Genomic DNA, 113,649 nt, shown 5'->3' with positions numbered 1-113,649 from the left:
GCAGCTTGCCGGAGTCGTTGACCAGCTTGACGTTGTGCGCGTCCATGAAGGTCAGGAACGAGAAGAACGAGTCGCTGGCATCCACGCCCATCGGGAAGCCGGTGCCGAAGCCGCGGTTGCCGGTCTTCTGGCGGTAGCCGGTCTGGACCTTCTCGCACCAGAAGCTCCAGTAATCCTTCCAGCCGGTCGGGATGTCGCTTTCCTTGTAACCCGCGTCGCCCAGCATGTCCTTCCAGTACTGGATGTGCATGGTCTGCTGCTTGATCGGGAAGGCGTAGTACGCGCGCTTGCCGCCCTCGGCGTTGTTCAGCAGGAAGGTGGTGGACAGCGCCTGCGGCTCGAACTTGGCGCGCATCGGGTCGATGATCGACGAGATGTCTTCGAGCTTGCCGTCGTAGGCCCACTTGGCGGTGACCTGGAAGTCGTAGACGTCGCCGTAGGCCACGTCGGGCGGGTTGCCGGCGTCGAGCGAGGCGACCGATTTGGGGATGATTTCCTGCGGCGCATACAGCGAGAGTTCGATCTTGACGCCCTTGTTCTTGGCCTCGAACTTCTTGATCGCGTTGTACAGCGCGTCGTCCTCGGACTTGTAGTAGCCCTTGCCCCACCAGACGGTGAGGGTCTCATCGGCCTGGGCCGGCGCCATCGCCAGCAGTGCCGCAGCGGCCAGGGCGCTGCTCATCCATGTCTTCGCCTGCATCGCGTGTCTCCTCGTGTCGTTCGTCACGGTTGATGTCCCGGTGGGGGTGGCGCGATCGTATGATGAATGATGACTGGTGGTTAACGGGGAATCCCGTAAGGGTCAGCCGCAAGTCAGCTTCGCCCGGCCCCCGTCATCCTCGCCCAGCCTTCGTCATCCTCGCGAAAGCGAGGACCCACGCCAGCGGCCGCCGTGGTCTGTCGGCGTGGGTGCCCGCGTTCGCGCACTGCTGTCCGGTAAAACGCGAAGCCCAAAGTCTCCAGAGCTTGATCGGCGGAGTTGCGGCCCTCGACATGAAGGGCTATCGAACCCACTGAGGACCAACTCAGTTGTCGAGGAGCCGCAACATGCAAAGCATGACACGACTGCAGGCGTTGTTGAAGCCACTGGCCAAGTCGGACGTGGACCGGCTGGCGCGTGAACACGGCGCACAACGCTACGGCAAGGGCGCGCTGACGGTGTGGGATCAGTTGCTGGTGATGCTGCACGGGCAGTTCGTGCAGGCACCCAGCCTGCGTGGAGCACTGCAGAGCTTCAATGCGCACAAGGCCCGTCTGGCTGCACTGCAGACGCACGAACTGCGCCGCTCGACGCTGTCGGACGGCAACCGGCGCGCCGGGTCGGCGACGGTGCTGTCGCAGGTGCTGCAAGGGCTGATCCGTCAGCTCGATGGCTGCCGCGACAAGCGTGTGCTGGGGGCGACCTCGCTGATCGACTCGACGCCGCTGACGCTCAAGGGGCGGGGCTTCGACGTCTGGACGCTGGGCACGAAGACCCGGCGCACGCAGGGCGTGAAGGTGCATGTGCAGTGCGACGCGGCCACGCACGCCATCTCGCGCTGCGAGATCAGCGCCCCCAACGTCAACGATGTGGTGCAGGCGCGCCAGTGGGAGATCCAGCCGGGGACGACCTGCGTGTTCGACCGCGCCTACTGCGACTACGCATGGTGGGCGCGCATGACCCGGCAGGGGGTGAAGTTCGTCACCCGGCTCAAGCGCAACGCGGGCATGGTCGTCCTCGAAGCACTGCCCGTGCCCGAGGCCGCCCGCGGGCGCATCCTTGACGACGAGCGCATCGCCCGCCGCTGGCGCCATCCCCGCAGCGGCAAGACATGGCGCGAGCCGCTCGTGCTGCGCCGCATACGGCTACGCACCGACGATGCGCGCCTGCTCGTGCTGGTGACCAACGACTTCGAGCGCACCGCCATCGAGATCAGCGATCTCTACCGCTCGCGCTGGCAGATCGAGCTGCTGTTCAAGTGGATCAAGCAGCACCTGGCCATCCGCCGTACCTGGGGCACCAACGAGCACGCCGCTCACCTCCAGATCTACGCAGCCTTCATCGCCCATGTCCTGTTGATGCTTCACCAGCAGGCCAGCCGCAGCACCACCGACTTGTGGGTGCTGCTGCAGCGCTGGCGATACGGCCTGTTCGAGCCCTGCGAGCAGGCCCTCATGCCTGTATGCGTGCCCCCTTGAGGGGGGCGTGGACGTTACCCGGACAGCAGTGCGCGTTCGCGGGCATGACGCTTCAGATGGACAGCGTTCGACAGGAGCCTCCGGCCACTGCTCCGCCCGCAACGACCTCACCGACACTCCGGCACCGCCGTCACCACCGCTTCCCCCGCCGCCTTCGCCCGCAGATTTTCCGCGGCCAACCCCGCCATCGCCCCCCGCGTCGAGTTCGTCGCACTGCCAATGTGCGGCGTCAACACCACCTGCGGCAGCGCCCGCAACCGCTCCGGCACATTCGGCTCCTCCGCAAACACATCCAGCGCCGCCCCGCCCAGCGCCCCGGATTCCAGCGCCTCGATCAGCGCCGTTTCATCGACCACCGACCCCCGCGCCACATTCACCAGCAACCCCTGCGGACCGAGCGCGGCGAGCACTTCGGCGTTGATGAGGTGCCGCGTGGCCGCGCCGCCCGGGGTGATGACCACCAGCACATCGCTGCGTGCGGCCAGATCGACCAGCGACGCGATGTGGGGATAGGGCAGGCCGGGCTTCGGCTGGCGCGTGTGGTACGCCACCGGCATGTCGAACGCCTGCGCACGCCGCGCGATCGCCTGCCCGATCCGGCCCATGCCGACGACCCCCAGCCGCGACCCGGACAGCTTGCGCGCCAGCGGCATCGGCCCGCCGGACCACTTCCCGTCGCGGATGTAGCGGTCTGCCGCAACGATCTGCCGCGACCCCGCCAGCATCAGCGCCAGCGCCAGATCCGCCACGTCGTCGTTCAGCACGTCCGGCGTGTGCGTCACGATGACGCCCCGCGCCTTCGCCGCCGCCACGTCGATGCCGTCATAGCCGACGCCCATCACCGAGATGATCTCCAGCGCCGGCAGCCGGTCCATCAGCTCGGCGCCGACCTTGCTCTCGCCGCTCGCCGCGATGCCGCGGATGCGCGGCGCGACGGCCTCGAATGCGGCGGGGTCCGCCTCGTGCAGCCGGTCATGCACCGTGCACTGCGCGCGCAGCAGCGGCTCCAGCAGCGGGCTCATCCGCATCACGGCCAGGACTTCGAAAGTGGGGTGCAAAGGGGTGTCGTGTGTGCTCAACTCAGGCTCCAAGGGATTCCACGGGGACGGTCGTCATTCGTCATACCATAGTATCGACGCGCACTTTCCAAGCCCGACACGGGACTAACGAGCACGCCGATGAGCACTCCCAAGAAGAAACGCCCCGAGGAACTCCGCAGCCAGCAATGGTTCGGCCGCCAGGACCGCGATGGCTTCGCGTACCGGAGCTGGGTCAAGGGCAAGGGCGTGCCGCACGACCAGTTCGACGGCCGCCCGGTCATCGGCATCTGCAACACCTTCAGCGAGCTGACCCCCTGCAACTCGCATTTCCGCACGCTGGCCGAGCAGGTCAAGATCGGCGTGTACGAGGCCGGCGGCTTCCCGCTGGAGTTCCCGGTGATGTCGCTCGGCGAGACGCTGATGCGGCCGACCGCGATGCTCTACCGCAACCTCGCCAGCATGGACGTGGAGGAATCGATCCGCGCCAACCCGATCGACGGCGTGGTGCTGCTGATGGGCTGCGACAAGACGACGCCGAGCCTGCTGATGGGCGCCAGCAGCGTCGACCTGCCGACCATCGGCGTCTCCGGCGGCCCGATGCTCAACGGCAAGTGGCGCGGCCAGGAACTCGGCTCGGGCACCGGCGTGTGGAGCATGAGCGAGCAGGTCCGCGCCGGCACGCTGAAGCTGCAGGACTTCTTCGAGGCCGAGAGCTGCATGCACCGCAGCCACGGCCACTGCATGACGATGGGCACGGCCAGCACGATGGCGTCGATGGTCGAGGCGCTGGGCGTCGGGCTGCCGGGCAACGCGGCGTATCCGGCGGTGGACGGGCGGCGCAACGTGCTGGCGCGGCAGGCCGGGCGGCGCATCGTGCAGATGGTCCACGACGACCAGAAGCTCTCGCAGATCCTCACCCGCGAAGCCTTCGAGAACGCGATCCGCACGCTCGCGGCCATCGGCGGCAGCACCAACGCGGTGATCCACCTGATCGCCATCGCCGGGCGCATCGGCGTGCCGCTGTCGGTCGACGACTTCGACCGGCTGGCGAGCGAGCTGCCGTGCCTGCTGAACCTGCAGCCCTCGGGCCAGCACCTGATGGAGGACTTCTGCTACGCGGGCGGCCTGCCGGTGGTGATGAAGGAGATCCAGCACCTGCTGCACACCGAGATCGTCACCGCCAGCGGCCACACGGTCGCCGAGAACATCGCCGATGCGGAGAACTTCGACCCGCGCGTGATCAAGACCTTCGACGCGCCGTTCAAGGCCAACGCCGGCATCGCCGTGCTGCGCGGCAACCTGGCGCCGCGGGGCGCGGTGATCAAGCCGAGTGCCGCGACCCCGGCGCTGATGCAGCACACCGGCCGCGCCGTCGTGTTCGAGGACTCGAACGACTTCCACGCCCGCATCGACGACGAAAACCTCGACGTGGACGAGACCTGCATCCTGGTGCTGAAGAACTGCGGGCCGAAGGGCTACCCCGGCATGGCCGAGGTGGGCAACATGCCGCTGCCGCCGAAGGTGCTGCGCAAGGGCATCACCGACATGGTCCGCATCAGCGACGCCCGCATGAGCGGCACCGCCTACGGCACCGTCGTGCTGCACACCGCCCCGGAAGCGGCGGCGGGCGGCACGCTGGCGCTGGTGCAGAACGGCGACCTGATCACGCTCGACGTGCCGGCGCGCAGCCTGCACCTGCATGTGGACGACGACGAACTCGCCCGCCGCCGTGCCAATTGGGCGCCGCCGGTGCCGCCGATGGACAGCGGGTACTGGAAGCTCTACATCGACCACGTGCTCCAGGCCGACGAAGGCGCCGACCTCGACTTCCTGCGTGGCAAGCGCGGCAGCGCGGTGCCCAAGGACAACCACTGAATCTGACCTCCCGTCCGATCTTTCCGGAGAAGAACCCCATGTCCAACCGACTCCGCGGCAAGACCGCCTTCATCACCGCTGCCGGCCAGGGCATCGGCCGTGCCACCGCGCTCGCCTTCGTCCGCGAGGGGGCCCGCGTCATCGCCACCGACGTGAATGCCGCCGCGCTCGACGCGCTGGCAGCCGAGTGCGGCTGCGCGACGCAGGTGCTCGACGTGACCGACCCGGCCGCGATCGACGCGGCCGCGGCGCAGCACGGCCCGGTCGATGTGCTGTTCAACGGCGCCGGCTTCGTCCACGCCGGCACCGTGCTCGACTGCACCGAGGCCGAGTGGGACTTCGCGATGAACCTCAACGTGCGCTCGATGTTCCGCACGATCCGCGCCTTCGCCCCCGGCATGCTGGCCAAGGGTGGCGGCTCGATCATCAACGTGGCGTCGGTCGCCGGCAGCCTGAAGGGCGCGCCGAACCGCTTCGTCTACGGCACGACCAAGGCGGCGGTGATCGGGCTGACCAAGGCGGTGGCGGCGGATTTCATCACCAAGGGACTGCGCTGCAACGCGATCTGCCCGGGCACGGTCGAGTCGCCCTCGCTGCGCGACCGCATCGATGCGCAGGCCGCGACGTCCGGGCTGACGCAGGCGCAGGTCGAGGCTGCCTTCATCGCCCGCCAGCCGATGGGCCGGCTGGGCCGCGTGGACGAGATCGCGGCCCTGGCCGTGTATCTTGCGAGCGACGAGTCGTCGTTCACCACCGGGACCACGCAGGTCATCGACGGCGGCTGGTCGAACTGACGCCGCACGTCCACCATACGCCCACCGAACCCGAAAGGACTCCGCATGAAACTGCTGCGCCACGGCCCCCGTGCCAACCCGAAACCCGGCCTGCTCGACGCCGACGGCCAGGTCCGCGACCTCTCCGCGCTGATCGGCGACATCACGCCGGCCACGCTGTCGCCCGCCTCGCTTGCCGCGCTGGCCAGTGTCGATGCGTCCACGCTGCCCGTCGTCGCGCAGGGCGAGTTGCAGGTGCCGTGGACCGGGATGACCAAGTTCATCGCCATCGGCCTGAACTACGCCGACCACGCCGCCGAGTCGAACATGCCGATCCCGAAGGAGCCGATCGTCTTCACGAAGACGCTGGAATGCGCGGTCGGCTGCAACCACGACGTCGTGCTGCCGCAAGGCTCGGTGAAGTCCGACTGGGAAGTCGAACTCGGCGTGGTCATCGGCACCCGGGCGCGCTACGTGGCCGAGGACGACGCCCTGGCGCATGTCGCCGGGTATTGCGTCATCAACGACGTTTCCGAGCGCGAGTACCAGCTGGAGCGTGGCGGTACCTGGGACAAGGGCAAGGGCTGCGACACCTTCGGCCCGATCGGCCCGTGGCTGGTGACGGCCGACGAGGTGGGTGACGTGCAGAACCTGGGCATGTGGCTCGACGTGAACGGCCAGCGCATGCAGACCGGCAACACCGCGACCATGATCTTCAACGTCGCGCAGATCGTCAGCTACCTGAGCCGCTTCATGACGCTCAACCCCGGCGACGTGATCACCACCGGCACGCCGCCCGGCGTCGGCATGGGCCGCAAGCCGGCTCCGGTGTTCCTGAAGGCCGGTGACGTGATGCGCCTGGGCATCGACCAACTGGGCGAGCAGCAGCAGACGGTGCATGCCTGGAATCCGGCACGGATCGATTCCTGACCATGGTGCAGCCGATCGCCGAGGGCAGCGTGTGTCTGCCCGCAGAGGACATCGCCGCGTGGGCGGTGCAGTGCCTGCAGGCACTCGACCTGCGTCCGCCGGATGCCCGGCAGCTCGCCGACAGCCTGGTGCAGACCAGCCTGTGGGGCGTCGATACCCACGGCATTGCCCGCCTGCCGCATTACTTCGAGCGGATCTCGCGCGGCTCGATCCGGGCGCGCCCGGTGCTGCGCATCGAGCGCACGGGGGCGTCCACCGCCCAGGTCGATGGTGACCAGGGACAGGGCATCCTGGTGGGGCACTTCGCCAACCGGCTCGCGATGGACATCGCCCGCGAGACCGGGCTCGCCGCGGTGGGGGTGCGCGACTCGTCGCACTGCGGCGCGGTCGGCCTCTACGCCCGCGAGGCGGCACGCGCCGGCCTCATCGGGCTGGCCTTCACCCACGCCGACAGCATCGCCGCGCCGCACGGCGGCCAGCGCCCGTTCTTCGGCACCAACCCGATCGCGATCGCCTTCCCGCGGGCCAGCGGCGAGCCGGTGTGCCTGGACATGGCGACGACCTCGATCCCGTGGAACCGCGTCATGAACGCGCGCCGCGAGGGCCACACGCTGCCGCCCGACATCGCCATCGATGCCCACGGCCAGCCGACCACCGACCCGCAGGCCGCCATCGCCGTCACCCCGCTTGGCGGCCAGGACTACGGCCACAAGGGCTATGCGCTGGCGCTGATGGTCGATCTGCTCAGCGGACCGCTGCATGGCAACCCCTTCGGGCCCCACATCCCGTCGATGTTCGGCGACCTGGATGCGCCGCGCCGCATCGGTGCCTTCTTCCTCGTCATCGACCCGATGCGTTTCGCGGGCGGGCCGATGCTGGCGGCTGTCGTCGAGCAGATGGCGCACGCGCTGGCGGCCGAGCCGGGCGCGCCGCGCATGCCGGGCGATCCGGAGCACGACTGTGCCGCCGAGCGCCGCCGCACCGGCATCCCGGTCGAGCCGCAGCTTGCCCGGCAGATGCACGACTGGAGCGTGCGGCTGGGCGTGCCGTCGCCCCTACGTACTATTGCGCAGGGGTAACCCTTGTGGCTTTGCTGCAAGGGCATTCCTAGAATCGCCGGCAGTCTGCAGTCCTCTGCATTTCGCTTCACACCACCCAAGACACTCAGGAGCCTTCGCATGGAACGTCGCAATTTCATCCGCCACACCGGTCTGGCCGGCGTGCTCGCCGCGGGCGCCGCGCCTGCCATCGTCCACGCCCAGGCCAACATCCGCTGGCGTCTGGCGTCGAGCTTCCCGAAGTCGCTCGACACGATCTTCGGTGCGGCAGACGAGTTCTCGAAGAAGGTCGCCGCCATGACGGGCGGCAAGTTCCAGATCTCCGTTCACCCGGGTGGCGAACTGATGCCGGCCTTCGGCGTGGTCGACGGCGTGCAGAACGGCACCGTTGAAATGGCCCACACCGCGCCGTACTACTTCTTCGGCAAGGACGAGACCTTCGCGCTGGGCTGCGCCATTCCCTTCGGCCTGAACAGCCGCCAGATGACGGCGTGGATGTACGAGGGCAACGGCCTGAAGCTGATGCGCGAGTTCTACAAGACGTACAACATCGTCAACTTCCCCGGCGGCAACACCGGCGCACAGATGGGCGGCTGGTACCGCAAGCCGGTCACCTCGGTGGCGGACGTCAAGGGCATGAAGATGCGCGTTGGCGGCTTTGCTGGCAAGGTCCTGGAGCGCATGGGTGGCGTGCCGCAGAACATCCCCGGCGGCGAGATCTACCAGGCGCTGGAGAAAGGCACCATCGATGCCGCCGAGTGGGTCGGTCCCTACGATGACCAGAAGCTCGGCTTCAACAAGGTTGCCCCGAACTACGCCTACCCGGGCTGGTGGGAAGGTGGTCCGCAGCTGGACTTCTTCATCAACCAGAAGGCGTTCGATGCGCTGACCCCCGAGTACAAGGCCATCGTCGAGGCTGCAGCGGCCTACGCCCACGTCGACATGCAGGCCAAGTACGACGGTCGCAATCCGGCTGCGCTCAAGACACTGGTATCAGGTGGAACCAAGCTGTTCCGATTCCCGAAGGACGTGATGGATCTGGCGTTCAAGGAATCGATGGCGCTCTACGCCGAAATCGGCGACAAGAACCCGAACTGGAAGAAAGTCTACGCCGACTACGCCAAGTTCCGCGCCGACCAGAACCTGTGGTTCCGCTTCGCCGAAGCCGGTTTCGACGACTTCATGCAAACGCAGAAGCTCTGATCTCCACGGCGGCTCCTGTCCGCCCGAAGCTCTGGCCCGGTCTGGCGTTCGCGCTGACCGGGTCGATTGCATTTTCGGGCAAGGCGATCATCGTCAAGCTGGCCTATCGGCACGGGGTCGATGCGGTCACGCTGCTGATGCTGCGCATGCTGTTCGCGCTGCCGCTGTTCGTGGCGCTGGCGTGGTGGGCCAGCCGCGGCAAGCCGGCGCTGACACGGCGCGATGTCGTGGCGGTGATCGGCCTGGGGTTCTCCGGCTATTACCTGGCGAGCTTCCTCGATTTCGCCGGGCTGGCCTACATCAGCGCCAGCCTGGAGCGGCTGATCCTCTACCTCAACCCGACGCTGGTGCTGTTCCTCGGCGTGGTGCTGCACGGCAGGCGGGTCACGCGCCGGCAGCTCATGGCGCTGGGGGTGAGCTACTCGGGGGTGCTGGTGGTCTTCGGCCGCGAGATGACCGACCTCGGCCCCCATGTCGGGCTCGGTGCCGCGCTGGTGTTCGGCAGTGCGCTGAGCTATGCCATCTACCTCGTGCAGAGCGGGCAGGAGGTCAACCGCCTTGGCGCGCTGCGGCTGACCGGGCTGGCGACCACCGTGGCCTGCGTGCTGTGCATCGGACAGTTCGTGGTGCTGCGGCCGGTGGCTTCCGTGTTCGAGGTGCCGACGCCGGTGTTGTGGCTGTCGCTGCTCAACGCCACGGCCTGCACCTTCGCACCGGTCATTCTGGTGATGCTGGGCATCGAGCGGCTCGGTGCCGGGCTGGCCGCGCAGACCGGGCTGGTCGGGCCGATGAGCACGATCGTGATGGGCGTGCTGATCCTGGGCGAGCCGATGACGCCCTGGATCGTGGCGGGTACCTTGCTGGTGCTGGCCGGCGTGGCGTTGCTGGCGCGCTGGCGCTGACGCGCCAGGCGGGGCACCGGTCAGCGCCTGGAGGACACCAGGATGCCCGCCACGATCAGCGCGAACGCCACCGCGTGGTAGCCGTGCGGCGCCTCGCCGAGTAGCGCGGTGGACAGCAGCGCGGCGAACAGGGGCGTGAGGTTGGCGAAGATGCCGGCGGTGGTCGGCCCCACGGCCGCCACCGCCCGTCCCCACAGCGCATAGGCGATGAGCGACGGTCCGATGACGATGTAGAGCACGGCCGCCCCGACGGCTGGTGACCACTCGGGCTGGCGGGACGAGACCACCGCCTCCAGGCCCGCTGCGCCACCAGCCCACACCACACCGAACAGCGCCTGCACCAGCAGCGCCTCGTCCCAGCGCCAGACGCGGCGCTGGCCGTCGGCATCCGTGATCGTCGGACGGGCCTCGCCGCGCATCGACGCCGGCGGGCGGGCGAGCATCCAGCTGTAGCCGGCCCAGCTGGCCGCCGCCGCCAGCATGTACACATCCCCTCGCACGAACTGCACGTCCGCCAGTGCCGACAGCTGCCCGCGGCCCAGCACCGTGGCCACGCCGACCAGCGACAGCGCGGCACCGATCACCTGGGGGCTGCGCGGGCGTTCGGCGTAGAACACGGCGCCGACCAGCAGCATCCACAGCGGCATGCTGGCGGCGATCAGCGTCACGTTGATGGGCGTCGAGGTGGTCAGGGCCAGGTACTGCAGCGCGTTGTAGGCGCCGACCCCGAGCAGGCCCATCAGTCCAAGCGGCCGCCAGCGGGCCAGGATCTCGCCACGCCGCGCGGCCGTGGCAATGGCCTGCCGGCCCAGCACCAGCAGCACCAGCAGCACGACGCCCCAGCGGATCGCATTGAGCATCAGCGGCGGCACATGCGGCACGGTCATGCGGCCGACCACCGCATTGCCCGCCCACATCAGCGGGGGAAGGGTGAGCATCGCGATCAGGCGGGGCGTGAGGGTCATGGTTCTGTGCGGCTTCGGGGTCGAGGACGTTGCGGAGGACGGCGGGCACACAGTGTCGCGCATGGCGTGCGATGTCTGCACCCTGCACCGGATCCTGCGATCCCGTAAGCTGCGCATTCCCCCTTGCGGACCGACAGGAGAATCCCCATGCCCCGTGCCATCCAGATCGCCGCCTTCGGCGGCCCCGACGTGATGCAGCTCGTCGACCTGCCCGTCGGTGAGCCCGGCCCGGGCGAGGTGCGCATCCGCCACCACGCCGTCGGACTGAACTTCATCGACGTCTACCAGCGCACCGGCCTCTACCCCAACGCGCTGCCGCTGACGCTCGGCATGGAGGCTGCCGGTGTGGTCGAGTCGGTGGGCGCAGGCGTCACGCACCTGCAGGTCGGTGACCGCGTCGCCTACGCCAGCCAGCCGCCGGGCAGCTACTGCGAGGTGCGGGTGATGCCGGCGAAGTGCGTGGTGCAGTTGCCGGACGGCATCGACGTCGAGACCGGTGCCGCGATGATGCTCAAGGGCATGACCGCCGCCTACCTGCTGCGCCGCACCCAGCCGCAGGGCGGGCTGCAACCGGGCGACTTCGTGCTGTTCCACGCCGCCGCCGGGGGCGTCGGCCTGATCGCCTGCCAGTGGGCGCGCGCGATGGGGCTGAACCTGATCGCCACCGCGGGCAGCCCGGACAAGTGCCTGCTCGCGCTGCAGCACGGCGCCACCCACGCCATCAACTACCGCAGCGAGAACTTCGCTGCCCGCGTGCGCGAGATCACCGAAGGCCGCGGCGTGAAGGTGGTCTACGACTCGATCGGCAAGGACACCTTCGAGGGCTCGCTGGATTGCCTGGCGCCGTTCGGCCTGCTGGCGACCTACGGCAATGCGTCCGGTCCGATCCCGCCGGTGAACCTCGGCGTGCTCGGCGCCAAGGGCTCGCTCTACGTCACGCGCCCGACGCTGTTCACCCACATCGCCACCCGCGAAGGCACGCAGGCCCTGGCCGAGGAACTGTTCGCGATGGTCAGCTCCGGCGCGGTGACGATCCCGATCGCGCAGCGCTACCCGCTCGAACAGGTCGCCCAGGCCCACCGCGATCTGGAATCCCGCGCCACCACCGGCTGCACGATCCTGACGCTGTGATCCGCTGACGGGGGTCAGGCCGAGGTGTCGGCCTCGTCGCTGCCTTCGTCGATGACGGTGGCCCGGTAGGCATGCCAGCTCGCGTGCCCCACGACCGGCCCGATGAACAGCAGTCCCAGGAACCACGGCAGCATCGCCAGCACCATCAGCACGGCGATCAGCACCGCCCACCACACCATCACGACCGGCTGGTTCAGCACCAGGCGCAGGCTGGTCAGCCCGGCGGTGATGGCGTCCACCTGGCGGTCGAGCATCATCGGGATGCTCACCACGCTGATCGAGAAGATCAGGCCGCCGAAGAGGGTGCTCACGCCGAGGTAGGTGACGATGAAGCCGAGGTTCTCCGGGTCGAGCAGGGCCAGCAGCGAGCCCTTGAGATCGGGCATGCCGTCGAAGCTGACGGCGAAGATCACCATCGTCGCCCGGCCCCACAGCATCTCCAGCACCAGCAGCACGAAGCCGAAGATGGCCATCTGGCCGGTGCGGGTGTCCCAGGCCGTCAGCGAGTCGCCGAAGTCGGGCACCAGGCCGCGCTCCAGCCGCATCGACATCTGGTAGAGCCCCATGCAGAAGAATGGCCCCATCAGCAGGAAGCCGGCCGACAGCGCCATCGTGTACGCGGGCGCGTTCTCGTACACCTTCATCAGTGTCCAGCCCATGGCCATGAAACACACGCCATAGAACAGGCTGATGGCGGGGTGGGCGAGGTAGTCGTGCAGACCCCGCAGCAGCCAGCGCAGCGGATCGGCGAAGCCGATGTGGCGCAGGCGGATGGGTGGCGCATCGCGGGTGGCGGGGGCGGTGTCGTCGGGGCGCGTGTCGGGCGTGTCGTCCGAGGTGGGGTGGGTCGGGCTCATGGTCGGGTCGCGCTCCTGATTCGATGTCGGACGATAGGAGCCGACCGGCGTCACCGCCATCGGGACATCACCCGAAGGAGCCGCCCCGGCCGCTCAACTGCGGCGCACCCGCAACAGCTCGTCCAGGATCAGCCCGATCGCCCCGGCCGTGATGGCGCAGTCGGCGACATTGAACGACGGGAAGTAGCCGCCCGGAAAGAGCGGTGCGAGCCAGTCCCAGTGGAATTGCAGGAAGTCCACCACGTAGCCGTGCCATGCACGGTCGATGACGTTGCCGATGGCTCCGCCCAGCAGCATTGCCACGCTGAAGCTGAACAGACGCTGCTCGGCGTGCTTCTTCAGCATCCAGATGAACATCACCGAGGCGGCGGCCCCCAGACCGATGAAGAACCAGCGCTGCCAGCCGGCAGCCTGCGCGAGGAACGAGAACGCCGCACCGGTGTTGTGGACCCGCACGAGGTTGAAGAAGCTGGTGATGACCTGGCCGTCGCCGAGCTGGAAGCGGGGAATGATCAGCCACTTGGTGGCCTGGTCAGCGGCGATGACCAGCAGTGCCAGCACCAGCCAGGGCGTCAGCGAGGCCGAGGAGGAGCGGGACAGGGATGAACGGGACTTGGAGCGCATCGGCGGCCACCTGAGAGGGCTGAGGGAGTTCTGGGACAGATCAGGGCGGCACTGTAAACGTGAAATCGGATGGACGTGACCACGCAGCCGGACGCAGGGATGCAGGGGACCATGACCCCAATAGCGAAATTTGAAAAAACTTGCAAAAAAAGTTCGTGAAATTTTGCTCGATTGGACTATTGGTGTCCAATTGTTGGTCTGCACAGCCTTGCCCATGAGCAGGAAGGGTCGGCAAAGTGCAGACGGAAGTCCGGAAAGATGATGACCGGACCGGGGCGGTGGGGATGGGTCCTGTCTGCGGGTGGGCATTGCGGACACGGGACCTGTCAGAAACTCAACTATCAACAATCAACAACAGCAGATTGCACTCGATGTCGGCTCTGGCGAAAAAACTGTTCTATTCCAAGCGCTTCAACCGGATGGCCGTACGGATGTATTCCGTGCTGAAGCCTCCGCCGTACCAGCGACCGAACATGGAATTCGATTATGACGTCTGGAACGGCATCTGCACTTTCCATTCCCATGATGGTCGGCAGATCGGAGAAAACAACACCGGCCCCGACGTCTACAAGGAAGTGATCGAGACCGAGCACAAGATCTGCAAGTTCGAAGGCTCTCGCAACGGTCTGCCGATCAACGTGACGGCGCTGCGCCAGGTGATGGCCGTGTGGGGCGACGCGCTGCAGTTCACCACGCTGCTGCGCAACGACTACATCCGCCGCCGCGGCCTGTCCGGCCCGCGGCTGACGCTGCGCCAGGGCTATGTCTTCTCGAAGCTGGGTGCCGCCTGGCCCGCCTATCTGGCGCGCAAGCGCAGCAACCCGATCACGTCGCTGCCGGCGCTCGAGACCGCGTTCTTCACGCTGGGCGTCGGGCCGTTCATGATCGTGCGCACGTTCATGGAGCGGGGCGATCTGGCCGTGCTGCACGACGACCCGCTGACGGCCGCCGAACTCTACGAGATGGCCGACGGCTCCGGCACGCTGATCTCCGCGGGCGGCAAGGGCTGTGCGGGGAGCAAGAAGCTGATCCTCGACTTCCTCGATGTGACGATGAACGGCACCTTCGACAAGCCGCTGGACTCGGTGGAGGCCTTGCGCGCGCTGAACAGCATCGGCGACTGGGACGAGTTCTATGCCTATGTCTACGCCACGTCCCGTCTGGAGTTGCTGGTCCGCCTGACGCAGTATCTGTGCGCGCAGTCCCTGTGGAGCCTCCAGTCCCGCGACGGCGTCCTGAACGAGGCCGAGCAGGCGCTGGTGAAGAACTGTCTGGACAAGTCCTACCATGTGCCCGGCGAGGGGTATGACGACCGCACGGTGATGGGTAATTTCATCCAGGTCGTGCTGGCACTGCTGGACGAGCTGGAGATGCCCGAGGTGCGCACGGCGCTGGTGAATGCCAGTCTGGTGAATTCGGGCAACGGCGGCTATCTGATCGACCAAGTCGGCGGTGATGTGCGGGTGTCGGCCGCGCGCCGCCTGCGGCTGGCGACGGAGCTGGTGTTCCCGTTCTGCCGTCAGGAGCTGGACGCCACCCACCGCACCCTGCAGCGCTACCAGTCGACGACGATCACGCTGGATGATCTGCGCACCCGCGCCTGCGGCCCCTCCCTGCAGCCCTTGCTGGCCCTGCTGGAAACCCGAACGAACCTGCAGGGTGCACCGACTGGTGTGCCGGCATGAGCGCGCCGTCCACGCCGCTCGAGGTTCCGTTCGGCCCCAGCGGCACCGTCGTGCTGCGCAAGATGGTGCTCGACGAGGATGCGCCGCTGCTGCACGACTGGTTCAGCCGCGACTACGCCCGCTTCTGGGGCCTGCAGGGCAAGACGGTGGCGGAGATCCGCGAGAAGTTCGCCGGAATCGAGGCCAGCGGCACCTGCGATGTCATCTTCGGCATCCTGGCGTCCACGGGCGAGCGCTTGTTCATGTTCCAGTCGTACGACGTGAACGCCGATGATCTGCGTCGGTTCTACCCGGTGTTGCAGGGTGACCGGGGTTTTCACCTGATGCTCGGCCCGGTCGAGAAACCGCTGCCGGCTGCCGCGTACTACACCTTCCAGGCCATCGCGGCCTGGATCTTCCGTGACCCTTCGGTCCAGCGGCTGGTCGGCGAGCCGGACATCCGCAACCGCAAGGTGCTGCTGCGGCTGGTGCAGGCGGGGTTCGACTTTGGCCGCGTGATCCACCTGCCGTACAAGACCGCGGTGATGATCTACCTGTCGCGGGCGAGCTTCGAAGCGGCGCGTGGATTGCCACCGCCGCCTGCGCCCACCCAGTCGCCGATGGACGGCTGGCGCTTGAAGTACCACCTGCTGGTCAGCCGGATCGGGCGCCGGATCGGGCTGATCGAGCGACACTGGTGAACCCCATGCCGGCGCGCACTGCGCCGGCATGGTCTTGGTCGGTCAGGCGACCGACCGGACCTCACCCGCGCCATGCAGGTTGCTGTCGCAGCGCCCACAGAGCGTCGGATGCGCCGGATTCACCCCCACGTCGTCGCAGTAGTGCCAGCACCGCTCGCACTTCACCGCCGCACTCGGCGTCACCGTGATCTGCAGCGCCTCACCCACCGACAGGCTTGCCGACGAGGTGATCAGCACGAACTTCAGGTCGTCGCCGAGCGATGCCAACACGTCGAACTCCGCCTGCGGCGCCGTGATTGCCACCGTCGCCTGCAGCGAGGAGCCGACCGTGCCGCCGCTGCGCACGTGCTCGATCTCCTTGTTCACCGCTTCGCGCACCGTGCGCACCTGCGCCCACTTCGCCAGCAGCGCCTCGTCCGGCGTGCCCAGGTCGGCGTAGGTCTCGAAGAAGATCGAGCCTTGTGACGCGCCGCCCGCGAACTGGCCCCACGCTTCTTCCGCCGTGAAGCTCAGGAACGGTGCCATCCAGCGCAGCATCGCGTTCGTGATCTTCCACAGCGCGGTCTGCGCCGAGCGGCGGGCCAGCGACTTCGGCGCGGTCGTGTAGAGCCGGTCCTTCAGCACGTCGAGGTAGAACGCGCCCAGGTCTTCCGAGCAGTAGACCTGCAGCTTCGACACCACCGGGTGGAACTCGTACACCTGATAGTGCGCGAGGATCTCCGCCTGCAACTGCGCCGCGCGGGCCAGCGCGTAGCGGTCGACTTCGAGCAGGTCGGCATCCGCCACCAGGTCCGTCGCCGGGTCGAAATCGCTCGTGTTCGCCAGCAGGAAGCGCACCGTGTTGCGGATGCGGCGATAGGCGTCCACCACGCGGGCGAGGATCTTGTCGTCGATGTTCAGGTCGCCCGAGTAGTCGGTCGAGGCCACCCACAGCCGCACGATCTCGGCACCGAGCTTGTTGCTGATCGTCTGCGGCTCGACCGTGTTGCCCAGGCTCTTGCTCATCTTGCGGCCCTGGCCGTCGGTGGCGAAGCCGTGGGTCAGCAGGCCGCGGTAGGGCGCGCGGTCGTACAGCGCGCAGCCCAGCAGCAGCGACGAGTGGAACCAGCCGCGGTGCTGGTCATGGCCTTCGAGGTACAGGTCTGCTTCCGGGCCTTCCGCGTGGAAACACGGGCCGGGGTAGGCGTGCGCGTGGCTGCCGCGCAGCACGTGCTGGAAGGTCGAGCCGGAGTCGAACCAGACCTCCAGGATGTCGGTGCTCTTGGTGTAGTGCGGCGCGTCGTCCGACCCCAGGATCTCCTCGGTCGTCACGCGGCTCCACGCCTCGATGCCGCCCTGTTCGACGATGTCCGCCGCCTGGTCGAGGATCTCCATCGTGCGCGGGTGCAGCTCGCCCGAATCCTTGTGCAGGAAAAACGGTACCGGCACGCCCCACGACCGCTGGCGCGAGATGCACCAGTCCGGCCGGTTGGCGATCATGTCGCGCAGGCGGGTCTTGCCGTTCTCGGGGTAGAACTGGGTCTGGTCGATGGCGTCGAGCGCGAGCTGGCGCAGGGTCTTCGGCGCCTTGTCCTTCGTGAACACGCCTTCGCCCTCGTCCATGCGCACGAACCACTGCGCCGCGGCGCGGTAGATCACGGGGGTCTTGTGGCGCCAGCAGTGCGGGTAGCTGTGCGTGATGGCTTGCGTGGCCATCAGGCGCTCGTGCTGGCGCAGCGTGTCGATGATGACGGGGCAGGCCTTCCAGATGTTCAGGCTGCCGAACAGCGGCAGGTCTTCTGCGTACTGGCCGTTGCCCTGCACCGGGTTCAGGATCTCGTCGTACTTCAGCCCGTGCGCGACGCAGGAGTTGAAGTCGTCCACGCCGTAGGCCGGGGCCGAGTGGACGATGCCGGTGCCGTCGCCAGCCGTCACGTAGTCGGCCAGATACAGCGGCGACAGGCGCTGGTAGCCGGCGTCCACGTCGTACAGGGGATGGCGGAAGTTCAGCCCGCGCAGGTGTTCACCGGTCGTCGTGGCGAGCACCGTGCCTTCGAGCTTGTAGCGCTCCAGGCACTTCTCGACCAGCGACTCGGCCAGCATCAGCACGCCGCGCGGCGTGTCCACCAGCGCGTAGACGAGTTCGGGGTGGGCGTTCAGCGCCTGGTTGGCGGGGATGGTCCACGCGGTGGTGGTCCAGATCACCGCGAACGCCTGCTTCGCCTCGGGCAGCGCGGCGAGGCCGAACGCGGCGGCGAGTGCGGCAGCGTCGTTGGTCTCGAAGGCCACGTCCAGCGTGTCGCTCTTCTTGTCCGCGTACTCGATCTCGAACTCGGCCAGCGACGAGCCGCAGTCGAAGCACCAGTACACCGGCTTCAGGCCGCGGTAGACGAAGCCGCGCTCGATCACGCGCTTGAACGCGCGCAGCTCGCCCGCTTCATTCGCGAAATCCATCGTCCGGTACGGCCGCTCCCAGTCGCCGAGCACGCCCAGGCGCTTGAAGTCCTCGCGCTGCTGGTTGATCTGCTCGGTGGCGAAGGCGCGCGACTTGGCCTGCATGTCGTCGCGCGAGAGCTTGCGGCCGTGCAGCTTCTCGATCGCGTTCTCGATCGGCAGGCCGTGGCAGTCCCAGCCGGGGATGTACTGCGCGTCGAAGCCGCCGAGCTGGCGCGACTTGACGATCATGTCCTTGAGCACCTTGTTCAGCGCGTGGCCGATGTGGAGCTTGCCGTTGGCGTAGGGCGGGCCGTCGTGCAGCACGAACAGCGGCTGGCCCTGGCGGGCGACGCGCAGGCGCTGGTAGAGGCCGCCTTCGTTCCAGTCCTTCACCCAGCCCGCTTCGCGCTTGGGCAGGTCGCCGCGCATCGGGAAGGGGGTGTCGGCGAGGTTGAGCGTCGCTCGGTAGTCGGTGGCGGGCGTGGGTGTCGAGGTGTCGGGTGTCTGAGTCATGGCGCTTCGTTCAATCCGCCCGCCCGGCCGTCATTCCCGTGCAGGCGGGAATCCACGAAGGGAAAAGCGGTGGGGGCAGGGGCACTGCGGGGGTGGGTTCCCGCGTGCGCGGGAATGACGAAAAGGGGCGGTGGCGGCGTGGGGGCGCCGCGTTCAAATTCGGTCGCGCGTGGTCTGGCGACGGTCGGCGGCGTGGGTGTCGAACCACGCACGCGCGTTCACCACGTCCTGACGGATCGCGGCGGTGAGGGCGTCCAGGCCGTCGTAGCGGGCCTCGTCGCGCAGTTTGTGCAGTAGTTCCACGCGCACGAGTTTACCGTACCCCCCTTCGCGGCCCAGTCCGGCCGGCCAGTCGAGGCAGTGTGTCTCCAGCAGGATGCGCCCGGCATCTTCCACCGTGGGCCGCACGCCCAGGCTTGCCACGCCGTTGATCGCCTGTCCGGACAGTCCGTGGACCCGCACGACGTAGATGCCCGCGGCCGCCGAGCGGTGGAAGGGAAAGCGCAGGTTGAGCGTGCGGAAACCGTCGTCGCCGCCCTCGCTGGACGCGCCCAGACCGCGGCCAAGCTTGCGCCCGTGGGTCACGTGGCCGCTGACGCTGTAGGGGCGCCCGAGCAGTTCGGCGGCGCGCTCCATGTCACCGCGGGCCAGCGCCTCGCGGGTGGCCGAACTCGACACGCGCAACCCGTGCACCTCGTAGCTCAGCATCCGTGCCACGTCGAAGCCGGCCGCGCTGCCCGCGGCGTCCAGCATCGCGTAATCGCCGGTCCGCTTCGCACCGAAACGGAAATCGTCGCCGACCAGCACGTAGCGCGCACCCAGCCCGCGTACCAGCACGTCGTCGATGAAGGCCTGCGGCGACTGGCTGGCCAGCCGCTCGTCGAAGCGCATCAGCACGACCTGGTCGACGCCGCAGCGCTCCAGCTCCTGCAGCTTGTCGCGCAGCGTGGCGATCCGGGCGGGCGCCTTCTCGGGTGTACCGGCCTTCATCGCGAAGAAGTCGCGCGGGTGCGGCTCGAAGGTCATCACGCAGCTCGGCAGGCCGCGGTGGCGCGCCTCGTTGATCAGCAGCGCGAGCATGGCCTGGTGGCCACGGTGGACGCCGTCGAAATTGCCGATCGTCAGGGCGCAGGCGGGCGCCAGATCGGGGTGGTGGATGCCACGGAAGACTCGCATAGACGGCAATTATCCGGGCAAGCCTGCAGACCCCGTCCGTCTCACCGTGACACACCGCGCACGCGGCGGTCACTGGAAGCGCACGGCTCCGTCAAAGGTGTACCAGCTCGTCAGGCAGAACTTGTCCTGCGTCAGGCAGGGCGGGGTTCCCGTGGCGGTTTCCTCGTCCAGGCTGAGGGCGATGCAGTAGTCCCCGGCGGCAGGATTGGTGCCTGTGGCCGGCAGTTTCGCGAACGCGACTGACGAGTGGATCATCCGATCTTCGCCAGGGTCAGTGCCGCCGGTCAGACGAGCCGGGGTGCGGGCGATCAGGTGGCCGACCACGCCGTGCTTGCTGATCTGGCCGTTGGCGGGGATGGCCCACAGGCTCAGGCGCAGGCGGCCCGTCATCTGCCGACCCGAGGTGCTGTAGTACTGGTTGTTGGCGCGGATCTGGGCTTGCACCTCGACATCGACGCTGGCCTGCGCGGCGGTGTCGGAAATCCAGTAGCGGACTGGCGTCCGCAGGTCGGTGTAGATCTGTGCATACACCCAGCCGGAGGCGCAGGACATCGTGGGCGCAGGAGCAGGAGCAGGAGCAGGAGCAGGAGCAGGAGTGCCGTCACCACCGCCACCGCAGGCAGTCGTTCCCAGCAGGCAGACGGCCACCAGGGCCATCAGGCGGCGCGCACGGGCATGTTCGAGGGTGTTCATCGCAGCAGGCTTTCGTGCGTCAGCGGAAGGTGACGGCAGGGGTCAGCGTGTAGACGATTTCCGGGCAATACCCGTCCGCCGACCGGCACTCGTTCTGGGTGCTGTACATCTCGACCATGAACGCCAGGCAGTAACGACCGGCCGGTGGATTGACCGTGGCCACGCGCTCCCGAAAGGTGACTTCGGTCAGGTTGTACATGTAGTTGTTCACCTGGCCATTGCCGTCGCGCAACTGCGGCACGAACCCGCCCATGCGGTGGCCGTTGATCTTCGGCCAACCCGCCACATGGTTCTGCGGCACGGCCCACAGTGACCAGCGCAAGCTGCCGGTGTGGGCCAATGCGGACCCCAGCACGGAGTTGTGCGTGAGGTAGGAAATGATGTCGGCATAGGAGACAGCGCCGGCCATGTCACTGCCGGGCGTGGCGCTTTGGGTGGTATTCACCCCGAGCTTGACCATCGCGAACCCGATCTGCCAGCCTGCGTGGATGTGGTGGCCATCGCAGAAGTTGCTGGTGTCCTGGGGCGCGACGGCCTGTGCCCGCTGGGTGGGGCGGCTGGTGGCGGGCTTGTCGCTGCTGCCACTGACCGGTGCCGCCTGGGCACTCGGCGCGAGCACCGCCGCCACGGCCCACCCCATGGCGACCCGCATCGCTCGTCCCTTACCTCGCCTGCACTGCATTGCCATCACTTTCTTCGCCGCCCGTTGGATTGCGGCGCGTAGCAAGTCTAGCCGGCGGTACCGGTGTGGTGCAAATTTTCGTGAACGATGCCGCGAGATCTCGGCGTAACGGCCGGAGCAGGCCGCTCAGATGTCCTGCGGATCGATCCAGCACCACTGCCCCGGCGCCAGCCCCTCCGGGATCGTGATGCGCCCGAACGAGCGGCGGTGCAGCGATTCGACGTGGTTGCCGACCGCGGCGACCATGCGCTTGACCTGGTGGTACTTGCCCTCGGTCAGCATCATGCGCAGCGTGCACTCGCCCGTCGCCTCGCACTCCTCGGAGCGCACCGGCACCGGGTCGTCGTTGAGCACCACCCCGGCGCGCAATTGCTGCACCTGCTCGTCCGTCACCGGGCGCGCGCAGGTGATCTCGTAGACCTTGTCCACATGCTTCTTCGGGTGCGTCAACCGGTGGATCAGCGCGCCGTCGTCGGTCAGCAGCAGCACGCCGGTGGTGTCCTGGTCCAGCCGCCCGACCGGCTGCACGTCACCACCGCTGCGCCACCGGAGCGGCGGGGGCAGCAAGGTCATCACGCTCGGCCAGTGCTTGGGCTTCTGCGAACACTCGTAGCCGGTCGGCTTGTTCAGCAGCACCACGGCGAACTCGCGCCACGGCCAGTCGCGGCCCTCGACGGTGAGCACCAGTCCCTCGGGCGAGACCAGTTCGTCGGGATCATCGGCGACACGGCCGGCGATCGACACCAGCCCGTTCAGCACCAGCCCGTCGCAGTCACGGCGCGTGCCGAAGCCTTGGGTGAACAGCGCATGCGACAGCGTGATGTCGCGGGTGGCGGCGGATTTCTTGGAGGATTTCTTCGACATGAGGCCGCCAGTGTAGGGCGGGTGGCCACCCACCCGCTCCGGCTCAGGCGAAGACGCCCGCCGTGTCCTGCATCCGCACGCTGACTTCGCCGAGGTGGTGCAGCGTGTCGCCCCACTGCATCTCCATGCAGGTCAGCCGCTTGAAGTAGTGGCTGCCGACGTACTCGTCCGTCACGCCGATGCCGCCGTGCAGCTGCACGCACTGCTGCCCGACGAAGCGCATCGACTGGCCGAGCTGCACCTTGGCCTGCGACACGGCGCGCCGGCGCACGTCCGGCGTGTCGCCCAGCCGCAGCGTGGCCAGGTAGCTCATCGAGCGGCCGAGTTCGAGCTGCATCTTGCAGTCCGCGAGCCGGTGGCGCAGCGCCTGGAAGCTGGCGATGGCCACGCCGAACTGCTTGCGCGTGTTCATGTAGTCCGCGGTGAGCTTGACGAGGAAGTCCATCGCGCCGACCGCTTCCGCACACAGCGCTGCGGTGCCGACATCGGCCGCGTGTTCGAGCACGGCGAGTGCGTCGGTGTCGGTGAGCAGCGTTGCCGCGGCGGCGTCGAACTGCACCTCGGCCGCGCGCCCGCCGTCCTGCGTCAGGTAGCCGCGGGTGGTGACGCCGGCTGCGGCGCGCTCGACCAGCCACAGCCCGAGCGTGTCCCCGGCGCGGGCGCTGACGATGAAGGCGTCGGCCACATCGCCGACCGGCACGAGGCTCTTCGTGCCGCTGAGCTGCCAGCCCTCCGCGGTGCGGGTCGCGGTGGTGTCGACCTTGTCCAGCCGGTAACGCGCCGCCCGCTCTTGGTGGGCGAGCACGACCCGCGCCTCGCCGGACGCGATCCTTGGCAGCCACTCGGCTTGCACCGCCTCGGGCGCCGCCGACAGCAGCGTCGGCGCCACCAGCGCGCCTGCGGCGTAGGGCGCGAGCATCAGTCCGCGGCCGAGTTCCTCCATCACCACCATCGCCTCGGTGGCGCCCCAGCCCATGCCGCCATGCGCTTCCGGCACGGCCAGTCCGGTGAGGCCCAGATCGGCCAGCGCCTGCCACACGGCGCGGCTGTCACCACCGGCCTGGACGATCGCGCGGTGCTGCTCGAAGCCGTGGCCCTTGTCCACCCACCGCCGCACCGCGTCCCGCAGTTGTTCCTGGTCGTCGCTGAAATCGAAATCCATGTCTGTCTCCTGGTTCCTGGTCGGCGAGGGCCGGGTCAACCGAACAGCGTCTGCGCGACGATGTTGCGCTGCACTTCGTTGCTGCCGCCGTAGATGGTCGTCTTGCGGTAGTTGAAATAGGTCGAGGTCAGCGGGGCGCAGTGCGCGGCGCCGCCCGGCCACAGCCCGCCGAGCGCCTGGTCGCCCTGCCAGCCGGCATCCATCGCTTCATGGATGAAGGGCAGGCTGTAGGGGCCGCCGGCCAGCATCATCAGCTCGGTGTAGCGCTGCTGGATTTCGCTGCCGCGGATCTTCAGCAGACCGGCGATGTCGAGCGATTTCTTGCCGCCACGCTCGGCCGACAGCACGCGCAGCACCATCATCTCCAGCGCCACGATGTCCACCTCCAGCAGCGCGATCTGGTCGCGGAAACGCTGGTCGCCGTCCCACAGGCCTTCCGCCTTGGCGATGCGCTTGAGCCGCTCCAACTCGCGCTTGGCGCGGTTCACGTCGGCGATGTTGGTGCGCTCGTGGGCGAGCAGGTACTTGGCGTAGGTCCAGCCCTGGTTCTCCTCGCCGATGAGCTGGTCGGCCGGGACTTCCACGTTGTCGAACCAGACCTCGTTGACCTCGTGCTCGCCGTCGAGCGTGATGATGGGCCGCACGGTGACGCCGGGCGACTTCATGTCGATCAGCAGGAAGCTGATGCCGGTCTGCGGCTTGCCGGTGGTGCTGGTGCGGACGAGGCAGAAGATCCAGTCGCCGTACTGGCCGAGCGTGGTCCAGGTCTTCTGGCCGTTGACGACGTAGTGGTCGCCGACGCGCTCGGCGCGGGTCTTGACGCTGGCGAGGTCGGAGCCGGAGCCGGGTTCCGAGTAGCCCTGGCTCCACCACACCTCGCCACTGGCAATGCCGGGCAGGAAGCGGGCCTGCTGCGCCGCATTGCCGAAGGCCATGATGACAGGGGCTACCATCACCGGCCCGAAGGGAATGACACGGGGCGCACCGGCCAGCGCACATTCCTCTTCGAACAGGTGGCGCTGGATGGCATTCCAGCCCGGTCCGCCGAAGGCGGTCGGCCAGCCCCAGCCGAGCCAACCCTTGGCACCGAGGATCTTCGCCCAGCGCTGCAGGTCATCGCGCGTCAGGCGCAGCGCCGCATGGACCTTGGCCGAGATGTCGGCCGGCAGGTGCTCCGCGACCCATTGGCGCACCTCGGCGCGAAACGCCTGTTCGTCATCGGTGAAGTTCAGGTCCATGGTGCGTGTCTCCGTGCGATTCGTGGCTGATTTTGTAGCACGTGGACAGACACGCCCCTTGTCCCTGCTGCGACAGGCCACCTGGGCCGGGCGAGGGCTCAAGTCCGGCGAGCAATGGCCGAAACTGTCCCGTAGGACGCCCCTTTCATTGCGGAATGGCCGTCCCGTGCACCGTGCAGCCGAGGCCTCCGTCCATGAAAAAGTTCATCACCTTCGTCAATCCCCGCCTGTACCGGCGTGTCGATGTGCGGGTCGGCCCCGATCCGCTGCTGTTCCTGGCGGGGGCGTCGGCGGCGATGGTGCAGGTCTGGGCCCTGCTCAGCGGCGAGAGCGTGCCGTGGGCATGGTGGGCCGCGGCCAGCGTGCTGGGCCATGCCCGCCTGTGGCGCCACACGCTGACCCTGCCGGTGGTGGCGTCCGTCGTGCTGGCGCTGATGTCCGCAGGCATGTCGATGCTCATCAGCGCGCTGGCGGTGAACAAGATGGTGGCGCAGCGCTACCGCCACGCCGGCTGGAAGATCCGCAACACCGACGGCGAACTGGGCGAGTATTCCTCGCGCTTCCTGGCCGTCGACGAACTGGGCTTCAGCGAGAGCGACCTGATGGCCAACGTCGTGCGCGACCACCTGACCGACGGCCTGATCGACGTCAGCGACGAGGTCACGCCGATCGCGCCGCTGCCGGCCCGCGCGCGGCGCCACACCGACACGGTGGCGCCGATGCGCACGCCGGACCAGCCCTACATTCAGCTCTGAGCGGCGGCGGCGGCCCGTCGCCCGTCAGTCGCGGAAGTTGTTGAAGCTCAGCGGCGCCTCGGTGATCTCCTTGCGCAGCAGCGCCATCGCGGCCTGCAGGTCGTCGCGCTTGGCGCCGGTGACGCGCACCGTGTCGCCCTGGATGCTGCCCTGGACCTTGAGCTTGCTCTCCTTGAGCGCCTTCTGGATCTTCTTGGCCAGATCACTCTCGATGCCGGCCTTGACGATGACCTTGTGCTTGAGCTTGTCGTGGCTCATCTTCTCGGGCTTGGCCGAGAGGTCGAGGAAGCGTACGTCCACGCCGCGCTTGGCCATCTTCGCCAGCAGCACGTCGGTGACCTGCTGCAGCTGGAAGTCGCTGTCGGCGTAGAGCGTCAGCTCCTTGTCCTTCTGCTCGACGCGCGCATCGCTGCCCTTGAAGTCGAAGCGGGTGCCGATTTCCTTGTTGGCCTGGTCGATGGCGTTGCGGACCTCGACGATTTCGGATTCGAGCACGGTGTCAAAGCTGGGCATGGCGGCATCTCTTTCTTGTGGAACAACGGGAAACGCCCGCGTTGGCAGGGCGATGGGGGAAAATTCTGCCATGCGCATCGACACTTCCGTCAATCTGCGGGCCTGGAACACCTTCGGCCTGCCCGCCACCGCCCAGACCCTGGTCCACATCGAGGAGGAGGCCGACGTGCGCCGCGTCGTCGACCACCCCGAGTTCGGCCGCGCGCCCAAGTTCATCCTGGGGGGTGGCAGCAACATCGTGCTGGCCCGGGACGTGACCGCGTGTGTGCTCAAGATCGAGATTCCGGGGCTGCGGGTGGTCGAGGAGCGCGACGACGCGGTGATCGTCGAGGCGGGTGCCGGCGAGTCCTGGCACCGGCTGGTGGCCTGGACCATCGAGCAGGGTTTCGGCGGTCTGGAGAACCTGGCGCTGATCCCCGGCACGGTGGGCGCCGCGCCGGTGCAGAACATCGGCGCCTACGGGCTGGAACTGGCCGACCGGTTCGACTCGCTCGACGGTGTCGATCTGGTCACCGGCCGTGGCTTCACGCTGGACCGGCGCCTGTGCCGCTTCGGCTACCGCGACAGCGTCTTCAAGCACGAACTGGCCGGAAAGGGGGTCATCACCCGGGTCCGCCTGCGCTTGCCGCGGCCGTGGCAGCCGGTGCTCGGCTACCTGGATCTGCAGCGCAAGATGGAAGAAACCGGCATCGCACAGCCCGATGCGCGCCAGATCTTCGACTGGGTCTGCGCGGTCCGCCGTGCCAAGCTGCCCGATCCCGCGGTGATCGGCAATGCCGGCAGCTTCTTCAAGAACCCGGTGGTCACGCCCGAGCAGTGCCGCGACATCATCGCCCGCGATCCCCACGTCGTGCACTACCCGATGGACGACGGCAGCTTCAAGCTCGCGGCCGGCTGGCTGATCGATGCCTGTGGCTGGAAGGGCAAGTCGGTGGGCGGTGCCGGGGTCTACGAGAAGCAGGCGCTGGTGCTCGTCAACCGTGGCGAGGCGCGGGGCGCCGAGGTCCTCACGCTGGCCCGGGCGATCCAGGAAAGTGTCTACGGCCGCTTCGGCATCCGGCTCGAATCCGAGCCGATCCTGTTGGGATGACGGGCTAACGGCGCCAGTTGCCGCTGCGGATCTCGTCGTGGGTCAGTCGCTCCACCTCGACGGGCGACACGGCGTGCGACACCCCCAGCCGCACGGCAGCGGCCAGTGACAGGTCGATGATGCGGCCCGGGGAGAACGGCCCCCGGTCGTTGACCCGCACGATCACCTCGCGGCCATTGGCCGGATTGCGCACCCGTGCGTAACTCGGGATGGGCATGGTCGGGTGCGCAGCGGTCATCGCGTACATGTCGTAGCGCTCGCCACTGGCGGTCGGCATCCCGTGGAACTTGCCGCCGTACCAGGACGCCAGTCCGGACTCACGCACCTCCGCATCGGTCGTGAGTGGCGTGTAGGTGCGGCCGAGCACGGCATACGGCTTGTTCGGTCCACCGGAGCGCAGCGTCTCGATGCGGGGCCGGGCGTCCGGCACCTGCATCAGCTCGGCGGGTGTCACACGGTCGCGGCGCTTGTCGGGTGTTCCTGCACAGCCGGCGAGCACCAGCAGCGCCACGACGGAGGCCGGCAGCGACCGGCGAATGACCTGCGGCAGAAAAGCATGGTTCATCGGACTTGATCCCTTGTTCGAGGGGGCTGTGAAGTCGGTAGTGAAAAAAATGGCGAGATGCACGCTAACCTTTCGGTACCGGGGTGCCCGAATGAGGGGGGCTGCCGGCCAATCACTTCATACCATTGGGGAAAACATGCAAGTCTCAAAGATTTCTCTCGCCATCGCGCTGGCCCTGACCATCGGCGGCACCGCCCAGGCGGCCGTCGTCGGTCTCGACGACGTGTCGTTCGAGTCGTACACCAGTGGCGCCCTGATCGGCTCGGCGGGTGCCTGGTCGTCCGAAGGCACCCTGACCACTGCGCAAGGCCCGGCCGGCGCTTATGACGGTCAGCGTTTTGCCTCCCTGGGTCTGGGCGATCGCCTGGTCCAGAGCTTCTCGGTCGACACCGCCGGCACCTACACCGTGAGCTTCTGGGCCAGCGGTGAAGGCCGTTCGCGCCTGTTCGACTCGGATGATGTGGCTGCAAGCCTGTTCAGCACGCCGGTGGCCGTGTCCAACACCGATCCGGTCAACTATGGCGCCGGCTGGCACCAGGTGCAGTACACCTTCGACACCGGTGCGCTCAACGGCAGTTCTTCCTACCACCTGTACTTCTCGGGCTTTGGTTCGGGTCTGTCGGTGGATGCGGTGTCCGTGTCGGCCGTGCCGGAACCCGAGAGCCTCGCCATGATGCTGGCTGGTCTGGGTGCCCTGGGCCTGATGAGCCGCCGCCGCCGCGCAGCCTGATCTGCCTCGCCCCGCGCGCAGCGGGGTGGTTCCCATTGGAACCGTCAGGAGACTGATGATGAAAGCACCGGATTCCGGTGCTTTTTTCGTTTTCATGGTCAATTGATGCCTTGGCGGTCTCGATCCCCTCGTTCAAGGGATTGATATTTTTTCCTTGTCGATATTGATTAATTTATATCAAGAATCGGGGGCGCCTATTCGTGGAATACGTCGGTTATCCGGACCCTGTTCTGAAAAAATCACCCGTATTCAGGGGGTTTTGGGATTTTGACCATACACCAGATGCAGGGGCAGGAGTAATCTGACTAGGTGGAAGTGCTGGACGCGAAAAGACAGGTTACTTGTCTGACGGGCGAATTCGGCATGGCCTCTTCTTTCATCTCATACCGGGAGCATTCAATGCGCAAGACCATCTCTGCTATCGCCGCCGGCCTGCTGCTGGCCGCCACGGGCGCCCAGGCCAACAATCTGGTGACCAACGGCACGTTCGACAGTCCTGATATCTCGACGGACTCGTTCTCGACCGTGACATCGCTGTCCTTCTCGGACCTGAACTGGGGTTTCTACAGCGGCGGCACGGGTCTGACCAAGCTGGTTGACAGCGGTGGCAACCAGTTCGCCCAGATCGCGTCGGGCGACATCCTCTACACGTCGTTCAGCGTGACCACCTCGGGCCAGTACAACATCGGCTTCGATTTCCAGGGCGGCGGCCTGTGGGGCCTGACTGGCAGCAACTGGACGCCTTCCGTGGTCGCCCCGACCGCGCTGGCTTCGTCGGCTGGCTGGATGGCCTCCTCCACTGGCCCGGTTTCGCTGGTGGGTGGGGATTCCTACAAGCTGTATTTCGGCGGCATGGTCACGCCCCCGGACTTCTACCCGGCGCTGAACCTGGACAACGTGTCGGTCTCGGCCGTCACGCCGGTGCCGGAACCCGAGAGCTTCGCCATGATGCTGGCCGGACTCGGCGCGCTGGGCCTGATGAGCCGTCGCCGGATTCGCAAGAGCGTCTGATCGCACGGCGAATTTCCTGGCATTCATCAAAGACGCCCTTCGGGGCGTTTTTTCATGGGTGGTCCGGCAAGTGCTTGCGCGCACGTCGTATTTGCGCCAGCCCCTGATCACAGGCGCGTGGACGAGGGGATGGAGTGAATATTGCACAGGGGTTATCCGGTACCTGGCTGTATGGGCTTGAAATACCCCGTGGTCAGGGGCAGGAGTTTATTGGTGGCATTTGACGGGCGATTAATGGGCTAATCTTGCATTGCAGTTCGGGTCGACGACCTAAACTGAATTCAAGTGACCGACCATCGGTCCAGGTGAATAGATCACACATTTCATCCTTCCTTACGGAGTTTTCATGCGCAAGTCTCTTGTTTCCACCGCTGCCGCACTGCTGCTCGCCTTCGGGGCTGCTGGCGCCCATGCACAGGTTGCCATCGCCAACGCCGACTTCGAGTTGTCGACCGTGGCGACCGACACCTTCGACACGTTCTCCAGCCTGGGCTGGAACAGCGTCCAGTGGGGCTGGCTGGGTGGGTCGTCGAAGGTCGTCGATGTGGGTGGCAACCAGATGGCCCAGGTTGCTGGCGGGGACGTGATCTGGTCGAGTTTCGCTGCGTCGTCGGCCGGCAACTACCAGCTGACGTTCGACACGGTCGGTGACGGCTATGTGATGCTGTACAACGACAACACCCAGTCCACGGTGGCGCAGGCCTTCGTGCAGAACGCTGCGACGACGCAATTCTCGACCTCGTTCGCGCTGACCAGCACCGACAACTACCGCCTGTATTTCGGCACGACGCCGCTGCCCCCGACCTTCAATGGCAACCTGACCATCGACAACGTGGCCATCACGCAGATTGCCGCACCAGTGCCTGAGCCCGAGAGCTACGCCATGATGCTGGGCGGTCTCGGCGCACTCGGTCTGATGAGCCGTCGCCGCCTGAAGTCCCGCGCCTGATTCCTGGCACCTTCGGGTGCAACGAGTTTCTCCCTGGTATGACATTGACAGCGCCTCTCACGGGGCGCTTTTTTTTGCATCCCCGGTCCAGTCCGGTCAGGCGCCGTCCAGTTCGATCAGCACCGGGGCATGGTCACTCGGACGTTCGTTCTTGCGGGGCGTCTTGTCGATTCGGCAGCTGGTGGTGCGGGCCACCAGCGGCGGGCTGACCAGAATGTGGTCGATGCGCAGACCCTGGTTCTTCCGGAAGGCCAGATTGCGGTAGTCCCACCAGCTCCAGCTGCGCGGCGGCTGTTCGAACAGCCGGAATGCATCCTGCAGCCCCAGCGCCTGCAGCGCCTGGAAGCGAGCGCGTTCCTCGGGGGTGCAGTGGATCTGTCCGGCCCAGGCGACCGGGTCATGCACATCGCGGTCTTCCGGGGCGATGTTGTAGTCGCCCAGCAATGCCAGCGATGCGTGGGTCTGCAATTCGGTGGCGATCCAGCGGTTCAGCGCCTCCAGCCAGGCCATCTTGTAGGTGAACTTGTCGCTGTCCGGCGCCTGTCCGTTCGGGAAATAGGCGCCGATGACACGCACCCCGTCGACCGTGGCCGCGATCACCCGCGCCTGCGGATCCTCGAATCCGGGGATGTTGCGGACCTCGTCCGCCACGGCCAGACCCTTGCGGGCGAGTAATGCCACACCGTTGTAGGTCTTCTGCCCGAACCAGAGGCTCTGGTAGCCGGCGTCAGCGAGCGCGTCGGCAGGGAATTTGTCGTCGGTGAGCTTGGTCTCCTGCAGGACCAGCACATCCGGCTGCTCTTGCGCGAGCCAGTCGAGCACCTGCGGCAGCCGCACGGCGAGGGAGTTCACATTCCAGGTGGCGATCTTCATGGCGTGATGATGCCGCAGGATGCGGGTCGGTCGGCGGCGGGCCGGGGTTGCGGGATACTCGCGCGCTGTTGCTCACCATGGAAGGACCGATGCCGTGACCGTCTTGATACTGGGTTTGATGCTGTTCCTCGGGTGCCACTCGGTCAGGATCTTTGCCGACGACTGGCGGGCCGGCCAGATCCGTCGCCTTGGGCCCCTTGGCTGGAAGGCGGTCTATTCGGTGCTGTCGCTGGCGGGACTGGCGATGGTGGTCTGGGGCTACGGCGCGGCGCGGGTCGATTCGGTGCCTCTGTGGATGCCGCCGATCGCCACGCGCCACATCGCGGCATTGCTGATGCTGTTGTCCTTCGTGCTGCTCACGGCCGCCTACGTGCCCGGTTCGCGGCTGAAGGCCAAGGTCCGCCACCCGATGGTGCTGGGGGTGAAGGTCTGGGCGCTGGCGCACCTGCTGGCCAACGGGCGGGTGGCCGATGTGGTGCTGTTCGGCAGTTTCCTGCTCTGGGCCGTGCTGTCGTACCGCGCGGCACGCCAGCGCGACCGTGCGGCGGGCAACAGGCCGCTGCCCCTCCATTCCGGGCGTGACGTGATCACCGCCTTTGTCGGCATCTTCGCGTGGATCATCTTCACCCTGTGGCTGCACGGGCCGCTGATCGGTGTGCGGCCCTTCGGCTGAGGTGCAGCGGCGGGTCAGCGGCGGCGGTAGGTCACGAACGAGAAGCCCGGGTGCGGTGTCCGGGCGATTTCCTCGAACGCGTCGCGTGGCCAGTCCGGAAAGCGCACGTCGCCGTCGAGGTCGGCGTCGATCTCGGTCAGCTCCAGCACGTCGGCATGGGGCAGGGCCTGCGCGTACAGCTCGCCGCCGCCCATCACGAACACGCGTGGCGCTTCGGCCTGCGCGATGGCGGCCAGCGCCGCGTCCAGACTGAACACCACGTCCGCGCCGCGGGCGGCCTCGGTGTCGGCCCAGTGCGGCTGGCGGGTCACGACGAGATTGCGCCGGCCCGGCAGCGGCCGGAACTTCGCCGGCAGCGAGTCCCAGGTCTTGCGGCCCATGATGACCGGGCAGCCCATCGTCGTGGTGCGGAAGTGCTTCGCGTCGATCGGGTCGTGCCAGACGAGGCCGTTGTCGCGGCCGATCACGCCGTTGCGGGCGACCGCTGCGATCAGGCAGATCTGCGGCCGTGCCATCACACCGCCACCGGCGCCTTGATCGCCGGGTGGTGCTGGTAGTCCTGCACCTCGAAGTCCTCGAAGGCGTAGTCGAAGATCGACTCCGGCCTGCGCCGGATCTTCAGCGTCGGGTAGGGGCAGGGCGTGCGGGCCAGCTGGGTCTCGACCTGCTCGGTGTGGTTGCTGTAGAGGTGGCAGTCGCCGCCGGTCCAGATGAAGTCACCGACCTCCAGATCACATTGCTGCGCCAGCATGTGGGTCAGCAGGGCATAGCTGGCGATGTTGAACGGGACGCCCAGGAAGATGTCCGCGCTGCGCTGGTAGAGCTGGCAGCTCAGGCGGCCTTCTGCCACATAGAACTGGAACAGCGCGTGACAGGGCATCAGCGCCATCCGGTTCAGTTCGGCCACGTTCCAGGCGCTGACGAGGATGCGGCGCGAGTCCGGGTTGGTCTTGAGCTGCTGCACGACCTCGGCGATCTGGTCGATGTGGCCGCCATCGGGCGTCGGCCAGGAGCGCCACTGCACGCCGTAGACCGGGCCGAGGTCGCCGTCGTCGCGGGCCCATTCGTCCCAGATCGTCACGCCGCGGTCCTGCAGCCACTGCACGTTCGACTCGCCACGCAGGAACCACAGCAGCTCCAGGATGATCGAGCGCAGGTGGACCTTCTTGGTCGTGACCAGCGGAAAGCCTTCGCGCAGGTCGAAGCGCATCTGGTGGCCGAAGACGCTGCGCGTGCCGGTGCCGGTGCGGTCGCTCTTCAGGACGCCGTGCGTGTGCACATGGCGCATCAGGTCTTCGTACTGCGTGCGGACCGGGCGCACGGGTGGCGGGGTCAGGGCGTCGGCGGAGGAGACTGGCATGGGCGGCGGTCAGGAAAACCGCGAATTATAGGGAGCCGCTCTGTTCAGAGCTTGTAGCTGAGCTTGCGCATCCAGTCCTGCAGCAGGCTGCGCACCCCCACGCTCAGATCGATCCAGGTGCCGCCGACGCGGAAGTCATGGCTCTGCATCACGACATAGGCCGAGTTGATGCGCACGGGCACCGCCATGATGCGTGTCATGTCCTGCAGGTCCGGCACGCCCAGCACCAGCTGCATGACCGTGTTGCTCGGCAGCGGCTGGTCGGCGAGCAGGCCGACGCCTTTTTCGGAGATGTCGCGCACCCGCACTTCCTGCACCTGCCCGTTGGGCATGATCAGTCGCCCACGCCAGGTGACGCTGTATCGGGGTTCCTTGCGGCTTTCGATCGTGCCGCGCTCGGCGGTGGTGGTGGCCATCATGTCGCCAGGTTGAATTGCATTGCCGCTAGCTTGGCATACAAACCACCACGTTGAACCAGTTCGGAATGGGTGCCTTCCTCCGCAATCCTGCCGTGATCGAGCACCACGATGCGGTCGGCCTGCTGAATCGTCGCCAGCCGGTGGGCGATCACCAGCGTGGTGCGGTTCTTCATCGCGGCTTCCAGGGCCGCCTGCACCATGCGTTCGCTCTCGGCGTCAAGCGCGCTGGTGGCTTCGTCGAGCAGCAGCAGCGGCGGGTTCTTGAGCATGGCGCGCGCGATGCTGATGCGCTGGCGCTGGCCGCCGGACAGGCGCACGCCGCGCTCACCGAGGAAGGTCTGGTAGCCCTCGGGCAGGGCGGTCAGGAAGTCGTGCGCGTGTGCGGCCTTCGCGGCGGCGACTACTTCGGCGTCGCTCGCCTCCGGGCGGCCATAGCGGATGTTCTCCATCGCGTTGGCCGAGAAGATCGTGCTGTCCTGCGGCACGATGCCCACCCGTCCCCGCAGGTCGTCCAGCGACACCTGGGTCACGTCCACGCCGTCGAGCGTGATGGCGCCGGACTGCGCGTCATAGAAGCGCAGCAGCAACTGCAGCACCGTGCTCTTGCCCGCGCCACTCGGCCCGACCAGCGCCACCGTCTCACCGGGGTGCAGGGTCAGGTCGAAGTCGACCAGCGCCGGCTGGCTCGGGCGCGAGGGGTAGTGGAAGTTCACCGCCGAAAAGCGCACCGCCGAGCCGCCATGGGCCGACGGCAGCGCCAGCGGCTGGACCGGATCCGCCACGGGCGAGCGCGTGGCCAGCAGCTCCATCAGCCGCTCGGTGGCGCCGGCCGCCCGCAGCAGGTCGCCGTACACCTCCGACAGCACCGCGACACTGCTCACCAGGATGATCACGTAGACGACGGTCTGCCCGAGGTGACCGGCGCTGATGCGGCCTTCCATCACCGCTTCGGTCCCCTGGTACAGGCCCCACAGCAGCGCGCCGAAGGTGGCGGTGATGATGAACGCGACGAGGTAGGCGCGCACGCGGGTGCGTTTGCGGGCGGTCTCGAAGGCGTCCTCGGTGGCGGCGTCGAAGCGGGCGGCTTCGCGGGTTTCCTGCGTGTAGCTCTGCACGACGGGAATGGCGTTGAGCACCTCGGCCGCGATGGCGCTGGTGTCGGCGACGCGGTCCTGGCTGGCGCGGCTGAGCTTGCGCACGCGGCGGCCGAAGTACAGCGACGGCAGCACGACCAGCACCAGGATGCCCAGCACCTGCGCCATCACCAGCGGGTTGGTGACGATCAGCATCACCATCGCGCCGAGGCCCATGACCGTGTTGCGCAGCCCCATCGACAGGCTGGAGCCGACGACGCTCTGCACCAGCGTCGTGTCGGTGGTCAGCCGCGACAGCACCTCGCCGGTCTGCGTCGTCTCGAAGAACTCGGGGCTCTGGCGCACGACGTGGGCGTAGACGGCGTTGCGCAGGTCGGCGGTGACGCGCTCGCCGAGCCAGCTCACCATGTAGAAGCGCGACGCCGAGAACACGCCGAGTGCGGCGCCGACTGCGAACAGCGCCAGGAAATGTTCGCGCAGCGCCATCACCCGCTCGCCCGGGTCGGTGGCGACGAGGCCCTGGTCGATCAGCGAGCGCAGCGCCATCGGGAACACCAGCGTGCTGACGGCGGCCAGCACGAGGAACAGGCCGGCCAGCGCGATCTGCAGCCGGTAGGGCCAGAGGAAGGGCTTGAGGCCGGAGAGCGAGCGCGGGGTGGCGGCGCGGGGGCGTTCGGTGGTGGCAGCAGGCATGGGGGCCGAGTGTAGGCGCGCCCGCCGTTGCCTGCTGTGCGCTGTCCGTGGCGGGGTTCAGGCCGTCCGGCGCGAGACGCTCATCACCGGCGGGTGCGCCAGCGTCTGGTAGATGACGCAGTAGCGCTCGGTCAGCTTCAGCAGCGTGGCGACCTGCTCGTCGCTGGCATCGGTGTCGAAGGCGAACGTCATGCGCAGGTTCTGCAGCCCGACCGGCGCGTCCTTGGCGACGCCCAGCGTGCCGCGGGCGTCGAAGTCGGCTTCGGCGCGGACTGTGGCCTCGCGCAGCGTGAGGCCCATCGACGTGGCGACCGCGTTCATCGTCACCCCGGCGCAGGCCACCAGCGCTTCGAGCAGCATGTCGCCCGAGCAGGCGCCCAGACCGTCGCCGCCCGCGGCCGGGTGGATGCCGGCGGTGACCAGCGCGCGGCCTGTGTCGATGCGGCAGGTCACGCCTTCGCCGAGCCGGCCTTGACGGGGGCCTGGCGGGAGCGGAGGGTGTCGGCGTCCATGGTGGAGTGGGCTCGGCGGGTGGGGGCGGGACCTGCATTGTGGATCTTCAGATCGACAGCCGCCCGACATACCCCGTCATCTCCAGATAGCCCAGCCCGACCCGCGCGCCGCCACCGTCGAGCAGCTCGCTCAAGCCTTCCCAGTACACCGTCCCTGTGCTGCCGCGGCTGTCGAGTTCCTGCGCATCGAGCAGCGCCTGCACCGTCCAGCGCCCGGCCGGCGTCTCGACGAGCCACTGCACCGGGTAGCGCCCGCCCGTCGCCGGACTCGCCCACACGCGCTGCGGCGTGAAGCGCACCTCGTCCGGGCCGAACGCCCGCGCCGCGCCGCCTGCCGCCCGCCACGACCCACCCGCCCACAGCGCCGAGCCATCCGCCCGCCGCAGCCGGAACGCGGTCAGCGCGCTGCCGTCCGTCAGGTTGATGCCGATCCAGTCCCAGCCCACCGCGTCGCGGTCGAGCACGGAGTCGCTCCACTCGTGGTCGAGCCAGGCGGTGCCGCGCAGGGGGCGGGCGGGCTGGCCGGGGGGCGTGAGCGTGGCGGTGACGGCGAGTTGCGGCTGGCTGTAGTAATGGCTGGCCTGCGCGGCGCCGGGGCCTTTGCGGGAATAGCCGGCGTCGCCCTGCAGCAGCAGCGGCTGGGTGGTCTGCATCGACAGCGCGAGCGTGCCGCCGAGCGCGGGGCTGGCGATCGTGGCGTCGTAGCGGCTGCTCGCTGGTTCGCCGTGGCGGCGCAGGTGCCAGTCGCCCAGGTGTACCCGCGTGTCGCCGACCGCGCTGTCCGCCCGCCCGAAGCCGGCGCGGGCGATGCGCTGGTCGTGCCGCTGCCGGCGTTCGCTCAGGTCGGTCAGCGCGACGTGCGCGAAGACGAGTTGTTTCGCTGCGAACGCGCTCGGGTGGTCGGCGGCGACCTCGGTGCGCGAGCGGAAGAAGGTGATCTGGAAACCGTGTGTCGGCTCGCTCGGACGTTCCGGCGTGGCCAGCCAGCCGGTGGCGTACCACCACTCGGTCTGCGTGTCGGGGTGGCTGCCGAAGTCGGCGGGGAAGACCAGCGGCCGGCGTCGCACGCCCAGCGCCTGTGTTTGCGCCATGGCGGACAGCGGCAGCAGCGACCCGGCCAGCCACTGCATCAGGTGTCGTCGGTCCATCCCCATGTCACCAGTCCTCCTTCACCGCCAGCGCCATGTCGTGCGACGCCGCGGCCCGTCCTGAGAACCACGCTGTCACCGCACCGGCCACCAGCACTGCCAGCACCAGCGCCCCCAGCCGCCACCACGGCAGCGCCAGCTCCATCGTCCAGTGGAAGCTCTGCGGATTGACCACCTTGACCAGCACCACGCTCACCGCCAGCCCGAGCGCCAGCCCGAGCAGCGCGCCGACCGCTGTCCATAGCGCGCCCTCGGCACAGACCAGTGTCAGCACCTGCGCCCGCGTGGTGCCGAGGTGCTGCAGCGCGCCGAACTCGCGCCGCCGCGCCAGTACCTGCGACGAAAAACTCGCCGCGATGCCGAACAGCCCGATCACGATCGCCACCGCCTGCAGCCAGACCGTCACGGCAAAACTGCGGTCGAAGATGGCCAGCGAGACGGCGCGGATCTCGGCCGGCGTCGCGATCTCCAGCAGCGCCGGATCCGCAGCGAGCGCCCGCAAGCCGGTCTGCACCGGCGCCACCCCCGCGCCGGGCGCCAGCCACAGCGCGAGGTCGTTGACCTTGTCGTCGCCGGTCAGCCGCTGCCAGTCGCTGCGGTCGATGACCAGCGAGCCTTGCTGACGGGCGTAGTCGCGCCAGACGCCGCGGATGCGCACCTCGGCCGTGCGCCCGTCCGGCAGCGGCAGGCGCAGGGTCTGCCCGGCCTGCACGCCGTAGAGCGCGAGCACCGCTTCGCTGGCATAGACATCGGGCAACCCAGCCGGTCCACCGGGTGAAGGCGGCTGCAGCGATCCGACCAGCGGCAGCGTCCGCGCCGCATCGCCGACCTCGCGGGCGATCAGCGCCACCGCGGCGCGCGCCGGGTCGAGCGAGACGGCCACGACCCGCTGCGCCTGCACCCGCGCGACACCGGGCAGTGCCGCCGCGGCCTGCACGAACGTGGGGTCGAGGTAGGCGCTGTCGGCCTGCGCGGTGGTGGTGGCGGTGCGGGCGTAGAGATCGGCGGGCAGCACCTCGTCCAGCCAGTGCGTGACCGAGTCGCGGAAGCTCGCCACCATCACGGTCAGCGCCACCGACAGCGCCAGGCTGGCGACGACGCCCGCGACGGTGATCGTGGCACTGGCGCGCTGGTCGCGGGCGCGCTCGATGGCGAGCAGCGCGATCGGGTGCCGCGGCGGCGTGAGGCGGCCCATCAGCGCGCCGACCAGCAGCGGCACCGCCATGATCCCGCCCAGCAGCAGCAGGGCGACCGCGCCGTAGGCGGCCAGCGGCAGTTCGCCCAGCGGCGGCACGAAGGCCAGCGCGACCCCAGCCGCCATCAGCGCCGGCCCGAGCCACGGGCGCCGCAGGGCCTGGTCGTGGCCGCCGAGGCCCTTGAGGCTCTGCGCGGGCGACAGCTCGGCCGCCATGCGCGCCGGCTGCCATCCACCGGCCAGCGCGGCGGCCAGACCGAGTCCGCCATAGACCAGCGCCGCGCCGCTCGACCACTGCAGCGCCGGCGCCGATCCCCCCAGCATCCCGCTGCCCAGATCACCGCCGAGCACCTGCAGCGCGAGCATCGCCAGCCCCGTGCCCAGCGCCAGCCCCAGCCCGGCGCCGACGACGCCCAGCAGCGCCGACTCGGTCAGTACCAGCACCAGCCGCTCGCGGGCGTGCATGCCCAGCACCCCGAGCAGCGCCAGTTGCGGCACCCGCTTGGCCACCGCCAGCGACTGCACCGAAAACACCAGGAACGCCCCCGTGAACAGCGCCACCAGCGCGAGCACGGTGAGGTTGACGCGGTAGGCGCGCGAGAGGTTGGACACGCGCTGCGCCGCCTCGTCCGGCGCCGCGGCGCGCACGGTGTCCGGCAACGCCAGCGCGCGCAGCACCGCCTCGCGGTCGGCGCCCGGCTGCAGGCGGAGGTCGATCCGGCTCAGTTGCCCGAGCCGGTCGAAGTGCACCTGCGCGCCGGCCAGGTCGATCACCGCCAGCGGCCCGGTGTCGGCGCTGACGCTGCCGCCCACCGTCAGCGCCACCAGCCGGTTGCCGGACTGCACCCGCAGCGATTCGCCGGCGTTCACACCGAACAGCCGCTGCGCCGCCGGGTTCAGGAATACCCGGTCCGGATCGAGCAGGGCCAGCCGGGGGCCGTCCCGCAGCGCCGGGTCCGGCCGCGGCAGCAGGGCAGGGGCCAGCGCGGCGGCCACCAGCGCGTCCTGGCCGATCAGCTTCAGCCCGCGCTTGCGGCCCTGGGTGTCGAGCGCGTAGGTGTCCAGCTCGATCACCGGGCTGGCCAGCGCGACCCCGGCCTGCTCGGCGACGCGGGCGTAGAGCGCCTCGTCCAGCCCGCTGCGGCCGACGGGGCGCAGTTCCACATCCGGCTGGCCGTTGACCGAGCGCACCGCCTGCCCGAACTCGGCCAGCGCCGACGCATTGATCAGGTGCACCGCGAAGGCCAGCGCCACGCCCAGCGCGATCGCCAGCAGGGCCACGCCGACACGGCCCGGGTGGTGGCGCGCCTCGCGGGCGATCAGGTGCAGCGTGTCGCGCAGGTGCATGGGCCGGATCTAGCCGTCTTTGTGGAGAAATGCGGGGGTTGGCCCGCAGATCGGTACTGAATGGTGCCTGGTCCGCGGGCACAATTCCACAGACCATGACACCGCTCGCCGATTCCGCCACCGCGCCACCCGACATCAGCCCGCTGTTGCAGGCCGTGGCGCGCTGGGTGCGGCGTGTCGGCGTGCAGCGGGCCACGGTGGTGCTGGTCGGGCTGAGCGTGGTGGCGTCGGAGGTGCTGACGCTGGCCTGGCATCTGGTGTCGGGCTGGTCCTTGCAGAGCCAGGGCCTGATCATCGCGGCGCTGGTGCCGGTGCCGATCGCCTCGCTGTGCGCGGGCTACACGCTCCAGCTGATCGTGGCGCTGGACCAGGCCATGCGCCGGCTGGAAGAGCTGGCGATGACCGATTCGCTCACGGGTGTGCGCAACCGGCGCTGTTTCATGCAGGTCGCCGCGCTGGAATTCGAGCGCGCCACGCGCCACGCCAGGCCGATGGCCGTGGTGCTGATCGACGTGGACCACTTCAAGGCCATCAACGACCGCCACGGCCACCAGTGTGGCGACCAGGCGCTCATCGAGATCGCACGCGCCTGCCAGGGCACGCTGCGCAAGACCGACCTGCTCGCGCGCTTCGGTGGCGAGGAGTTCATCGTGCTGCTGCCCGAAACCGGGCAGCGCGAGGCGGTGCGGCTGGCCGAGCGCATGCGCAATGCGGTCGCTGCCGACCTGCGCCTGCCGGACCAGCCGCGGCCCGGCGCGGTGACGATCAGCCTGGGGGCCGTGGCGCTGAGCCGCAGCACGCCGACGCTCGACATCCTCATCCAGGCGGCGGACCAGGCGCTCTACGACGCCAAGCGCTCGGGCCGCAACCGCGTGCACACCCAGCCGGCGCCGATCGAGGCCTGAGCGGCGGCCACGCATCAGCGTGCCTCGACCCCGTCGGCCCGCAGCCGCAGCGCCCGGTCGGCCTGTGCTGCTGCCGCTTCCGAGTGGGTCACGATCAGGCAGCCCGCGCCATGGCGCCGCGCCTGGTCGCACAGCAGGTCCAGCACGCGCTGCGCGGTGGTCGGGTCGAGGTTGCCGGTCGGCTCGTCGGCCAGGATCAGCGCCGGCCGGTGCACCAGCGCCCGCGCGATGGCCACACGCTGCAACTGCCCGCCGGACAGCTCGCGCGGCCGGCGCTGGCCCAGCGCGCCCAGGCCGACGTCCTCCAGCACGCCCTGCACGCGGGCGGTGATGGCGTCCCGGTCGCGCCAGCCCTGCAGCATCAGCGGCAGGCCGACGTTGTCCGCGACGCTCAGGTGTGGCAGCACATGGAAGGCCTGGAACACGAAACCCAGCGACGCCCGCCGCAGCAGCGCCGCCTCGCGCTCGCTCAGGCGGCCCACGTCGCGGCCGGTGATCTCGACCGTGCCGGTGTCCGCGCGGTCCAGCCCGGCGATGCAGTTCAGCAGCGTGGACTTGCCGACGCCGGATTCCCCCACGAGGGCCACCACCTCGCCGCGCTGCATCGTCAGCCGCACGTTGTGGAAGACGCTGGTCTCACCGTAGCGCTTGCCGAGGCCGGTGATGCGCAGCAGCGGGGCGTCGGGCGGGGTGGGGTGGGTCACGGCGCTTCCCGTTCCAGCACGGGCATCACCCGGGCCAGCACCGCCGCCACCGGATCGCCGCTGTCACAGGCGATCACCTCGCGCTGCGCCATGCCGCGCAGCCAGGTGATCTGGCGCTTGGCGAGCTGCCGCGTGGCAGCGATGCCTTTGTCCATGAGCTGCGCCGCGGGCCACAGGCCGTCGAGCATCTCCCAGGTCTGCCGGTAGCCGACGCAGCGCATCGACGGCAGCTCCGGGTGCAGATCACCGCGGGCGCGCAGGCGCTGCACCTCGGCGATCAGGCCCTGTTCCAGCATCGCCGCGAAGCGCTGGGCGATGCGGGCGTGCAGCCAGGCGCGGTCGGTCGGCTCCAGCGAGAGCAGCGGGAATTCGGGGGGCGTGTCGGCGGCGTCCGCGGCGGCGGTGCGGTCGAAGCGGCCGGTGTGGAAGCTGGAGAGCGGCTGGCCGCTGACCTGCCACACCTCCAGCGCCCGCTGGATGCGCTGCGCGTCGTTGGGCGAGAGCCGCGCGGCGGTGACCGGGTCGACCGCCGCCAGCAGCGCGTGCATCGCCGGCCAGCCGGTGGCGCGGGCGCGCTCGTCCAGCGCGGCGCGCACGGCGGGGTCGGCCACCGGTAGCGCGTCGATGCCGTCGAACAGCGCCTTGAAATACAGCATCGTGCCGCCCACCAGCAGCGCGCGGGCGCCGCGGGCGTGGATCTCGCCGATCAGCCGGCGCGTGTCGGTGACGAATTCAGCGGCGGAGTAGGCGGCGGTCGGCTCGATCACGTCGACCAGGTGGTGCGGCACCTCGGCGAGTTCCGCCGCCGAGGGCTTGGCGGTGCCGATGTCCATGCCGCGGTAGACCAGCGCCGAGTCGACGCTGATGATCTCCACCGGCGGCAGACCGCGGTCACGGCAGGCGCGGGCGATCGCGAGTGCGGCGGCGGTCTTGCCGCTGGCGGTCGGGCCGGCCAGCGCGAAGGTGGTCGGGGTGGCGGGGACCATGGTGGCGCTCAATGCACACCTCCGTGGCGCTGCACCGTGGTCCAGGCGATCAGCGCCGTGACCACCGAACCGGCCGCGATGCCGTAGGCCAGCGGGCGGGTCGTGCCGTCCAGCGCCAGACCCAGCCACTGCCCGATGAAAAAGGCCACCACGGCCAGCAGGAATCCCGCCAGCGCCGCAGCCACGCCCGCCTGTTGCGGGAAGGGGCCGACCGCGCCAGTCTGTCCGCAGGCCTGGTGGGTGCCGTGCCCGAAGGCGTAGAGCAGCTGCGGCACGAGGATGGCCCAGACTGTCTGCACGCCCGCCGCAGCCAGCGCCGCCATCGACAGGCCACCCAGCAGTGTGAAGCCAGCCGCGCGCCAGACCGCCCCGGCCATGCCGTGCCGCACCAGCCAGCGCCGGCAGACGAAGGTGCCGGCGAGGTAGGAGACCGAGCTGCTGCACAGCGCCAGCCCGTAGTGCGCCGCGTCCAGCCCGAGCACCTGCATGTAGACAAACGACGATCCCGCCAGGAACACGAACAGCCCGCCGTAGGTCGCTGCCGACAGCCCCGCCCAGGCGTGGAAGGTCGGGCTGGTCAGGACGGTGCGCCACGCGGCCAGCAGCGGGCCGGGGTGCAGCGCCCGCGGGTTCTTCTGGCGGATGGTCTCGGGCAGACGGGTGGCGACGAAGACCAGCGTGGCCAGCGCGATCAGCGCCACGGCGATGAAGTTGGTGCGCCAGCCCAGATGCCCGGTGAGCCAGCCGCCCAGCAGCGGGCTGGTGATGGCGATCACGCCCAGCCCGGACTGGCCGAGCGACATGATGCGGGCCCCTTCGTGCGGCGCGTACAGATCGCGCACCATCGCCCGCGCGACGACGACCACGCCGGCCATCGTCACGCCCTGCACGATGCGCACGAGCACCAGCGCCTCGATGCTCTGCGCCAGCACCGCGCTCAGGCTGGCCAGCAGGTAGACGGCGAGCGTGGACAGCAGCACCGGTCGGCGACCGAACCGGTCTGCCACCGGTCCGGCCACCAGTTGCCCGAAACCGAAGGCCAGCAGCAGCGCGGCCATCGTCAGCTGCGTGGCGTGCATCGAGGCGTGCAGTTCGGCCTTGATCGCGGGCAGCGCGGGCAGGTAGAGGTCGGTCGTCACGGGCTGCAGCCCGAGCAGCAGCGCCAGCGCGACCGCGGCGACGAGGGCGGTGGGCCGCCGGGGCGCGGCCGTCATGCCGTGGCGCGGCGGCGGACGCGGTCGAGGTAGGCGTGCGGGTCGGGCGGCTGGCCGCTGCGCTGCGACTCCCACAGCATCTCGCCCAGGCAGTCCATCACCTCGTGCTGCGCGGCGTGCAGGTCACCGCGTTTCGCCGCGAGCAGCTCGACCGCCTGCCGGATGCCGCGCGGCTGGTCGATCGAGACCTGCTCGCTGATGCTCAGGTGCATCGACAGGTGCAGGAACGGGTTGGTGCGGCCCGCGTCGACCGTGTAGACGGCGGCCAGCGCGGCCTCCAGGTCGGACAGGTCGGCGTGGTACTCGGGGTGGCGCTCGGTCCACTGCGCGGCCAGCGTGTCCATCGCGGACAGCGGCTCACCGGCGCGGTGCTTGCGCCACGCTTCGCAAAAGAAGGTCCGGACGTCGTTCTGGCTGGGTGCAAACATTCCACAATTGTCGCCCGTTCCCGATGTCCCGCGACGCGCCGAGGCCTGCCCCCGTGATCACTGACCCGATGTTCTTCGCCGCGGCCGTGCCGGCGGTCTTTCTGATGGGACTGTCCAAGAGCGGCTTCGGTGCCGGCTTCGGCGCGCTGGCGGTGCCGCTGATGGCGCTGACGATCCCCGTGCCGCAGGCGGCGGCGATCATGCTGCCGCTGCTGTGTCTGGCGGATTTCTCCGGGCTCGCGGCGCTGATCCGGCAGGCGGACTGGCGGCTGCTGCGGCTGCTGATCCCGGCGGGTCTGCTGGGCAGCCTGATCGGCTGGGCCTCGTTCGGGCTGATGCCGGTCAAGGCCGTGGCGGGCGTCGTCGGGGCGGTGACGCTGCTGTTCGTGGCACTTCGGCTGTACTTCCCGCCCAAGGCCGACGTGCCCGTACCGCACCGCGGGCTGGGCTGGCTGCTGGGCGCGGCGTCGGGCTACACCAGCTTCATCGCGCACGCGGGTGCGCCGCCGATCAGCTTCTACATGCTGCCGCTCAAGCTGGAGCCGCTGCGCTTCAGCGGCACGATGGCGGTGTTCTTCACGGTGGTGAACCTGTCTAAGTGGATCCCGTACTGGCAGCTCGGCCTGATCGACCTGACCAACCTGGGTACCTCGCTGGCGCTGGGGCCGGTGGTGCTGGCCGGGGTCTTCACGGGGGTGCGGCTGGCGTCGCGGGTCAAGCCGACGCTGTTCTACCGACTGGTGATGGCGGGGATGGTGCTGTCGGGGGGGAAGCTGCTCTGGGATGCGTTTCGCTGACCACCGGGCGTCTCCCTTGTTCATGGGGGGTGGGTGGCGGATGGCGGCGGGTTTCACGGAACAGACATCAGTGCTGCCTAGCCTGAGCCGGTCATATCTTACAAATCCGGAGTGTTCATGGCTTCCCAGCGCTTTCCTTTGACCGGCCTCGTGGCGGCAGTGCTCGCCCTCAGCTCGACGTTCGCCCAAGCCGACGTCCGCATCACCGAAGTCGCGCCCTGGAGCAGCGGCAATTCGCCGGTCGGCGCCGACTGGTTCGAGCTGACCAACACGGGCGCATCCGCCCTCGATCTCACGGGCTGGAAGGTCGACGACAGCAGCGCGGCTTTCGCCTCCGCTGTCGCCCTGTCCGGCCTGACCAGCCTGGCCGCCGGCCAGTCTGCTGTGTTTGTCGAAGGCACGACCACCACCGCCGCCACCTTCGTGTCCACCTGGTTCGGCGCCAGCGCACCGGCCGGCTTCGCGATCGGCTACTACAGCGGTGCGGGCATCGGCCTGAGCGCCACGGCCGATGCCGTCAACATCTTCAACGCCGCGGGTGTCCTGCAGGCTGGGGTGACCTTCGGCGCGTCGGACGCAGTGTCGCCGTACCAGACCTTCGACAACGCCGCCGGCCTGAACGGCGTCACGCTGACGCAACTGAGCGTCGCGGGTATCCAGGGCGCGTTCGTGGCCATGAACAGCCTGACCGACATCGGCTCGCCCGGCGTCGTGCCGGAGCCGGAAAGCTACGCGCTGATGCTGGCGGGCCTGGGCGTGCTGGGCCTGGTCGCCCGCCGCCAGCGCTGAAGCGGGAGCCTCGTCATGCGCTTCAAGCTCAAGTCCCTGGTCCTCGGCCTCCTGCTCGCTGGTGGTTTTGCCAGTGCAGCGTCCGCCGCCACCTCCCTCGGCCTCGGCAACTACACCGTCACTGGCAACTACGCGCTGGACGTGCAGACTGGTCTGGGCGGCAGCATCTCCGGCCTCGAAGCCTCTGCCGTCACCTTCGCCAGCGACCGTGGCACGCTCTTCTTTGTCGGCGATGAAGGTACCGGCGTGATCGAGGTGTCGCTGACCGGTCAGACCCTCGGCAGCATGTCCTTCGACTGGGCCGGCACCGGCAGCACCAAGCACGACACCGAAGCCCTGACCTACCTCGGCGGCGGCGTCCTGGTCGTCGGCGAGGAGCGCCTGGTCGATGCCTACCGCTTCAGCTTCGGCAACGGCGGCACGGCGGTGCTGACCAACAGCGGCGTCTCCATCAGCAACGCGGTGGTCGGCAACAGTGGCATGGAAGGCATCAGCTACGACGCCCGCAACGGCGGCAGCTTCGTGTCGATCAAGCAGGAAGCGCCGCAGGACATCCTCGCCGGCACGCTCACCTTCGCTGCGGGTGTTTCCGGCACCTCGACGATGGCCAGCCTGTTCGACCCGGCGCTGATGGGCCTGGCGACGCTGTCGGACGTGCAGGTGCTGTCCGGCGTGACGTCGCTGGCGGGCACGGCGGGGGCCGACAACCTGCTGGTGTTCAGCCTGGGCTCGCAGCGGCTGGTCGAAGTCACGCGCACCGGCCAGGTGCTGAGCAGCTTCGACTTCTCGACCGTGTCGCCGAACAACGCCATCGAGGGTGTGACCATCGACCAGAACGGCGTCATCTACCTGGTCGCCGAGCAGGTGCAGAACGGCGCCAGCCTGGACCCGAACTCGCGGCTGTTCGTGCTCTCGCCGGTGCCGGAGCCAGAGACCTATGCCCTGATGCTGGCGGGTCTGGTGGCGCTGGCGGTCAAGGGGCGTCGTCCAGCGTCTGCACGCCGCGACTGATTGTCCACACGGTTTCGGGTCAGGGGGCGCGGGGGCTGCGGCCCCCGCGGGGGGGGCTGATTTTCTCCCCTGGTAACGCCGGGATCGGAACATCCGTGTCAAGTCGCGGAACTTGAGTGCCGAAACAGGCGGGAGACAGGCTCTTTTCAGGGCCTGACCGCCTCTTGCCGGACCCAGGGAGCCACCGTGATCCACCGAACGACCGTGCACGCACTGCTGCGTCGCCTCATGCGCCCGCTCGCGCCTGTGCTGACTGTCCTGTTCTTCGCCCTGGCGCTGCCGGCCCGGGCGCTGGCACCACCCGGTGATGCCGAACTGGAGCAACTGCGCGCCAGCGGGCAGCTCACCACCCAGGCTGAGCAAGCCCGGCGCTTGGGCAACCACCTGCTCGATCCGGCCACGGTCGCGACGCTGGCCTACCGCACCGGGCGCGCGAACGGAACGATCTCGATCGACACCCCGCCACCCGCCTGGGGCGGCGGGCTGCCGGCGACCGGTGCGCCGAAGATCCTCGTGCTGCTGGTCGATTTCCCCGACCAGCCCCACGTGGCCGCCAACACGGCCGCGCTGATCGAGGAGCGCATGTTCGGCGTCGGGGGGCCGGCGGTGCCCGGCTATCCCTACGAGAGCCTGCGGGCCTACTACCACCGTTCGTCCTACGGCCAGCTGGACCTGCGCGGCCACGTGGCGCCGTGGTACCGGGCGCGCTACAGCCGCAGCTACTACCAGGCGCTGGGCGAGCGTGCCGGCACGGCGGCGGTCATCGACGAGGCGCTCGGTGCCTTGCAGGCCACCGGTCACCCGATGGCCCAGTACGACAACGACGGGGACGGCAGCTTCGACACCCTGTTCGTCAAGTGGGCCGGCCCGGCTGGCCCCTGGGCCTCGTTCTGGTGGGCCAAGCAGACGGGCTACGGCGGCACGCAGACCTATGGCGGCAAGCGTGTGCGCAAGGTGGTCTGGTCCTGGGCGGGTGGCAAGTACAACACCGACCCGCTCTACGAGCCGCAGGTCGACATCCACGAGACCGGCCACGCGCTCGGGTTGCCCGACTACTACGACTACGACGGCACCGTCGGCCCCAAGGGCGGCGCCGGGGGCTACGACATGATGCACAGCAACCTCGGGGACCACAACGCGTTCTCGAAGTTCGTGCTGGGCTGGCTGACCCCCCGGGTCGTCGCGGGGGGCAGCGCCACCGTGGCCCTGCGCCCGTCGGGCACCAGTCCGGATGCCGTGCTGTTCATGCCTGGGGCGTCCGCCACCAACCCCTTCACCGAGTACTTCCTCGCCCAGTACCGGCGCCGTGCGGCGGGCAATGACGCGGGTTTTGTCGGCGACGGCCTCTCGCTGTGGCATGTCGATGCCCGGCTGAACGCCTCGGGCTACGACTATCTCTACAACAACTCCTACACCGCGCACAAGCTGCTGTCGCTGGTCGAGGCCGATGGCCTGAACCAGATCGCGCAGGGGCAGATGGCCGATCCGGGTGATCTCTACACCGCATCCCGGCTCTTCGGCCGGGACACCAGACCCAACTCCAGCCGCTACGACGGCACCACCACCGGTGCGGCGATGAACGGCATCGGTGCGGCTGGTGGTGCGACGATGTCCGCCACCTTCCTGGTCACCGTGCCGGTTTCCGTCAAGGTGACCCGCCAGGGCGGGGGCAGCGGGACGGTCACGGGATCACCATCCGGCATCCAGTGCGGCACGGTGTGCGATTCCAGCGTGGCCAGTGGCAACCGGGTGACGCTGACCGCCAGAGCTGCCAGTGGCTCGGTCTTCACCGGCTGGAGCGGGGCCTGCAGCGGCACCAGCCTGGTCTGTGTTCTCAGCCCGAGTGCCGCCGTCACCGTGACGGCCTCCTTCGAGCTTCCGACGTTTGCGCTGGGGGTGACGCGCACCGGCAAGGGCGGTGGCGCCGTGCGGGCGGCTTCCGGGCTGGACTGCGGTTCGAAGTGCAGCGTGCGTTACACCGCCGGCACCGTGGTGACGCTGGCAGCTGTGCCGTCGGCACAATCGGACTTCGCTGGCTGGTCGGGCCATTGCACGGGTGCCGGGCTGACCTGCACCGTCACCATGGCAGCTGCCCGGACGGTCCGGGCGCAGTTCTCGCCGAAGCAGTATGCGGTGAACGTGCGCCAGTCGGGCAGTGCCGGACGCCTGAGCAGACTCCCCTACGGGGTGGCCTGCCTCAGTGGCTGCAGCTTCCCGCGCGATGCCGGCAGTCTCTTGCAACTCACGCCGCTGGCAGCGCGCGGTCAGCGCTTCGTTGGCTGGAGTGGTGCCTGCACCGGCACCGGCACTTGCCGTGTGGCCATCGACGGGGCGAAGTCCGTGACCGCGACCTTCGTCGGTCCCTGAGCGGCCGCAGCCTGCGGGGATGCAAATTCCCTAAGATGGCTTCTTTCGATTCCGAAGAAGCCGTCCCATGAGTGCCGAACTGCTGCCCGAAGTCCGCTACGAACGCCACGCGACCTTGCCCGACGTGGCGCTGGTCACCCTCTCCAACCCCGGCAAGCTCAACGCCGTGAACGTCGCCATGTGGCGCGCGCTGCGCGCGATCTTCGACGGCCTGGCCGAGCGCGAACCGACATTGCGCTGCGTGGTCGTGCGTGGCGAGGGCGGCACCTTCGTCTCGGGTGGCGACATCGAGGAATTCCCGGCCTTCCGCTTCGACGAGGCGCGGCTGCGCGACTTCCACGAGAACATCGTCGCCCCGGCGCTCGACGCGATGTACCGCTGCGACATCCCGCTGGTGGCGCAGATCGAGCGGGCCTGCGTCGGCGGCGGGCTGGAGATCGCCTGCCAGTGCGACCTGCGCATCGCGGGCCAGTCGAGCCGGTTCGGTGCGCCGATCGCGCGGCTTGGGTTCCCGATGGCGTGTGACGAACTGGCCGGCGTGGCGCGGGTGGCGGGGCTGGCGACGGCCGCCGAGATCCTGCTCGAAGCGCGGCTGCTGGACGCGGAAACCGCGCTGCGCCGCGGGCTGGTCCAGCGCGTCGTCTACGACGACGAGGTGGCCGCCGAAGCCGAAGCGACCGCGCAGCGCATCGCCGCTGGCGCGCCGCGGGCGGCGCGGCTGAACAAGCGTGCGCTGCGCCTGGTCGCGCCGCAGTTCCATTTCAGCGAGGCCCAGCGCGCCGAGTTCGCGGCCTACGCCACCGGCCCCGACCACCGCGAAGGCATCACCGCCTTCATCGAGAAGCGCAAGCCCCAGTTCACCGGAAACTGAGCCATGGCCATGTCCAACCAGAACCTGTTCGCCGCGCTGCGCGGCGCCTTCCCCCGCGACCTCGACGCCGCCGCGATCGAGACCGACAGCGGCCTCGTCTACTCGTGGCGCGACCTGGAACGTGCGACCGCGATGCTCGCCAACCTGCTGCAGTCGCTGGAGATCCCCGCCGGCAGCCGCGTCGCCGCGCACACCGAGAAGTCGGTCGAGGCGCTGGTGCTGTACCTCGCCACGCTGCGGGCCGGCTTCGTCTACCTGCCGCTGAACACCGCCTACCAGGCCGCTGAACTCGACTACTTCATCGGCAACGCCGAGCCGGCGGTGGTCGTCTGCGCCAGCAAGAACTTCCCGTGGATCAGCAAGCTGGCGTTCCAGAAGGGTGTGGCCCACGTCTTCACGCTCGACGACGACCGCACCGGCTCGCTGCTGGAGCGCGCCTCGCACTTCAGCGACCAGCACGAACCCGCGGTCAAAGCCGCCGACGACCTCGCTGCGATCCTCTACACCAGCGGGACGACCGGCCGCAGCAAGGGCGCGATGCTCAGCCACGGCAACCTGCTGTCGAACGCGCGGGTGCTCAAGGACCACTGGGACTGGCAGCCCGGCGACGTGCTGATCCATGCGCTGCCGATCTTCCACGTCCACGGTCTGTTCGTCGCCAGCCACGGCGCGCTGCTGAACGGCTCGAAGATGCTGTGGCTGTCGAAGTTCGACCCGAAGGCGGTGGTCGAGCGGCTGCCGCGGGCCAGCGTCTTCATGGGCGTGCCGACGCTGTACGTGCGGCTGCTGCAGGAGGCGGGGCTGACGCGCGAGGCCTGCGCGCACATGCGGCTGTTCATCTCGGGCTCGGCGCCGCTGCTGATCGAGACCTTCCGCGACTGGCAGACCCGCACCGGCCACACCATCCTGGAGCGCTACGGCATGAGCGAGACGATCATGCTGACGTCGAACCCGTGCCGCGCCGAGGACGGCGACCGGATTGGCGGCACGGTGGGTCCGGCGCTGCCCGGCGTGGGCGTGCGTGTGGTCGATGACGCGGGCACGGCGTTGCCGGTGGGCGAGATCGGCAACGTGCAGGTGCGCGGCCCGAACGTGTTCGGCGGCTACTGGCGGATGCCGGAGAAGACGGCCGAGGAGTTCACCGCGGATGGCTGGTTCAAGACCGGCGATGTCGGCCGTTTCGGCGCCGATGGCCACGGCTACCTGACCATCGTCGGCCGCAGCAAGGACTTGATCATCACCGGCGGCTACAACGTCTACCCGGCCGAGATCGAGGGCTACCTGAACGACATGGCCGGCGTGGCGGAGTCGGCGGTGATCGGCGTGCCGCACCCGGACTTCGGCGAGGCGGTGGTGGCGGTGATCGTGCCGAAGGCGGGTGCGGCGCTGGACGCGGAGGCGCTGGTGGCTGCGCTCAAGTCGAGGATCGCCAACTTCAAGGTGCCCAAGCGCGCCTTTGTCGTCAGCGACCTGCCGCGCAACGCGATGGGCAAGGTGCAGAAGAACCTGCTGCGCGACACGCACCAGGCGCTGTTCACCGGTTGAACGTCAGGAGTCGGCACTCAGCCGGCACTCAGCCACCAGCCGCCCCAGGCCGTGGCGAGGATCAGCAGCAGGCCGGGCACGACCTGCTGCGCGAACGGCCGTCCCCCGGCCGACACGGCGGCCACGCACTTGGACAGCGTGTTGGTCGTCAGCGCCAGCAGGATCGGCAGCGGCGCCGTGGCCGCCCCGATCGCGTCCGAGGCCACCAGCGCGGCCACGGACACCGCCGGTGCGTGGGTATCGGCCAGCCCGGCGAGTGCCGCGCCGACCGCCAGCCCCGCCTGGCCGTACGCGCGGCTGAGCGCGGCCGAGGCCAGCGAGACGGTGGCCAGCAGGGCGCCCATCCCCAGCGCCGCCTTGAAGCTGAACGCCCGGCCGAGGTCGGTCACGGCCTCGCCGCTGCTGCGCATCGAGCGCCAGGTGGCGACTCCGCCGAAGGCCAGCGCCACGCCGCCCGCGCCGAGCAGTGGCAGTGCCATCGCGCGCAGCGTGGGCAGGCTGGTCACTGCCAGCAGCAATGCCATCTGCACCATGGTCCCGACGGTGGACAGCACCGCGCCCGCGACGGCGGCCTGGGCCAGCGCCGGGTTGTTGCGCGCGCGGGTGCCCATCGCGCCGATGGTGGCGGTGCTGGAGACGAAGCCGCCCGACAGCCCGACCAGCGGCAGCCCCCAGCGGTTGCCCAGCACGCGCAGCGCGACATGCCCCGCCGCCGCGATCGACATCACCAGGATCACCACCAGCCACAGCGCCCGCGGCTGCAGCGCGCCCCAGGGGTCGATCGGTTCGTCCGGCATCAGTGGCAGCACCAGCAGCGTGGCGACCGCCAGCACCAGCAGGTCGTGCAGCTCCTGCTCGGTCAGCCAGCCGTGGACGAACTGGTGGATCGGGTCCCGCGCCGCCAGCAGCGCGGCGACGACCGCGGCGACCGCCGCCGCCCACGCCGGCGCCTGCATCGCCCACGCGCCGAGCAGCAGCGTCACCAGCAGCGCGATCTCGCTGGTCAGACCGGGGTCGTCCGAGCGGTTGCGCAGGTAGCTCACCACCGCCAGCAGCGCCACGCCGACCACGCTCGCCGCCAGCAGCCACGGCCCGAGCCCCGCCGCGAGCGCGCCGAGCAGCGAGACCAGCGCGTAGGTGCGGATGCCGGCGGGGCTGCGGCTGGCGCCGGTGCCCTTGCGGCGCTCGCGCTCCAGCCCGATCAGCAGCCCGATGCCGAGGGCCACCGCGAGGTGGGTCCAGGAGACGTCCGACAGTGGGGTCATGGCGCCGATGGTACGGCGCCTTCCGTGGTGCCGGCGCGCCAGGCCCTGGGCGTCACGCCGTGGTGGGCGCGGAAGGTGCGGATGAAGTAGCTCGGTGCCGCGAAGCCGCAGGCCCAGGCGACTTCCTTGCCGGCGAGCGTGGTCTCGCGCAGCAGCCGGGCGGCGCGCTCCATGCGCAGCCGGTTGATGCAGCCGATCAGCGTCTCGCCGGTGACCTCGCGGAAGAGGTGCGAGAGGTAGTCCGCCGTGCAGCCGGACTGCTCGGCGAGCCGGCGCACGCTGAGCGTGTGGTCGCCGAGCTGGTTCTGGATCAGCACGCGCAGGCGGGCGACCAGCGTCGGCTCGCGGCCGGGCTGGCTGTCGGTCTGCAGCAGGTGCAGCACGCCGGCCAGCGCCGCGGCAACCAGCGCCCGCGCCTGCACCTCGCCCCAGGCCGGTGTGCTGGCGTCGGGCGGCGCCTCGGGGCTGCGGCTGGCGTCGAACAGCCAGTCGTGGATGCGCCCGACCTGCGCGTGTTCGCAGGCTTCGAGGTGGCGGATGCCGGGGCGCCCGGGGCTGGGTTCGTGCGCGAGGTGGCAGGTCAGCGACGGCGCCTCGGCGTAGAGCACGAGGTTGCAGAAAGGCTCGCCGGCCTCGCCGGGGCCGACCCGCTCGTCGTGGCGCAGCTGCGGCGGCACCAGCAGCGCCTGGCCCGGCGTCACGCGGCAGTGGCCCTGCGGAAAGCGGAATTCGGTCCAGCCTGCGAGCTGCAGGAACAGCTCGGGCGCGAGGTGGAAGTGGCCCTCGCCGCGCGGCAGCGGCTCGCTCAGGCGCTGCGGGCGGTGGACCACCAGCGTGCCGGCGTTGGCCGCCGCGAGCGCGGCGCGCAGGCCATCGAGCATCTCCGCAGGCGGCGGCGCGCCCGGAATGCGCGGTGGAAAGTCGAAGACATCGGCGCAGCGGATGGGGCCGGAGTCGCCCAGGTTTTTTCGCATCATTGTCGGAATACTGCTAGCGGAGTTGCTTGGGTGCAGGCGGTGTCTGCCCCTATTCTGGCGGCCTGTCCTCCCGTTCTCCTCCCGTTCACCCTGATTCGGATGTTCCCCGTGAAGACCAAGATTTCTGTCATTGTCTGGAACGAATTCCAGCACGAACGCCAAAACCCTGCCGTCCAGGCGATCTACCCCGACGGCCTGCACGCCGTCATCGCCCAGGGCCTGCGCGACACCCCGGCGCTCAACCCCGGCGCGCTGCCGCTCGACATCTCGACCGCCACCCTCGACCAGCCCGAGCACGGCCTGAGCGAAGAGCGCCTGGCCGGCTGCGACGTGCTGGTCTGGTGGGGCCACCGGGCGCACGACCAGGTGAGTGATGCCATCGTCGAGCGCGTGCAGCGCCGCGTGCTCGAAGGCATGGGGCTGATCGTGCTGCACTCGGGGCATTTCTCGAAGATCTTCCGCCGCCTGATGGGCACCAACTGCTCGCTGAAATGGCGCGAGGCGGACGAGAAGGAGCGGCTGTGGGTGGTCGAGCCGTCGCACCCGATCGCGGCCGGGCTGGGCGAGTACTTCGAGCTGCCGTATGAGGAGATGTACGGCGAGCGCTTCGACATCCCGAAGCCGGACAGCCTCGTCTTCCTGTCGTGGTTCGAGGGCGGCGAGGTCTTCCGCTCGGGCTGCTGCTGGGAACGCGGGCATGGGCGGGTGTTCTATTTCCGCCCCGGCCATGAGGCGTACCCGACCTACTTTGATGCCAATGTGCAGCGCGTGATGACCAACGCCGTGCAATGGGCGGCGCCTCGGGTCCACATCGTCGACGTCTGCCCGATGAGCCCGCCGCTGGAGACGCTCAGCCCGAAGGCGCTGAACTTCGGCAAGGTCGGCGTGCAGCAAAGCCGTGGAGACATCGCATGAGCGGGGCAACGAGCGTGCGCCGTCTGCGCGTGGGGGTGATCGGCCTGGGCATGGGCCGGGCGCACATCGAGGGCTGGCAGCAGCACCCGCAGGTCGAGGTCGTCGCCATTGCGGACCCGGATGCGCAGCGGCTGGCGGCGGTGGGCGAGCAGTACGGCATTCCCGGCCGCCACGCCTCGGCCGAGGCGATGCTGGCAGCCGAAGCGCTGGACGTGGTGAGCGTCTGCACGCCGAACAAGTTCCACAAGGACCTGACGCTGGCGGCACTGGCCGCCGGCTGCCACGTCCTGTGCGAGAAGCCGATGGCGATGAACGCCGACGAAGGCCGCGAGATGCTGGCCGCCGCCGAGCAGGCAGGGCGGCGGCTGATGATCAACTTCTCGTTCCGCTTCACGGCGCAGTCGCGGGCCCTGAAGGCGCAGGTGGATGGCGGCGTGTTCGGCGAGTTCTACTTCGGCCGCAGCGTCTGGCACCGGCGGCGCGGCATGCCGGGCTTCGGCGGCTGGTTCGGCACCAAGGCGCTGGCCGGTGGCGGGCCGCTGATCGATCTGGGCGTGCACCGGCTGGACCTGGCGCTGTGGCTGATGGGCTACCCGAAGCCGACCTGGGTGATGGGCGCGACCTATGACCCGATCGCCCGCGCGCTGGCCGAGAAGGCGGGCAAGACCTTCGATGTCGAGGATCTGGCCGCGGCCTTCATCCGCTTCGAGAACGGCGCGACGCTGGCGCTCGAAGCCTCGTGGGCGGCCAACATCGCCGAGGCCGAACTGATGGAGACGCGCCTGCTCGGCACCCGGGCGGGGCTGCTGCAGCGCAACCTGCACGAGGGCTACACCTTCGACGCGCACATCTTCACCGAGCTGAACGGGGCACCCTTCGATCTGCACCTGCACCCCCAGCCGGCGCATGCCGTCACCGCCACGAAGGCCAGTGCGCCCTCGGCGATGCACGACTACGCCGAGGCGATCCTGAACGACTGGCCGCATCCCGCGCCGGGTGAGGAGGGCCTGACGGTGATGGAGCTGCTCGACGCGATCTACGAGAGTGCGCGCAGCGGTGCACCGGTGAAGCTGTGACCGCCGCCGTGATCGACGCTGTCGCACCCGGTGAGGTACTGCCTGACGCGGCCCGGCTGTCGCGGGCGCGCAAGGCGGTGCGCTGGCAGTTCGGCGCGCTGGGGTTTCTCAGCGGGGCTTGGGGTGCCCACATTCCGTCGGTGAAGGCGCAGTTCGGGCTGACCGAAGGCACGCTGTCGCTGGTGCTGCTCTCCGCGGCACTCGGCGCGGTGTCGTCGCTGTTCTTCGCAGGAAGGGTGGTCGAGCGGCTGGGCGTGCGCGGTGTGGTGCGGCTGGGCGCGGGTGTCATGGGCGTGGCGCTGGCGCTGGTGCTGCACTGGCCGGGGCTGTGGGCGGTGTTGCCGGCGATGGTGCTGTTCGGGGCGCTGATGAGCTGCTACGACGTGTCCATCAACGCCGAAGGCACGGCGCTGGAAAGCCTGAGCGGGCGCGCCGTGATGAGCAACCTGCACGGCACCTTCAGCCTGGGCGCGATGGCCGGCGCGGCACTGTGCGCGGGGCTGCTGCGGCTGGAGATCTCGCCGGCGTGGCAACTCGCGGGCATCGGCCTGGGCGTGTCGTCGCTGGCCTGGTTCACCTCTCGCGGGCTGCTGGACCGCCATCCCCGCGAGGCGGGCGACGACGGCGAGAAGGCGCACTTCGCCTGGCCGCGCGGTCTGCTGCTGGTGATCGGCCTGCTGATCTTCACCGGCATGACGGCCGAAGGGGTGATGTACGACTGGTGCGTGCTCTACCTGAAGCAGGAAGTCGGCATGTCGCAGGACCGGGCCGCACTCGGCTACGCGAGCTTCTGCGGCGCGATGGCACTGGCGCGGTTTGGCGGGGATGCGCTGCGGGCGCGGTACTCGGAGCGGTGGTTGCTCGGGGCCAGTGCGTCGCTGTCGGCGGTGGCGATGGCGATCGTGCTGATGAGCGGGCACCCGGTCGTGTCGCTGATCGGCTATGCGTTTGTCGGGGCGGGGCTGGCGCCGGTGGTGCCGATCCTGTTCAACGCGGCCACACGGGTGCCGGGGGTCAGCCGGGCTGCGGCAATCGCGTCGGTGTCGTCGATCGGCTACTCGGGCTTCCTGATCGGGCCACCGCTGATCGGGTTCATCGCGCAGTCGGTGTCGCTGACGGCGGCGATGTCGGTGGTGGTCCTCGGGACGGTGCTGCTGGCGCTGGGCGCGCGGCGGGTGCCGTTGCAGGACTGAACCGGGGGGGGGGGGGGGCTCCACTCAGTACATGCTGGAGCCCCCCGCTGCCGGGCCGGGCGTCGCCTTGAACCGGCCGGCCAGGTCGCGGGTCGCGCGCGCCAGCATCGTCGCCTCGACACCGACGGCCACGAACCGGGCGCCGAGGGCGATGTAGTGGCGGGCCAGCGTCTCGTCGACCGCCAGGATGCCCGGGGCCTTGCCGACGGCCAGGATGCGCGCCATGGCCCCGTCGATGGCGGCGCGGACGTCGGGGTGGCCGGGGTTGCCCAGGTGCCCCATCGAGGCCGACAGGTCGGCTGGCCCGATGAAGACACCGTCCACGCCCTCCACGGCGGCGATCTCGTCGAGATGCGCCAGGGCCGACGCGGTTTCCACCTGCACCAGCAGGCAGACGCTGTCGTCGGCTTCCTGCAGGTAGCCGGGCAGCGCGCTCCACCGCGAGGACCGCGCCAGGCCGCTGCCGACCCCGCGCACGCCGCGCGGCGGATAGCGCGTCGCCGCGACCAGCGCCCGCGCCTGCTCGGCCGTCTCGACCATCGGCACCAGCAGGGTCGTGGCGCCGATCTCCAGCACCTGCTTGATCAGCGTGGTGTCGCCCTGCGGAATCCGCAGCACCGGGTGTGACGGGTAGGGCGCCACCGCTTGCAGGGCGCCCAGCATCGAGCGCAGGTCGTTCGGGCCGTGTTCGCCGTCGATCAGCAGCCAGTCGAAACCGGCGGTGGCGCACAGCTCCGCCGCATACGGATCGGCCAGGCCGAGCCACAGGCCGATCTGGGCCCCAGGCGAGGCGATGGCGTGCTTGAAGGCGTTGGCTGGCGTGTGCATCAGATGAACCTCGCTGGAATGGAGCCGAGTGGCGTGCGCTTGCTGACCCGCCACGCGACGCTGTTGGCCGCATTGTCGGCGATCGTTTTTACAGCACTTCGCCTTGCGCTTTCCAGAACGCTGTCGCCGGCAGCAGCAGGGGCGCCGATCCAAAGCAAAAAGCCCAGGTGCTTGATGCACATGGGCTTTTTGTTGATTGTCTGGTCGGGGTGAGAGGATTCGAACCTCCGGCCTCTACGTCCCGAACGTAGCGCTCTACCAGGCTAAGCTACACCCCGAAAAACAAATCGCGCCATGAACAGACCATGTGGCGCGATCGTTTTGAATTGTCCTTGGTCGGGGTGAGAGGATTCGAACCTCCGGCCTCTACGTCCCGAACGTAGCGCTCTACCAGGCTAAGCTACACCCCGTGTGCTGACGATCTTTTCCGAAAAATTCAGAAGTTCCTGTCAACTGCCAAGACTGACAATGTTAGCAGCGCATCCTTGAATTGGGAAGGGGGTAGCGCTGAAATGTGCTGTTGCGCACGCTGCGCCTCGTCGCGCGCAGCCTGGCGGGTGGCTTCGAGCGCACCGGTGCGGCGCACGATCTGGATGATCTCGTCGAGTCGCTCGACCTCGCCCTGCTCGATCGCATGGCGGATCAGGTCGCGCTCGGCGGTGGTGCCGTTGCTCATGGCATGCAGCAGCGGCAGCGTCGGCTTGCCCTCGCGCAGGTCGTCGCCGACGTTCTTGCCCAGTTCGGCGGTCGCGCCTTCGTAGTCGAGCAGGTCATCGACGATCTGGAAGGCGGTGCCCAGCGACTGGCCGTAGGCGGCGCAGGAGGCCTCGATCTCCGGCGTCGCATCTGCCAGCACGGCGCCGATGCGCGCGCTGGCCTCGAACAGCTTGGCCGTCTTGTAGCGGATGACACGCAGGTAGTCCTCGACGCTGGTGTCGGGGTCGTGCATGTTCATCAGTTGCAGCACTTCACCTTCGGCGATGACGTTGGTTGCTTCGGCGAGCACGTCGAGCACGCGCATGCGGTCGACCGACACCATCATCTGGAAGGCGCGCGAGTAGAGGAAGTCGCCCACCAGCACGCTCGCCGCGTTGCCGAACAGCGCGTTGGCGGTCTTGCGGCCACGGCGCAGGGCCGACTCGTCGACGACGTCGTCGTGCAGCAGGGTGGCGGTGTGGATGAACTCGACAGTCGCGGCCATCTCGAAGCGCTCCGGGCCTTCGAACCCGAGCGCGCGCGCGAAGAGCAGCACCAGTTGCGGGCGGATGCGCTTGCCCCCCGCACTGACGATGTAGTGCGAGATCTGGTTGATCAGCGCGACTTCCGACGCCAGGCGGCGGTGGATCACGGCATCAACCTGCGCCATGTCGCCGGCCATGAGTTGCGTGACGGCGGAGGAGGATGGCTTGGTGGCGGTGGCGAAGCTCACGAGGAGGGGCTGGTTGGGATGCGCACAATCCGAGGATTATAGGAACCCTGTCACAACTGCAGACGGACCTGTCTTTGGCCGTGCACGCTTTGCGGCTGGTGGCTGTGATGAGAAGCCGACAGGCAGATGAGCGGATCGCATAAAGCGTGGCATAATCTCGGGCTTCGCGTTTGCGGCCGGGATGTTGCCGGTGTGCAGCACGCGTGAGAACTTTACCCCCAAGAAAGGGCTGATATGTACGCGGTCATAAAAACCGGTGGCAAGCAATACAAGGTTGCAGCCGGCGAAAAAATCAAAGTAGAACAGATCACTGCGGACGTTGGCCAAGAGATCGTGATCGACCAGGTGCTCGCCGTTGGAAGCGGTGCAGAACTCCGGGTTGGCGCTCCCTTGGTTGATGGCGCAACGGTGACGGCCACCGTGCTGTCGCATGGTCGGCACGACAAGGTCCGCATCTTCAAGATGCGCCGTCGCAAGCACTACCAGAAGCGCCAGGGCCACCGCCAGAACTACACCGAGCTGCAAATCAGCGCGGTGCTCGGCTGAGCCGTCGCCTCTCCCATCCAGCACATCCTCAGAGGATCTGAACCATGGCACAGAAAAAAGGCGGCGGTTCCACACGGAACGGCCGCGACTCCCAACCGAAGATGCTCGGCGTCAAGGCCTACGGCGGCCAGGTCGTCAGCGCCGGCTCCATCATCGTGCGCCAGCGCGGCACCCGTTTCCATGCTGGCAGCAATGTCGGCATGGGCCGTGACCACACGCTGTTCGCGCTGGTCGATGGCACCATCTCGTTTGCCACCAAGGGCGCCGAGAACCGCAAGACCGTGATCGTCACGCCGGTCTGATCGACCCGCGACGCTTGCGCGCATGAAGCCCCGGCAAGCCGGGGCTTTTTTGCTTTGAAATGATCCGATGCGCCTGGACGCTGGAGTACAAGCATGAAATTTGTCGATGAAGTCACCATCGATGTGGCCGCCGGCAACGGTGGCTCCGGCTGCGCCAGCTTCCGGCGCGAGAAGTTCATTCCGTTCGGCGGCCCGGACGGCGGCAACGGCGGCCGTGGCGGCCATGTGTTCGTCGTGGGCGACCGCAACCTGAACACGCTGATCGACTTCCGCTACATCCGCCGCTACGAAGCCCGCAACGGGGAAGCTGGCCGGGGCTCCGACCAGTTCGGCGCTGCGGGTGCGGACATCGTCCTGCGCGTGCCCGTCGGCACCATCATCCGCGATGGCGAGACGGAAGAGGTCATTGCCGAGCTGCTCACGCACGGCGAGGAGATCATCCTGGCCAAGGGCGGGGATGGCGGCTTCGGCAACCTGCACTACAAGACCAGCACCAACCGTGCGCCGCGCCAGAAGACGGTCGGCTGGCCCGGCGAGATCAAGAATCTGAAGCTCGAATTGCGCGTGCTGGCCGACGTCGGCCTGCTCGGCATGCCCAACGCGGGCAAGTCCACGCTGATCACCGCGATCTCGAACGCGCGCCCGAAGATCGCCGACTACCCGTTCACGACGCTGCACCCCAACCTGGGCGTGGTGCGCGTCGGCCCGAGCCAGAGCTTCGTGGTCGCCGACGTGCCGGGCCTGATCGAGGGCGCCTCCGAAGGTGCCGGCCTGGGCCATTACTTCCTGCGCCACCTGCAGCGCACCCGCGTGCTGCTGCACATGGTGGACGCGGTGCCCTTCGACGAGGGTGTCGATCCGGTCGCGCAGATCCGCGCGATCGCCAAGGAGCTGAAGAAGTACGACAAGGCGCTCTACGAGAAGCCGCGCTGGCTCGTGCTCAACAAGCTCGACATGATCCCGGACCCCGCGGAGCGCAAGGCCCGCGTGAAGGACATCGTGCGCCGCCTGCGCTGGAAGGCGCCGGTGTTCGAGATCTCGGCGCTGACCCGCGAGGGCTGCGAGCCCCTCGTCCGCGCGCTCTACCAGCACGTGGCCGCCCTCAATGCGCCCCCGATCGAGGTGCCCGACGTGCGCTTCGTCGAGACTGACAACGAAGCCACGCCGCCCGATCCGACCGATCCGCGCTTCCGCTGAGCACACGCCACGTTTCCCTATTCGCGAGGTCGCCATGAGTGAGGTTCTGCTGAACGCCCGCCGCATTGTCGTCAAGGTCGGCTCCAGCCTGGTCACCAACGAGGGCCGCGGCCTGGACGCCGAGGCCATCCACGCCTGGTGCGTGCAGCTCGCGGCGCTGGTCCGCCAGGGCCGCGAGGTGGTGATGGTGTCGTCCGGTGCCATCGCCGAGGGCATGAAGCGCCTGGGCTGGGCAACCCGGCCGAAGGAGCTGCACGAGTTGCAGGCCGCCGCCGCCGTCGGACAGATGGGGCTGGCGCAGATCTACGAGACGTCCTTGCGCGAACAGGGCCTCGGCAGCGCACAGGTGCTGCTCACGCACGCCGATCTGGCCGACCGCGAGCGTTACCTGAACGCGCGCTCGACGCTGCTGACGCTGCTCGGGCTGGGCGTGGTGCCGGTCATCAACGAGAACGACACGGTCGTCACCGACGAGATCAAGGTCGGCGACAACGACACGCTGGGTGCGCTCGTGGCCAACCTCGTCGACGCCGATGCGCTGGTCATCCTGACCGACCAGAAGGGCCTGTACTCGGCCGATCCGCGCAAGGATCCGGACGCGAAGTTCATCCATGAAGCGGTGGCGGGCACGCCGGAGCTGGAGCAGATGGCCGGTGGCGCCGGCTCCAGCATCGGCAAGGGCGGGATGATCACCAAGATCCTGGCGGCGAAGCGGGCGGCCGGCAGTGGCGCGTCCACCGTGATCGCCTGGGGCCGCGAGCCGGACGCGCTGCTGCGGCTGGTGGCGGGCGAGTCCATCGGCACGCTGCTGGTGGCGACGACGCCGAAGGTCGCGGCGCGCAAGCAGTGGATGGCCGACCACCTGCAGCTCAAGGGCGCAGTGGTGGTGGACGACGGCGCCGCGCTCAAGCTGCGCGACGAGGGCAAGAGCCTGCTGCCGATCGGCGTGGTGGAAGTGCAGGGCGATTTTTCCCGTGGGGACGTGATCGCGGTGCGCACGCAGGCGGGTGTCGAGATCGCCCGGGGCTTGGCGAACTACGCCTGCAGCGAGACCCGGCTCATCGCGCGCAAGCCGTCGTCGCAGATCGAAGGATTGCTGGGCTACGCCAACGAGGCGGAGTTGATCCATCGGGACAATCTGGTGCTGTTGGCCTGAAATGTGAAAATCTCACCCCTGTTTGTGGGTTCCGGTTGGTGACTTGATCAGTTTGTACCGAGTGGTACCCATGAACAGGGGTGGTACGAAGCGTGCCGCTGCCTAGACTCCGTTTGCAAGATTGGCCGATGGCTGGTCTAGATCACATTCAGGAGTAATCATGAACAATCTCGGATTCAAGAACATTTCGGTGCTGGCGGCGGCTGTATTCGCACTGGGTGCGTCGGTGGCGCAGGCCCAGTCCATCCCCCTCAACGATGCCTCTTTCGAGAACGTCGATCTGCATGCAGCCTGGGGTGACTCGACGGGTGGCGCTTCGACCGCACCGTTGGGCGGCTTCCTTGGCAGTCAATACGCGGCGCTCGACGCAGGCGAATCGATCTACCAGAGCTTCACGGCTGCGGTCGGTGGTCTCTACAACGTCAATTTCTGGGCAACCGGTGATGGCCGTTCGCGCATCTTCAACTCGTTGGACCTGAATACCGCGCTGGGGACCTCGGGCGACCCGATGACCAGCTGGGGCACCGCCTGGACGGCTGCGACGTATTCCTTCACCGCGATCGCCGGCGAGTCCTACCACCTGTATTTCTCGGGCAAGGGTTCGCCGTTCGGTGTGGATGCTGTCAGCGTGGCTGCCGCCGTGCCGGAACCCGAGTCCTACGCGATGATGCTCGCCGGTCTGAGCGCGCTGGGCTTCATGGCCCGTCGCCGCAAGCAGTCGCAGGCCTGAGCTGCGTCGACCTGGCGGCTGCAGTCGCCATGAAAAAAAGCGCCTCGACCGCTATTCCCCCCAACCTTCAATGCATAGTTAGGGGCGTTTAGCTCCGGGAAGCCCTCTAAGCCCCTCTTGCAGGGGCTTTTTCTTGCCTTGATTTCAATAAAGCTATTCCCTAAAAATACATATGATGTAAGATGAATCGAACGATGCAGCGCTGTCTTTGGCTGTTCCGAGTAGCCGTCTTTCATTGAAAGACGAGTAGCAGGTGGGAGTCCGGGGGAGGGGCGTATGGGGCGGCGGTCTGTGGATAACTCGACTCTGGAGCGCTGGCGGGCGCTCGATGCCCTGTTGGTGCTGGCGGCGCTAGGGTGTTATGCGAAGGCCGACAGCACTTTCGAGCCTCTGACCGCGCACGGCACTCAGCGCTATCACGTCAACGTCGATGGACAGGATTTCGAATTGCTGCTTCGCGGCCCCAAGTTCTTCGACACCCGGCTTCAGCGCGGCGGAGGCGGTGCCGTGGACTTGGTCATGCATGTGCGCCAGGTCGATTTCAAAGGCGCGACGGACCTGTTGCGCCGCCTGGCTGTCTAGGTCCGCCATGTTCGTGACCGTCAAAGCCCGTATCCACACCGACGCCACAGGGGTCTACACCGAACTGCCTGCGCTGCTGACCCCGGCCGGGGTGCTGGAGCCTTTGCTCGACTATTGCCTGTACCGCAGCCACGACCGCAGCCTGGCGTGGATGTCGAAAGTGACCCGCTCGGTGCGGATGTTCCTCGAATACCTGCAATCCAACCCCGCCGAACGCGACACCTACCGCCTGTTCCAGAACTTCGCCCAGCGGCTCTACACAGGCACCTTTGACCGCGTGACCGGCCTCGACCCCAGCGGCTTGTGCTGGGCGCCGCGCTCGCCGCAGGACGCATCGCACATCGTCACCCACCTGACCGACTTCTTCGACTGGCTCGGCGAGACGCGTCCCGAGGCCGCCCAGGTGAACCCGCGCTATGCGGGCGGCGCCTTCGACCGGCAGACCGACGAGGTCGCCTACCAGTTCCGGCGCAGCAAGGCCTTCCTCGGGCACACCTGGGCGGCGAACGCGTCCCCTGCCGAAACCGGGCACCGTGTCCGGGGCCAGCGCCTGCCGAAGGTCGACAAAGGCGAGCCACCGGCCTTCCCGGAGGTGCGCTTCGAGGAACTGCTCGCCAGGGGATTCAGCACGGCCGGACGCCAGGACTACCGCGGCATGCTCATCACGCTGCTGCTGCACGGAGCCGGCTTCCGCGAGTCGGAGCCCTTGCACCTCTACGTTTCGGACGTGTTCCCGGACCCGGCCAACCCGCGCCAGGCCAAGGTGCTCATCCACCACCCGAGCCACGGCGCCGCGCCCGCCGATTGGCGCGACGAGCGGGGTAAGCAGCGCAAAGGCAACCGGGCGGAATACCTCGCCCAGCAGTTCGGCCTCGTGCCCCGCACGGAGATGATGGACCGCCGACACGCCGGCTGGAAGGGCGGCATGCACGATGCGGCCTACTACAAACAGGCTTACTGGTTCCTGCCCGAGTATGGCGAGTGGTTCCTGCAACTGTGGCACCGCTACCTGGAGCAGGTCGCACGTGTCGAGCGTGACCACCCGTTCGCCTTCATCAACCTGAGTCGCGAACCGGTGGGTGCGATGTACACGCTCACCCAGTACAACAAGGCGCATGCCGCCGCATGCGACCGCATCGGCCTCGTGGTCGGCAAAGCGCTGGGCACGACGCCGCACGGCCACCGCCACGCTTATGGCCAGCGGCTGCGCCGCGCCGGTATCGACAAGTCACTCATCCGCCGCTTCATGCATCACGCCTCCGAGGCGAGCCAGGAGGTCTACACGCAGGCCACCCTCCGCGAGGCCCAGGCGGCGCTCGAAGTGGCGGCGCAGCGACTGCGGGACAAGCACGCCGGCACGCCGTCCGTGCCGGGCCGGCTGCTGCCAGGCATCGAACTCAACGACTGATAATCCGTATGACCGAAAAAAAGACCGCGACTGCGCCTGAGGTATCTGCCGCCCCGGCTGCCAAGATGAAAGGGGTGAAGCGCGATACGGACACGTCCCTCGGGTGGGTCGAGCGCGAGCATCCGCAACTGGCTGCCTGGCGCATCCTGGCGGTGGAGTGGCTCAAAGGGGAAACAAGCGGGGTTGCTACGAGGCTCAAGGCCTTGGTGGCCTTCTTCGAGCGCTATCTTGTCCAGCAAGGGCTACCACTCGACCCGATGGTGTTCCTAGACCGCAAAACGGTCCTCCCCGACTTCTATCGCACAGTCTGTCCGGATTCGGTAGACGGCATCAAGTACAACAACCACATCCAAGCCTTCCTGCACTTCGTCCTGCTGCGCGAGTTCAGCGAAACCGCTGACGACGACCAGTCGGTGGTCTCACCGGCATTCCGCAATCCCGTGCCCCGACTGTCCATGAGCGGCCTGCCGCGGCGCGACGAGAGCGTGTATTCGCCGCTGCCCTACGGCTACATCGACGAACTGCGGCGCATGCTCGCGGCGGGACCTCACTTCCGGGACTGGCGGTGGGCGCAGGGCGCCCTGGGTGCGGAAATCGGTCAACGCGGGCACGGCGCACCCGACTGGTTCGAGGTGACCGAGGACCGCATTGACCGGAGCGACCCGGACTGCGTGTGGCGAGAGCGTCCGATGAAGAACGAAACTCGCCTGGAGATGTGGAGCCCGGTGCGCTGGGTCGCGCTGCTCGCGAAGCTTATCCTGCCCCTGCGCACCGTCCAGGTCCGCATGCTCGACTCGGGCGAAGCCGATACCTGGCGCTACGCAGCGGACGTCTGGGCGTTGAACCCGAGCCGACTTGCACAGGGCAGCGAACGCCGCCCCCTCCAGCAGGGGGTGTTCCGCCGCAGCAGCCCGCTCGCCGACGGCGAGGCGGTCCCGGCCGTGCTCTACGTCAACACCAACAAGACCGCCGACATCGCCAAGTCCGGTCCAGACAAAGGCTACGTGCTGCCTTGGCCCTCTGGCGGGCCGGTCCATCAGGACGTCTTCCACTGGCTGGAGAAGCTGCGCAACTGGCAAGAGAAGTACAACCCCGTCTCGCAGCGCACGTCCTGGACGGAACTGGACGGCCGCCATATCGTTGCGAAGAGTGAGGTGCAGCTCGCGGGCTATCCGGACGCCTGCTTCCTCTTCAGGCTGCCTGAGGTGCGAGACAGCGAGCGTCATCTGCCTGTCAGGGACGGGAAATTGGACATCTGCTGGTTTGCGTTGCTCGAAGCGCTGGAACTACGGCTTGCCGACCAGGGTGAAACCCATCGCAACGGCTCGCCGATTCGATTCCTTCCTCCGCCGGAAGAGCAGAACAACAGGCAGACGACGCTCTTCCCCCTGCACAGCCTGCGCGTCTCCCTTATCACTGCGCTGGCCCTGGAAGGGCGGGTGCCGTTCCCCGTGCTGCAAAAGCTCGTCGGCCACAGCCGCCTGCTGATGACCCTGTACTACACCAAGCCCGGCGCGACACACATCCGCGACGTGCTGCTCGGCGCAGCGGAGCGGCTCGAAGCGGGCAAGGAAGCCAGCATCCAGAACTTCCTGCTCGACACCGCACACGACGAACTGCTGCAAAAAGCCATCTGCAACAGCGTACCCAGCCTTGCCGCAGCCATTCCTCAGCATCCGGCCGCGCGCAACCCGGCGGGCTGGATGCCGATGCACCACGGGCTGTGCCTGGTCGGCGGCAACACCAGCGAGGTCGAAGACAACGGCAGGGTGGGTGGCTGTCACAACGGCGGGCCGAACCTCGGCTCGACTTCAGCCCCCAAGTACGGGCCGGTCCCGGGTGGCAGCCGCAACTGCGTGCGCTGTCGCTGGTTCGTGACTGAGCCACACCACCTGCCTGCGCTGGCTGCCCACTTCAACACGCTGGCCTATCACTTCGACGAGGCGCGCAACGCCTGCCTTGCTCGCGAACAGGAGCTGCAGGGTCTGAAGAAGCAGAAGGTGGATGCGGAGGACGCGGGGCAGCCGTTCGCTCGCCAGGACGCGTGCCGGCAGGCCGAGCGTGTATGGGAAAGCGCGATGAAGCGCTTCAGCGACCTGGCCGAAGACCTGGTGGCCTGCTGGCGTCTCATTGAACGCTGCAAGGTGGCGTTCGAAGCCCTGCAGGGCGACGGAACGCAACTGGTAACGGCCGGCACGGTGGGGGACGTGCAGGTCGCCTTCGAGGAGACCGAGTCGGAACTGCTCCAGTTAGCCGGTGTCTGCGACAGCGTCGAGGTCTACCCCGACCTGGAGCCGGGCAAGGCAGTCTTCCGCCGCAGCCAACTGCTCGATGGCGTGCTCTACCGCGACAACCTACCGCCCGTGTTCATGCTCCTGAGCGAACAGGAGCAACTGCTCGCGGGCAACGCCTTCATGCGGCAACTCGCTCGGCAGATGAACCCTGCGAATACCGCGCTGGGCCAGCGGGAAGTGATTCGCCTGATGGACGCCGGCGCGAGCCTCAGCCAGCACTTCGACATGGACCTCGCCTCGCTGCTGCCCGCCGCTCGACCCGTCCAGGCGTTCCCCGCCGGGCGCCGGCCCCTGACGGGAACTGAAGCATGAACGGCATGACGGACATCCACCCGGACGCTGTGCTGGCGTCTCTGCTCGACAAGGGCTCTCGCTCGAATCGGCGAGCGAACCTGACGAAGATGCACGAGCTTTGCCGCAGGCAGCACGCAGCCGGCTCACGCGACTTCTCGCTGCCGGCCATCGGCCGCCTGGCTGAAGCCGAAGGCATCCTGAAGGGACGAGCGCTCTACAACGCCCCGTCCGCCGACTACCGGGCGCTCATCGAAGCCTGGGCCGCCTATGCCGGCCCCGCTATGCCGAAGCCTCCGAAGACTCTGGCGAGCCACGAATACCTGATGCGCATCGACGACCCGGCCATCCGCTCCATCATGCAGGCCATCATCACCGAGCGCGACAAGCTCAAGGCGCAACTCAACGTGCTGAAAGCCCACACACAGGTGACCGTGGACCGACGGCCACTGGGCGTGACCGTCTCTGCAGCACCTGGGGTACAACCGGTGGGGGTGCTTGCCCTATCTGCGCAATTGACACCGTCTGAGCGCGAGGCCTTGCAGAAAGCTGTATCGGCCGACTACCTCGAAGAGCGCGGTTTGAAGGAGGGCAGCCACGGCGAAATCGTCAACGAGCGCGGCCGGACGGTGTTCGAGGTGGGCTTTGCCCGTGCTGTTCGCAAGGTGTTAGGTGGTTGAATCGCTGTAAATTCCGTCAATTGATGCGACTCAACACTGACCTTGCCCCTGTATTCCGTATCCCATAGCCAGACTACGCGCTGGCTTGCCGAGCTTGGCCGGCGAGCCAGTTTTCCTCGAACTGCATCGGGCTGACGTAGGCCAGCGTCGATTGCAGTCGGGTTCGGTTGTACCAGAGCATCCAGGCCATGACTTCATCCTTGGCTTGGCGCCTGCTCTTGAAGCGTTGCCCGTGCAGCCGCTCCACCTTCAGTGAACCGAACAAGGTTTCACTGCAGGCGTTGTCCCAGCAGTCGCCGCGCCGGCTCATCGAAGCGGTGATGCCGTACTCGGCCAGCACGTCGCGGAAGTCCTTGCTGGCGTACTGACTGCCTCGGTCGCTGTGGAAGAGCAGGCCAGTGTCCTTGGCCGGATGGCGCTTGAACCACGCCATGCGCAGCGCGTCAATGACCAACTCGCGCGTCATGTCCTGGCGCAGACTCCAGCCCACCACCTGGCGGCTGAACAGGTCGATCACCACGGCCAGGAACAGCCAGCCTTCATCGGTGGCGATGTAGGTGAGATACCGTCGGCGAATTGCAAAAATCGATGGATTCACACAAGCTTTGCAGATCGAAGCGATGTGATGGGAGCCCACCGATGAGTCTGAAGCCCAGCCCGATAGAAGCCATCCCCGCCGAGACCGAACGTGTGGCCCGAGCGGCGTTTCCGCGCGGCACGACGATCACGCGCCTGCGCGACGGGTTCACCGAGTTGTACCGCGATGAAGACTTCGCCTCGCTCTATCCCCGTCGAGGACAACCCGGTCTGGCGCCCTGGCGGCTGGCCCTGGTGACCGTCTTCCAGTTCCTGGAGCACCTGAGCGATCGCCAAGCTGCCGATGCAGTGCGCTCGCGCATCGACTGGAAGTACGCGCTGGGGTTGGAGCTGACAGATCCTGGATTTCACTTCAGCGTGCTGACGGAGTTCCGCGACCGACTGCTCAAGGCGGAAGCCGAGCACCTGCTGCTGGACAGGATGCTCGCGCATTTCAAGGCCCGCGGGCTGCTCAAGGCCCGTGGACGGCAGCGCACGGACAGCACACATGTGCTGGCGGCAGTGCGCGATCTGCGGCTACTGGAGTTGACCACCGAGACGCTGCGAGCCACGCTGAACGAGCTGGCGGTGGCAGCACCCGAGTGGCTCGGCGAGGTGGCACAGCCGGAGTGGTTCGAACGCTATGCGCGTCGAGCCGAAGATTGGCGGCTGCCTGGCGGGAGCCGGCCCAAACGAGAGGCCTACGCACAGCAAGTCGGCGCGGACGGAGTGCGCTTGCTGGCAGCACTGGACGAGCCCTCCGCACCACCGGCAGCAGGCCAGGTGCCGACACTGCCCCTGCTGCGGCAGGTCTTGTGGACCTATTTCGACCGAGGCGCCGACGGCACGCTGCGCTGGCGTGACGGTGCAGAGCTGCCACCGGTCGGCGAGCGCATCCAGACTCCTTACGACCCAGAGATGCACTACAGCACCAAGCGCGGCATGGAATGGTCGGGCTACAAGGTGCATGTGACCGAGACCTGCGAAGCCACGGCAGTGAATCTGATCACCCATGTCGAGACGCGTCCGGCCATGGAACCCGACATGAACGCCTTGGCGAGCATTCATGCGCGGCTGGCACAGCGAGAATTGCTGCCCGACGAGCACTTCGTCGACTCGGGCTACGTCAATGCCGAACTGCTCGTGTCCAGTCAGCGCGATCATGGTGTCTCGCTGCAGGGGCCTGTGCGAGGACTGTCAGCCAAGGCTGTCAAAGCCGAGCAGGGATACGACCTGCCGCACTTCGCGATCGACTGGGCGCGAGAGCAGGTCACCTGTCCTCAGGGGCACGTCTCGGTCGGATGGAGCACCAAGTCAGACACGGCTGGGCAAACGCGCATCCATGTCCGGTTCGGTCGTGCCGACTGCGGCTCCTGTGAGGCACGACCGTCCTGCACGACGTCCAAGGCGGCCCGCCGAACTTTGTTCTTCCATCCCCGTGAGCAGTACGAGGCGCTCAACGCTGCGCGGGCACGCATGCACGATCCCGAATGGAAGCAACGCTATCGTGTTCGTGCGGGTGTCGAGGGAACCCTGTCGCAGGGGGTGCGGGCATTTGGCATGCGTCGCAGCCGCTACATCGGCATGGCCAAGACAGGGTTGCAACAGGTACTGGCAGCCGTCGGCATCAACACTGCTCGTGTCGTGGCCTGGCTCGACGACAGGCCCAAACGGGCTGCCACTCGCATCTCCCGCTTCGCTCGATTGAACCCCAGGGGGACTTGAATTCGCCAACGGTATCTAGGTGATGTCGCCGGCCCACACCTTGTCAGGCTCGGCCACGCTGAACTCGCGGTTGAGCAGGTTCGGCGCAACGGGCAGGTCGTGCTGGCTGTCGGTGGTGACCTTGAAGCGCCGCTTGCCCTTGGCGCGGATGCCGTGCTGCTGCATGAGCTTCTGCACCCGGTCCTTGCCCACCCGGATGCCTCGGGCCAGCAGTTCCTTCCAAGTGCGCGGCCAGCCGTAGCCGCCGCGCGTTTCGGCATGGATCGCCTTGATGTGCACCAGCAGCGCGTCGTCGCTGAGGTGGCGGCGCTGGACGTTGCTGGAGCGGCGCACGAAGTGCTCGTGGTACCCGGCCACGCTGACCTGCAGCACCCGGCACTGCACCGAGATCGGCCACACGCGCCGGTGGCGCTGGATGAAGGCGTACTTCACTTCGCAGCCTTGGCGAAGTACGCCGTCGCTTTTCCCAGAATGTCGCGCTCCATCGTCACCCGCGCTAGTTCGGCACGCAGTCGGGCGATCTCCATCTGCTCAGCGCTCACGGGCTTGCTGTCCGCGCCTGCGAGCTTGCCCTGCCGACTGGCCTTGACCCAGTTGAACAGGGTCTGATCCACCACGCCCAGCGTCCTGGCCGCTGCCGCGATGCTCTGGCCGGCCTCGACCAGGCGCACCGCCTCCTGCTTGAATTCCAATGTGTAGCGCGCCCTCGGCGCCGCCTTCGGCTTCGTCATTTCCGTTCTCCTTGCTGACATTGCATCACTCAGCATGGGAGACAGTTTCTGGGGGCAAGGTCAAACGTCCTGGCGACCCAGTTGGGGAACCTCCCCGCGTACGACGGAAAGGTCCGGCGCTTCTCGCACTGCGCCACCATTGAGTACGCTGGGGAGCGCAAGATTGATGTGGCGCCCTGCGTGGTGAACCGGCTCCACGCTGGTCAATATGAGGTCTGCAACCGCGTCGCCGACCAGTTCGAAGCCTCCGCCCCCTTGGCCTACACCGAGTGGGTCAAGGACAAAAACGGCGTTGCCGGCGGAAACGACCTGAAGAAGGTCACTCGCTTGTTGAAGTACATGCGGGACATCAAGGGCAACTTCACCTGCCCGTCGTTCTTGCTTACGACGCTGATGGGTATGCAGGTTTACGAGAGCGACAGAAATAGCGCGCAATTCGCTGACCTGACGACGACGCTCAAGACGCTAGTTGGACGCTTGGATGATTGGCTCCAGGCCCGGCCGACAGTGCCGGTTGTGCGGAACCCCAAGCTTCCGCAGGAAGACCAGGCGAGCGGCTGGGGGGAGACTCAGTACGCAAATTTTAGGGATAAGGTGAACCTGTACCGCGGCTGGATTGACGATGCGTATGCGGAGGCGGACCTCGACGAGAGCATCGGCAAGTGGCAGCGGGTCTTCGGCGACAACTTCGCGGCCGGCGAGGCAAAGCGGGCTGCCGAGCAAGTCAGTGAGTCGACGACCGGAGGGGTCTTGGTGCGTGGCGGGCACTTCAAGGATTTGGTCGAAAGGGTAAAGGCGCTCGGTGCTGCCGCAGTGCCTTCGAAGCTACGCCAGCTGCCGCATGTGCATCGGCCGACGTGGCGCAGGGCCTCCGACCAATACACAGTACGCGTCAGCGCCGAACTGCGCACCGGGAAGTATGGGACTACCGTGCGGTCCCTCCAGTCAGCTGAACCACTGCAGTCTGACTACTGGGTCCGATTCACGGCCACAGGAAACCACGGCATCCCATTCACGGACGACTACAAGATCCAGTGGCGCGTGGCGAACACAGACAAGGCCGCATCCAAGGCGGATGCGCTTCGCGGTGACTTCTACGCATCCGACGAGGGTGCCAGTCGTTCAGAGCGGCTGGAGTACCGCGGCGTGCACTTCGTGGAAGCGTTCTTGATTCGCAGGCGGGACAACCGCTTGGTTGGACAGTCCGACCCCTTCTACGTCGTCATTGAATGACGGCTAAAACCGGTCGTTTCACGCACATTAACAACACAGTGAACTGAACCGCCCCGGGTTCGTGGCGACCAGTTGCTTTGAGTCAAGCCTGCTTCGGCCTCGGCGCCCTGCGCGTTGCAGTCGTCAACGACTCGGTCTCGCGCACAAGGTCGGCTGCCTCAGTCTCCATCGCCCGAGCGAGCGCAATGAGCGATTCCAGCGTCGGTTGGGTCTTGCCCAGTTCCATTCGGCTGATGAAGTTCGTGTGAAGGCCACTCCGAAGCGCGAGTTCAGCCTGCGTCAGGCCTGCGTCGGTCCGTCGATTTCGTAGAACGGTTGCAAACGCTTCGGTGACTTTCATGCAGATGCGCAGCCATGACAGCGCGCATTCTGGAAAGTGAGCGTCTATACTTTTAACACTTTAGTGTTAGTTCTCCCGCAATGAACAATCCCTTGAACGTCCTAAAAACTCCCGTGCACAGCGAGTTGGTCCCCACTGCGGCGGATCCTCAGCCTGCAGGATTTCGGTTCTGGACCCATGCGGAACTTGTGGGGGAGTCTTGGTTCATTGTGGAAGTCCACGGGGACCCCACGGCCGAGCCGATGGAACTGAGCCGCTTCTGGGTTGCCGCTTCCCTTGAAGTCGCAATTGAACAAGCCGTTCAACAGGGACTTGGCAATGTCAGCCTGCTGGCGTGCGTGCCTTCGCCCATTTCGGATGGATGCACCCATGCGTTCGGGGAAGTCGAAGAGGTCTTTGCGGACACCGCTGCCGGGTCCTGGATGGTGCGCTTCCGCGATGGCCGCAACATCCTGCTCGATCAGTTTTCCCACCCGCTCGGCACCGCCGTCACCAGGAGTCTGCAGCGCTTGTACGTGACCTCATCGTCCCGAAGGACATCGCTGACCCAGCAACCGGCATAGGTCGGCTCGCAGTGATTTCGTTCTCCCCACACAAACGCGATAGCCGCTGGACTGGGGGCAACTGTCCGGGCCATGCAGTACCAGCACAGCGGGATTTCGCCTGATGCCGACGCGACCTGCCCGCGTCTTGCCGAGACGGTCATGCCTTCTTCTTTCGACACCCCCTGCCTGTTGCAGGCCGATGCCGACTTCCAGGTCGAGCGATCCCCAGGCGCCAGTTTCAGCGCCTTGACCTCCCCGGTGCTGATCATGCTGGCCAGTGCCGACAGCCTGACCGGCGCAGCCCGTTCCGCCGCCGAGGCGCTGCGCCAGGCACTGGACGACGAGGCCCCTCGCATGGCCAGGCTGGACGCGCTGGACCGCTGCCTCGATAGGCTGCCGGCCGTGATGCCAGAGCGTCAGGCGCTGGAGCGCCTCGGCGAGGAACTCCTGCGTGCGGTCGAGCCTGCGCTGCACGGGCCTCGCCACCGGGAACAGCAGCTAAGGCCGTCGGTGGGTCGGCTCGGCATCGAGTGGCACCAACTGCGCAACGAAGGCTGGGACACGGACAACCCCACCGGACTGACCGTGCTGTTGGGTGCTCAGGCCGACTGGCTTCAGACCGAGCTGGTGTTGATCATGAAGTGGTGCTGGCGCACGCCGCTCGACGAGCAGTTGCACGACACCGAGGAAGCAGCGGCGCTGATCCGGCTGCTGCGTCTGCATGTGCTGCTGAACCTGGACACGTCGCTGTATCGCTCGGCGCAGCCGATGCTGAATGCGTGCGCCCGGGTACTCGGGTTGTGGGCGGAGGTCGAGCAGCGGCTGCCGACGTTGCCGACACGCCCCGGTGGGCCCGCGGCGCTGTATGGGGTCGGGGTGTCCGACGTGGATCCGTCCATCGACCCCGGCGCGGCGCGGCAAGCGTTGCAGCGGGCCAGCGTGGACGCGCGTCAGCAGGCAACGCTGCAGGTGGCCGGGCACACGGTCATCCTGGAGGCCGTCAAGCCGACACCAGAGCCGAAATCTGGACCTATCACCTCGACGATGCTGAAATCATCGGCGACAGAAGCGGCAATCACCGTCGCTCGTGACGCGGCCGTGGCAGCCTCGGTGAAGGCGGTGGCGGCGCACAGGCAGACGCTGGCCGAGCGATTTCCCGAGCAGACGCTGAGCGCACTGGGCGAGCACACCACCTGGGTGGTCATCAGCGAGCCGATCCCGGAGATGCGCGACAAGGACGACCGGTTGGCGCTGGCGTCGTACGAGGGGCTGCGGGTACCGCTGCCGCTTGCGCTGCTGCCGGAGGCTGTCGAACTGGAAGTGCGCCTCGCGCAGTTGCACGCGGAGTTTCCATGGGCGACCCGGGCGATCGAGGTCGTCGGGGGGGAGATGCTGGCCCGGCGCCGGCTCGGGGCAGTGAGTTTCGCGTGGGCGCCGATCCTGCTTGTGGGCCCGCCCGGCACAGGCAAGACCCGGTTGGCGCGGCGGCTGGCCGAGATGATGGGCCTTTCGTTCTTGCCACTGGGCATCGGAGGCAGCAGCGACAGCCGACTGCTGACCGGCACGAGCCGGGGCTGGGCCAGTGGCGAGCCCTCCCCGATCGTGCGTGCGCTGCGAGACCGGCGCACGGCGCAGATCCTGGTGCTGCTCGACGAGGTGGACAAGTGCAACACCCGCAGCATCACCAACACCGTGAACGCAGCACCAATCCAGGCGGCCCTGCTCGGACTACTGGAGCCAGAGTCGAGTCGGAACTGGATCGACTGCTATCTGCAGGCGCCGTGTGACCTCAGCAAGCTCCTGTTCGTCGCGACAGCGAATCGGCTGGGGACGATCGATGCCGCGCTGATGTCGCGGCTGCAGCCGGTGCTGGTGCCGACACCGGAGCGGCAGCACTATCCGATGATCGTGCAGCAGGTGGTGCGGGACGTGGCCAGCGACTGGGGGTTGCCCCATGAAGTGATGCCAGCGCTCGATGTGCCGGGCATGGCGCGGGCAGCGGGGTCGGTGCGCGAACTGGTGCGACTGGTGCGCCGGGAGATCGTCCGCGAAGTGTCTTCGGCAGGCGCACCGCATTGAACAGACGAAAGATGCCTCGATGAAGTTGCTGATCCTGTCAGACCTGCACCTGGAGTTCCACCCGATGCGGGTGCCACCGGGGGATTTTGATGCGGTGATCCTGGCCGGGGATATCCAGGCGCCGGGCCGCCGAGGTGTGGCCTGGGCGGCGGCAGAGCCGGCCTTCGCAGGCAAGCCAGTGCTGTACGTGCCGGGCAACCACGAGTTCTACGGGCAGGTGCTGGCATCGGAGCTGGCGGAGATGCGCGCCGCAGCGCAGGACACCAATGTGCAGGTGCTCGATCAGGACGTGGTGACACTGGCGTCTGACGCGGGTCCGGTGCGCGTGCTCGGCGCCACCTTGTGGACGGATTTCAGGCTGAAGGTGCTGGGGGCCGACGGCCAGTGGCGGCGCGATGCGCGGTTGGCTGCAGCGGAGGCCAGCGTCGGGTTGAACGATTTCAGCGTCATTCGGGTCAAGCGCACGGCGCCAGAGTCGGGCGTGCGACGGCTGCGCCCACTGGACACGGTGCATTGGCACCAGGCGACACGGCGCTGGATGCACGATCGACTGGCCGAACCCTGGGGCGGGAAAACGGTGGTCATCACGCACCATGCGCCGCATCGCGGCTCGCTGGCGGCATGTTTCGAGCGAAGCGGCTTGAGTCCGGCGTTCGTGAACGACCTGCCGCCGAGCTGCTTCGACGGGGTGGACCTGTGGGTGCATGGGCACACGCACGACAGTTTCGACTACCTGGTCGATCGACCAGGTGGTGGGACATGCCGGGTGGTGTGCAACCCCCGGGGCTATGTGCGCTGGGACGGGACGCTGGAAAACCGGGGGTTCGATCCTGGGTTCGAGGTGACGGTGTGAAGAAGACGAAGGCACGGTCAGCGCCTGTGCCCACAGCAAGAGATCTGCCTTCGATCTGGCTGTGCGGGGACGTGCATGGGCGCTTCGATCACCTGACCGAGGCGGTGCTGCAGTCGGCGCCATCGCAGCGGCCTGCAGCGCTGGTGTTGCTCGGGGATCTCCAGGCGCAGCGGCCACTGGAGGTCGAACTGGCGGCCATTCTCGAACACACCGAGGTGTGGTTCATTCCGGGCAACCATGACACCGACACGGACGAGGACCACGATCATCTGTTCTGCTCGGCACTGGCTGGCCGCAACCTACATGGCCGGGTAGTCGAGATCGCCGGGGTGCGCATCGCGGGACTGGGTGGGGTATTTCGGGGGCAGGTATGGATGCCGCCGGGGCCACACGAAGTCGAATCGGCGCGCGCGTATGTGGCTCACATCGGCCGCGGCAATCGGTGGCGCGATGGTTTGCCGAGACGGCATCGCAGCACGATCTTCCCAGCGGAGTACCAAGCGCTGAGCAGGCAGCGAGCGGATGTGCTGGTCACGCATGAGGCGCCGAGCTGTCATCCCCACGGGTTTGCAGTCCTCGACGCACTGGGCCAGCGCCTGGGAGTGCGCCGAGCCTTCCATGGGCACCACCATGACCAGTTGGACTACCAGGCCGAGTGGTCACGGCTGGGATTCGAAGCGCACGGCGTAGGGCTGCGGGGCATCACGGCGCTCGATGGACGTGTGATCCGGCCGGGGGAATTAGACGGTCGGTAGCTGCCGATGAACCTTCTCGGGTTCCGTGTTGCCCGCATGGATCCAGTCGGCAAAGTGAACGGCAGAAATGGGTCGGGTTGCGCGGAACCTGGGCGTCGCCCTTCATCCTGCCCCGTACAGTGCCATGAGAACAGTCCAGCCGACAGTCGGGTACAGACTGGTTGCTGCCTGCCATGTTCGGCAGTTGAGCGGCAGCTAAGAGAGCAACCAGCCTCATGGAGGCTTGCGCGGCGCATGACCACTGCACGCCCGTGAGCTGTCGCTCGTGCGTAGTGAATATCGGGGGAGACGTACGATCGACTCCCGCTGCTCTCTGCGATCAGCTCAACATGACTCTAAGTAGCCTTCGATACCATCGCGGTGGCGCATCTGAAGCCATCAGTTGGCTATATAACCGAAAGCATGGTCAGCACAGAACCTTCGGGAAGCTTGATCGACTGCGACCAGACTTCCATTCGAAAGGAGCTTGGGCCGCTGATCCAGCGCGATGCACTTTCGCGCTTCGGACGGCTCAGCCCTTTGATGTTCCCAAAGGCCATTTCGAACGCGCTTGTGTCTTGGTGCAATTCGTTGAGGATGTAGAAATCAGTTGAGAAGCCCCGGCTGCGCCTAGACCATTTCAACCTTCGTTGATCGTGGCAGGTGATGGCGGTCGGTACCTTGGCACGTTGGAGCAACTTCAGGGCGGAAGCAGTCAGGCTGGCTTGAAAAGCGCCGCCCATTGCATTCGCAAGATCGAGGCTTGGCTTGCGATCGGCCACCCATGGCCAGACCATGTAGTCGGGAAGGATCAGTTGACTGGCGAAGCTGTTGGCGTCGGCCTCGATGGACTTGGCTTCAGCATTCTGCGGCCCAATGTCGGTGCTGGCGCACTTGAACGATGTCCGCTGTGCGTCCTGCATCCAGTGGGCCAACTCATGCCCCAATGAGAAGCGCCTTCGTCCGAGGTTGTCGTCCACGGCGACACTGATGACCGCACGATCACCGGTGGCCACCAAGCGAGCTGCGCAACCGTCGAGTCTTCTGTAGACGACGTGAGCGCCCCTGGCACTGGCAATGGCCTCCAAATCAATGTGCTCAGGTTTCCTTACGCCATGCCCCCAGAGTAGGCGCTCCGGGCGGCTGAGCCTATCGACATCAATGGCCATCATCGGTGTTGGGGATCTTGCCCATCAGCACAAGATCGTCATAGAGTGTTTCTAGGTCGGCATCGCTTTGGCGGCTTCCTTCTCGGAAGGCGGTAGCTAGCTGTGGTTCCGCCGCAAAGGCGTGCGCGATACGCTCCTTTATTCGATCTAGGGTAGGCCGCAGCGACTTCCTGGGGGTTGCACGGACCTGCATGGCCACCTTGGCAGCCGCAGCTTGTTGACGAAGGCTGGCAGCCAGAACGTCATCAAGACTCGCTGCAATGCTGGTCGCCAGTTGATCAGGATCGATGCCTTCAGCGGCGAACTCGGCCCGGATATCTTCGTCAGACGCGGTTTCGAGGTCTTTGAGTGCTAGGGCTCGAATTGCATCGAGCGTCTTCCGCGTTTCGTTCGTCATCGCTGTCTCCTTCCAGGCATCAGCTTGTCCACCTGCCTCCTGAGCCTGCGCCGCGCCGTGTCGTAGGTCTTTTGATCGAGATCGAACAAGGCAAGTACCTCTGCTACCTGCATGTCCGCCTTCTCCCCCTCAATGACAGCGAGCACTGCTTGATCGTCTTTGAAGTAAGTCTCAATGACGCGCGCGTCGGCCTCAGCCCGTTGCTGCCTGTCAAACGTGTTCTCTACCTCAATGGCCTGTTCAACGACGTCTGAGTTCCAGCGACCCGCCCGGTGGATCACGGTGTCCACGTCCCCGGCTTCGCCCGCTAAAGCCTCCAATCGGTCGGTCTGGGTTTGGAGCAGCGATTCGCGGGATGCATCAGCGATGCTATCCATGCAGCCGGACAAAAAGGCAGGAAGCTGCACTCGATCTATAGGCCACGGACGCCCGCGTTCACCGTCCTGCTTTGAACCGCTTGCGGCGACGAGGGCGCGCTTGACCGCCTCATTGAACAACTCTTGGGGATTCGTGTACTCGGTACCCCAGACAAGCAGGCGGGCTCTTGAAAACAAGCGGAGCCGCTCGGCGGCACTGAGCATCGTCAGCGCACGGGATAGCTCATCGACATTGGCATGGCGTTCTGAAGACGGTTTCGGTTGCACGGCTCCTCCCTGGGCTTCTATGTGTGCGGTCGTCATTCTCCATGCGGACAGGGCTCTGTGTGGTGTCCGCGCCGGACTTGGTGACCGCACACCCATGTAGCGGCAATTACGCCGCGACAAGGAGCCTCTACATGAGCAAACGCAATCAGCATGTCGTCCCCCGCGAAGATGGCTGGGCCGTCAAGGGTGCTGGCGCCAAACGTGATACCCAGGTGTTTGACCGCAAACAAGATGCGGTGGATCGCGCCCGGGAGATCTCGCAGAACCAGAAATCCGAGTTGGTGGTCCATGGTCAGAACGGCCAGATTCAATACAAGGACAGTCACGGCAACGACAGGTTTCCGCCCAGAGGGTAAGCATGGCTAGATGTACAGCTCCAGTTGAAGGCCATCGCTCATCCAGCGCTGCTGCGGCCTGCCCTGCATGCCGTGGTCGGTACGGCGGTTACAGCAGTTATGGCAGTGGCTACAACTCGTCCTACTCGTCGGGCAGCAGCTACAGCAATGGAGGCAGATCCAGCGGAGGCGGCAGTTCAAGGCCGCGTTGGTCGCGCGCCAGTTCGTCCGTCACGTACACGCCTGCTCAGGTGGTGTCCCTCACGCCGGTACGCGAGGCTATTGAAAGAGAAGTGGCAGCGAAGCCAGATCTTCGGGATTGCTTCCTCTGCCACGCTTGGGATGACCGGCAAGGAGCAGCCAAGCAACTGTACGATTTGCTTGAGGCAGGTGGTGTCAAGGTTTGGTTCAGCGAAAAGGATCTTGGCCTTGGCGTACCGATGATGCGTGCCATTGACAAAGGCTTAGCGACCTCGAAAATCGGACTCGTCTTGGTGACCCCTGCATTGCTTTCACGCCTACCGAAAGAAGGCGTCGCGGACAAAGAGCTTTCGACCCTCCTGCAGGGCAACCGGCTCGTGCCCATCGTGCACGGTACGACATACACAGCGCTCCGGGATGTCAGCCCCTTGTTAGCTTCGAGAAGCGGCCTTGACACATCAGAAGACACGATGGCGGTAGTCGCAACCAAGATTGCTGAGTTAGTTGCCATCTGGAGGTGACAGTCATACCCGCCTTCAGGCAAGCCGCTTGAGCAACCGTTCGGGACTAGACCTTCTTGTTGGCGACGATGTCAAAAGTGGCCGCCGAGACGCCCTCCTTGTTGCCATCAAGCTTCTGTGCGGTGAGTTCCCACTTGATCTTGGTGAAATTCAAGGAGATGGTCTCGACAGGCTTGCCGCCCGTGCCGCAACTGACACTGAGGTTGGAGATGATGACGTTGCTCAGCGTGTACGTGATGCAGGCCATCAGCGGCGCATCAGCCGCAACTGCAGAGTTGCGTGTAACGGTGATCTTGGCTTCTGACAGATGACCACCGTTTGTGCATAGCTGATTCAAGGTTGGCGTCGATGAGTCCACGAACTTCGTCAGCGTGAATTCACCGATGTGTGGCCTGCCGGATGTTCGCTCGGTGTTGCTTTGGTCATCGGTGACCTGCATCGCCACGTTGTGGCTGTAAGACATGATCTCGATCTTGTCCTTGAAGCCCTCAAGCAGGCTATCGCCTTTGACGTCGCTGCCCAAGTCCAGAATGATGGCGTCCATGATGTTCCCTTGCTGTGTTGGGTGTCAGCTTGTGCTGATCGTTGTCGTCAAGCGCTGACGGCAGGCGGCAGTGAAGCCACAAGTCGAATGGACGCGGTCAACTCTTCCAGCTGAAAGTGCGGACGCAAGAACACGGTGGCGTTGTAGACACCTGGTTTGCTCAAATCTTCCGTGACGTCGATGCGGGCTTCGCGAAGCGGGTACTGCGCTTTGAGGTCTTGCGGTGCGTTATCGTTGATGAGCACGTAGTTGGCGATCCAGTTGTTCAAATAGCTTTCCACGTTCTCTCTGGTCATGAAACTGCCGATCTTGTCGCGCATGATGACCTTGAGGTAGTGCGCAAAGCGCGAAGCAGCCAGGACGTACGGCAACAAGCCAGAGATGCGCGCATTGGCGTTGGCTTGCGCGTTGAAGTAAATGCGAGGCTTGTTGGTGGTCTGTGCACCAAAGAACACGGCCATGTCGCTTTCCTTCTTGTAGCAAAGCGCGAGGAAGCCTTGCGAGTCGAGTTCCTTTTCGCGGCGGTCCGTGATCGGGGTCTCGGTGGGGCATTTGAGCCCCATGTCACCCCGTTCCGTTTTGAACGTGTGCACGGGCAAACCGCCCACCACGCCTCCACCCTCCACCCCGCGAATGGCTGCACACCAACCGTACAGTGCGTATGCGTTGGTGATGCGCTGCCCGAGTGCATAGGCGGAGTTGCCCCAGAGATATTTTTCGTGATCTTTGCCTGGCTGCACAGGGTCCGTGTCGTTTACCTTAGAGAAGTTGACATCCTCGGTAAACGACATGCCTTCTGTTGGCCTGGTGTCGGGGCCATAAGGTGGCCGCAACAAGAAACGGGGCAGTGTCAAACAAACGTATCGAGAGTCTTCGGTGTCTCTGAATTCCCGCCAGGCAATCAGCTCCGTGCTTTCAAACGACTTAGCCAGATCGCGGGGCTTTGACAAATCCTCGAAGCTCGTCATATCAAACAACGCTGGATCTGCTGACGAAATGAACGGCGCGTGTGCCGTGGCTGCGACCTTGGACAGGTTGGTCAGCATGGCCACGTCGTCGTTAGACCGGCCAAACTTGTAGTCACCAATGAGCAATGAATAGGGCGTGCCGCCGAAGGTGCCGTACTCAGCCTCATAAACCTTCTTGAACAACGCGCTTTGATCGACCTCGATGGCTTCTTCGAGGTCCTTGCGCAAGTCGTCTTTGGAGACGTCCAGCACACGGATCTTCAGGCGGCTGCTTGTTTCGGTATTCATCACCAGGTAATGCAAGCCGCGCCAAGTTGCCTCAAGTTCACGAAAGTCGCTGTTGTGCAAGATCTCGTTGAGTCGCTCGGAAATCTTTCTGTCGATCGATTCGATCCACTTTTCGATTTGTACCGTGGCTGACTTGACCGTACCGTATTGATCCGACGAGGAATGCTGTATGGCTTGTTCCTTGAACAATTCGATCAGCGTATTGGCTCTCTGTTTTTTCTCTGCGATGTCAGCGCCCATGCTTTTCAAGATCTGGTCAAGCAAATTCGTGCTGCTTGTTTGACCCCCACTCGCGCTTTTGGGTGCTTGTTCCGTTACCATGTTTTCACCTCCTTAGGTTTTGAGTTGTGTCTTTAAGACGCTCCTGGCTGGCTAGATTCACTCAGCAACTGAAGGAAATTCGCATCGAGAGATTCATTGCCGTCCAGCTTGATCATCAGGTCACGCAGCAACTGCCTTTTGGTAAAGAAGTCACGCAACACAGGGTCCTGGTTGACGAGGTGTGCGTGATGAATAACTTCTTCTGCCGCCTTCTTTTCATCGAAACTTGCATCCGTGGACACAACTGGCTGATCCGCGTAAAGCACGGCACTTACCGGGGTGAATTGTTCAATCTTGGAAAAGGTGAAGGTCACTTTGTTGACCTCGACCGCTGGCGCGACTTTGGCCATGACCTCATCAAAGTTGTCGCGATCAATCTCTACAAAGTGACGACCAGCCAGCGTAAGCAAACGGTTTTCCGTCGACCTGCGTGACAGGTCAGCGAGGACGCCAACCAGAAGCGGCAATTCGCGCTTCTCCATGGCCCCACCCGTTTCCACGTCGTACGTGATTTGAACCCTGGGTGGGCGGTTGCGACGCAACCAATGCTGGGTGCATTCTTTGGGCATTTGTTTTTCCTGATCGTTGGAGCCAAGAGATGGGGATTGGGTCAAACATCCGGCTGCAACGACCATACCAAGCTGAAAATTTGCTCTTTAATCAAGGAGATCTGGCTCGGTGTCTTGCCAACACGTTAACCTCATATTAAACCAAAATTGTCAATCTGGATTCCTGAATATGAATCTGCAGGTGTTTCTTTTTTATTACAAAATGTTCCGCACTGGTGATTTTGTAACGTAAAATGAAAATCGATGGTTGATGGCGCGCCAGCGCTGACCGTACATTGGCGCGTCACAAGCGGGGGTAGTAAACATTGGTTGCTCCTGCGGGGCTGTCGTCACCGTCTGCCGACTAAGGATGTTCGAACCCACCCATTACCCAAGTCTGCCCGCAGGCGAGGTGAAAGGGCGAAGTGAGAGAAACGGGAGGGATGACGAGGTGGGCGCAAGAAAAACTGAGGACGCTGGTGCCGGCGAAGCAGCTGGCGCAAAGCCCTGGGGCGAGCATCCCGAAGGCGTGCGGGGTGCGGGAACTGGAGCCAGATGTTAATTCCATCAATTGATGCGACTCAACATTTAATTTTGCGACTGAACTTTGATGGTCTGAAGTTGAAAAGTCATTACAAATCAAACAGTTACTGGACTCAGTCGCCTTTGCCGCTCACCCAGCAACTTGATCACGGTCGAGACCAACTGGCTTAACCCATCCGGCCGCCGCGATATCCGGAACGATTCAGCAGACCTACGCCTGCTTCAGATTGACTGATCCGGTGACCGCTTCAGACTGATCTCAGTCATTCACGGTCAACGCCCGAGCGGCCGCTCCGATCAACACCGGGCATTGGAGCACCCGCGTCCTGCATGACGATCGGATTGGCTTGGCGGATCAACGGAAGCATCGTGAACTCCACCGGAATTCGCCTTGCCACTCACTCACAAGACGAGCATCGTCAGCTACCGTCCCGCACAGGAGACGAGGTCGGGGTTCATTCGTTGGGCAAAGTCGTCGCGAGAGATAAGATAGTTCCTTAACAAGAACATGCGTCAACGGGAGGACCATCGTGGGAGAAGCTCAACGTCGAAAGCTGCTGGCTACTCGGCAGACAACTGCCCTACCCGGATCGACCGGCAGCCTCTGGCCGCTTTCCAATATCGCCGCGCAGGAGCAGCTTGAGACTTGGTTCAGCCAGCGCGGGATGGATCCATCGACGCCGGGGCTTCACGATACGCCGGAGTTCTTGCAGGTGGAGCAGCGAGATAGAAGCGCTCTCAATCAAGTCGCCCGTCTGATCGAGGCAAGAAGCTACACTGCAGATGAGTTGGGCGAAGCTGAGCGCAAGATCCGAGTCGCAGCGCAGGCCGTCGTGAATCGCGTTGCGCGTGATCAACGACAAGGCCTGTGTGTGGTGGCGTCCGGCGTCTTGTCGCGAATGCTAGATGAGCTCGGTGTTTGGAATTACACCGCCAATAGCAATCTGACCATTCACTTTCCGCGCGCGGTTTCACCCGAGCCACGCTACTTCTACTCGATCGATCACGGGCAATTCGTGGCACCCCACGCGATCGTAGTCGCACCTCCATTCACGGTTGTCGATGTGACGGTGAAGCACCAGTTCTACGACGAGGGCGCCATGGGGCAGTGGCTGCCGCCCATGGTTATGACTAAGGAAATGCGACCCCACCATGTGACGAGCAATGAACTCGTGTCGCCGTCGGCTCGGGCGGAGCTACGTATGCTGGGCATGACTGTCGAGCGTTATCTTGCGCAGGAAAAATCAGACATGCTTGAACTTATGAGGCACCTCCCCTCCCGCGAGGTGGCACTTGAGGGTGGCCGGTTGGCCTATGTAGTGGTGGCAGTGGGCGGCTATCAGGAGCGTTTGCGCGACCTAAAGGGGGCAAACTGCAGCATTGACGGTCTGACGCCGGTTGAAATCTACGAGCGAGATGTACTGCCGAAGCTGTAGGTAAGTCTAAGTTTCGGTACCAAGTCGCACCAAAGACATGCACATCATCCAAGCAGACGACCTGCGCAGCCATTATGCGAACCCCAGCTGGGATCAGCCTCTGCGGCTGTACTACGATGAGACCAACAACATCAGGCGGCTCACGCTGTCGGAGGTTGGGTTGAACAATAGCCCGGACAGGATGTTCGCGCTGGCTGGGATCGCGTTGATGCCTGGTAAAGAGATCGTTGGCTGGGATGCGTTGCGCAAGCAGATGGGAATCCAGGTCAGCGCAACCGAGATCAAGTACAAGCATGTGGCGCCACCAGAGTACGAGGGTGCGCTGGCCTCAGAGAGGTTGACGTCGTTCCTGGAATGGCTGACCGAGTCGGAGACGCTCATCCACTACTCCGTTCTCGATGTGCTGTTCTGGTCGGTACTGGACATCATCGAGTCCTTGATGGTTGACGAACGAGTCAACATCAACGAAGTGCACATGGAGCTTAAGAACGAACTCGTCTTCGCCGTCAAGATCGACCCCAAAGCTTTTATGACCTTGGTTCACGGATTCGGATATCCGAATATCAAGCGTGCAGACGTCCCAGCGTTTCTGAAATGCGTCCTAGCGTTTGTCGAACGAAGGCTCCCGAAAAACCGCAACCTTGCCACTCAAGCACTCAAGAAGCTGCTGCGCGGTGCTGCAAAGTTGCCGCGAGTAGAGCTGACCTTTCTCCACGACAACGAGCCCGGCGAACTGATTGCCGACTTCTCCTTACATTTCATGCACGTGCTGTGCAAATTCAAGCAAGCGTCTCACGTCTTGGATCGCGAGACGAACATTGAGCGGATCTTGCAAAGGGTCGAGATCCGGAATGGGGAGCGTCGCCTTAACTATCGATTTTCTGATTCGAAGATCGAGATCGGCATTCAAGCCTCGGATGTGATTGCGGGGTTGATCGGTCGGCACTTCACATACGTCCTAGGCCACTCGGTGTCGGAGCTTAAACAAGCTCTTGATAGATTCTCCGAGCGCCAGCACAAGAATCTCAGCCTGTTGCGCGGACTCATCGACGCCTCTGATTCGTACAGCAACGGCCTTCTACACGCTGTTCAGCCATTGGACACCGGGTTGAAGAACGACATGTTCCTGCATGGCCGGCCGGTCCCTGATTTTCTGGACTGATAGCAGCGCCGTAGCGGACAAGCTGGTGAATAGGGCACTAGGCTCGGCGCACGTGATTCCATATGGCTGACGAAAGTCTCCGTCGCTCTTGCGCAAAGGCGTGCCTGACAGCGGCTTCTACCTTGACATGCTCCGGAAACGACACGGCGAGCGAGACATTCGGGCTGTCTATACCCGGGGGGCTGAATACGTACGATAACCATCCAGTCTCGCCACCTTGCGACAAAAGCTTAACCATATGCAACGTGAGATCGCCTGTCAGTTGCACAGCTCCCGAAGCATACGATTATATGTGTGGTCTCCACTGGCTGGAGCGATTCAGGCGAGCGGGGCACCCCATAACTCCTCAAGGTTGACATCGTCACTGGCGGGCCTCTGATCCTTCAATAGGGGGGTGATCTTCAAAATCATGGGAAGGTCAAACGCGGTCCCTGTGACCACGCAGCATCCCTTGGCCAAGGTGGGTATCAAAGCCTTGGATGATGAATCAAGGGTGCTGATGGTGTTATCTAGCAGTATAAGGTCGCGCTCGTTGACTAGGCGGTGGATAAAAAAGTTATGGATCTGTGAAACGATAGTGGGTGAAATATCTGCTGGGCGCTGGCTGGACAGCGTCAAGTAAACCCCGTACTTTCGGCCCTCCTTGATTATTTCTTCAAACAACTCAAGCCGATAGTCTTTCCATATTTCATGCTCTCGCGTGGATTGATCGGAGAGAATGTTATGAGCCTCATCAATGATGATATGTAAAGTGCGGGTAGGCGGGCTCTTAAGATTTTCAAAGTTTTTGTGATTGATGTAAAAATTTTTAGCAATGAGTAGCGGCAAAATTTTCTTGATCTCGTTCTTGCACTTCTTGAGAGAGATGACGTGCAATAGATGCCCTGGCGGTGGAACATCTACGATTTCCAACACGTTGCGTAGCGCTGTAATTGAAGACTTCGCCCGCGCAAGAACCGGCTGAATATGCTCATATTGAGCATAGCCGAGAACAACGTCAGAACAAAGTTGAAGATAACACCTCAAGATGAGTTCTTTAAACGGATCAATTCCATCAAGGTCTACATGCTCATTCAGAATCGGCTTGATGTTGATTTCAAAGCCTGTGCCGTTTGAGTTGTAGAACATGCCATTGTTGTGCCTGAAGAACTTGTCTTTATTGTAGTAAGTAATGCCTTTGAGGTGAACTTGCAAGGGCTCGCAATCGACGAGCCTAGCAATCTCTCTGCTCAACTCCAAAGCGTCTGCCTTGGCTTCCCCCGAGCTGAAAGCTTTCTCGAAAGTCTTTTCAACATAGCGCTTGAGCGGGACATCTTTGAATTTTTCCTTGCCGGACAGAACACGCCGAAGGAATGGCTGCTGGGTATTCGTCGTGGCTTGAAAGAGCAAACTCAGTGTTTCGGCTTCCCAAAAGTGGGAGCCTTCAATCTTGAACTTCTGCCCACCCATCTTTGAATCAAGAACGGTGATTTGCTTGTCTTTGGCGGGAAGAATCTGCCCACCGGTGTACTCGCCATTGAAGTCAATGATGACAAATTGACTTTTGTTCTTCAAACCTTGTATTTTTTCGTTGAATAGAGTCGTGTATAGTTTGGTTAGTGTGTTGGATTTACCACTGCCAGTATTACCAAATATTCCAAGATGGCTGTTGAAGAGCTTAGTCCATGGCAGGTTTATTGGTATATTTTCCTTAAGCATGGAGCCGATGGAAAAATAACTCTTCCCTTCGGCCCCATATATCTTGCCTACCATTGGCTCACTGAGTAGAGATGCCTTGTCCCTAATCATGGGCATGTACTTTACGCCCTCATAGAACTTGTCGTCTACGACATACCCGATGGGGCGGACATCCACCTTTCGGACATAGATTGTTTTCTCGGCTTCCGCCTCTAACTTCTTCTCATCAAGGTATTCACCTTCAACAAGGCAAACTATGTCAATGAAGCCGCGCTGGATAATAACATGCTCTCTGATGGAAACACCCCTGTATTTCACTCCTTGGTAGAAAATCGTTTCTTGGCTGGAGTCTTCAAAGATGCGAAGAGAGATGCGAATGCCTGAGACCGCGATAACTTCACCTACAACAATGCTCATAGATCGTCCTCGGGTGGAAGATAAATTTCAGGCTTAATGGAAAATACATATTTGTTAAAGTTGGTGAAATCCATCTTCACTCCGGCAGGTGGACCGATTACCTTGACATTCTTCCATTGCTTAAATTTTTCCTTCATTGCTTTAGCACCGTCTTGGCTATAGCAGCAAACAAATGTCTGAAGTTGTGGATTTGAAAGTGAGCGTTGCACAAGCTTCAGAATATGCTCATCCGCAAATGAAAATCCGAAGGTTATAAGAATTGAATTGGGCTTCTCAAGTTCATAACTCAAGAGCCTGAGCATCTGGTAGTAGTGTTCTTCAAAGACGGTTTCGTGAAACTTCCATTTCGTGGGATTCACAATCGGAAGCTTGACGTACTCGCTCCAGAATTCATCCATCTGCTGACGACTGAATGACACGACTGGTGTATTTAAGGTAGTTCCGCCCTTCTTGCTCAGGTAGTCAGAGAATTCCTTAATCTTACCAGCGGTTGTGGCATTGAGCAGGCATGTAAAATTATTGCGATAATTGACCTCAATCTTTTCACCGCTCCTTGACCAATATACAGAGCCGTGAAGGTGGATAACATTAAGTTGGGGTATACCATAATTGGCGCGCTCAAATATCCCCGTATTACATTGAAAGGTATTGAAATTTTTAGCATGCAAATGCCTCCTGTGAAAACCTGAAGTACCATCGTTCACAATAAAATCATATGATCCCTTCATGAGAAGGCTGTCGGCGATGTGGGCCAGGCACCCATCATAGTTTGTCGTAAAGACATTAACCTTCCGATTTAAATCTTTTCTTCTCTCCAATAATCCAAGTAGAGTTGTTAAAAAAACTTCGTAATTCACAAGATTGGCTAAGCCCTTTGCATCCACCACCGCAGATGGTGAGAACCGCTGCACGGGGAAGATGCACGTGTTGTAGTAGTGCATGAATAGAGCAGTACGCTTCTCATCATTATTTTCGAACTTAGTGGCGAGCGTTTCAATAGTTTCCCAGTCACCCTTCTCATCCTTTATTTCCAATGCCAATGTCGGAAAAAGGTTAGCTGAAGCACCTGAGCCAACTAAAATATTGATATTCTTGTTGTATATGTCCAGCACCTCTATTGACTCAAACATATTTACTCCTTTTTTGGCTTATTCTCAGAATATGAACCCAGCATTGCCGCACAAAGTGATTGAGTCGAGCGCCAATAATTCACATGGCACCATTAGTCTTCATCGAGAATTTTCGGCCTTTCGCCAGACAGCGGAAATTCGCTGATACAGCGTCGATTAGACTTCTACCCCAATCTTAGTATCAATGTGGCGAAGTATGACCGACATGCGAAGCGCGACCACAACACCGAATTTGTTGTCGCCCTCCAGAACAACACCTATTACTTTTTGATCTTCAATTAAAACCGGAGATTTTTGGAGGCCCGCATATATTAATGGCCCACCACTGAAACCATGGTGACCAATTGTATTAACCTCTTCGCCCGCGCTATCAATTGATCGCTGCTCTCGGGTAATTGCAACGTGTGTCTGAGGAGACATTCCTCGTGCATTGAAATACTCATTCGGCATAATTTCAATATTTAAATATTGAGCCCTAGTCGGCGCAAGGCGCCGATTTCGTCGGTTATCGGGAGAAATTTTTTTATTCTTCGAAGCTGGAAAGCCAATCATTATTAGCATCCGCATTCCAGACGCCGGTGATTTGACATCCTCAAGCTGACCCGCAGCTATACAGGGTAAATTTTTTTTCTCGTCGACAGTCAGTTCGTGCCATGCAAAATCAAACGGATCTTCTTCGCGAGGATTGCTCCCAGGAATAGCTACGTGCCATTCGCCTGCGATTCCAATGAGACTCTCCCCTGCAGGGGACGCGAAGAACAGAGTTCCATTTTTTGTATGATCGACAACATGCGCAGCAGTAACCAAGAATCTTCGATTTTTGTATTCAAATGCAAAGCAAGTACCTATGTGGACAGGATCGCCATAATCTGCAATTAGGTAAATTGGGAAAATCGCAGGCGCAAAGTTATTTAGTGCATTTTGTTGGATGATATTTATTAACTCAGGTGATTTCATTCTTTTTTCCAATCCGACCTACCGAAGGTAGGTGCTAGCAGTGTTAGCATCTTCTCAACTTTATTTATTGACCAAGCGGTCCGGGGGGCGAAAGACCGCTTCTTGCCGAAAGCTGGCATGGCACTCTGCTTGGGTCAGTCCGACATATTGAGCACGTTCCCCGTTGGTTGAGCGACTACAACCGCCCGCCCCTCATACGCCCGCAGAATCAGCCCCTTGACCGCATCTAGGTCAGCCGTGACCGCCAGCGAAAGCTCCAGATCACCGGTACCCCAATGCCCCTGCTGGCTGACGTCACGCGCGTTGGGCGGCAGCGGATCCAACTGGTCAGGCGACAGATGCAGGTAAAGCAGCAAGCGGCTCTTCTGCGGCACGACAGTGGCGAAGTTCTTCAGGCGTTTGTAGGCCACATAGAGCTTGAGTTCCTTGCGCTGGACATCGTCGCCGAGCGACAGGACGTAGCCTTCCAGCGAGGTCAGCAGCTCCAGCAGTGGCGCCGACAAGGTGGTCAGCCACTCTGCGTAGCTCTTGTCGGTACCGGTGGTGACCTTGGCCGGTGGCACGGCCGCATCCTTGTCGGGCGCGGTCTTGCTGCTGACCTTGGCGGGCTTCTTGATCGGCGCGGCGGTCCCTGGCGCGTTGGCCTGCTCCAGCAGCAACAGCTCTTCGCCGAAACGGCGGTAGCGGATCAGCTCGATGTTGCGGTTGATCTGCTGGACGGCGTGGCTATCGTACTTGGTGAAGTCGGCGGCGATGCAGACCAGCCGTGGGGCGGTCCAGTCGATCTGTTCGGCGGCGGCGCTGCCCAGGGTCTTCATCACCAGCAGCTCGAACTCGGCTTTGTGGTCCATAAGCCAGTCGAGGTAGAACAGGCCCTGGTTGATGACGTTCTCGCCGAGGGAGCGCTTGTATTCGAGGATGACCGGGCAGTGGTTTTCGTCGAGGCCGAGGGTGTCGATGCGGCCGGCGTGGGTGCGGCCAGTGGCGTACTCGGTGGCGAGGAAACGGATGCGCAGCAGCGGGCCGAGGTTGCTCTCGATCAGCGTCTGCAAGGGCTTTTCGAGGTCGGATGCCTCGCCCTGCAGCTCGGTGGCCTGGCCGGCTTGCAGGCGGAAGAGCTTGATGTCGCTCATGACGTGGTGTCGGCGGTGGCGCTGCGGCGGCCTCGCTTGGCCTTGGGGGCGGCGTCGCGGCTGGTGGCCAGGCGCTTGAGCAACTCGGCCGCCGGTTCGTCGTTCGGATCCTGCGGCACCAGTTCGCCCCGGAATGCCTTGGCCAGCAGCGCGGGGGTTAGGCGGTCGGCAGCGGTCTGAGCGGTCTTCAGACGGGCTTCGAGGCGATCGGCGAAGGCGAACAGGGTTTCGACGCGGCGGACGATTTCGGTTTGTTCAGCAATGCCTGGCATATTCAACGGGAACTCCTTAACCTTGGAGAGATTTAAGTTCGGTTGATTCCCCCCTTCGGCTAGCACCCGCATTTCAAGATAGTTCGCCTGCAACGCCAGCTTGACGTATTTAACCAAGGCTTTCTTTGGATCGACAACAACCGCTGCACATGCTTGGTTAATCGTCGCCGGAATCCCGAGTTCACTCACTTGTCCGCGAGTTTTGCCCTCTCCGTACATCGCGACAAGAAGCGTTCCAGCAGGATAAATTTTTAAGCGATGATCTGTGATAGCTTGCTGAGTAACGTACTCATCGCATGAGAGGATCAACTCTTGGCTAGTTGCACCGCTGGTAATCCACGGCACACCTGTGAGGGAAAAATAATCTGTGTTAGATCTAAGTGGCGTTGAGCCCGTCCCAACATGGGAAACTGACTCTACTTTAGTCGTCATCCAATCCGTTCGGCCATTTCCATCTTCCCAATCCTCCGTCAACCGCCCTGAAGTCGCCGCCGCCAGCACCGATTGCCGGAAGCGCTTGAGCAAGGGCACGACGCGGGCGAGGCGGTCGCGGCAGGCGTCCACGCGGGTGAGGACGGTGTCGAGTTTTTCGGCGATGCGGGTTTGTTCGGGTTGGGGTGCAATCGCAATCTGCGTTTCACGGATCTGCTTCAACACCAAGCGTTTTATTGCCGTGCCGGTCATCTCACCAGTCATGGATTTGTACGCGATCGGGCTATTTAGCCAATGCTTCAAATATGAAGAGTTGAGAATGCCAGGAATTGGTTTCAACAACGCCACACTCGACAGCATTGAAAATGGCTCTCGCAACGTATTAAGCGCCGCTATCCCAGTGGTCACACCATCCTTGATGTAAAGAACATCACCGTACTCGGCCGGGCAACGTGAATATATCTCGTTGTGCGTCGCCTCATCAACGTAGGTGATATTTGAAATATCTAGACCCCATCGCCGAATATTCTTGGCAGTCACATACTTGTACGCACCAGTAGAGAGATTGACCGGGGAATGATGGGTACCGTCTGTGATGAGCGTGCAAACATCAGCGAGCTTGGCAGAGGTCCAGTTTTTCACGCTGAAATCTCCTCACCCAGCTCCGCCAAGATCGCTTCGAGTTCTTCGAGCGCCCCGTTCAGCTCGTCCATCGCCTCCCGCGCCAGCACGGCCGGCTCCGGCAGGTCGGCGGCATCCTCGGCGTTGTCGTCCTTCAGCCAACTGATGTCCAGGCTGTCGCCACGCGCCCGCACCTCCTCGCGGCTGAACCGACGCCAGCGCCCCGACTCACCCTGGTCCGTGCGTGGACTGAAGCCGTTGCAGTCCTCACCGAACACCGCCTCGAACTCGGCGAAGTGCGCCCGCGTCAGCGGCGTGCGCTTGCCGAACTTGGGCGCGTTCGCCCGCATGTCGTAGACCCAGACCTCGTCCGTGCTGCCCGTGGCCGCCTGCCCGATCTTGTGGAAAAACAGCACGTTGGTCTTCACGCCCTGCGCGTAGAAGATCCCCGTCGGCAGCCGCAGGATCGTGTGCAGCCGGCACTTGTCCATCAGGTCGCGCCGGATCTCCGCCCCTACCCCCGCCTCGAAGAGCACGTTGTCCGGCAGCACCACCGCCGCCCGCCCGTCGTCCTTCAGGTGCCGCACGATGTGCTGCACGAACGCGAGCTGCTTGTTGCTGGTCTGGTAGGTCAGGTCATCGCGCGTCGGCCCGCCGCCGCCCTTGGCCGTGCCGAACGGCGGGTTGCTCAGGATGATGTCGCTCCTGGGCAAGCCCGCCCCCGCACTGCCCAGCGTGTTGCCCAGGTGAACCACCCCAGCGTCATCGCCCTCCATGCCGTGCAGCAGGCAGTTCATCAACGCCAGCCGCCGCGTGCCCGACACCAGCTCCATGCCAAGGAAGGCCCGGTTACGCTGGAACGCCCGCTCGCGCTCGTTCAGGTCGAAGTAGTCGTCGGTGTGCTCGCGCATGTAGCGGTCGGCCGCGATCAGGAAACCCGCCGTGCCCGCCGCCGGATCCTGGATCGTCTCGCCCGGCTGCGGCTGCATCAGGTGGACGATGCTGTCGATCAGCGGCCGGGGGGTGAAATACTGGCCCGCGCCGCTCTTGGTCTCGCTGGCGTTCTTCTCCAGCAGCCCTTCGTACAGATCGCCCAGCCCGTCCTTGGCCGCGCTGAACCAGTCGATGCCTTCCAGGCTCTTGATGAGCTGCTCCAGGTGCCGCGCCTCCTTCAGCCGGGTCTGCGCGTCGGCGTAGATCGCGGCGATCAGCGGATCAGTGCTCTGGCTCAACTGCAGCAGCGCGCTGCGGTAGTGGTTCAGCAGGTTCAGCCCGCTCAGGCCCAGCAGCGTCTTCCAGCGCGCGAACTCCGGCAGCTTGTGCGCCTGCAGCACGCCGTTGTCCGCGTTCTCCTGCTCCATCTTGATGAACAGCAGCAGCACCAGCTCGGTCACGTAGTCGCTGTAGTTGATGCCGTCGTCGCGCAGCACGTCGCAGAGGTTCCACAGCTTCTGGACGATGTCGTTCTGGGTCATGGGGGTCGATTCGGTTCTAGAGGGTCAGGAAATGCGCAATTCGGGATTGTCGGTCAGCCCCTGCGCTGGACCGGACTGGCCAGCGTCAGACGGATGGGCCCGCGGTTTCAGGCCGCCTGAGGCCAGAGATGCTCGGCCAGCGCGTCCATCACCTGCGTCAAGCCGCCACCAAGCTGGCGGTCCAGCCCGCGCTGCCCACCTTGCTCGGCAAAGGCGCGGTTGACGAAGGTCGCGTCGATCACGACCTCGTGCGTGAGCTGCTTGGCCAGCCGCTCCAGCCACTTGCGCTGCACCGGCGTCCAGGTGCGCAGGCCGTAGACCCGCTGCATGGCCTGCGCGACCCGCTGCTCGAAGGGCAGCAGCGCCTCCCCCAGCGCGGCCTGCCGGATGTAGCCGACGATGCTGGCGGCGATCTCCACCTGGCTGCGGTTACGCCACGCCGACTTCAGTTGCGCCTCGCTGTAGCCGTGAGTGTCCAGCAGCAGCCGAACCTCGCGCAGTTGCTCGCGGGTCAGGTCCTTCGGCCGGTTGACCACCACCGCCAGTGCCACCGACTGGTTGACCTGCTCCCGCACGAAGCGACTGAAGCTGTCCAGATAGTCCTCCGGCTTGGCGTAGGCGCCCCAGCTCTGCTCCCGCGCGACCAGCTCGTCGGCGTGGTCGGACAGGATCGGACCGTAGGCCGAGCCTATCAGCACGCGCACCTCGGTGAGCTGGTTCAGAAGACCGGCGTGCTGGCCCAGGAACTCGGCCGCGGGCTGTGGCCCCAGGCTGTGCAGATGCTGGTGCAGCTTCTCCGGCGGCACGCCCCATTGCTGCTCCAGCGCATCCAGCCGGGCCTTGAGCCTGGCGCCCTTCTCGGTCGGCTGCTCGGCCTGGTGGCGGGCGGTGCGCAGCACGCGCATGAGCTTCTGGCCGAGCTGGTCGAGCACGTCATGCGCATGGCTGCGCTCGGGTTGGCTGCCAGGCAGCGCCAGGCTGGCCGGGTTGCGCAGCTCGTCGACCAGTTGCGCCAGCGTGACGTTCGGATCCTTCACCAGCGGTTGCATGGTGTTGACCGGGTCCAGCGCCGCGTAGAGATCGACCGGGTCGTAGATGCGGAACACGGTCTTGCCGATGTCGTCACAGCGCCGCGTGGCCCGGCCGATCATCTGCTCGTACAGGATGCGGCTCTTCACCCGCCGCATGAACACCAGATGGCAGATGGCCGGCACGTCGATCCCGGTGGTCAGCAGATCGACGGTGATGGCGATGCTGGGCAGCGCGTCGTTCTTGTAGCGGCGGATGAGCTGCTCGACCTTGTCGCTCGCACCTGTGATCTTGCGCACCGCGGCCTCGTTGTAGTCGTCCTGGTAGACGGCCCGGAACGCCTCGTCGAGCAGCCGCTTGACCATGTCGGCGTGCGCATCGGTGGCGCAGAAGATCAGTGTTTTCTCGGCGCTGAAGGGGTCGATCTCCTGGGCAAGCTGTTCGCAGATGACGCGGTTGAAGTTCTCGCTGATCACCTTGCGGTTGAAGCTCTCGATCTGGAAGTCGAGTTCATCGTCGAGTTCGGCGGCCTCGATCTCGCCCGTGTCCAGGTGCAGCACCTCGACCTGTTCGCCCTTGTCGAAGTGGATGCCCTTCTGGCTCAGCAGGGTCTGGTAGCGGATCGGCGGCTCGTGGTCGATCAGCCAGTCTTCGGCCACGGCCTCGCGGTAGGAGTAGGTGAAGATCGGCTTGCCGAAGATCTCGGTCGTGTGGCGCGCCGGGGTGGCGGTCAGGCCGATGCGCACGGCGTCGAAGTAGTCGAGCACGCGCCGGTAGCTCGACAGGTACTGGGCGTGGTCGCGCAGGGCCAGCTCGCCCTCGGTCATCTCCTGGTCGAGCGTGTAGCCGCGGTGGGCCTCGTCCACGATCAGGCAGTCGTAGGTATCGACCGGGGGCGGGTTGTCGCTGCCGAACAGCCGCTTGACCATCGCCTGCACGGTGGCGACCTGGACACGGGTTTCCGCCTCGGCCGCCATGTCGCCCAGTTCGGCGATGTTGTAGATCTTGCTGAGAGGCTGGTTCGATTCCAGCGGGGCTTCGTTGAAGGCGTCCTGGGCCTGCTGTCCCAGCGCGGTGCGGTCCACGAGGAAGAGGATGCGCTTGAAGCGCTCGGCCTTGAGCAGGCGGTAGACCAGCCCGATGATCGTGCGGGTCTTGCCGGTACCGGTGGCCATCGCCAGCAGGCAGTTGCGGCGGTGGTCGGCCAGCGCCGCTTCGACGGCGCCGATGGCGCGCACCTGGTAGTCGCGCAGTTGCAGGTAGCCGTAGGGCTCGGCCTGCAGGCGCGTTTCCGCCTCCTCCCGGCTGCGCTGCAGCAGATCGAGCAGCCCTTGAGGCGAATGGAAGCCGGGGAGTGAGCGGGCCGTGTTCGACGGTGCCCGCACGTCGCGGAACCAGGTGCCGCTGACCTCGGCCAACTGCTTGACCTGGGGCCGGCCGTTGCTCGAATAGACGAAGGGGATGTGAAAGTGCGCGCCCTGACCGTCCGGCCAGGGCTCGGTGCGGCCTTCCTGCTGCCAGGCGGTCGGCTGATGTGCCTCGGGCGTGTGGCTGCGGGCGTAGCGTTCGGCCTGCCCAATCTTGCCGGCGACCTGGATGTTCTGGCGCTTGGCCTCGACCACGGCGATCGGCGTCAGGCCGGCGAACAGGAGGTAGTCGGCTGATTGCCGGCCACCCATGGGCCATTCCGCAATCGCCTTGTACCGGCCGCGCTCCGGTCGGGCGCCGCTGGCGTGGGTGAGTCGGGTGGTGTCGGCGTCCCAGCCCGCTTCGATCAACTGCAGATCGATGACGAGCCGAGTGGTGGCCTCGTCCATCTGCAGATGGGTGGCGGCTTCGGCGGCGCGGCGGGAATAGCCGGCCAGGGTCTCGCCGCCGACGGACTGCGTGGTGCGCTGTGACTGGGCGCTCAGGCGGGACTCGAATTCCGCTTGCAGTGCGGCATAGCGCTGGCTGGCTTCCTCGGCGAGCTGCTGGTAGACGGCGTTCTCTTCCTGGGCGTGGCGCGCCATGGCGCGTTCCTGCTCGGACTGGGCTTCGAGGAGTCGGGTGAGCTGCGCCTGCTGGGTCTGTGCGGTCTGGGCATCGGACAACTCGCCGCGCAGTTGCTCCAGTTGCTGCTGCAGCGTGGCCAGCTTCTGGCTCGGGTCGTCCGGCAGTCGGAAGGGGCCGGGCTGGAAGGACGGATTCGAGCCGAAGGTGCGGTGGAACCAGACCGCCAGCTCCCGCGCCACGCGCAGGGCTTCCAGTCCTTCGCGGTAGCCGATGCCATGCTGCACCTCGTGTGCGGCGGCGTTGCCGGTGCGGCGCAGCAGGTGGAAGAGCTGGCGCACCTGGGCGTCCATGCCCAGCCGGGCATCCACGGCGCGCAGCAGTTCGGCCTGGGTCGGCTGCACGAGGGCCACGCCGACACGGGCTGCGATGTCACGGGTGATGGCTTCGGCCAGCAGGCGCAGCTTGAGCACGCAGCTCGACGGGTCGAAAGGGTAGAGCCGCTCAGCCGTGGCGCCGAGATCGGCCAGCAGCGTCGAGTGCTCGACCAGGAATGCGAAGTTGCTCGGACCCGTCATCTTTCTCCCTCCCTCTCTGTGCGAACCGCATCCGGCGCCACTGGTGTCGTGTGCTCGGAGGCGTCTTGGCAATCTAGCCCAGAGGGTGGGTGGTGGCCCGGGTGCAGAGTGGGCCGGTACGGATGAGCTGCGTGATTTTTTTAACGATCCGAGATGGCGGTTGCAGGAAGCTGCTCCAGTAGATACATCCACGCCGTCGTCAAACTTGTGCCCGTCGCAGCACTGACTGGGCACTCTGCCGAGCGCCACCTCCAGCCCTCCTTGCCGGCCATCTCATTCCATGTCTGAAGAAATTAAGAACACTGCGATAACTGCCGCAGGCTACGTATACCAAAATCGGCAAGGGGTACGCCTCCTGTGCGACTGGCTCGACGCACCGACGCGCTACACCCGGGTGAAGTTCGAGTGTGACGACGAGGCCGACGCGCCGAAGGGGTTGGACGACATCGTGGCCGAGCGAACTGGCGGCCTCGTCGACCTTGAGCAGGTCAAGTACACACCGAACCCGGCGGTGCACGCGCTGAGCTGGGAGTGGATGCTCGAAAAGTCCGGTAGGACGGCGAAGTCTAGGTCGATGCTGCGGAAGTGGTTTGACGCCTTCGCCGTGTTGGACCCGGCTCGGGTTGGCGTGATCTCGCTGAAGACGAATCGTCGGCCAGATGCGGAAATTGAGGCGTGCCTCTCCGGCCGGCGAATCGACTTCGCCAAAGTGCCCGAGCCTCGGCGCTCAGCGTTGCTCGCCGAGCTGGGTGACGAGATGAAGTGCGAAGCCTTCTTCAGTCAGCTACAGGTTCTTCACAGCGACAAGGGGTTCGAATCGCTGGAGCACGAGGTCGATGCTCGACTGCACCGGCACGGCACGCCTGACGGCATCGCGAACCTCAAAAATGTCGCCTTGAACTGGGCAATCCGGAAGAATTTCCCGCCACCAGACGGGTGGATCTCCCTGGACCAGGTGCGCACCATCCTGCAGGCAGCGCCGCCGGCGCCCTTGCCCGAAGACTTTTTCGTGCCTCTCGGATATGAGGTGCCGGACGAGACGTTCCACCGGGACTTCGTGCGCGACACCGCCGCTGGTGCCGAGCAGGCATTCGTGCTCACGGGGCCGCCTGGCCGCGGGAAGAGCACGTACTTGAGCGCGCTGTGCGACAAGCTTGCTAGCTTGGACATTCCCACGGTCCGTCACCACTACTTCCTGTCGACGACCGAGCGGGGGCGCGACCGCGTGCACAGCTACGTGGTTGAGCAGTCCATCGCGGCACAGGTCAAGCAGTTTCATCCAGGCGTTCAGACGCCCGGCGGTGGCTTGCGAGGGCTACTCGAAGCTTGCGCGGCCTACTACCAGGAGAAGGGCAAGCCGTTCGTGCTGGTTCTAGACGGCTTGGACCATGTCTGGCGCATCAACGCAGCCGACAAGCGCCCGCTGGACGACTTGTTCTCCCAGGTCCTGCCGTGCCCGGACAACATGGTCCTGTTAGTGGGCACGCAGCCGGTCGACGATGCCCAACTGCCCAAGGACCTCTTGGCCGTCGCACCGAAGGCCAGCTGGCGAGAGTTGCCGGCGATGTCCGAAAACGCGGTGTTGTCGCACCTGCGCAAGGCCGTTGAAGAGGGCAGGCTGTCGACCCGATTCGACCATGAAGAGCAATCGGAGCGCCAGTTGCAGGAGGCGGCGACCGCGCTTCGCAAGAAGACCAACGGCCACCCGCTGCACGTCATCTATGCCACCGCGGAGCTTGAGCACGCCGGGGGAGACCTGGACAGCTGGGATATCGGGCGGCTGCAAGGGGACATGACGAAGGAGGTGAAGTTCTACTACGCGTCCTTGTGGGAAGATCTGCCGCCTAGTCTGAAGGACACGCTGCGCTTGGTGTGCGCGTTCCCCTTCTTTTGGCCGAGGGCTGCGTTCTTGGATATTGCGGCGAAGCTCGGCAATGCTCAGCCCGATGTAGCAAAGGTGGAGCACCTGTTGCACTCTTCGGTCGCAGGCTTGAAGGTCTTCCACGAGAGCCTGGCCGTCTTTGTGCGCTCGACTCCGGGATACGACGAGCGCATCAAGGAGCTGATGCCGGCGGTGGCGAGCTGGCTGGAAATATCGGCGCCGCCCTCTTTGCGCGTCAACTGGCTCTGGTCGGTTCAGGCCAAGCTCGGTGACCCCAAGAACCTCATTGCCGGGTTGACCCGCGACTGGGTCATGCTCCGCCTGGAGGAGGGCTATCCAGAGTCGCTGTTCGATACCTTGTTGTCGGAGGCCATGGTCGCGGCGCTGGATACCAATGCGTTTGCCGACGCCTATCGCCTTGACCATCTCAAGGCGCGGATGGTTCGTGGCAGCGAGTTTCAGATGCAGGACGACGACATGGCTCGGCTTGTGTCGTTTACGCTGAGGCTGACAGCCGACGAAGGTGTCGTTCGAGAGACTGTGGCATCGCGGCACGAGACGGACATCCTGCGTGTGGCCGCCCTTGGCTTGGCCTTGCAGGCGCGAGGACAGGCGGTACTGGCCAAGACCTGTGGTGCCGAGGCACTGCGGCGTTTCAGAGGTCTCAGCCGCTTCTCCACGCGGTACTCGTCCAACGCAGGGACTGCTGATTTCAAGTTCTTGGTCGAGGCGTTCGCGCGCCTGGGTGTCCTCGGTGCTACCTCGGAGGCGTTTGCCAAGCTGGTTAGTGAAAACGGCCCCATCGTGTGGATGCCGAGAGCCCGGATGTTGGTTGATGAGGGCGTGCTGGACGACCTGATGGACGCTGCCACTCAGCTGCCTCCCGGCGACCCTGACAAGAGCGTTCTCAGCGACGTCTGCGTCCGTGCCGCTGCAACTGCCGGGGTGAGCATCTTTGACCGCGACGACTTCAGCAAGCTGGCGCGAACCCCGTTCGTTGCCGCATTGGAGGCCGCCCGCTCACGGGTCTCGAAGCCGCTGAACGAGCCCATCCCCATTGAGTGGCTCAAGGGTGACTACTACGAGCGCAAGGACGACCTGAGTGCGCTCGTCCACCATTGGTTCTTCAGCGGCGTGCACCTGAGCCTTTGCATGCAAGCGGAAGGACAAACCGGCTTCGAGTTCGTGCGGGCGCCCACCTACGAGGACAGGAGGAACATCAGCTACTTCCTGAATTCGCTCTCAGCGCTTGCAGCCCAGGTTGCCGAGCGCTGGTGGCGCGGGGAGTTTGTGGACTTCAATCAGCTGTTCGAACTGCTCAAACCTGTCCAGTTCAGGCGCTTCAGGCAGGGGTACGACGCCAGCTCAGCTGCGGAGGACTTCCGGGCTGGACTGCATCGCATTGCCTGCGATATCCGGCTGGGCAGCTGCCTGCTCGCCGGTCGCGACGATGTTGACGTCACTGAGGCGACCATGGTCGCCGCAGGTACCAGCGAGTGGTTCGACCCTACGTCCTTCCGCACCCAGTACGAGGCAGGATTGCTTACCAGGATGAGCGATGAAGCAGCAGCGGCCTTCATCCAATCCCAGTGCGTCCTGCTCGATGCTGAGATCCGCCAAGAGACCAGCATTCATCTTCAGACGCCTCTGCAACTCTGCGGCATCGCCCTCAGCCACGGCTTGAACACCAGCGCCCGGAAGCTCTGCACTCAGACTTGGGAGCTGGTGACCGGCTACGGGCACCGCACGGACCCCACCTTGAACAACACCGTCGACGCCATTGACTACCTGGTGGAGGTCGTGCCAGACGATGCTCGACGGCTGCTCAGCTTGATTTCGCCCCAGGTCCACCGCGTGCTGGACTTCACCGACGGAAAGGGCACGAGGCACGTGCTCTCAGCCGCGGACCGGTTGCTGGCGAAGCTCTGCCCGCCGGCTCTTGTGGTGAAGTATGAGGAGCACACAGACGCGGGCGATTGGTCGCATGCGGAGGACAGCCTGCGGGCGTACGTCGAGCAGGGCGTGCGGGACGGTTGGCCCCTGGATGCGCTTATGCGCACGGGTGTTCACCCAGAGGTCCAGGACGCGTTGATGCAGCTTGAACGCAATGGTCAGGATGGCGCTGCCGAGCGGCTGTGTGTTCTCAGGGAGCATGCCGGCTGGGACGTCGGCGTGCTTCAGCGCAAAGACTCGTCTAGCGGCGACATTGACAACAAGCCATACACAGGCGACGTCACCACGTTCGCACCGGAGCAGGTCGACGAGCTGCTGGCAAGCCTGTCGACCAGCTACAACGAGAAGAAGAGGCTTCGAGTCTGGTACGAGCACTGGGATAAGGCCGGGCAGGGCAAGCGCCTTCTCGCGGCGTTGGACAGCTTTCTTCAGTCAGACGAGGGGCGCATGAACGGCATCCTTGAACTGTCTGACCTCGCCTTCGAGACCAGGCGCAAGCTGAGTGGCTCGAAGGCTGCGTGGAATTACCTCGTCCAGGCGCAGATCCGGAAGGGTGCATGGCTTGGCTTCGCGGAGAGCGAAGTAAAGACGCGTAAGCGGCTGGATATGGTCGTTCAGCACTACCCGAGTCGTTGCGACGAGTTCGTCGGGGCGACGACGTACGCCATGTTCGGAGAGCCCGAGCCGCCGCGTGTAGCGCCGACGGATCTGATGGTCTATTTCTATGCACGGCAGAAGCGCGTTGCCGACGCCGTGAAGTTCGCCGAGATGATGGTGAATTGCGTGCTCGAAGACACCCGAACTCTTCCGCTGGAACGGCCGCGCTGGGCAGAAGAGCTCGACGCTGCGAGGGCGAAGGGAACATGATGGATGACCTTCGCATCCTCGTTGCCAGGCTGGGTTGGCCGTCGACCGCTGCACGGTGGTGGACCATGCAGGAGCTCGCCGCTCGATTGGGCGCGCCGGTGTCGAAAGCGGCGACGGAGGCCGCACTCCTTGAATTCCTCGGCACAAGGAAGCTCGAAGCCGAGGTGGTGGAGGCGCTCGTCGTCTTCTGGATGGCCGCGCAGGCGCACGGGTACGAGGCCAACCCGAAACTGGCCGAGAGCATTCCTAAGACGTCCATCCTCTCGGAATTGATGCTGGAGAGCCTCGGTCTATGGGCGGATACCCCGGACGAAGGCCTCGAAGAAGTGCCTGAAGACTTCGAGATCCCACAGGATTTCAACGGGGTGCAAGGTGCAGACCTTCCTCGGATGTTCCGCACCTCCATGACGGAGCTTGAGGCCGCTACGCGGCTGCCGTTCGTCCGCCAGATGGCTTTCGAGTGGTCGATGAACATAGGCGCCTACCCGGATGCTCCTTTTCAGGGCGATCCTTGGCACTTCTCGCGCCCCTTGGGCGACGGGTTCAGCGGCCAAATCTCATCTCGGACTGCCTTGCGGATGATCTCCGCCTACCACCGCACGTTGGCGGTTGCTGAGGCGTTCTGGGGTATGCCTGCCGATACGGCGGAAGACCGGGCTCTGTTGGCTTTGCCTGTTCACCCGACACTTGCGCTGCTGAGGCCTAGACGACCGGCTTGGTTTCCAGGCCGAACGGAATTCGACGGCGATGACGAGGCTATTGGTGGGGCTGTCCGCAGCCTCGTCGAACGGGTTCAGCTGGAGCGTCCTGGTGATGAGCTGATGGCCTTCTCGTCGCCCGTTGTGATGTCGATGGACCGCTGTGTGGAGGTCTCGGTCGTCCGGTGGGCGCAGGCGGCAGGTGGCAGCGTCGCTGATACAGGCTTGGCGGAGCACTTGAAGGACCTGCGGAGAACCGGCGAGCTACTCGCAAGTGACTTCCAGGAGCCTCTGGACACGACTACGGTCCTGGAGTCGCCAGCTCCCCACGAGATAGCCGATGAGGAGAGCAAGGCATGGCCGCTGGCCAAGCCGCTCGACTTCAACCGGCTAGGCTACCTGCAGCACGACCTTTACCCGGGGCGGCTCTTCTTGCCGACAATGCCAGGGCGTGGACAGTTGGAGGTCATGCCCTGTGGTGGAGTGCTGGAGGTCAAATCCGGTAGCGAGGTCGTCGCAGACCTTTGCTACTGGAATGCAGGCTGGGGATCGGTTCGCCCCATGCAGTTCGACGGAAACTGCGGTATGGCCCTTGTCTCCAGAGGCACGGCATATCGCACATCACCGGATGAGGCAGCCCAGGAGGTGCGATCGTTCTACTTCTGGCGTGTGAGAACGCTCGACGAGAAGAGTGGGTTCGGCGGCTTTGAAGAAAAGCTAACCTATGGTGTCACCTTTGTGTGACGCAGCTCCCTTTCAACGGATCTTCATGAGGCCGCCGCTAAGGGCCGCTTAGTGGCCGACAGCGTGAGTTCATCCGTTCAAGCCGACCGGCGGCAACCGCTGCAGAGCAGTCATGGAACCGCCCCGGTTTCGTGGAGGTACACCGATTGGCTGAATTCACATCAGTCCCGCACCATGATCCCCGGCAGAAACTCCACCCCCGTGCGCGCCACCAGCGTCTGGTAGGTGATGGGCCGCGAGGCCCGGGCCGCATCGGTGTTGTCCACCCAGTACGCCCAGGCTCGGCGTCCCATCTGGTCGTAGACCAGCTTGAACAGGTGCGTCGGCACCCAGACCTGATTCGGCCCGATCTTCCGGACCGGCTCCATGAACACCGGGCCCGTGAATACGTAGACCGGCCCCTCGGCCCGCATCACGAACTTGCGGGTCGCCTTCTCGATGCCCGCCCAGGTGTGGCGGTTGTTGTAGGGGGCCTGCGGCACGATGTTCGCCAGCGAAAAGCTCTGCGCCATCGCCTGCGCGTTGGGCATGTCGCCAGCCGGCGCCATGTGGCCGCGGTCGTACCCCGAGTCCTTGTAGTCGTCCAGGTGCGCCCGGTCTGCGGACGGCAAGCGCGCTTCCGGGTAGAAGCGGTTCGTCCGCTCTTCATCCTGGGCCTGGGCCAGTTGCTCCCGCGTCAGTCGCTCGACGGTCAGCACGGGGGTCCGGGTCTGACCGGAATGCAGGGAGACAAAGGCGTCGAAGCACACCTCCCTGAGCTGCGAGTACAGCCCGGCGGGGAATTGCGGCTGCACCTGGGGGTAGAACTGCGGGCACTGCGATTGCGCGACGGCGGCGCTGGCGGTCGCCCAGCCCAATGTGGCGATGGCCACCCAACGAGAAAGAGAACGCACGGACAGAATTTTCAAATAACGGCAGGACCGCGACCCTAGCGCATGGCCATCGGTCGCTCGTCCGCGACCGCATGGCCATAGCCCTGCCTGGCCGGTACAACTTCACGCCCCACAGCCCCGGTCCAATCGGCACACCTGCACCGGCCCTCGGTCTCCCCCTCCAGGGGGATGGTCGAGCCGAGTCGGGGCCCGCACCATGTGGACAGATTCATCGGTGTGAACAGCGGTCAGGGGGGACCACATGCACCTTGCAGAAATCACGGTGGCGGGCTGCCGCATCTACGGCGCGGCCCTGCCCGCAGGGGAGCAGGGCTTCCAGGCTGGCGTGGTGGTGCGGGAGTCCGCTGGTGATCCAGCTCAGACCACCGAGTGGCTGCACGCCAACCCACTGGCTGCCGGGCAGGTCTGGTCGACGGCGGAGGCGGCGCTGTCGTTCGCCTTGCTCGTGGGCGAAGTCGTGGCGGTGCTGACCCACCCACGTTAAAGCGCACCCGCTGACCTGCATCCGTTGCGAGGTCGTCGCAGAAAACGGAAAAAAACGTACGTTAGCGGGAGTGGCGATCTCCAACTCGCAGCAGAGCAAGACTGCGGCTGTCCGGTGAGTCACCGGCCGACGATGGCGCGCAAGGTCTTGGCATCTGCGCTCGGAGAGTACACAAGTCTGTAGCGACAGATTTTCGCTGGCTGTACGCACGCCATCAGCGCCCGATCTCCGGATGTCGGCCATCGTAGGCACAGCGGGCCACAGAGCGTCCGCAGACCGAGCAGGCTGTTCTGCGCGAACGCATACGGGTGAACCAACTGAACAGGCCGCGTGGTCTGGCGGAATCGATCGACGCGAGTGAACGATCGTCCCGCAACACCGATGAAGACTGGCTGGGGAACGGTTGCGAGGTTCTGGCCGGAGGCTTCATGAGGACTCCTGTTCCTCGGATGGGGATGGCGCGAATCCAGTGTGCGTCGGCTCCTGGTGGGTACCGCGCGAGGCAGATGGCTGCGAACTCTCGGAGCGTGATTTTCTCATTTGACTTCGTACGCTACTCGTCCGTCACCTGAGATGTCCGTCGATGCACCTGGCATTATACTGGATAGATGAACAGTATTCAGGCCCCCGCTGATCTGATCGGCGCCCTCGACCGGCACGCCCCGGCGGCGTGGCTGTTCGACCTCGGGGCGAGCGTGCAGGCCGGCTTTCCCTCGCCCGCCCAGGATCTCGGCGCCAAGCGCATTGACCTGACGGCCGAGCTGGTCCGGCATCCTCAGGCGACGTTCCTGATGCGTGCCCGCGGTGACTCGATGCGCGACGCGGGCATCTTCGACGGCGACGTGCTGATCGTCGACCGGGCGGTGGAGCCGCACTCCGGCCACGTGGTCATCGCCGTCATCGAAGGCGACTTCGTCTGCAAGACGCTGCTGCTGCGCGCTGGCCGCATGAAGCTCAAGGCGGCCAACCCCTGTTTCCCCGACATCGTGCCGCGCGAGGGACAGACCGTGGAGATCTGGGGGGTCGTGACCGCGGCCATCAAGCAGATGCCGCGCTGACGGGAGCGCCGCCATGTTCGCGCTGCTGGACGGCAACAACTTCTACGTGAGCTGCGAGCGGGTGTTCCGCCCCAGCCTGCAGGGCGTGCCGGTCGTGGTGCTGAGCAACAACGACGGCTGTGCCATCGCGCGATCCAACGAGGCCAAGGCGCTGGGCGTGCGCATGGGCCATCCCTGGTTCCAGATCCGCCACCTCGAAGCCTCCGACGGCCTGGTCGCGCTGTCGGCCAACTTCGCGCTCTACGGTGACATGAGCGACCGGATGATGAGCCTGGCCGCCGGGCTGGGACCGACCCAGGAGGTCTACTCGATCGACGAGTGTTTCATCGGACTCGACGGAGTGCGGGGCGACCTGACTGCGCGGGCCCACGCAGTGCGCAGCCGCATCCTGAACTGGCTGGGCCTGCCGTGCTGCATCGGCCTGGGGGCGACCAAGACACTGGCCAAACTGGCCAACCACATCGCCAAGACCGCCGAGCGCAAGCCGGGCAGCTACCCGGCCGAGCTGGCCCAGGTCTGTGACCTCACGCGCCTGAGCGAGGACGCACATGACGCGCTGCTGGCCACGACCGATGTAGGCGAGGTGTGGGGAGTCGGCCCGCGCATTGGCGCACAACTGCGCGAGGCCGGCGTGCGCACGGCGCTCGACCTGGCGCGACTCGACACCGCCACGCTGCGCGGCGGCTGGTCAGTGACGCTGGAGCGAACCGCCCGCGAACTGCAGGGGCTGTCGTGCATCGACCTCGACCATGCGCCGCAGCCACGCCAGCAGATCGCGTGTACCCGCTCGTTCGGTCAGCCGGTCACGACACTGGCGCCGCTGATCGAGGCCGTGAGCGAGTTCACCAGCCGAGCGGCTGTGCGGCTGCGGGCACAGGACAGCGCGGCCGGGGCGGTGCTGGTGTTCGTGCGCACGAGTCCGTTCCGGAAGTCGCCGCAGTATTCACGCTCGGTGGTGGTGCCGCTGGCGCATCCGACCCAGAACACGGCCAGGCTGGTGGGCGCGGCCCTGCACGGTCTGCGCTCGATCTACCAGAGCGGCTATGCACTGGCCAAGGCCGGCGTGATGCTGGTGCAGTTGCAGGCCTGTCTGCCCCGTGACGCGCAGGCCGGAACCACCGTGGGGTCAGTGGCAACATCGGTGCGGCAAGGCGAGTTCGATTTCGAGTCCCTGGGCAGCACACGGGACGCAGGCCACCTGATGAAAGCCCTCGACGAGGTCAACGCGCGCTGGGGGCGTGGCACCCTGAAGATCGCGAGTGCGCAGGCCCAGATGCCTCGGCACGATGAGGTAGCCACCCAGTGGACCGGCAAGCAGGAGCGCCGGACCCCGGGTTACACGACGTGCTGGTCTGAGATGCCGGTCGTGCGTGCATAGCCGGCACCTCTCCGCATCAATCCCACAGAGCTCTGATCCAGCCCCTGATCACCTCACGCTGGCTAGGTGTGTCCCCGTTGTAGAAAACGACATCAATTCGATGCGGGTTAGTCCATCGCATTACACACAAGTCCCCATCTCCCGAGCGAACTGAACGCCGCGGACAAAGGTATTGATCTCGCGCAGCCCCACCAGAGGGCTTTCGCACCGGGTTCGCCGTCACCCTTGCGGGCCAGGAAGCCGCCAAGCTGAGCGATCAGGCGCACCACGGTATTGAGCGTGGGCGGCTTGGCGGGGGGCTTCTTGCGGTTGAGAATGAAGGCGGCCTGCCATTCGATGGTCTCGAACAGCAGATCGGCGGGCAGTTCAGGCAATTGCCGACCCAGACGCATCAGGCGGTTGATGCGCCAGGCAATGATCAGGTACATCGCCAGCGCCGTTTCAAGCCGATCGATGGAGGGTGTCCGAAATTCTGTGTTCGAGGCTGAAAAGGCCATCCGATCAGGCGGCCACAGGGGAAAACCGTTCGCCATAGGCGATGGCAAGCTGCTTCATGACCTCACGCCACTCGCGCACGCTCCTGCCGTGCTCGGCCGTGATGTTACGCAAGGCCAGCCAGAGCAGCTTGGTGGCGGCATCGTCGCTGGGGAAGTGCCCGCGCGTCTTGATGACCTTGCGCAACTGGCTGTTGAGGCTCTCGATGGCATTGGTCGTGTAGATCAGCCGCCTGACCGCGGGCGGGTAGGCGAAGAAGGGGGTGACGCGCTCCCAGGCGCGGCGCCAGGCCGGGCCGATCATGGGGAACTTCTGCCCCCAGGGCCCGCGCTCGAAGGCTTCCAGCTCGGCCAGTGCCGCCTCGGCGCTGACGGCCGTGTAGATCGGGCGCAGGGCTGCGGCCAGCAGCTTGCGCTCCTTCCAGCCGGCAAAGCTCAGGCTGTTGCGCAACAGATGCACGATGCAGGTCTGCAGCGCCGCCTGCGGGAACACCGCCTCCAGTGCTTCTCCGATGCCCTTCAGACCGTCGGTGACGGCGATCAGGATGTCGCCCACCCCGCGCGTCTTCAGGTCGTTGAAGACCTTCAGCCAGAACTTGGCCCCTTCGGTCTGCTCGATCCATAGCCCCAGCACGTCGCGCGTGCCGTCGGGCAGCACCGCCAGCGCCAGGTAGATCGCCTTGTTGCGCACCTGCCCCTCGTCGCGGATCTTCACCCGCAGCGCGTCGAAGAATACCACCGGGTACATTGGCTCCAGCGGCCGGCCCTGCCAGGCCTGCACCTCCGCCATCACCTCTTCGGTCACCGTGCTGATCAGCTCGGCCGAAACCTCGCTGCCGTACTGCTCGGCCATGAAGCCCTGGATCTCGCGCACCGTCATCCCGCGGGCGTACAGCGCGATGATCTTGTCGTCGAAGCCCGTGAAGCGCCGCTCGTGGCGGCCGACGAGCACCGGCTCGAAGCTGCCGGCGCGGTCGCGCGGCACCTCGATGCGCAGCGGCCCTGTATCGGGCCGCGCCGCCCCGGGCGCGTAGCCCAGGTGGTGCGTCAGCTCCGCCCCCAGCGCCCGCTCGATCAGCGCCTTCTTGAACGCCTGCGAGGCCGCCATCACCGCCTCGGCGCTCATCGGGCCGGTCACGAAATGGTCGATCAGCTCGACGGGGATCTTCGGCAGATCCTTGCCCGGCGCGTCCGCCGCCTTCATCGTCTTCTTCATCCTTGGCATACATACTCCTTGGAATGGGAGTCAGGTTATGCCTCGCACACAAAATTCCAGACAGGCTCCGTCGAGTGCCGCTACGCATATGACATGGCTTGATGCTGGCTCGGCACCCACCTTCGCCCAGCATCTTGGTCTTAGTGGAGGCTATCGGCAGGTGCAGTCCGCATCGGCTCGACCGAGCTATGCTCTACACATCCAGACACTTCTGGCGTCGGCGGACGGTGCTGAAATCCACCGCCATCTACCCCAGCCCTGACAAAGCCAGTACGCTTTGCATGAACTCCTGCGTCTGGCACAGCGGCAGCCCCAGCAGCACCTTCATCGCCAGGCAGCATTCCACTGCCGGCTGTAGGTCTCCGGTCGACCCGGCTTGCCGCTGGACGGTGCCCTCCACGCCATCTCTCGATCCAGCCCACTGTTAGCAAGCCTCGCGCCTTCAGTGCTTGGCTGTATGGATTCCAGTTCGTCTACTTGTACTTTTGCTCGGTCGGATTGCTTATCCCCGCCAGCCTACGAAACTGCGCGATCACCAGTCGGCAGGTCGGCTTATGCAACGATGTCATAAAAAAAGCGCTGACGTTGCCGTCGGCGCTTGAAGGTTACGATGCATTACGATGTATTTATACATCGAATGGCGTCGATGAAAAAACACAAGTCTGACAGCAACCTATGGGACCTCACTCCAATCCAATGTATTTTTAAGGTATGAGACGCTCTGAGGCGCTTTTTTGTTGTGGGCGGCGAATCAGCCCAGTACCGGCGCCAGTGCCCGGCGTGCGTCCGTTTCGCTCAGCGCCTGCCGTGCGGCGAAGTCCGCCAGCTGGTCCTCACCGATCTTGCCGACGTTGAAATACGCCGACGCCGGGTGCGCCAGGTAGAAGCCGCTGACGCTCGCCGCCGGGGTCATCGCCATGCTTTCGGTCAGCGCCATGCCGATGTCGGTTGCGTCAAGCACCTCGAACATCGCGCGCTTGACGAGGTGGTCCGGGCAGGCCGGATAGCCGGGTGCCGGCCGGATGCCGCGGTACTGCTCGGCGATCAGCTGCTCGTTGCTCAGCGCCTCGTCCGCCGCATAGCCCCACAGCTCGGTGCGCACACGCTGGTGCAGCCGCTCGGCAAACGCTTCGGCCAAGCGGTCGGCCAGCGCCTTGAACAGGATCGCGCTGTAGTCGTCGAGGTCGTCGATGAACTGGCGCTCCTTCTTCTCGATGCCCAGCCCGGCGGTCACGGCGAACAGGCCGATGTAGTCCGGCTTCGCACCTGGACCCGTTTTGGGCGCGATGAAGTCGGCCAGCGAGCGGTTCGGTCGGCGCACGCCGTCGATCACCGGCCGCTCCGACTGCATGCGCAGCGGCTGCCAGCGCAGCACGACCGTCTCGCGCGACTCGTCGCTGTAGACCTCGACCGTGTCGTCGTCCACCGTGTTGGCGGGCAGCAGGCTGATCACGCCATTGGCCTGCAGCCAGCGGCCTTCGATCGCGCGCTGCAGCATGCGCTTGCCGTCGCTGAACACGCGCACCGCCTCGCTGCCGACGATCTCGTCCTTCAGGATCTCCGGAAACTTGCCGGCCAGATCCCAGGTCTGGAAGAAGGGCGCCCAGTCGATGCACTGCGCCAGTTCCGCCAGGTCGTAGTTGCGGAACACGCGCCGGCCGATGAACTTCGGCTTCGGCGGGGTGTAGCTGGCCCAGTCGATCGGCGTCTTGTTGGCGCGCGCGGTCGCCAGCGGCACCATCGGCGTGGCCTTCTTGTTCGCATGCTGGGTGCGCACGCGGTCGTAGTCGGCGTGGAGTTCGTCGATGAACTTCGTCGCACGCTCGTCGCTCAGCAGGTCCGAGCACACGCCCACCGAGCGGCTCGCGTCCGGCACGTAGACGACCGGGCCGGTGTAGTGCGGCGCGATCTTCACGGCGGTGTGGACGCGGGAGCAGGTCGCACCACCGATCAGCAGCGGCGTCTGGCGTTCGCGGAACCAGTCATCGCGCTGCATCTCGGCCGCAACGTGCTGCATCTCCTCCAGACTCGGCGTGATCAGCCCGGACAGGCCGATGATGTCGGCACCTTCCTCGCGTGCCTTCTTCAGGATGTCCTGGCACGGGACCATCACGCCCATGTTGACGACTTCGAAGTTGTTGCACTGCAGGACCACGGTGACGATGTTCTTGCCGATGTCGTGCACGTCGCCCTTGACGGTGGCGATGACGATCTTGCCCTTGGGCTTGGCTTCGCCGCCCGCGTCGACCATGGCCTTCTTCTCGGCTTCGATGTAGGGCAGCAGGTGTGCGACCGCCTGCTTCATCACGCGCGCCGACTTCACCACTTGTGGCAGGAACATCTTGCCCGCGCCGAAGCGGTCGCCGACGATGTTCATGCCGGCCATCAGCGGGCCTTCGATGACGTGCAGCGGGCGCCCACCCTTGGCCGCGATGGCCTGCCACGCTTCCTCGGTGTCGGCGTTGATGAAGTCGGTGATGCCGTGGACCAGCGCGTGGCTCAGCCGGTCGTCGACGCTGACCGGATGGTCGGCCGTGCCGCGCCAGGCGAGCTTGGCCGAGTCGTCCTTGGCGGCGCCCTTGGCGGTTTCGGCGATCTCGATCAGGCGCTCGCCCGCGTCTGGGCGGCGGTTCAGCACTACGTCTTCCACGCGCTCGCGCAGGACAGGCTCCAGATCGTCGTACACACCGACCATGCCCGCGTTGACGATGCCCATGTCCATGCCAGCCTGGATCGCGTGGTACAGGAAGACGGTGTGGATCGCCTCGCGCACCGGCTCGTTGCCGCGGAACGAGAAGCTCACGTTCGACACGCCGCCCGAGACCTTGGCACCCGGCAGGTTCTGCTTGATCCAGCGCGTGGCGTTGATGAAGTCCACGGCGTAGTTGTCGTGTTCCTCGATGCCGGTGGCGATGGCGAAGATGTTCGGGTCGAAGATGATGTCTTCTGCGGGGAAGCCGACCTCTTCCACCAGGATCTTGTAGGCCCTCGCACAGATCTCGATCTTGCGGGCGAAGGTGTCGGCCTGGCCTTTTTCGTCGAAGGCCATCACCACGGCTGCCGCGCCGTAGCGCCGGACGAGCTTGGCCTGGCGCTTGAACTCGGCCTCGCCTTCCTTCATCGAGATCGAGTTGACGATGCCCTTGCCCTGGATGCATTTCAGGCCGGCCTCGATCACGCTCCACTTGCTGGAGTCGATCATGATCGGGACGCGCGCGATCTCTGGCTCACCCGCGATCAGGTTCAGGAAGCGCACCATCGCCGCCTGGCTGTCGAGCATGGCCTCGTCCATGTTGATGTCGATGATCTGCGCGCCGTTCTCGACCTGCTGGCGCGCGACGGCCAGGGCGCGTTCGTACTCGCCGGCCAGGATCATCTTGGCGAACACGCGGCTGCCGGTGACGTTGGTGCGCTCGCCGACGTTGACGAACAGGGTGCTGGCGCCGATCTCGACCGGCTCCAGGCCGGACAGGCGCATCGGGGGAGGGAGCGTGGGTGCAACGGTAGTCATGGGTGCGGTCAGGGAGATGCTGTGGGCCCCGAAGCGATGGACGTACCCGCACCCCAGGGCGGGTGCCCGGATTTTACGGGCGTTCGCGGTTCGCCAAGGCCGGGCCGACCGGTCTGCGGGCGGCTTCGTATAAGATTTCCAGCGACAGCCGAAATCAGCAGAAGACTGCGAAAATTTCCAGGGATCCCACCGGACGGCGCATGGGTCAGGCACGGTCCGGGCTTCCACCACTCAGCACGGAGCGCTCCTTCGGGGGCGATGCAGTCCATGGGTTCCAACCAACCACATCTGTTGCTGGTCGATGACGACATCGCCGCGATCCAGGTCCTGGGTCGCATCCTCGCGCACTACCCCGAACAGCACTTCGCCACCTCGGGCGACGAGGCCCTCGAACAGGCCCGCGCGCGTCGCCCCGACATCATCCTGCTCGATGCCGACATGCCGGGCATGTCCGGGTTCGATCTGTGCCGCCTGTTCAAGCGCGACCCCGCGCTGATGGACGTGCCGGTGATCTTCACCACGGCCCATCCGAGCGTGGCCTTCCAGGTGTCCGCCTTCGACAGCGGCGCGGCGGACTTCGTGGCCAAGCCGGTGGCACCGGACCACCTCCGGTCCCGCGTGCGGGCCCACTTGCAGGACACCTGGAACCCGTCGGGTCAAGCCGATGCGGCCGAATGACGGAGCGACCGTCTCCGCCTCCCTGTGGAATGCCACGATCCTGATCGTCGATGACGATCCGGGGGCGGTCCAGGTGCTGGCGCGCATGCTGGAAGACCTGGGCGACGTGTGCGTGGCGACCGATGGCCAG

101 protein-coding genes, 2 tRNA genes and 2 pseudogenes (2 of these 105 cut by a window edge) are annotated in these 113,649 nt (G+C 65.5%); 52 read left to right on the top strand and 53 right to left on the bottom strand.

The features are described 5' to 3' along the window. A protein-coding gene (locus BDD16_RS02690) for an ABC transporter substrate-binding protein (RefSeq protein ID WP_179632517.1) crosses the window boundary here: on the bottom strand, window positions 1–700 show its 5' portion. 683 nt of this gene lie to the left of the window's left edge; only the first 700 of its 1,383 coding nucleotides appear in the window; the start codon lies at window positions 698–700; its stop codon lies off the left edge, out of view. A 347-nt stretch (window positions 701–1,047) separates the two neighbouring features. Here BDD16_RS02690 and BDD16_RS02685 point away from each other — a divergent pair, with 347 nt between their 5' ends. Further along, window positions 1,048–2,178 (top strand): IS4 family transposase, encoded by a 1,131-nt coding sequence (locus BDD16_RS02685; RefSeq protein ID WP_179632516.1) that lies wholly within the window; start codon window positions 1,048–1,050, stop codon window positions 2,176–2,178. A 107-nt stretch (window positions 2,179–2,285) separates the two neighbouring features. Here BDD16_RS02685 and BDD16_RS02680 read toward each other — a convergent pair whose 3' ends face one another. Then, window positions 2,286–3,206, bottom strand: coding sequence for a 2-hydroxyacid dehydrogenase (locus BDD16_RS02680; RefSeq protein ID WP_179635964.1), 921 nt, complete (start codon window positions 3,204–3,206; stop codon window positions 2,286–2,288). A 150-nt stretch (window positions 3,207–3,356) separates the two neighbouring features. Between BDD16_RS02680 and BDD16_RS02675 the strand changes: the two genes are divergently transcribed. The 6 genes from BDD16_RS02675 (at window position 3,357) to BDD16_RS02650 (ending at window position 9,959) form a co-directional block, all read left to right on the top strand. Then, window positions 3,357–5,093 carry an IlvD/Edd family dehydratase gene (locus BDD16_RS02675; RefSeq protein WP_179632515.1) on the top strand — a complete coding sequence of 579 codons (1,737 nt, stop codon included), beginning with the start codon at window positions 3,357–3,359 and terminating at the stop codon, window positions 5,091–5,093. Between the two features lie 38 nt (window positions 5,094–5,131). Beyond that, window positions 5,132–5,887, top strand: a complete 756-nt coding sequence (locus BDD16_RS02670; RefSeq protein ID WP_179632514.1) for an SDR family oxidoreductase — start codon at window positions 5,132–5,134, stop codon at window positions 5,885–5,887. Between the two features lie 45 nt (window positions 5,888–5,932). Further along, window positions 5,933–6,796, top strand: coding sequence for a fumarylacetoacetate hydrolase family protein (locus tag BDD16_RS02665; RefSeq protein WP_179632513.1), 864 nt, complete (start codon window positions 5,933–5,935; stop codon window positions 6,794–6,796). Window positions 6,797–6,798: 2 nt separating this feature from the next. Then, window positions 6,799–7,875, top strand: coding sequence for an Ldh family oxidoreductase (locus BDD16_RS02660; RefSeq protein WP_179632512.1), 1,077 nt, complete (start codon window positions 6,799–6,801; stop codon window positions 7,873–7,875). A 99-nt stretch (window positions 7,876–7,974) separates the two neighbouring features. Beyond that, window positions 7,975–9,057, top strand: coding sequence for a TRAP transporter substrate-binding protein (locus BDD16_RS02655; RefSeq protein WP_179632511.1), 1,083 nt, complete (start codon window positions 7,975–7,977; stop codon window positions 9,055–9,057). After that, the gene (locus BDD16_RS02650) at window positions 9,057–9,959 is read left to right on the top strand and encodes a DMT family transporter (RefSeq protein WP_179635963.1); all 903 of its coding nucleotides are present in this window, start codon (window positions 9,057–9,059) and stop codon (window positions 9,957–9,959) included. The genes BDD16_RS02655 and BDD16_RS02650 overlap by 1 nt, the downstream gene beginning before the upstream one ends. A 20-nt stretch (window positions 9,960–9,979) precedes the next feature. Here the strand turns inward: BDD16_RS02650 and BDD16_RS02645 are convergent, their stop codons facing one another. Then, window positions 9,980–10,924 (bottom strand): DMT family transporter, encoded by a 945-nt coding sequence (locus BDD16_RS02645; RefSeq protein ID WP_179632510.1) that lies wholly within the window; start codon window positions 10,922–10,924, stop codon window positions 9,980–9,982. A gap of 147 nt (window positions 10,925–11,071) precedes the next feature. On the opposite strand from BDD16_RS02645, the gene BDD16_RS02640 reads away from it, so the two are divergent. Then, on the top strand, window positions 11,072–12,055 hold the full coding sequence (locus BDD16_RS02640; RefSeq protein ID WP_179632509.1) for a quinone oxidoreductase family protein: 984 nt from the start codon (window positions 11,072–11,074) through the stop codon (window positions 12,053–12,055). A gap of 14 nt (window positions 12,056–12,069) precedes the next feature. Here BDD16_RS02640 and BDD16_RS02635 read toward each other — a convergent pair whose 3' ends face one another. Next, the gene (locus BDD16_RS02635) at window positions 12,070–12,912 is read right to left on the bottom strand and encodes a DUF2189 domain-containing protein (protein WP_179632508.1); all 843 of its coding nucleotides are present in this window, start codon (window positions 12,910–12,912) and stop codon (window positions 12,070–12,072) included. A gap of 93 nt (window positions 12,913–13,005) precedes the next feature. Further along, window positions 13,006–13,536, bottom strand: coding sequence for a signal peptidase II (lspA, locus tag BDD16_RS02630; protein WP_179632507.1), 531 nt, complete (start codon window positions 13,534–13,536; stop codon window positions 13,006–13,008). A gap of 473 nt (window positions 13,537–14,009) precedes the next feature. On the opposite strand from lspA, the gene BDD16_RS02625 reads away from it, so the two are divergent. Both BDD16_RS02625 and BDD16_RS02620 read left to right on the top strand, forming a co-directional pair. Next, window positions 14,010–15,221, top strand: a complete 1,212-nt coding sequence (locus tag BDD16_RS02625; protein WP_179632506.1) for a hypothetical protein — start codon at window positions 14,010–14,012, stop codon at window positions 15,219–15,221. After that, entirely contained in the window at window positions 15,218–15,901 is a 684-nt protein-coding gene (locus BDD16_RS02620) for a GNAT family N-acetyltransferase (protein ID WP_179632505.1), read from the top strand. The genes BDD16_RS02625 and BDD16_RS02620 overlap by 4 nt, the downstream gene beginning before the upstream one ends. Window positions 15,902–15,943: 42 nt before the next feature. On the opposite strand, the gene ileS is transcribed toward BDD16_RS02620, so the two are convergent. From ileS to BDD16_RS02585, 7 genes are all read right to left on the bottom strand, one after another. Next, window positions 15,944–18,829, bottom strand: coding sequence for an isoleucine--tRNA ligase (gene ileS, locus BDD16_RS02615; RefSeq protein WP_179632504.1), 2,886 nt, complete (start codon window positions 18,827–18,829; stop codon window positions 15,944–15,946). Window positions 18,830–18,982: 153 nt separating this feature from the next. After that, window positions 18,983–20,005, bottom strand: coding sequence for a bifunctional riboflavin kinase/FAD synthetase (locus BDD16_RS02610; RefSeq protein ID WP_179632503.1), 1,023 nt, complete (start codon window positions 20,003–20,005; stop codon window positions 18,983–18,985). A gap of 69 nt (window positions 20,006–20,074) precedes the next feature. Further along, a complete protein-coding gene (locus tag BDD16_RS22780) occupies window positions 20,075–20,698 on the bottom strand; it encodes a hypothetical protein (RefSeq protein ID WP_218897670.1) in 624 nt (207 codons plus the stop codon). Window positions 20,699–20,717: 19 nt separating this feature from the next. Next, the gene (locus BDD16_RS02600) at window positions 20,718–21,350 is read right to left on the bottom strand and encodes a hypothetical protein (RefSeq protein ID WP_179632502.1); all 633 of its coding nucleotides are present in this window, start codon (window positions 21,348–21,350) and stop codon (window positions 20,718–20,720) included. Between the two features lie 156 nt (window positions 21,351–21,506). Then, entirely contained in the window at window positions 21,507–22,244 is a 738-nt protein-coding gene (locus BDD16_RS02595; RefSeq protein ID WP_179632501.1) for a pseudouridine synthase, read from the bottom strand. Window positions 22,245–22,287: 43 nt separating this feature from the next. Next, entirely contained in the window at window positions 22,288–23,406 is a 1,119-nt protein-coding gene (locus BDD16_RS02590; protein WP_179632500.1) for an acyl-CoA dehydrogenase family protein, read from the bottom strand. A 35-nt stretch (window positions 23,407–23,441) separates the two neighbouring features. Next, a complete protein-coding gene (locus BDD16_RS02585; protein WP_179632499.1) occupies window positions 23,442–24,644 on the bottom strand; it encodes an acyl-CoA dehydrogenase family protein in 1,203 nt (400 codons plus the stop codon). A gap of 194 nt (window positions 24,645–24,838) precedes the next feature. On the opposite strand from BDD16_RS02585, the gene BDD16_RS02580 reads away from it, so the two are divergent. After that, window positions 24,839–25,399 carry a hypothetical protein gene (locus tag BDD16_RS02580; RefSeq protein ID WP_179632498.1) on the top strand — a complete coding sequence of 187 codons (561 nt, stop codon included), beginning with the start codon at window positions 24,839–24,841 and terminating at the stop codon, window positions 25,397–25,399. Window positions 25,400–25,423: 24 nt separating this feature from the next. On the opposite strand, the gene BDD16_RS02575 is transcribed toward BDD16_RS02580, so the two are convergent. Continuing rightward, the gene (locus tag BDD16_RS02575; protein WP_179632497.1) at window positions 25,424–25,912 is read right to left on the bottom strand and encodes a YajQ family cyclic di-GMP-binding protein; all 489 of its coding nucleotides are present in this window, start codon (window positions 25,910–25,912) and stop codon (window positions 25,424–25,426) included. Window positions 25,913–25,982: 70 nt separating this feature from the next. Between BDD16_RS02575 and murB the strand changes: the two genes are divergently transcribed. Continuing rightward, window positions 25,983–27,002, top strand: coding sequence for a UDP-N-acetylmuramate dehydrogenase (gene murB / locus BDD16_RS02570; RefSeq protein WP_179632496.1), 1,020 nt, complete (start codon window positions 25,983–25,985; stop codon window positions 27,000–27,002). 4 nt (window positions 27,003–27,006) lie between these two features. Here the strand turns inward: murB and BDD16_RS02565 are convergent, their stop codons facing one another. After that, window positions 27,007–27,567 (bottom strand): septal ring lytic transglycosylase RlpA family protein, encoded by a 561-nt coding sequence (locus BDD16_RS02565; protein ID WP_179632495.1) that lies wholly within the window; start codon window positions 27,565–27,567, stop codon window positions 27,007–27,009. 136 nt (window positions 27,568–27,703) lie between these two features. Here BDD16_RS02565 and BDD16_RS02560 point away from each other — a divergent pair, with 136 nt between their 5' ends. The 3 genes from BDD16_RS02560 (at window position 27,704) to BDD16_RS02550 (ending at window position 30,257) form a co-directional block, all read left to right on the top strand. Next, a complete protein-coding gene (locus BDD16_RS02560; protein ID WP_179632494.1) occupies window positions 27,704–28,297 on the top strand; it encodes a PEP-CTERM sorting domain-containing protein in 594 nt (197 codons plus the stop codon). Between the two features lie 399 nt (window positions 28,298–28,696). After that, window positions 28,697–29,308, top strand: coding sequence for a PEP-CTERM sorting domain-containing protein (locus tag BDD16_RS02555; protein ID WP_179632493.1), 612 nt, complete (start codon window positions 28,697–28,699; stop codon window positions 29,306–29,308). A gap of 346 nt (window positions 29,309–29,654) precedes the next feature. Beyond that, entirely contained in the window at window positions 29,655–30,257 is a 603-nt protein-coding gene (locus BDD16_RS02550) for a PEP-CTERM sorting domain-containing protein (RefSeq protein ID WP_179632492.1), read from the top strand. Window positions 30,258–30,353: 96 nt separating this feature from the next. On the opposite strand, the gene BDD16_RS02545 is transcribed toward BDD16_RS02550, so the two are convergent. Beyond that, the gene (locus BDD16_RS02545) at window positions 30,354–31,130 is read right to left on the bottom strand and encodes an exodeoxyribonuclease III (protein WP_179632491.1); all 777 of its coding nucleotides are present in this window, start codon (window positions 31,128–31,130) and stop codon (window positions 30,354–30,356) included. A gap of 94 nt (window positions 31,131–31,224) precedes the next feature. Between BDD16_RS02545 and BDD16_RS02540 the strand changes: the two genes are divergently transcribed. Then, window positions 31,225–31,803, top strand: a complete 579-nt coding sequence (locus BDD16_RS02540) for an NnrU family protein (RefSeq protein WP_179632490.1) — start codon at window positions 31,225–31,227, stop codon at window positions 31,801–31,803. A 14-nt stretch (window positions 31,804–31,817) separates the two neighbouring features. Here BDD16_RS02540 and BDD16_RS02535 read toward each other — a convergent pair whose 3' ends face one another. From BDD16_RS02535 to BDD16_RS02505, 7 genes are all read right to left on the bottom strand, one after another. Next, window positions 31,818–32,318 carry a dihydrofolate reductase gene (locus tag BDD16_RS02535; protein ID WP_179632489.1) on the bottom strand — a complete coding sequence of 167 codons (501 nt, stop codon included), beginning with the start codon at window positions 32,316–32,318 and terminating at the stop codon, window positions 31,818–31,820. Next, on the bottom strand, window positions 32,318–33,163 hold the full coding sequence (locus BDD16_RS02530; RefSeq protein ID WP_179632488.1) for a thymidylate synthase: 846 nt from the start codon (window positions 33,161–33,163) through the stop codon (window positions 32,318–32,320). Before BDD16_RS02530 ends, BDD16_RS02535 begins: the two co-directional genes overlap by 1 nt. A 44-nt stretch (window positions 33,164–33,207) precedes the next feature. Beyond that, entirely contained in the window at window positions 33,208–33,579 is a 372-nt protein-coding gene (locus BDD16_RS02525) for a PilZ domain-containing protein (protein ID WP_179632487.1), read from the bottom strand. Beyond that, the gene (locus BDD16_RS02520) at window positions 33,579–35,369 is read right to left on the bottom strand and encodes an ABC transporter transmembrane domain-containing protein (protein ID WP_179632486.1); all 1,791 of its coding nucleotides are present in this window, start codon (window positions 35,367–35,369) and stop codon (window positions 33,579–33,581) included. Before BDD16_RS02520 ends, BDD16_RS02525 begins: the two co-directional genes overlap by 1 nt. 57 nt (window positions 35,370–35,426) lie before the next feature. Beyond that, on the bottom strand, window positions 35,427–35,822 hold the full coding sequence (locus tag BDD16_RS02515) for an OsmC family protein (RefSeq protein ID WP_310732870.1): 396 nt from the start codon (window positions 35,820–35,822) through the stop codon (window positions 35,427–35,429). Window positions 35,823–35,928: 106 nt separating this feature from the next. After that, window positions 35,929–37,029 carry a lipocalin-like domain-containing protein gene (locus BDD16_RS02510; protein ID WP_375139060.1) on the bottom strand — a complete coding sequence of 367 codons (1,101 nt, stop codon included), beginning with the start codon at window positions 37,027–37,029 and terminating at the stop codon, window positions 35,929–35,931. 7 nt (window positions 37,030–37,036) lie between these two features. Continuing rightward, complete coding sequence (locus BDD16_RS02505; RefSeq protein WP_179632484.1) at window positions 37,037–39,571, bottom strand: FtsX-like permease family protein; 2,535 nt, start codon at window positions 39,569–39,571, stop codon at window positions 37,037–37,039. 95 nt (window positions 39,572–39,666) lie between these two features. Here BDD16_RS02505 and BDD16_RS02500 point away from each other — a divergent pair, with 95 nt between their 5' ends. Continuing rightward, the gene (locus tag BDD16_RS02500; protein WP_179632483.1) at window positions 39,667–40,476 is read left to right on the top strand and encodes a GGDEF domain-containing protein; all 810 of its coding nucleotides are present in this window, start codon (window positions 39,667–39,669) and stop codon (window positions 40,474–40,476) included. Window positions 40,477–40,490: 14 nt separating this feature from the next. Here BDD16_RS02500 and BDD16_RS02495 read toward each other — a convergent pair whose 3' ends face one another. From BDD16_RS02495 to BDD16_RS02480, 4 genes are read right to left on the bottom strand one after another with little or no spacing between them, the layout of a single operon-like run. Next, window positions 40,491–41,180 (bottom strand): ABC transporter ATP-binding protein, encoded by a 690-nt coding sequence (locus BDD16_RS02495; protein ID WP_310732883.1) that lies wholly within the window; start codon window positions 41,178–41,180, stop codon window positions 40,491–40,493. Continuing rightward, window positions 41,177–42,166: a tRNA (adenosine(37)-N6)-dimethylallyltransferase MiaA gene (gene miaA, locus BDD16_RS02490; protein ID WP_179632482.1), complete on the bottom strand. Its 990-nt coding sequence runs from the start codon at window positions 42,164–42,166 to the stop codon at window positions 41,177–41,179. The genes BDD16_RS02495 and miaA overlap by 4 nt, the downstream gene beginning before the upstream one ends. Before the next feature lie 8 nt (window positions 42,167–42,174). Further along, window positions 42,175–43,380 carry a multidrug effflux MFS transporter gene (locus BDD16_RS02485; RefSeq protein ID WP_179632481.1) on the bottom strand — a complete coding sequence of 402 codons (1,206 nt, stop codon included), beginning with the start codon at window positions 43,378–43,380 and terminating at the stop codon, window positions 42,175–42,177. Then, window positions 43,377–43,808 (bottom strand): DUF1841 family protein, encoded by a 432-nt coding sequence (locus tag BDD16_RS02480; RefSeq protein WP_179632480.1) that lies wholly within the window; start codon window positions 43,806–43,808, stop codon window positions 43,377–43,379. The genes BDD16_RS02485 and BDD16_RS02480 overlap by 4 nt, the downstream gene beginning before the upstream one ends. Before the next feature lie 23 nt (window positions 43,809–43,831). Between BDD16_RS02480 and BDD16_RS02475 the strand changes: the two genes are divergently transcribed. The 6 genes from BDD16_RS02475 to BDD16_RS02450 all read left to right on the top strand — a co-directional run bounded on the left by BDD16_RS02475 (window position 43,832) and on the right by BDD16_RS02450 (window position 51,188). Next, window positions 43,832–44,605, top strand: a complete 774-nt coding sequence (locus BDD16_RS02475; protein WP_179632479.1) for a sulfite exporter TauE/SafE family protein — start codon at window positions 43,832–43,834, stop codon at window positions 44,603–44,605. Between the two features lie 117 nt (window positions 44,606–44,722). Continuing rightward, entirely contained in the window at window positions 44,723–45,394 is a 672-nt protein-coding gene (locus BDD16_RS02470; protein WP_179632478.1) for a lamin tail domain-containing protein, read from the top strand. 15 nt (window positions 45,395–45,409) lie between these two features. Next, on the top strand, window positions 45,410–46,405 hold the full coding sequence (locus BDD16_RS02465; protein ID WP_179632477.1) for an SdiA-regulated domain-containing protein: 996 nt from the start codon (window positions 45,410–45,412) through the stop codon (window positions 46,403–46,405). 186 nt (window positions 46,406–46,591) lie between these two features. Further along, window positions 46,592–48,772, top strand: a complete 2,181-nt coding sequence (locus tag BDD16_RS02460) for a M6 family metalloprotease domain-containing protein (protein WP_179632476.1) — start codon at window positions 46,592–46,594, stop codon at window positions 48,770–48,772. Between the two features lie 67 nt (window positions 48,773–48,839). After that, window positions 48,840–49,643: an enoyl-CoA hydratase/isomerase family protein gene (locus BDD16_RS02455; RefSeq protein WP_179632475.1), complete on the top strand. Its 804-nt coding sequence runs from the start codon at window positions 48,840–48,842 to the stop codon at window positions 49,641–49,643. A gap of 9 nt (window positions 49,644–49,652) precedes the next feature. Beyond that, on the top strand, window positions 49,653–51,188 hold the full coding sequence (locus tag BDD16_RS02450) for a malonate--CoA ligase (protein WP_179635960.1): 1,536 nt from the start codon (window positions 49,653–49,655) through the stop codon (window positions 51,186–51,188). Between the two features lie 17 nt (window positions 51,189–51,205). On the opposite strand, the gene BDD16_RS02445 is transcribed toward BDD16_RS02450, so the two are convergent. Continuing rightward, on the bottom strand, window positions 51,206–52,453 hold the full coding sequence (locus tag BDD16_RS02445) for an MgtC/SapB family protein (RefSeq protein WP_179632474.1): 1,248 nt from the start codon (window positions 52,451–52,453) through the stop codon (window positions 51,206–51,208). Continuing rightward, the gene (locus tag BDD16_RS02440) at window positions 52,450–53,427 is read right to left on the bottom strand and encodes a helix-turn-helix transcriptional regulator (protein ID WP_246332447.1); all 978 of its coding nucleotides are present in this window, start codon (window positions 53,425–53,427) and stop codon (window positions 52,450–52,452) included. The genes BDD16_RS02445 and BDD16_RS02440 overlap by 4 nt, the downstream gene beginning before the upstream one ends. 111 nt (window positions 53,428–53,538) lie before the next feature. On the opposite strand from BDD16_RS02440, the gene BDD16_RS02435 reads away from it, so the two are divergent. From BDD16_RS02435 to BDD16_RS02425, 3 genes are read left to right on the top strand one after another with little or no spacing between them, the layout of a single operon-like run. Next, window positions 53,539–54,345 (top strand): ThuA domain-containing protein, encoded by an 807-nt coding sequence (locus BDD16_RS02435; RefSeq protein WP_310732884.1) that lies wholly within the window; start codon window positions 53,539–53,541, stop codon window positions 54,343–54,345. Beyond that, window positions 54,342–55,421 carry a Gfo/Idh/MocA family protein gene (locus BDD16_RS02430; RefSeq protein ID WP_179632472.1) on the top strand — a complete coding sequence of 360 codons (1,080 nt, stop codon included), beginning with the start codon at window positions 54,342–54,344 and terminating at the stop codon, window positions 55,419–55,421. Before BDD16_RS02435 ends, BDD16_RS02430 begins: the two co-directional genes overlap by 4 nt. Before the next feature lie 8 nt (window positions 55,422–55,429). Beyond that, window positions 55,430–56,614, top strand: coding sequence for an MFS transporter (locus tag BDD16_RS02425; RefSeq protein WP_310732885.1), 1,185 nt, complete (start codon window positions 55,430–55,432; stop codon window positions 56,612–56,614). A 24-nt stretch (window positions 56,615–56,638) separates the two neighbouring features. On the opposite strand, the gene hpaI is transcribed toward BDD16_RS02425, so the two are convergent. The 5 genes from hpaI to ispB form a co-directional block, all read right to left on the bottom strand. After that, a complete protein-coding gene (gene hpaI, locus BDD16_RS02420) occupies window positions 56,639–57,442 on the bottom strand; it encodes a 4-hydroxy-2-oxoheptanedioate aldolase (protein WP_179632471.1) in 804 nt (267 codons plus the stop codon). Next, entirely contained in the window at window positions 57,442–57,624 is a 183-nt protein-coding gene (locus BDD16_RS02415; protein WP_179632470.1) for a hypothetical protein, read from the bottom strand. Before BDD16_RS02415 ends, hpaI begins: the two co-directional genes overlap by 1 nt. Before the next feature lie 19 nt (window positions 57,625–57,643). After that, window positions 57,644–57,720 (bottom strand) — tRNA-Pro (locus BDD16_RS02410). 55 nt (window positions 57,721–57,775) lie between these two features. Beyond that, a tRNA-Pro gene (locus BDD16_RS02405) sits at window positions 57,776–57,852 on the bottom strand. Window positions 57,853–57,878: 26 nt separating this feature from the next. Continuing rightward, entirely contained in the window at window positions 57,879–58,820 is a 942-nt protein-coding gene (gene ispB, locus BDD16_RS02400) for an octaprenyl diphosphate synthase (protein ID WP_179635957.1), read from the bottom strand. A gap of 285 nt (window positions 58,821–59,105) precedes the next feature. Here ispB and rplU point away from each other — a divergent pair, with 285 nt between their 5' ends. From rplU to gmtX, 9 genes are all read left to right on the top strand, one after another. Continuing rightward, a complete protein-coding gene (gene rplU, locus BDD16_RS02395; RefSeq protein ID WP_179632469.1) occupies window positions 59,106–59,417 on the top strand; it encodes a 50S ribosomal protein L21 in 312 nt (103 codons plus the stop codon). A 44-nt stretch (window positions 59,418–59,461) separates the two neighbouring features. After that, window positions 59,462–59,719, top strand: a complete 258-nt coding sequence (gene rpmA / locus BDD16_RS02390) for a 50S ribosomal protein L27 (protein ID WP_179632468.1) — start codon at window positions 59,462–59,464, stop codon at window positions 59,717–59,719. Window positions 59,720–59,812: 93 nt separating this feature from the next. Next, window positions 59,813–60,916 (top strand): GTPase ObgE, encoded by a 1,104-nt coding sequence (obgE, locus tag BDD16_RS02385; RefSeq protein WP_179632467.1) that lies wholly within the window; start codon window positions 59,813–59,815, stop codon window positions 60,914–60,916. A gap of 34 nt (window positions 60,917–60,950) precedes the next feature. Continuing rightward, window positions 60,951–62,072, top strand: coding sequence for a glutamate 5-kinase (gene proB, locus BDD16_RS02380; RefSeq protein ID WP_179632466.1), 1,122 nt, complete (start codon window positions 60,951–60,953; stop codon window positions 62,070–62,072). 160 nt (window positions 62,073–62,232) lie between these two features. Next, window positions 62,233–62,802, top strand: coding sequence for a PEP-CTERM sorting domain-containing protein (locus BDD16_RS02375; protein ID WP_179632465.1), 570 nt, complete (start codon window positions 62,233–62,235; stop codon window positions 62,800–62,802). Window positions 62,803–63,093: 291 nt separating this feature from the next. Beyond that, window positions 63,094–63,384 carry a hypothetical protein gene (locus BDD16_RS02370; protein ID WP_310732886.1) on the top strand — a complete coding sequence of 97 codons (291 nt, stop codon included), beginning with the start codon at window positions 63,094–63,096 and terminating at the stop codon, window positions 63,382–63,384. 7 nt (window positions 63,385–63,391) lie between these two features. Beyond that, window positions 63,392–64,792, top strand: coding sequence for a gamma-mobile-trio recombinase GmtY (gene gmtY, locus BDD16_RS02365; protein WP_179632463.1), 1,401 nt, complete (start codon window positions 63,392–63,394; stop codon window positions 64,790–64,792). A gap of 8 nt (window positions 64,793–64,800) precedes the next feature. After that, window positions 64,801–67,398, top strand: coding sequence for a gamma-mobile-trio integrase GmtZ (gene gmtZ, locus BDD16_RS02360; protein WP_179632462.1), 2,598 nt, complete (start codon window positions 64,801–64,803; stop codon window positions 67,396–67,398). Then, window positions 67,395–68,057, top strand: a complete 663-nt coding sequence (gene gmtX / locus BDD16_RS02355) for a gamma-mobile-trio protein GmtX (RefSeq protein ID WP_179632461.1) — start codon at window positions 67,395–67,397, stop codon at window positions 68,055–68,057. The genes gmtZ and gmtX overlap by 4 nt, the downstream gene beginning before the upstream one ends. Before the next feature lie 73 nt (window positions 68,058–68,130). On the opposite strand, the pseudogene BDD16_RS02350 reads toward gmtX, so the two are convergent. Continuing rightward, a pseudogene (locus BDD16_RS02350) lies at window positions 68,131–68,619 on the bottom strand (IS3 family transposase); the annotation flags it as partial. Window positions 68,620–68,696: 77 nt separating this feature from the next. Here BDD16_RS02350 and BDD16_RS02345 point away from each other — a divergent pair. Then, window positions 68,697–70,358: an IS1182 family transposase gene (locus tag BDD16_RS02345; protein ID WP_179632460.1), complete on the top strand. Its 1,662-nt coding sequence runs from the start codon at window positions 68,697–68,699 to the stop codon at window positions 70,356–70,358. 18 nt (window positions 70,359–70,376) lie between these two features. Here the strand turns inward: BDD16_RS02345 and BDD16_RS02340 are convergent. Beyond that, a pseudogene (locus BDD16_RS02340) lies at window positions 70,377–71,089 on the bottom strand (IS3 family transposase); the annotation flags it as partial. Between the two features lie 81 nt (window positions 71,090–71,170). Between BDD16_RS02340 and BDD16_RS02335 the strand changes: the two are divergent. After that, window positions 71,171–72,322: a nucleotide-binding domain-containing protein gene (locus BDD16_RS02335; protein ID WP_179632459.1), complete on the top strand. Its 1,152-nt coding sequence runs from the start codon at window positions 71,171–71,173 to the stop codon at window positions 72,320–72,322. Window positions 72,323–72,404: 82 nt separating this feature from the next. Here BDD16_RS02335 and BDD16_RS02330 read toward each other — a convergent pair whose 3' ends face one another. Further along, window positions 72,405–72,662 (bottom strand): helix-turn-helix domain-containing protein, encoded by a 258-nt coding sequence (locus BDD16_RS02330; RefSeq protein ID WP_179632458.1) that lies wholly within the window; start codon window positions 72,660–72,662, stop codon window positions 72,405–72,407. A gap of 242 nt (window positions 72,663–72,904) precedes the next feature. Between BDD16_RS02330 and BDD16_RS02325 the strand changes: the two genes are divergently transcribed. The 4 genes from BDD16_RS02325 (at window position 72,905) to BDD16_RS02310 (ending at window position 76,894) form a co-directional block, all read left to right on the top strand. Next, window positions 72,905–73,225: a hypothetical protein gene (locus BDD16_RS02325; protein WP_179632457.1), complete on the top strand. Its 321-nt coding sequence runs from the start codon at window positions 72,905–72,907 to the stop codon at window positions 73,223–73,225. Window positions 73,226–73,366: 141 nt separating this feature from the next. Then, the gene (locus BDD16_RS02320; protein ID WP_179632456.1) at window positions 73,367–75,286 is read left to right on the top strand and encodes an AAA family ATPase; all 1,920 of its coding nucleotides are present in this window, start codon (window positions 73,367–73,369) and stop codon (window positions 75,284–75,286) included. 19 nt (window positions 75,287–75,305) lie between these two features. After that, window positions 75,306–76,139, top strand: a complete 834-nt coding sequence (locus tag BDD16_RS02315; RefSeq protein WP_179632455.1) for a metallophosphoesterase — start codon at window positions 75,306–75,308, stop codon at window positions 76,137–76,139. Beyond that, window positions 76,136–76,894, top strand: coding sequence for a metallophosphoesterase family protein (locus BDD16_RS02310; RefSeq protein ID WP_310732768.1), 759 nt, complete (start codon window positions 76,136–76,138; stop codon window positions 76,892–76,894). Before BDD16_RS02315 ends, BDD16_RS02310 begins: the two co-directional genes overlap by 4 nt. Window positions 76,895–77,280: 386 nt before the next feature. Here BDD16_RS02310 and BDD16_RS02305 read toward each other — a convergent pair whose 3' ends face one another. The 3 genes from BDD16_RS02305 to BDD16_RS02295 are packed head-to-tail and all read right to left on the bottom strand — an operon-like array spanning window position 77,281 to window position 79,083. Beyond that, window positions 77,281–78,042: an ImmA/IrrE family metallo-endopeptidase gene (locus BDD16_RS02305; RefSeq protein ID WP_246332446.1), complete on the bottom strand. Its 762-nt coding sequence runs from the start codon at window positions 78,040–78,042 to the stop codon at window positions 77,281–77,283. Then, the gene (locus BDD16_RS02300; protein WP_179632452.1) at window positions 78,032–78,439 is read right to left on the bottom strand and encodes a hypothetical protein; all 408 of its coding nucleotides are present in this window, start codon (window positions 78,437–78,439) and stop codon (window positions 78,032–78,034) included. Before BDD16_RS02300 ends, BDD16_RS02305 begins: the two co-directional genes overlap by 11 nt. Next, window positions 78,436–79,083: a hypothetical protein gene (locus BDD16_RS02295; RefSeq protein WP_179632451.1), complete on the bottom strand. Its 648-nt coding sequence runs from the start codon at window positions 79,081–79,083 to the stop codon at window positions 78,436–78,438. Before BDD16_RS02295 ends, BDD16_RS02300 begins: the two co-directional genes overlap by 4 nt. Before the next feature lie 131 nt (window positions 79,084–79,214). On the opposite strand from BDD16_RS02295, the gene BDD16_RS02290 reads away from it, so the two are divergent. Together BDD16_RS02290 and BDD16_RS02285 are read left to right on the top strand one after the other, a co-directional pair. Then, complete coding sequence (locus tag BDD16_RS02290) at window positions 79,215–79,439, top strand: DUF2188 domain-containing protein (protein ID WP_179632450.1); 225 nt, start codon at window positions 79,215–79,217, stop codon at window positions 79,437–79,439. 233 nt (window positions 79,440–79,672) lie between these two features. Next, window positions 79,673–80,140, top strand: coding sequence for a toll/interleukin-1 receptor domain-containing protein (locus BDD16_RS02285; protein WP_310732767.1), 468 nt, complete (start codon window positions 79,673–79,675; stop codon window positions 80,138–80,140). Between the two features lie 46 nt (window positions 80,141–80,186). Here the strand turns inward: BDD16_RS02285 and BDD16_RS02280 are convergent, their stop codons facing one another. The 3 genes from BDD16_RS02280 to BDD16_RS02270 are packed head-to-tail and all read right to left on the bottom strand — an operon-like array spanning window position 80,187 to window position 82,830. Continuing rightward, the gene (locus BDD16_RS02280) at window positions 80,187–80,684 is read right to left on the bottom strand and encodes an Hcp family type VI secretion system effector (RefSeq protein WP_179632448.1); all 498 of its coding nucleotides are present in this window, start codon (window positions 80,682–80,684) and stop codon (window positions 80,187–80,189) included. A 47-nt stretch (window positions 80,685–80,731) separates the two neighbouring features. Continuing rightward, entirely contained in the window at window positions 80,732–82,261 is a 1,530-nt protein-coding gene (tssC, locus tag BDD16_RS02275; RefSeq protein ID WP_179632447.1) for a type VI secretion system contractile sheath large subunit, read from the bottom strand. Between the two features lie 32 nt (window positions 82,262–82,293). Continuing rightward, the gene (locus BDD16_RS02270) at window positions 82,294–82,830 is read right to left on the bottom strand and encodes a type VI secretion system contractile sheath small subunit (protein ID WP_179632446.1); all 537 of its coding nucleotides are present in this window, start codon (window positions 82,828–82,830) and stop codon (window positions 82,294–82,296) included. A 1,052-nt stretch (window positions 82,831–83,882) separates the two neighbouring features. Between BDD16_RS02270 and BDD16_RS02265 the strand changes: the two genes are divergently transcribed. Both BDD16_RS02265 and BDD16_RS02260 read left to right on the top strand, forming a co-directional pair. After that, a complete protein-coding gene (locus BDD16_RS02265) occupies window positions 83,883–84,788 on the top strand; it encodes a hypothetical protein (protein ID WP_179632445.1) in 906 nt (301 codons plus the stop codon). Window positions 84,789–84,825: 37 nt separating this feature from the next. Beyond that, window positions 84,826–85,950, top strand: coding sequence for a DUF3800 domain-containing protein (locus BDD16_RS02260; RefSeq protein ID WP_179632444.1), 1,125 nt, complete (start codon window positions 84,826–84,828; stop codon window positions 85,948–85,950). Between the two features lie 318 nt (window positions 85,951–86,268). On the opposite strand, the gene BDD16_RS02255 is transcribed toward BDD16_RS02260, so the two are convergent. From BDD16_RS02255 to hsdR, 7 genes are all read right to left on the bottom strand, one after another. Beyond that, window positions 86,269–88,044: an ATP-binding protein gene (locus tag BDD16_RS02255; RefSeq protein ID WP_179632443.1), complete on the bottom strand. Its 1,776-nt coding sequence runs from the start codon at window positions 88,042–88,044 to the stop codon at window positions 86,269–86,271. Next, entirely contained in the window at window positions 88,041–89,174 is a 1,134-nt protein-coding gene (locus tag BDD16_RS02250; protein ID WP_179632442.1) for an SIR2 family protein, read from the bottom strand. Before BDD16_RS02250 ends, BDD16_RS02255 begins: the two co-directional genes overlap by 4 nt. 156 nt (window positions 89,175–89,330) lie before the next feature. After that, window positions 89,331–90,131: a hypothetical protein gene (locus BDD16_RS02245; protein ID WP_179632441.1), complete on the bottom strand. Its 801-nt coding sequence runs from the start codon at window positions 90,129–90,131 to the stop codon at window positions 89,331–89,333. Between the two features lie 134 nt (window positions 90,132–90,265). Continuing rightward, complete coding sequence (locus BDD16_RS02240; protein ID WP_179632440.1) at window positions 90,266–91,264, bottom strand: DUF5655 domain-containing protein; 999 nt, start codon at window positions 91,262–91,264, stop codon at window positions 90,266–90,268. Beyond that, window positions 91,261–92,610 carry a restriction endonuclease subunit S gene (locus BDD16_RS23245; RefSeq protein WP_179632439.1) on the bottom strand — a complete coding sequence of 450 codons (1,350 nt, stop codon included), beginning with the start codon at window positions 92,608–92,610 and terminating at the stop codon, window positions 91,261–91,263. Before BDD16_RS23245 ends, BDD16_RS02240 begins: the two co-directional genes overlap by 4 nt. After that, window positions 92,607–94,064: a class I SAM-dependent DNA methyltransferase gene (locus BDD16_RS02230; RefSeq protein WP_179632438.1), complete on the bottom strand. Its 1,458-nt coding sequence runs from the start codon at window positions 94,062–94,064 to the stop codon at window positions 92,607–92,609. Before BDD16_RS02230 ends, BDD16_RS23245 begins: the two co-directional genes overlap by 4 nt. Window positions 94,065–94,171: 107 nt before the next feature. Further along, entirely contained in the window at window positions 94,172–97,663 is a 3,492-nt protein-coding gene (hsdR, locus tag BDD16_RS02225; RefSeq protein WP_179632437.1) for a type I restriction-modification system endonuclease, read from the bottom strand. A 280-nt stretch (window positions 97,664–97,943) separates the two neighbouring features. Here hsdR and BDD16_RS02220 point away from each other — a divergent pair, with 280 nt between their 5' ends. Together BDD16_RS02220 and BDD16_RS02215 are read left to right on the top strand one after the other, a co-directional pair. Continuing rightward, window positions 97,944–102,365: an ATP-binding protein gene (locus tag BDD16_RS02220; RefSeq protein ID WP_179632436.1), complete on the top strand. Its 4,422-nt coding sequence runs from the start codon at window positions 97,944–97,946 to the stop codon at window positions 102,363–102,365. Continuing rightward, a complete protein-coding gene (locus BDD16_RS02215) occupies window positions 102,365–103,807 on the top strand; it encodes a multidrug DMT transporter permease (RefSeq protein ID WP_179632435.1) in 1,443 nt (480 codons plus the stop codon). Before BDD16_RS02220 ends, BDD16_RS02215 begins: the two co-directional genes overlap by 1 nt. Before the next feature lie 161 nt (window positions 103,808–103,968). Here the strand turns inward: BDD16_RS02215 and BDD16_RS02210 are convergent, their stop codons facing one another. Next, entirely contained in the window at window positions 103,969–104,700 is a 732-nt protein-coding gene (locus BDD16_RS02210; protein ID WP_310732766.1) for a DNA/RNA non-specific endonuclease, read from the bottom strand. A gap of 241 nt (window positions 104,701–104,941) precedes the next feature. Between BDD16_RS02210 and BDD16_RS02205 the strand changes: the two genes are divergently transcribed. The 3 genes from BDD16_RS02205 (at window position 104,942) to BDD16_RS02195 (ending at window position 107,620) form a co-directional block, all read left to right on the top strand. After that, a complete protein-coding gene (locus BDD16_RS02205) occupies window positions 104,942–105,184 on the top strand; it encodes a hypothetical protein (protein WP_179632433.1) in 243 nt (80 codons plus the stop codon). A gap of 608 nt (window positions 105,185–105,792) precedes the next feature. Further along, entirely contained in the window at window positions 105,793–106,242 is a 450-nt protein-coding gene (locus tag BDD16_RS02200; protein WP_179632432.1) for a LexA family protein, read from the top strand. A gap of 13 nt (window positions 106,243–106,255) precedes the next feature. Further along, window positions 106,256–107,620 (top strand): Y-family DNA polymerase, encoded by a 1,365-nt coding sequence (locus BDD16_RS02195; protein WP_179632431.1) that lies wholly within the window; start codon window positions 106,256–106,258, stop codon window positions 107,618–107,620. A 107-nt stretch (window positions 107,621–107,727) separates the two neighbouring features. Here BDD16_RS02195 and BDD16_RS02190 read toward each other — a convergent pair whose 3' ends face one another. The 3 genes from BDD16_RS02190 to metH form a co-directional block, all read right to left on the bottom strand. Further along, window positions 107,728–108,117, bottom strand: coding sequence for an IS4 family transposase (locus BDD16_RS02190; protein WP_179632430.1), 390 nt, complete (start codon window positions 108,115–108,117; stop codon window positions 107,728–107,730). A 4-nt stretch (window positions 108,118–108,121) separates the two neighbouring features. Then, window positions 108,122–109,339, bottom strand: coding sequence for an IS256 family transposase (locus BDD16_RS02185; RefSeq protein WP_179632429.1), 1,218 nt, complete (start codon window positions 109,337–109,339; stop codon window positions 108,122–108,124). 742 nt (window positions 109,340–110,081) lie between these two features. Continuing rightward, window positions 110,082–112,841 (bottom strand): methionine synthase, encoded by a 2,760-nt coding sequence (metH, locus tag BDD16_RS02180; RefSeq protein WP_179632428.1) that lies wholly within the window; start codon window positions 112,839–112,841, stop codon window positions 110,082–110,084. Between the two features lie 267 nt (window positions 112,842–113,108). On the opposite strand from metH, the gene BDD16_RS02175 reads away from it, so the two are divergent. Together BDD16_RS02175 and BDD16_RS02170 are read left to right on the top strand one after the other, a co-directional pair. Continuing rightward, entirely contained in the window at window positions 113,109–113,519 is a 411-nt protein-coding gene (locus tag BDD16_RS02175) for a response regulator (RefSeq protein ID WP_179632427.1), read from the top strand. Beyond that, a protein-coding gene (locus tag BDD16_RS02170) for a diguanylate cyclase domain-containing protein (RefSeq protein WP_179632426.1) crosses the window boundary here: on the top strand, window positions 113,506–113,649 show its 5' end (the start). 894 nt of this gene lie beyond the right edge of the window; 144 of the gene's 1,038 nt are visible here — the first part of the coding sequence; its start codon is at window positions 113,506–113,508; the stop codon falls past the right edge of the window. Before BDD16_RS02175 ends, BDD16_RS02170 begins: the two co-directional genes overlap by 14 nt.

It is taken from the genome of Sphaerotilus montanus, assembly GCF_013410775.1.
In the GTDB taxonomy this organism is placed as follows: Bacteria; Pseudomonadota; Gammaproteobacteria; order Burkholderiales; family Burkholderiaceae_C; genus Sphaerotilus; species Sphaerotilus montanus.
Note: the sequence above shows the minus strand (reverse complement) of the source record. Positions and strands in the feature narration are given on the sequence as shown.

Excerpts from the sequence above, each read along its gene's own strand:
- BDD16_RS02685 (WP_179632516.1), top strand. The coding sequence starts at position 1,048 with ATGCAAAGCATGACACGACTGCAGGCGTTGTTGAAGCCACTGGCCAAG.
- BDD16_RS02680 (WP_179635964.1), bottom strand. The coding sequence starts at position 3,206 with ATGCGGATGAGCCCGCTGCTGGAGCCGCTGCTGCGCGCGCAGTGCACG.
- BDD16_RS02675 (WP_179632515.1), top strand. The coding sequence starts at position 3,357 with ATGAGCACTCCCAAGAAGAAACGCCCCGAGGAACTCCGCAGCCAGCAA.
- BDD16_RS02670 (WP_179632514.1), top strand. The coding sequence starts at position 5,132 with ATGTCCAACCGACTCCGCGGCAAGACCGCCTTCATCACCGCTGCCGGC.
- BDD16_RS02665 (WP_179632513.1), top strand. The coding sequence starts at position 5,933 with ATGAAACTGCTGCGCCACGGCCCCCGTGCCAACCCGAAACCCGGCCTG.
- BDD16_RS02660 (WP_179632512.1), top strand. The coding sequence starts at position 6,799 with ATGGTGCAGCCGATCGCCGAGGGCAGCGTGTGTCTGCCCGCAGAGGAC.
- BDD16_RS02655 (WP_179632511.1), top strand. The coding sequence starts at position 7,975 with ATGGAACGTCGCAATTTCATCCGCCACACCGGTCTGGCCGGCGTGCTC.
- BDD16_RS02645 (WP_179632510.1), bottom strand. The coding sequence starts at position 10,924 with ATGACCCTCACGCCCCGCCTGATCGCGATGCTCACCCTTCCCCCGCTG.
- BDD16_RS02640 (WP_179632509.1), top strand. The coding sequence starts at position 11,072 with ATGCCCCGTGCCATCCAGATCGCCGCCTTCGGCGGCCCCGACGTGATG.
- BDD16_RS02635 (WP_179632508.1), bottom strand. The coding sequence starts at position 12,912 with ATGAGCCCGACCCACCCCACCTCGGACGACACGCCCGACACGCGCCCC.
- lspA (WP_179632507.1), bottom strand. The coding sequence starts at position 13,536 with ATGCGCTCCAAGTCCCGTTCATCCCTGTCCCGCTCCTCCTCGGCCTCG.
- BDD16_RS02625 (WP_179632506.1), top strand. The coding sequence starts at position 14,010 with ATGGAATTCGATTATGACGTCTGGAACGGCATCTGCACTTTCCATTCC.
- BDD16_RS02620 (WP_179632505.1), top strand. The coding sequence starts at position 15,218 with ATGAGCGCGCCGTCCACGCCGCTCGAGGTTCCGTTCGGCCCCAGCGGC.
- ileS (WP_179632504.1), bottom strand. The coding sequence starts at position 18,829 with ATGACTCAGACACCCGACACCTCGACACCCACGCCCGCCACCGACTAC.
- BDD16_RS02610 (WP_179632503.1), bottom strand. The coding sequence starts at position 20,005 with ATGCGAGTCTTCCGTGGCATCCACCACCCCGATCTGGCGCCCGCCTGC.
- BDD16_RS22780 (WP_218897670.1), bottom strand. The coding sequence starts at position 20,698 with ATGAACACCCTCGAACATGCCCGTGCGCGCCGCCTGATGGCCCTGGTG.
- BDD16_RS02600 (WP_179632502.1), bottom strand. The coding sequence starts at position 21,350 with ATGCGGGTCGCCATGGGGTGGGCCGTGGCGGCGGTGCTCGCGCCGAGT.
- BDD16_RS02595 (WP_179632501.1), bottom strand. The coding sequence starts at position 22,244 with ATGTCGAAGAAATCCTCCAAGAAATCCGCCGCCACCCGCGACATCACG.
- BDD16_RS02590 (WP_179632500.1), bottom strand. The coding sequence starts at position 23,406 with ATGGATTTCGATTTCAGCGACGACCAGGAACAACTGCGGGACGCGGTG.
- BDD16_RS02585 (WP_179632499.1), bottom strand. The coding sequence starts at position 24,644 with ATGGACCTGAACTTCACCGATGACGAACAGGCGTTTCGCGCCGAGGTG.
- BDD16_RS02580 (WP_179632498.1), top strand. The coding sequence starts at position 24,839 with ATGAAAAAGTTCATCACCTTCGTCAATCCCCGCCTGTACCGGCGTGTC.
- BDD16_RS02575 (WP_179632497.1), bottom strand. The coding sequence starts at position 25,912 with ATGCCCAGCTTTGACACCGTGCTCGAATCCGAAATCGTCGAGGTCCGC.
- murB (WP_179632496.1), top strand. The coding sequence starts at position 25,983 with ATGCGCATCGACACTTCCGTCAATCTGCGGGCCTGGAACACCTTCGGC.
- BDD16_RS02565 (WP_179632495.1), bottom strand. The coding sequence starts at position 27,567 with ATGAACCATGCTTTTCTGCCGCAGGTCATTCGCCGGTCGCTGCCGGCC.
- BDD16_RS02560 (WP_179632494.1), top strand. The coding sequence starts at position 27,704 with ATGCAAGTCTCAAAGATTTCTCTCGCCATCGCGCTGGCCCTGACCATC.
- BDD16_RS02555 (WP_179632493.1), top strand. The coding sequence starts at position 28,697 with ATGCGCAAGACCATCTCTGCTATCGCCGCCGGCCTGCTGCTGGCCGCC.
- BDD16_RS02550 (WP_179632492.1), top strand. The coding sequence starts at position 29,655 with ATGCGCAAGTCTCTTGTTTCCACCGCTGCCGCACTGCTGCTCGCCTTC.
- BDD16_RS02545 (WP_179632491.1), bottom strand. The coding sequence starts at position 31,130 with ATGAAGATCGCCACCTGGAATGTGAACTCCCTCGCCGTGCGGCTGCCG.
- BDD16_RS02535 (WP_179632489.1), bottom strand. The coding sequence starts at position 32,318 with ATGGCACGGCCGCAGATCTGCCTGATCGCAGCGGTCGCCCGCAACGGC.
- BDD16_RS02530 (WP_179632488.1), bottom strand. The coding sequence starts at position 33,163 with ATGCCAGTCTCCTCCGCCGACGCCCTGACCCCGCCACCCGTGCGCCCG.
- BDD16_RS02525 (WP_179632487.1), bottom strand. The coding sequence starts at position 33,579 with ATGGCCACCACCACCGCCGAGCGCGGCACGATCGAAAGCCGCAAGGAA.
- BDD16_RS02520 (WP_179632486.1), bottom strand. The coding sequence starts at position 35,369 with ATGCCTGCTGCCACCACCGAACGCCCCCGCGCCGCCACCCCGCGCTCG.
- BDD16_RS02510 (WP_375139060.1), bottom strand. The coding sequence starts at position 37,029 with ATGGACCGACGACACCTGATGCAGTGGCTGGCCGGGTCGCTGCTGCCG.
- BDD16_RS02505 (WP_179632484.1), bottom strand. The coding sequence starts at position 39,571 with ATGCACCTGCGCGACACGCTGCACCTGATCGCCCGCGAGGCGCGCCAC.
- BDD16_RS02500 (WP_179632483.1), top strand. The coding sequence starts at position 39,667 with ATGACACCGCTCGCCGATTCCGCCACCGCGCCACCCGACATCAGCCCG.
- miaA (WP_179632482.1), bottom strand. The coding sequence starts at position 42,166 with ATGGTCCCCGCCACCCCGACCACCTTCGCGCTGGCCGGCCCGACCGCC.
- BDD16_RS02485 (WP_179632481.1), bottom strand. The coding sequence starts at position 43,380 with ATGACGGCCGCGCCCCGGCGGCCCACCGCCCTCGTCGCCGCGGTCGCG.
- BDD16_RS02480 (WP_179632480.1), bottom strand. The coding sequence starts at position 43,808 with ATGTTTGCACCCAGCCAGAACGACGTCCGGACCTTCTTTTGCGAAGCG.
- BDD16_RS02475 (WP_179632479.1), top strand. The coding sequence starts at position 43,832 with ATGTCCCGCGACGCGCCGAGGCCTGCCCCCGTGATCACTGACCCGATG.
- BDD16_RS02470 (WP_179632478.1), top strand. The coding sequence starts at position 44,723 with ATGGCTTCCCAGCGCTTTCCTTTGACCGGCCTCGTGGCGGCAGTGCTC.
- BDD16_RS02465 (WP_179632477.1), top strand. The coding sequence starts at position 45,410 with ATGCGCTTCAAGCTCAAGTCCCTGGTCCTCGGCCTCCTGCTCGCTGGT.
- BDD16_RS02455 (WP_179632475.1), top strand. The coding sequence starts at position 48,840 with ATGAGTGCCGAACTGCTGCCCGAAGTCCGCTACGAACGCCACGCGACC.
- BDD16_RS02450 (WP_179635960.1), top strand. The coding sequence starts at position 49,653 with ATGTCCAACCAGAACCTGTTCGCCGCGCTGCGCGGCGCCTTCCCCCGC.
- BDD16_RS02445 (WP_179632474.1), bottom strand. The coding sequence starts at position 52,453 with ATGACCCCACTGTCGGACGTCTCCTGGACCCACCTCGCGGTGGCCCTC.
- BDD16_RS02440 (WP_246332447.1), bottom strand. The coding sequence starts at position 53,427 with ATGCGAAAAAACCTGGGCGACTCCGGCCCCATCCGCTGCGCCGATGTC.
- BDD16_RS02430 (WP_179632472.1), top strand. The coding sequence starts at position 54,342 with ATGAGCGGGGCAACGAGCGTGCGCCGTCTGCGCGTGGGGGTGATCGGC.
- hpaI (WP_179632471.1), bottom strand. The coding sequence starts at position 57,442 with ATGCACACGCCAGCCAACGCCTTCAAGCACGCCATCGCCTCGCCTGGG.
- BDD16_RS02415 (WP_179632470.1), bottom strand. The coding sequence starts at position 57,624 with ATGTGCATCAAGCACCTGGGCTTTTTGCTTTGGATCGGCGCCCCTGCT.
- ispB (WP_179635957.1), bottom strand. The coding sequence starts at position 58,820 with ATGGCCGGCGACATGGCGCAGGTTGATGCCGTGATCCACCGCCGCCTG.
- rplU (WP_179632469.1), top strand. The coding sequence starts at position 59,106 with ATGTACGCGGTCATAAAAACCGGTGGCAAGCAATACAAGGTTGCAGCC.
- rpmA (WP_179632468.1), top strand. The coding sequence starts at position 59,462 with ATGGCACAGAAAAAAGGCGGCGGTTCCACACGGAACGGCCGCGACTCC.
- obgE (WP_179632467.1), top strand. The coding sequence starts at position 59,813 with ATGAAATTTGTCGATGAAGTCACCATCGATGTGGCCGCCGGCAACGGT.
- proB (WP_179632466.1), top strand. The coding sequence starts at position 60,951 with ATGAGTGAGGTTCTGCTGAACGCCCGCCGCATTGTCGTCAAGGTCGGC.
- BDD16_RS02375 (WP_179632465.1), top strand. The coding sequence starts at position 62,233 with ATGAACAATCTCGGATTCAAGAACATTTCGGTGCTGGCGGCGGCTGTA.
- gmtY (WP_179632463.1), top strand. The coding sequence starts at position 63,392 with ATGTTCGTGACCGTCAAAGCCCGTATCCACACCGACGCCACAGGGGTC.
- gmtZ (WP_179632462.1), top strand. The coding sequence starts at position 64,801 with ATGACCGAAAAAAAGACCGCGACTGCGCCTGAGGTATCTGCCGCCCCG.
- gmtX (WP_179632461.1), top strand. The coding sequence starts at position 67,395 with ATGAACGGCATGACGGACATCCACCCGGACGCTGTGCTGGCGTCTCTG.
- BDD16_RS02345 (WP_179632460.1), top strand. The coding sequence starts at position 68,697 with ATGAGTCTGAAGCCCAGCCCGATAGAAGCCATCCCCGCCGAGACCGAA.
- BDD16_RS02330 (WP_179632458.1), bottom strand. The coding sequence starts at position 72,662 with ATGAAAGTCACCGAAGCGTTTGCAACCGTTCTACGAAATCGACGGACC.
- BDD16_RS02325 (WP_179632457.1), top strand. The coding sequence starts at position 72,905 with ATGGAACTGAGCCGCTTCTGGGTTGCCGCTTCCCTTGAAGTCGCAATT.
- BDD16_RS02320 (WP_179632456.1), top strand. The coding sequence starts at position 73,367 with ATGCCTTCTTCTTTCGACACCCCCTGCCTGTTGCAGGCCGATGCCGAC.
- BDD16_RS02315 (WP_179632455.1), top strand. The coding sequence starts at position 75,306 with ATGAAGTTGCTGATCCTGTCAGACCTGCACCTGGAGTTCCACCCGATG.
- BDD16_RS02305 (WP_246332446.1), bottom strand. The coding sequence starts at position 78,042 with ATGGCCATTGATGTCGATAGGCTCAGCCGCCCGGAGCGCCTACTCTGG.
- BDD16_RS02300 (WP_179632452.1), bottom strand. The coding sequence starts at position 78,439 with ATGACGAACGAAACGCGGAAGACGCTCGATGCAATTCGAGCCCTAGCA.
- BDD16_RS02290 (WP_179632450.1), top strand. The coding sequence starts at position 79,215 with ATGAGCAAACGCAATCAGCATGTCGTCCCCCGCGAAGATGGCTGGGCC.
- BDD16_RS02280 (WP_179632448.1), bottom strand. The coding sequence starts at position 80,684 with ATGGACGCCATCATTCTGGACTTGGGCAGCGACGTCAAAGGCGATAGC.
- tssC (WP_179632447.1), bottom strand. The coding sequence starts at position 82,261 with ATGGTAACGGAACAAGCACCCAAAAGCGCGAGTGGGGGTCAAACAAGC.
- BDD16_RS02270 (WP_179632446.1), bottom strand. The coding sequence starts at position 82,830 with ATGCCCAAAGAATGCACCCAGCATTGGTTGCGTCGCAACCGCCCACCC.
- BDD16_RS02260 (WP_179632444.1), top strand. The coding sequence starts at position 84,826 with ATGCACATCATCCAAGCAGACGACCTGCGCAGCCATTATGCGAACCCC.
- BDD16_RS02255 (WP_179632443.1), bottom strand. The coding sequence starts at position 88,044 with ATGAGCATTGTTGTAGGTGAAGTTATCGCGGTCTCAGGCATTCGCATC.
- BDD16_RS02250 (WP_179632442.1), bottom strand. The coding sequence starts at position 89,174 with ATGTTTGAGTCAATAGAGGTGCTGGACATATACAACAAGAATATCAAT.
- BDD16_RS02245 (WP_179632441.1), bottom strand. The coding sequence starts at position 90,131 with ATGAAATCACCTGAGTTAATAAATATCATCCAACAAAATGCACTAAAT.
- BDD16_RS02240 (WP_179632440.1), bottom strand. The coding sequence starts at position 91,264 with ATGAGCGACATCAAGCTCTTCCGCCTGCAAGCCGGCCAGGCCACCGAG.
- BDD16_RS02230 (WP_179632438.1), bottom strand. The coding sequence starts at position 94,064 with ATGACCCAGAACGACATCGTCCAGAAGCTGTGGAACCTCTGCGACGTG.
- hsdR (WP_179632437.1), bottom strand. The coding sequence starts at position 97,663 with ATGACGGGTCCGAGCAACTTCGCATTCCTGGTCGAGCACTCGACGCTG.
- BDD16_RS02220 (WP_179632436.1), top strand. The coding sequence starts at position 97,944 with ATGTCTGAAGAAATTAAGAACACTGCGATAACTGCCGCAGGCTACGTA.
- BDD16_RS02215 (WP_179632435.1), top strand. The coding sequence starts at position 102,365 with ATGGATGACCTTCGCATCCTCGTTGCCAGGCTGGGTTGGCCGTCGACC.
- BDD16_RS02205 (WP_179632433.1), top strand. The coding sequence starts at position 104,942 with ATGCACCTTGCAGAAATCACGGTGGCGGGCTGCCGCATCTACGGCGCG.
- BDD16_RS02200 (WP_179632432.1), top strand. The coding sequence starts at position 105,793 with ATGAACAGTATTCAGGCCCCCGCTGATCTGATCGGCGCCCTCGACCGG.
- BDD16_RS02195 (WP_179632431.1), top strand. The coding sequence starts at position 106,256 with ATGTTCGCGCTGCTGGACGGCAACAACTTCTACGTGAGCTGCGAGCGG.
- BDD16_RS02190 (WP_179632430.1), bottom strand. The coding sequence starts at position 108,117 with ATGGCCTTTTCAGCCTCGAACACAGAATTTCGGACACCCTCCATCGAT.
- BDD16_RS02185 (WP_179632429.1), bottom strand. The coding sequence starts at position 109,339 with ATGCCAAGGATGAAGAAGACGATGAAGGCGGCGGACGCGCCGGGCAAG.
- metH (WP_179632428.1), bottom strand. The coding sequence starts at position 112,841 with ATGACTACCGTTGCACCCACGCTCCCTCCCCCGATGCGCCTGTCCGGC.
- BDD16_RS02175 (WP_179632427.1), top strand. The coding sequence starts at position 113,109 with ATGGGTTCCAACCAACCACATCTGTTGCTGGTCGATGACGACATCGCC.